This is a genomic window from Bacillus haynesii (assembly GCF_001969855.1).
In the GTDB taxonomy this organism is placed as follows: domain Bacteria; phylum Bacillota; class Bacilli; order Bacillales; family Bacillaceae; genus Bacillus; species Bacillus haynesii.
In genome coordinates this window covers 1-115,343 of the sequence record NZ_MRBL01000011.1, presented here as the reverse complement: position 1 = coordinate 115,343, position 115,343 = coordinate 1, and the positions used below count along the sequence as shown (strand labels likewise).

Annotated in this window: 126 protein-coding genes, 1 tRNA gene, 3 pseudogenes and 1 riboswitch; of the genes and pseudogenes, 106 read left to right on the top strand and 24 right to left on the bottom strand. The window is 44.8% G+C overall.

The window, feature by feature from the left end:
* Positions 1–123: 123 nt before the first annotated feature.
* Positions 124–542, bottom strand: a pseudogene (locus BTA31_RS10915) (beta-ketoacyl-[acyl-carrier-protein] synthase II); the annotation flags it as partial.
* Positions 543–592: 50 nt separating this feature from the next.
* Here BTA31_RS10915 and BTA31_RS23280 point away from each other — a divergent pair.
* Positions 593–712: pseudogene (locus tag BTA31_RS23280) on the top strand (sporulation protein); the annotation flags it as partial.
* 591 nt (positions 713–1,303) lie between these two features.
* Here BTA31_RS23280 and BTA31_RS10905 read toward each other — a convergent pair.
* Positions 1,304–1,609, bottom strand: a pseudogene (locus BTA31_RS10905) (sigma factor-like helix-turn-helix DNA-binding protein); the annotation flags it as partial.
* A gap of 333 nt (positions 1,610–1,942) precedes the next feature.
* A riboswitch (TPP riboswitch) is annotated at positions 1,943–2,046 on the top strand.
* 77 nt (positions 2,047–2,123) lie between these two features.
* On the opposite strand from BTA31_RS10905, the gene BTA31_RS10900 reads away from it, so the two are divergent.
* The 7 genes from BTA31_RS10900 (at position 2,124) to BTA31_RS10870 (ending at position 8,191) form a co-directional block, all read left to right on the top strand.
* On the top strand, positions 2,124–2,570 hold the full coding sequence (locus BTA31_RS10900; RefSeq protein ID WP_076791499.1) for a nucleoside 2-deoxyribosyltransferase: 447 nt from the start codon (positions 2,124–2,126) through the stop codon (positions 2,568–2,570).
* A gap of 14 nt (positions 2,571–2,584) precedes the next feature.
* Complete coding sequence (locus BTA31_RS10895) at positions 2,585–3,592, top strand: thymidylate synthase (protein ID WP_076791496.1); 1,008 nt, start codon at positions 2,585–2,587, stop codon at positions 3,590–3,592.
* Positions 3,592–4,350, top strand: coding sequence for a class I SAM-dependent methyltransferase (locus BTA31_RS10890; protein WP_076791494.1), 759 nt, complete (start codon positions 3,592–3,594; stop codon positions 4,348–4,350). Before BTA31_RS10895 ends, BTA31_RS10890 begins: the two co-directional genes overlap by 1 nt.
* Positions 4,351–4,364: 14 nt before the next feature.
* On the top strand, positions 4,365–5,183 hold the full coding sequence (thiD, locus tag BTA31_RS10885; protein ID WP_076791491.1) for a bifunctional hydroxymethylpyrimidine kinase/phosphomethylpyrimidine kinase: 819 nt from the start codon (positions 4,365–4,367) through the stop codon (positions 5,181–5,183).
* 11 nt (positions 5,184–5,194) lie between these two features.
* A complete protein-coding gene (locus BTA31_RS10880; RefSeq protein ID WP_076791489.1) occupies positions 5,195–6,430 on the top strand; it encodes an HAD-IIA family hydrolase in 1,236 nt (411 codons plus the stop codon).
* Positions 6,431–7,176: 746 nt separating this feature from the next.
* A complete protein-coding gene (locus tag BTA31_RS10875) occupies positions 7,177–7,608 on the top strand; it encodes a MarR family winged helix-turn-helix transcriptional regulator (protein ID WP_239693173.1) in 432 nt (143 codons plus the stop codon).
* Entirely contained in the window at positions 7,598–8,191 is a 594-nt protein-coding gene (locus tag BTA31_RS10870) for a GNAT family N-acetyltransferase (protein WP_076791483.1), read from the top strand. The genes BTA31_RS10875 and BTA31_RS10870 overlap by 11 nt, the downstream gene beginning before the upstream one ends.
* Positions 8,192–8,409: 218 nt before the next feature.
* Here BTA31_RS10870 and sigK read toward each other — a convergent pair whose 3' ends face one another.
* Positions 8,410–9,135, bottom strand: coding sequence for an RNA polymerase sporulation sigma factor SigK (gene sigK / locus BTA31_RS10865; RefSeq protein ID WP_003183729.1), 726 nt, complete (start codon positions 9,133–9,135; stop codon positions 8,410–8,412).
* A gap of 291 nt (positions 9,136–9,426) precedes the next feature.
* Here sigK and BTA31_RS10860 point away from each other — a divergent pair, with 291 nt between their 5' ends.
* Entirely contained in the window at positions 9,427–9,606 is a 180-nt protein-coding gene (locus BTA31_RS10860) for a hypothetical protein (protein ID WP_154495329.1), read from the top strand.
* A 66-nt stretch (positions 9,607–9,672) separates the two neighbouring features.
* On the opposite strand, the gene BTA31_RS10855 is transcribed toward BTA31_RS10860, so the two are convergent.
* Together BTA31_RS10855 and fdhF are read right to left on the bottom strand one after the other, a co-directional pair.
* Complete coding sequence (locus BTA31_RS10855; RefSeq protein WP_043928347.1) at positions 9,673–10,152, bottom strand: helical membrane plugin domain-containing protein; 480 nt, start codon at positions 10,150–10,152, stop codon at positions 9,673–9,675.
* Positions 10,153–10,173: 21 nt separating this feature from the next.
* A complete protein-coding gene (gene fdhF / locus BTA31_RS10850; protein ID WP_076791479.1) occupies positions 10,174–13,113 on the bottom strand; it encodes a formate dehydrogenase subunit alpha in 2,940 nt (979 codons plus the stop codon).
* A gap of 306 nt (positions 13,114–13,419) precedes the next feature.
* Here fdhF and BTA31_RS10845 point away from each other — a divergent pair, with 306 nt between their 5' ends.
* The 4 genes from BTA31_RS10845 (at position 13,420) to BTA31_RS23020 (ending at position 15,693) form a co-directional block, all read left to right on the top strand.
* Complete coding sequence (locus BTA31_RS10845; RefSeq protein WP_043928345.1) at positions 13,420–13,791, top strand: Na-translocating system protein MpsC family protein; 372 nt, start codon at positions 13,420–13,422, stop codon at positions 13,789–13,791.
* Between the two features lie 31 nt (positions 13,792–13,822).
* Positions 13,823–14,584: a GNAT family N-acetyltransferase gene (locus tag BTA31_RS10840; protein WP_076791476.1), complete on the top strand. Its 762-nt coding sequence runs from the start codon at positions 13,823–13,825 to the stop codon at positions 14,582–14,584.
* Between the two features lie 144 nt (positions 14,585–14,728).
* Positions 14,729–15,460, top strand: coding sequence for an SGNH/GDSL hydrolase family protein (locus BTA31_RS10835; protein WP_043928343.1), 732 nt, complete (start codon positions 14,729–14,731; stop codon positions 15,458–15,460).
* 77 nt (positions 15,461–15,537) lie between these two features.
* Entirely contained in the window at positions 15,538–15,693 is a 156-nt protein-coding gene (locus BTA31_RS23020) for a hypothetical protein (protein ID WP_023855260.1), read from the top strand.
* Between the two features lie 114 nt (positions 15,694–15,807).
* On the opposite strand, the gene sda is transcribed toward BTA31_RS23020, so the two are convergent.
* Complete coding sequence (gene sda, locus BTA31_RS10830) at positions 15,808–15,948, bottom strand: sporulation histidine kinase inhibitor Sda (RefSeq protein WP_003183713.1); 141 nt, start codon at positions 15,946–15,948, stop codon at positions 15,808–15,810.
* Positions 15,949–16,316: 368 nt separating this feature from the next.
* On the opposite strand from sda, the gene BTA31_RS10825 reads away from it, so the two are divergent.
* From BTA31_RS10825 to BTA31_RS10790, 8 genes are read left to right on the top strand one after another with little or no spacing between them, the layout of a single operon-like run.
* Positions 16,317–16,835 (top strand): YqeG family HAD IIIA-type phosphatase, encoded by a 519-nt coding sequence (locus BTA31_RS10825; protein ID WP_020452282.1) that lies wholly within the window; start codon positions 16,317–16,319, stop codon positions 16,833–16,835.
* Positions 16,836–16,838: 3 nt separating this feature from the next.
* Entirely contained in the window at positions 16,839–17,939 is a 1,101-nt protein-coding gene (gene yqeH, locus BTA31_RS10820; RefSeq protein ID WP_043928342.1) for a ribosome biogenesis GTPase YqeH, read from the top strand.
* A 19-nt stretch (positions 17,940–17,958) separates the two neighbouring features.
* Positions 17,959–18,795 (top strand): shikimate dehydrogenase, encoded by an 837-nt coding sequence (aroE, locus tag BTA31_RS10815; protein ID WP_043928341.1) that lies wholly within the window; start codon positions 17,959–17,961, stop codon positions 18,793–18,795.
* On the top strand, positions 18,789–19,079 hold the full coding sequence (gene yhbY, locus BTA31_RS10810; RefSeq protein ID WP_043928340.1) for a ribosome assembly RNA-binding protein YhbY: 291 nt from the start codon (positions 18,789–18,791) through the stop codon (positions 19,077–19,079). The genes aroE and yhbY overlap by 7 nt, the downstream gene beginning before the upstream one ends.
* Positions 19,080–19,097: 18 nt before the next feature.
* The gene (locus tag BTA31_RS10805; RefSeq protein ID WP_076791473.1) at positions 19,098–19,667 is read left to right on the top strand and encodes a nicotinate-nucleotide adenylyltransferase; all 570 of its coding nucleotides are present in this window, start codon (positions 19,098–19,100) and stop codon (positions 19,665–19,667) included.
* Positions 19,657–20,220: a bis(5'-nucleosyl)-tetraphosphatase (symmetrical) YqeK gene (gene yqeK / locus BTA31_RS10800; RefSeq protein ID WP_076791471.1), complete on the top strand. Its 564-nt coding sequence runs from the start codon at positions 19,657–19,659 to the stop codon at positions 20,218–20,220. Before BTA31_RS10805 ends, yqeK begins: the two co-directional genes overlap by 11 nt.
* 13 nt (positions 20,221–20,233) lie before the next feature.
* Entirely contained in the window at positions 20,234–20,590 is a 357-nt protein-coding gene (gene rsfS / locus BTA31_RS10795) for a ribosome silencing factor (protein WP_003183699.1), read from the top strand.
* Positions 20,587–21,342, top strand: coding sequence for a class I SAM-dependent DNA methyltransferase (locus BTA31_RS10790; protein WP_076791469.1), 756 nt, complete (start codon positions 20,587–20,589; stop codon positions 21,340–21,342). Before rsfS ends, BTA31_RS10790 begins: the two co-directional genes overlap by 4 nt.
* Positions 21,343–21,410: 68 nt before the next feature.
* On the opposite strand, the gene comER is transcribed toward BTA31_RS10790, so the two are convergent.
* Positions 21,411–22,232 (bottom strand): late competence protein ComER, encoded by an 822-nt coding sequence (gene comER / locus BTA31_RS10785; protein WP_076791466.1) that lies wholly within the window; start codon positions 22,230–22,232, stop codon positions 21,411–21,413.
* Positions 22,233–22,314: 82 nt separating this feature from the next.
* Between comER and BTA31_RS10780 the strand changes: the two genes are divergently transcribed.
* The 3 genes from BTA31_RS10780 (at position 22,315) to BTA31_RS10770 (ending at position 25,974) form a co-directional block, all read left to right on the top strand.
* Positions 22,315–22,944, top strand: coding sequence for a helix-hairpin-helix domain-containing protein (locus BTA31_RS10780; protein ID WP_076791463.1), 630 nt, complete (start codon positions 22,315–22,317; stop codon positions 22,942–22,944).
* 68 nt (positions 22,945–23,012) lie between these two features.
* Positions 23,013–23,582: a ComE operon protein 2 gene (locus BTA31_RS10775; protein WP_003183690.1), complete on the top strand. Its 570-nt coding sequence runs from the start codon at positions 23,013–23,015 to the stop codon at positions 23,580–23,582.
* 4 nt (positions 23,583–23,586) lie between these two features.
* Complete coding sequence (locus BTA31_RS10770; RefSeq protein WP_076791461.1) at positions 23,587–25,974, top strand: DNA internalization-related competence protein ComEC/Rec2; 2,388 nt, start codon at positions 23,587–23,589, stop codon at positions 25,972–25,974.
* Between the two features lie 24 nt (positions 25,975–25,998).
* Here BTA31_RS10770 and BTA31_RS10765 read toward each other — a convergent pair whose 3' ends face one another.
* Entirely contained in the window at positions 25,999–26,130 is a 132-nt protein-coding gene (locus BTA31_RS10765; RefSeq protein WP_003183686.1) for a YqzM family protein, read from the bottom strand.
* 230 nt (positions 26,131–26,360) lie between these two features.
* Between BTA31_RS10765 and holA the strand changes: the two genes are divergently transcribed.
* The gene (holA, locus tag BTA31_RS10760; protein WP_167370608.1) at positions 26,361–27,386 is read left to right on the top strand and encodes a DNA polymerase III subunit delta; all 1,026 of its coding nucleotides are present in this window, start codon (positions 26,361–26,363) and stop codon (positions 27,384–27,386) included.
* 433 nt (positions 27,387–27,819) lie between these two features.
* Positions 27,820–28,113: an RNA polymerase alpha subunit C-terminal domain-containing protein gene (locus BTA31_RS10755; RefSeq protein WP_065644218.1), complete on the top strand. Its 294-nt coding sequence runs from the start codon at positions 27,820–27,822 to the stop codon at positions 28,111–28,113.
* A gap of 324 nt (positions 28,114–28,437) precedes the next feature.
* Here BTA31_RS10755 and rpsT read toward each other — a convergent pair whose 3' ends face one another.
* Positions 28,438–28,704 carry a 30S ribosomal protein S20 gene (gene rpsT, locus BTA31_RS10750; protein ID WP_003183682.1) on the bottom strand — a complete coding sequence of 89 codons (267 nt, stop codon included), beginning with the start codon at positions 28,702–28,704 and terminating at the stop codon, positions 28,438–28,440.
* Positions 28,705–28,907: 203 nt separating this feature from the next.
* Between rpsT and gpr the strand changes: the two genes are divergently transcribed.
* From gpr to deoC, 13 genes are all read left to right on the top strand, one after another.
* A complete protein-coding gene (gene gpr / locus BTA31_RS10745; protein WP_050820711.1) occupies positions 28,908–30,014 on the top strand; it encodes a GPR endopeptidase in 1,107 nt (368 codons plus the stop codon).
* Positions 30,015–30,131: 117 nt separating this feature from the next.
* Complete coding sequence (gene spoIIP, locus BTA31_RS10740) at positions 30,132–31,337, top strand: stage II sporulation protein P (RefSeq protein WP_076791455.1); 1,206 nt, start codon at positions 30,132–30,134, stop codon at positions 31,335–31,337.
* A 14-nt stretch (positions 31,338–31,351) separates the two neighbouring features.
* Positions 31,352–31,675: a YqxA family protein gene (locus tag BTA31_RS10735; RefSeq protein ID WP_023855247.1), complete on the top strand. Its 324-nt coding sequence runs from the start codon at positions 31,352–31,354 to the stop codon at positions 31,673–31,675.
* A 146-nt stretch (positions 31,676–31,821) separates the two neighbouring features.
* A complete protein-coding gene (gene lepA, locus BTA31_RS10730) occupies positions 31,822–33,660 on the top strand; it encodes a translation elongation factor 4 (RefSeq protein ID WP_043928583.1) in 1,839 nt (612 codons plus the stop codon).
* A gap of 59 nt (positions 33,661–33,719) precedes the next feature.
* Complete coding sequence (hemW, locus tag BTA31_RS10725) at positions 33,720–34,859, top strand: radical SAM family heme chaperone HemW (RefSeq protein WP_076791452.1); 1,140 nt, start codon at positions 33,720–33,722, stop codon at positions 34,857–34,859.
* 80 nt (positions 34,860–34,939) lie between these two features.
* A complete protein-coding gene (gene hrcA, locus BTA31_RS10720) occupies positions 34,940–35,971 on the top strand; it encodes a heat-inducible transcriptional repressor HrcA (RefSeq protein ID WP_076791449.1) in 1,032 nt (343 codons plus the stop codon).
* Positions 35,972–36,048: 77 nt separating this feature from the next.
* A complete protein-coding gene (gene grpE / locus BTA31_RS10715) occupies positions 36,049–36,633 on the top strand; it encodes a nucleotide exchange factor GrpE (protein ID WP_043928580.1) in 585 nt (194 codons plus the stop codon).
* 23 nt (positions 36,634–36,656) lie between these two features.
* Entirely contained in the window at positions 36,657–38,495 is a 1,839-nt protein-coding gene (gene dnaK / locus BTA31_RS10710) for a molecular chaperone DnaK (RefSeq protein WP_076791447.1), read from the top strand.
* 184 nt (positions 38,496–38,679) lie between these two features.
* Positions 38,680–39,792 carry a molecular chaperone DnaJ gene (dnaJ, locus tag BTA31_RS10705; RefSeq protein WP_076791446.1) on the top strand — a complete coding sequence of 371 codons (1,113 nt, stop codon included), beginning with the start codon at positions 38,680–38,682 and terminating at the stop codon, positions 39,790–39,792.
* Positions 39,793–39,815: 23 nt separating this feature from the next.
* Positions 39,816–40,751, top strand: coding sequence for a 50S ribosomal protein L11 methyltransferase (gene prmA / locus BTA31_RS10700; RefSeq protein WP_043928577.1), 936 nt, complete (start codon positions 39,816–39,818; stop codon positions 40,749–40,751).
* A 24-nt stretch (positions 40,752–40,775) separates the two neighbouring features.
* Positions 40,776–41,543, top strand: a complete 768-nt coding sequence (locus tag BTA31_RS10695) for a 16S rRNA (uracil(1498)-N(3))-methyltransferase (RefSeq protein WP_043928576.1) — start codon at positions 40,776–40,778, stop codon at positions 41,541–41,543.
* A gap of 2 nt (positions 41,544–41,545) precedes the next feature.
* Positions 41,546–42,901 carry a tRNA (N(6)-L-threonylcarbamoyladenosine(37)-C(2))-methylthiotransferase MtaB gene (mtaB, locus tag BTA31_RS10690; protein ID WP_043928575.1) on the top strand — a complete coding sequence of 452 codons (1,356 nt, stop codon included), beginning with the start codon at positions 41,546–41,548 and terminating at the stop codon, positions 42,899–42,901.
* A gap of 89 nt (positions 42,902–42,990) precedes the next feature.
* Positions 42,991–43,662, top strand: coding sequence for a deoxyribose-phosphate aldolase (deoC, locus tag BTA31_RS10685; protein WP_076791443.1), 672 nt, complete (start codon positions 42,991–42,993; stop codon positions 43,660–43,662).
* Positions 43,663–43,684: 22 nt separating this feature from the next.
* On the opposite strand, the gene BTA31_RS10680 is transcribed toward deoC, so the two are convergent.
* The gene (locus BTA31_RS10680; RefSeq protein WP_076791441.1) at positions 43,685–44,617 is read right to left on the bottom strand and encodes a Na/Pi symporter; all 933 of its coding nucleotides are present in this window, start codon (positions 44,615–44,617) and stop codon (positions 43,685–43,687) included.
* Between the two features lie 185 nt (positions 44,618–44,802).
* Here BTA31_RS10680 and rpsU point away from each other — a divergent pair, with 185 nt between their 5' ends.
* From rpsU to BTA31_RS10525, 32 genes are all read left to right on the top strand, one after another.
* Positions 44,803–44,976 carry a 30S ribosomal protein S21 gene (rpsU, locus tag BTA31_RS10675; protein ID WP_003183654.1) on the top strand — a complete coding sequence of 58 codons (174 nt, stop codon included), beginning with the start codon at positions 44,803–44,805 and terminating at the stop codon, positions 44,974–44,976.
* 14 nt (positions 44,977–44,990) lie between these two features.
* The gene (locus BTA31_RS10670; protein ID WP_043928572.1) at positions 44,991–45,437 is read left to right on the top strand and encodes a GatB/YqeY domain-containing protein; all 447 of its coding nucleotides are present in this window, start codon (positions 44,991–44,993) and stop codon (positions 45,435–45,437) included.
* A gap of 144 nt (positions 45,438–45,581) precedes the next feature.
* Complete coding sequence (locus BTA31_RS10665) at positions 45,582–46,901, top strand: NfeD family protein (RefSeq protein WP_076791438.1); 1,320 nt, start codon at positions 45,582–45,584, stop codon at positions 46,899–46,901.
* A 23-nt stretch (positions 46,902–46,924) separates the two neighbouring features.
* On the top strand, positions 46,925–47,917 hold the full coding sequence (floA, locus tag BTA31_RS10660; protein WP_020452249.1) for a flotillin-like protein FloA: 993 nt from the start codon (positions 46,925–46,927) through the stop codon (positions 47,915–47,917).
* A 29-nt stretch (positions 47,918–47,946) separates the two neighbouring features.
* Entirely contained in the window at positions 47,947–48,393 is a 447-nt protein-coding gene (locus BTA31_RS10655) for a hypothetical protein (RefSeq protein WP_076791435.1), read from the top strand.
* 55 nt (positions 48,394–48,448) lie between these two features.
* Positions 48,449–48,730, top strand: coding sequence for a sporulation protein YqfC (yqfC, locus tag BTA31_RS10650; RefSeq protein ID WP_003183644.1), 282 nt, complete (start codon positions 48,449–48,451; stop codon positions 48,728–48,730).
* A 17-nt stretch (positions 48,731–48,747) separates the two neighbouring features.
* Positions 48,748–49,944, top strand: a complete 1,197-nt coding sequence (gene yqfD, locus BTA31_RS10645; RefSeq protein WP_076791432.1) for a sporulation protein YqfD — start codon at positions 48,748–48,750, stop codon at positions 49,942–49,944.
* Complete coding sequence (locus BTA31_RS10640; protein ID WP_043928566.1) at positions 49,941–50,900, top strand: PhoH family protein; 960 nt, start codon at positions 49,941–49,943, stop codon at positions 50,898–50,900. The genes yqfD and BTA31_RS10640 overlap by 4 nt, the downstream gene beginning before the upstream one ends.
* A 164-nt stretch (positions 50,901–51,064) precedes the next feature.
* Positions 51,065–53,119, top strand: a complete 2,055-nt coding sequence (locus BTA31_RS10635) for an HD family phosphohydrolase (protein ID WP_239693171.1) — start codon at positions 51,065–51,067, stop codon at positions 53,117–53,119.
* Positions 53,116–53,592: an rRNA maturation RNase YbeY gene (gene ybeY / locus BTA31_RS10630; RefSeq protein ID WP_076791426.1), complete on the top strand. Its 477-nt coding sequence runs from the start codon at positions 53,116–53,118 to the stop codon at positions 53,590–53,592. The genes BTA31_RS10635 and ybeY overlap by 4 nt, the downstream gene beginning before the upstream one ends.
* The gene (locus BTA31_RS10625; protein WP_043928564.1) at positions 53,570–53,950 is read left to right on the top strand and encodes a diacylglycerol kinase family protein; all 381 of its coding nucleotides are present in this window, start codon (positions 53,570–53,572) and stop codon (positions 53,948–53,950) included. Before ybeY ends, BTA31_RS10625 begins: the two co-directional genes overlap by 23 nt.
* A 132-nt stretch (positions 53,951–54,082) precedes the next feature.
* Positions 54,083–54,493, top strand: coding sequence for a cytidine deaminase (locus BTA31_RS10620; RefSeq protein ID WP_043928563.1), 411 nt, complete (start codon positions 54,083–54,085; stop codon positions 54,491–54,493).
* The gene (era, locus tag BTA31_RS10615; RefSeq protein ID WP_043928562.1) at positions 54,474–55,379 is read left to right on the top strand and encodes a GTPase Era; all 906 of its coding nucleotides are present in this window, start codon (positions 54,474–54,476) and stop codon (positions 55,377–55,379) included. Before BTA31_RS10620 ends, era begins: the two co-directional genes overlap by 20 nt.
* Positions 55,380–55,541: 162 nt before the next feature.
* Positions 55,542–55,685 (top strand): YqzL family protein, encoded by a 144-nt coding sequence (locus tag BTA31_RS10610; RefSeq protein WP_003183626.1) that lies wholly within the window; start codon positions 55,542–55,544, stop codon positions 55,683–55,685.
* Between the two features lie 37 nt (positions 55,686–55,722).
* Positions 55,723–56,493, top strand: coding sequence for a DNA repair protein RecO (recO, locus tag BTA31_RS10605; RefSeq protein ID WP_076791423.1), 771 nt, complete (start codon positions 55,723–55,725; stop codon positions 56,491–56,493).
* Between the two features lie 331 nt (positions 56,494–56,824).
* Complete coding sequence (gene glyQ / locus BTA31_RS10600; RefSeq protein WP_020452239.1) at positions 56,825–57,712, top strand: glycine--tRNA ligase subunit alpha; 888 nt, start codon at positions 56,825–56,827, stop codon at positions 57,710–57,712.
* Positions 57,705–59,744, top strand: coding sequence for a glycine--tRNA ligase subunit beta (gene glyS / locus BTA31_RS10595; protein ID WP_076791420.1), 2,040 nt, complete (start codon positions 57,705–57,707; stop codon positions 59,742–59,744). The genes glyQ and glyS overlap by 8 nt, the downstream gene beginning before the upstream one ends.
* Before the next feature lie 197 nt (positions 59,745–59,941).
* Positions 59,942–60,580 carry a transcriptional regulator CcpN gene (gene ccpN, locus BTA31_RS10590; RefSeq protein WP_094777426.1) on the top strand — a complete coding sequence of 213 codons (639 nt, stop codon included), beginning with the start codon at positions 59,942–59,944 and terminating at the stop codon, positions 60,578–60,580.
* A 25-nt stretch (positions 60,581–60,605) separates the two neighbouring features.
* A complete protein-coding gene (locus BTA31_RS10585) occupies positions 60,606–61,418 on the top strand; it encodes a pyruvate, water dikinase regulatory protein (protein ID WP_003183615.1) in 813 nt (270 codons plus the stop codon).
* Positions 61,419–61,682: 264 nt separating this feature from the next.
* A complete protein-coding gene (locus BTA31_RS10580) occupies positions 61,683–62,174 on the top strand; it encodes a YaiI/YqxD family protein (protein ID WP_076791418.1) in 492 nt (163 codons plus the stop codon).
* Between the two features lie 32 nt (positions 62,175–62,206).
* Entirely contained in the window at positions 62,207–64,030 is a 1,824-nt protein-coding gene (gene dnaG / locus BTA31_RS10575) for a DNA primase (protein ID WP_076791415.1), read from the top strand.
* A 26-nt stretch (positions 64,031–64,056) separates the two neighbouring features.
* The gene (locus tag BTA31_RS22855; RefSeq protein WP_158039115.1) at positions 64,057–64,212 is read left to right on the top strand and encodes a hypothetical protein; all 156 of its coding nucleotides are present in this window, start codon (positions 64,057–64,059) and stop codon (positions 64,210–64,212) included.
* Positions 64,213–64,235: 23 nt separating this feature from the next.
* On the top strand, positions 64,236–65,357 hold the full coding sequence (rpoD, locus tag BTA31_RS10570; protein WP_043928723.1) for an RNA polymerase sigma factor RpoD: 1,122 nt from the start codon (positions 64,236–64,238) through the stop codon (positions 65,355–65,357).
* A gap of 356 nt (positions 65,358–65,713) precedes the next feature.
* On the top strand, positions 65,714–66,073 hold the full coding sequence (gene cccA / locus BTA31_RS10565; RefSeq protein WP_043928722.1) for a cytochrome c550: 360 nt from the start codon (positions 65,714–65,716) through the stop codon (positions 66,071–66,073).
* A 359-nt stretch (positions 66,074–66,432) separates the two neighbouring features.
* A complete protein-coding gene (locus BTA31_RS10560) occupies positions 66,433–66,867 on the top strand; it encodes a YwqH-like family protein (RefSeq protein WP_076791413.1) in 435 nt (144 codons plus the stop codon).
* Complete coding sequence (locus BTA31_RS10555; protein WP_043928719.1) at positions 66,867–67,130, top strand: YwqI/YxiC family protein; 264 nt, start codon at positions 66,867–66,869, stop codon at positions 67,128–67,130. The genes BTA31_RS10560 and BTA31_RS10555 overlap by 1 nt, the downstream gene beginning before the upstream one ends.
* Before the next feature lie 24 nt (positions 67,131–67,154).
* Complete coding sequence (locus tag BTA31_RS10550) at positions 67,155–68,882, top strand: ribonuclease YeeF family protein (RefSeq protein WP_076791411.1); 1,728 nt, start codon at positions 67,155–67,157, stop codon at positions 68,880–68,882.
* Positions 68,883–68,908: 26 nt separating this feature from the next.
* Positions 68,909–69,409, top strand: a complete 501-nt coding sequence (locus BTA31_RS10545; protein WP_076791407.1) for a hypothetical protein — start codon at positions 68,909–68,911, stop codon at positions 69,407–69,409.
* Positions 69,410–69,420: 11 nt separating this feature from the next.
* On the top strand, positions 69,421–69,645 hold the full coding sequence (locus BTA31_RS10540; protein WP_043928716.1) for a hypothetical protein: 225 nt from the start codon (positions 69,421–69,423) through the stop codon (positions 69,643–69,645).
* A 278-nt stretch (positions 69,646–69,923) separates the two neighbouring features.
* Entirely contained in the window at positions 69,924–70,649 is a 726-nt protein-coding gene (locus tag BTA31_RS10535) for an endonuclease V (protein ID WP_076791510.1), read from the top strand.
* A 154-nt stretch (positions 70,650–70,803) separates the two neighbouring features.
* Positions 70,804–71,451 carry a tRNA (adenine(22)-N(1))-methyltransferase gene (locus BTA31_RS10530; protein WP_239693170.1) on the top strand — a complete coding sequence of 216 codons (648 nt, stop codon included), beginning with the start codon at positions 70,804–70,806 and terminating at the stop codon, positions 71,449–71,451.
* Positions 71,448–72,569: a Nif3-like dinuclear metal center hexameric protein gene (locus BTA31_RS10525; RefSeq protein WP_076791401.1), complete on the top strand. Its 1,122-nt coding sequence runs from the start codon at positions 71,448–71,450 to the stop codon at positions 72,567–72,569. The genes BTA31_RS10530 and BTA31_RS10525 overlap by 4 nt, the downstream gene beginning before the upstream one ends.
* A 25-nt stretch (positions 72,570–72,594) precedes the next feature.
* Here BTA31_RS10525 and BTA31_RS10520 read toward each other — a convergent pair whose 3' ends face one another.
* On the bottom strand, positions 72,595–73,539 hold the full coding sequence (locus BTA31_RS10520) for a 4-hydroxy-3-methylbut-2-enyl diphosphate reductase (protein ID WP_076791398.1): 945 nt from the start codon (positions 73,537–73,539) through the stop codon (positions 72,595–72,597).
* Between the two features lie 120 nt (positions 73,540–73,659).
* Entirely contained in the window at positions 73,660–74,307 is a 648-nt protein-coding gene (gene vrrA / locus BTA31_RS10515) for a VrrA/YqfQ family protein (RefSeq protein ID WP_076791396.1), read from the bottom strand.
* Positions 74,308–74,563: 256 nt separating this feature from the next.
* Between vrrA and BTA31_RS10510 the strand changes: the two genes are divergently transcribed.
* Both BTA31_RS10510 and BTA31_RS10505 read left to right on the top strand, forming a co-directional pair.
* Positions 74,564–75,883 carry a DEAD/DEAH box helicase gene (locus BTA31_RS10510; RefSeq protein ID WP_043928712.1) on the top strand — a complete coding sequence of 440 codons (1,320 nt, stop codon included), beginning with the start codon at positions 74,564–74,566 and terminating at the stop codon, positions 75,881–75,883.
* Between the two features lie 11 nt (positions 75,884–75,894).
* On the top strand, positions 75,895–76,788 hold the full coding sequence (locus tag BTA31_RS10505) for a deoxyribonuclease IV (RefSeq protein ID WP_076791393.1): 894 nt from the start codon (positions 75,895–75,897) through the stop codon (positions 76,786–76,788).
* 28 nt (positions 76,789–76,816) lie between these two features.
* Here the strand turns inward: BTA31_RS10505 and BTA31_RS10500 are convergent, their stop codons facing one another.
* Complete coding sequence (locus tag BTA31_RS10500) at positions 76,817–77,071, bottom strand: DUF2624 domain-containing protein (protein ID WP_076791391.1); 255 nt, start codon at positions 77,069–77,071, stop codon at positions 76,817–76,819.
* A 129-nt stretch (positions 77,072–77,200) separates the two neighbouring features.
* Between BTA31_RS10500 and BTA31_RS10495 the strand changes: the two genes are divergently transcribed.
* The 4 genes from BTA31_RS10495 to zur all read left to right on the top strand — a co-directional run bounded on the left by BTA31_RS10495 (position 77,201) and on the right by zur (position 80,274).
* On the top strand, positions 77,201–78,085 hold the full coding sequence (locus BTA31_RS10495) for a YitT family protein (RefSeq protein WP_076791389.1): 885 nt from the start codon (positions 77,201–77,203) through the stop codon (positions 78,083–78,085).
* Positions 78,086–78,228: 143 nt separating this feature from the next.
* On the top strand, positions 78,229–79,005 hold the full coding sequence (locus tag BTA31_RS10490) for a metal ABC transporter ATP-binding protein (protein ID WP_043928728.1): 777 nt from the start codon (positions 78,229–78,231) through the stop codon (positions 79,003–79,005).
* Positions 79,005–79,865 carry a metal ABC transporter permease gene (locus tag BTA31_RS10485; RefSeq protein ID WP_043928708.1) on the top strand — a complete coding sequence of 287 codons (861 nt, stop codon included), beginning with the start codon at positions 79,005–79,007 and terminating at the stop codon, positions 79,863–79,865. The genes BTA31_RS10490 and BTA31_RS10485 overlap by 1 nt, the downstream gene beginning before the upstream one ends.
* Complete coding sequence (gene zur, locus BTA31_RS10480; RefSeq protein WP_076791386.1) at positions 79,843–80,274, top strand: zinc uptake transcriptional repressor Zur; 432 nt, start codon at positions 79,843–79,845, stop codon at positions 80,272–80,274. Before BTA31_RS10485 ends, zur begins: the two co-directional genes overlap by 23 nt.
* Positions 80,275–80,344: 70 nt before the next feature.
* Here zur and BTA31_RS10475 read toward each other — a convergent pair whose 3' ends face one another.
* Positions 80,345–80,929 (bottom strand): nucleotidase, encoded by a 585-nt coding sequence (locus BTA31_RS10475; RefSeq protein ID WP_043928707.1) that lies wholly within the window; start codon positions 80,927–80,929, stop codon positions 80,345–80,347.
* A gap of 137 nt (positions 80,930–81,066) precedes the next feature.
* Here BTA31_RS10475 and BTA31_RS10470 point away from each other — a divergent pair, with 137 nt between their 5' ends.
* A complete protein-coding gene (locus BTA31_RS10470; protein WP_043928706.1) occupies positions 81,067–81,438 on the top strand; it encodes a hypothetical protein in 372 nt (123 codons plus the stop codon).
* A gap of 38 nt (positions 81,439–81,476) precedes the next feature.
* Here BTA31_RS10470 and ispG read toward each other — a convergent pair whose 3' ends face one another.
* The 3 genes from ispG to BTA31_RS10455 form a co-directional block, all read right to left on the bottom strand.
* Entirely contained in the window at positions 81,477–82,595 is a 1,119-nt protein-coding gene (gene ispG, locus BTA31_RS10465) for a flavodoxin-dependent (E)-4-hydroxy-3-methylbut-2-enyl-diphosphate synthase (protein ID WP_094777424.1), read from the bottom strand.
* Positions 82,596–82,701: 106 nt separating this feature from the next.
* Complete coding sequence (locus tag BTA31_RS10460; protein ID WP_076791507.1) at positions 82,702–83,007, bottom strand: LysM peptidoglycan-binding domain-containing protein; 306 nt, start codon at positions 83,005–83,007, stop codon at positions 82,702–82,704.
* 84 nt (positions 83,008–83,091) lie between these two features.
* Positions 83,092–83,850: a DUF1189 domain-containing protein gene (locus BTA31_RS10455; protein ID WP_076791384.1), complete on the bottom strand. Its 759-nt coding sequence runs from the start codon at positions 83,848–83,850 to the stop codon at positions 83,092–83,094.
* A gap of 157 nt (positions 83,851–84,007) precedes the next feature.
* On the opposite strand from BTA31_RS10455, the gene BTA31_RS10450 reads away from it, so the two are divergent.
* The 9 genes from BTA31_RS10450 (at position 84,008) to pstB (BTA31_RS10410) (ending at position 93,612) form a co-directional block, all read left to right on the top strand.
* A complete protein-coding gene (locus tag BTA31_RS10450; protein ID WP_076791381.1) occupies positions 84,008–84,490 on the top strand; it encodes a DUF456 domain-containing protein in 483 nt (160 codons plus the stop codon).
* Between the two features lie 184 nt (positions 84,491–84,674).
* Complete coding sequence (sodA, locus tag BTA31_RS10445; RefSeq protein WP_043928702.1) at positions 84,675–85,283, top strand: superoxide dismutase SodA; 609 nt, start codon at positions 84,675–84,677, stop codon at positions 85,281–85,283.
* Positions 85,284–85,461: 178 nt separating this feature from the next.
* Positions 85,462–86,748 carry an MFS transporter gene (locus tag BTA31_RS10440; protein WP_076791379.1) on the top strand — a complete coding sequence of 429 codons (1,287 nt, stop codon included), beginning with the start codon at positions 85,462–85,464 and terminating at the stop codon, positions 86,746–86,748.
* A 101-nt stretch (positions 86,749–86,849) separates the two neighbouring features.
* Positions 86,850–88,973 carry a peptidoglycan D,D-transpeptidase FtsI family protein gene (locus tag BTA31_RS10435; protein WP_076791376.1) on the top strand — a complete coding sequence of 708 codons (2,124 nt, stop codon included), beginning with the start codon at positions 86,850–86,852 and terminating at the stop codon, positions 88,971–88,973.
* Between the two features lie 192 nt (positions 88,974–89,165).
* Positions 89,166–90,083 (top strand): phosphate ABC transporter substrate-binding protein, encoded by a 918-nt coding sequence (locus BTA31_RS10430; protein WP_076791373.1) that lies wholly within the window; start codon positions 89,166–89,168, stop codon positions 90,081–90,083.
* Between the two features lie 73 nt (positions 90,084–90,156).
* Positions 90,157–91,086, top strand: a complete 930-nt coding sequence (pstC, locus tag BTA31_RS10425; RefSeq protein ID WP_076791370.1) for a phosphate ABC transporter permease subunit PstC — start codon at positions 90,157–90,159, stop codon at positions 91,084–91,086.
* On the top strand, positions 91,086–91,973 hold the full coding sequence (gene pstA / locus BTA31_RS10420; RefSeq protein WP_076791368.1) for a phosphate ABC transporter permease PstA: 888 nt from the start codon (positions 91,086–91,088) through the stop codon (positions 91,971–91,973). Before pstC ends, pstA begins: the two co-directional genes overlap by 1 nt.
* 34 nt (positions 91,974–92,007) lie before the next feature.
* Complete coding sequence (gene pstB / locus BTA31_RS10415) at positions 92,008–92,820, top strand: phosphate ABC transporter ATP-binding protein PstB (RefSeq protein ID WP_043928725.1); 813 nt, start codon at positions 92,008–92,010, stop codon at positions 92,818–92,820.
* A gap of 12 nt (positions 92,821–92,832) precedes the next feature.
* Positions 92,833–93,612, top strand: a complete 780-nt coding sequence (gene pstB, locus BTA31_RS10410) for a phosphate ABC transporter ATP-binding protein PstB (protein ID WP_023855209.1) — start codon at positions 92,833–92,835, stop codon at positions 93,610–93,612.
* Positions 93,613–93,703: 91 nt separating this feature from the next.
* Here the strand turns inward: pstB (BTA31_RS10410) and BTA31_RS10405 are convergent, their stop codons facing one another.
* Complete coding sequence (locus BTA31_RS10405) at positions 93,704–94,189, bottom strand: endolytic transglycosylase MltG (RefSeq protein ID WP_076791365.1); 486 nt, start codon at positions 94,187–94,189, stop codon at positions 93,704–93,706.
* The gene (locus BTA31_RS10400; protein WP_011198121.1) at positions 94,186–94,536 is read right to left on the bottom strand and encodes a hypothetical protein; all 351 of its coding nucleotides are present in this window, start codon (positions 94,534–94,536) and stop codon (positions 94,186–94,188) included. Before BTA31_RS10400 ends, BTA31_RS10405 begins: the two co-directional genes overlap by 4 nt.
* Positions 94,537–94,711: 175 nt before the next feature.
* Here BTA31_RS10400 and BTA31_RS10395 point away from each other — a divergent pair, with 175 nt between their 5' ends.
* The 14 genes from BTA31_RS10395 (at position 94,712) to BTA31_RS10335 (ending at position 107,828) form a co-directional block, all read left to right on the top strand.
* Positions 94,712–95,206 (top strand): hypothetical protein, encoded by a 495-nt coding sequence (locus tag BTA31_RS10395; protein ID WP_076791362.1) that lies wholly within the window; start codon positions 94,712–94,714, stop codon positions 95,204–95,206.
* Complete coding sequence (locus BTA31_RS10390; RefSeq protein WP_239693168.1) at positions 95,206–96,315, top strand: glycosyltransferase family 4 protein; 1,110 nt, start codon at positions 95,206–95,208, stop codon at positions 96,313–96,315. Before BTA31_RS10395 ends, BTA31_RS10390 begins: the two co-directional genes overlap by 1 nt.
* Before the next feature lie 103 nt (positions 96,316–96,418).
* Positions 96,419–96,568, top strand: coding sequence for a 50S ribosomal protein L33 (gene rpmG / locus BTA31_RS10385; protein WP_003183500.1), 150 nt, complete (start codon positions 96,419–96,421; stop codon positions 96,566–96,568).
* A 49-nt stretch (positions 96,569–96,617) separates the two neighbouring features.
* On the top strand, positions 96,618–97,190 hold the full coding sequence (locus tag BTA31_RS10380; RefSeq protein ID WP_076791357.1) for a 5-formyltetrahydrofolate cyclo-ligase: 573 nt from the start codon (positions 96,618–96,620) through the stop codon (positions 97,188–97,190).
* Between the two features lie 49 nt (positions 97,191–97,239).
* A complete protein-coding gene (locus tag BTA31_RS23015; protein ID WP_003183498.1) occupies positions 97,240–97,413 on the top strand; it encodes a hypothetical protein in 174 nt (57 codons plus the stop codon).
* A gap of 95 nt (positions 97,414–97,508) precedes the next feature.
* Positions 97,509–99,047 (top strand): rhomboid family intramembrane serine protease, encoded by a 1,539-nt coding sequence (locus BTA31_RS10375; protein WP_076791354.1) that lies wholly within the window; start codon positions 97,509–97,511, stop codon positions 99,045–99,047.
* A 76-nt stretch (positions 99,048–99,123) separates the two neighbouring features.
* Entirely contained in the window at positions 99,124–100,578 is a 1,455-nt protein-coding gene (locus BTA31_RS10370) for a spore germination protein (RefSeq protein WP_043927902.1), read from the top strand.
* Positions 100,579–100,677: 99 nt separating this feature from the next.
* Positions 100,678–100,875, top strand: coding sequence for a YqgQ family protein (locus BTA31_RS10365; protein ID WP_043927901.1), 198 nt, complete (start codon positions 100,678–100,680; stop codon positions 100,873–100,875).
* Positions 100,876–100,900: 25 nt separating this feature from the next.
* Positions 100,901–101,875 carry an ROK family glucokinase gene (locus tag BTA31_RS10360; RefSeq protein WP_076791352.1) on the top strand — a complete coding sequence of 325 codons (975 nt, stop codon included), beginning with the start codon at positions 100,901–100,903 and terminating at the stop codon, positions 101,873–101,875.
* 179 nt (positions 101,876–102,054) lie between these two features.
* Positions 102,055–103,953 (top strand): LTA synthase family protein, encoded by a 1,899-nt coding sequence (locus BTA31_RS10355; RefSeq protein WP_076791349.1) that lies wholly within the window; start codon positions 102,055–102,057, stop codon positions 103,951–103,953.
* Between the two features lie 168 nt (positions 103,954–104,121).
* Complete coding sequence (locus BTA31_RS10350) at positions 104,122–105,066, top strand: iron-hydroxamate ABC transporter substrate-binding protein (protein WP_076791347.1); 945 nt, start codon at positions 104,122–104,124, stop codon at positions 105,064–105,066.
* A 143-nt stretch (positions 105,067–105,209) separates the two neighbouring features.
* Positions 105,210–106,334, top strand: a complete 1,125-nt coding sequence (locus BTA31_RS10345; protein ID WP_076791344.1) for a M14 family metallopeptidase — start codon at positions 105,210–105,212, stop codon at positions 106,332–106,334.
* Between the two features lie 63 nt (positions 106,335–106,397).
* Entirely contained in the window at positions 106,398–107,498 is a 1,101-nt protein-coding gene (locus BTA31_RS10340) for a YqgU-like beta propeller domain-containing protein (protein WP_479688708.1), read from the top strand.
* 15 nt (positions 107,499–107,513) lie between these two features.
* Positions 107,514–107,828, top strand: coding sequence for an MTH1187 family thiamine-binding protein (locus BTA31_RS10335; protein ID WP_003183487.1), 315 nt, complete (start codon positions 107,514–107,516; stop codon positions 107,826–107,828).
* A gap of 61 nt (positions 107,829–107,889) precedes the next feature.
* Here the strand turns inward: BTA31_RS10335 and BTA31_RS10330 are convergent, their stop codons facing one another.
* On the bottom strand, positions 107,890–108,063 hold the full coding sequence (locus BTA31_RS10330) for a DUF2759 domain-containing protein (protein ID WP_043927890.1): 174 nt from the start codon (positions 108,061–108,063) through the stop codon (positions 107,890–107,892).
* Between the two features lie 155 nt (positions 108,064–108,218).
* On the opposite strand from BTA31_RS10330, the gene BTA31_RS10325 reads away from it, so the two are divergent.
* The gene (locus BTA31_RS10325; RefSeq protein WP_076791504.1) at positions 108,219–108,857 is read left to right on the top strand and encodes an MBL fold metallo-hydrolase; all 639 of its coding nucleotides are present in this window, start codon (positions 108,219–108,221) and stop codon (positions 108,855–108,857) included.
* 34 nt (positions 108,858–108,891) lie between these two features.
* Here BTA31_RS10325 and BTA31_RS10320 read toward each other — a convergent pair whose 3' ends face one another.
* The gene (locus tag BTA31_RS10320; RefSeq protein ID WP_020452180.1) at positions 108,892–109,137 is read right to left on the bottom strand and encodes a DUF2626 domain-containing protein; all 246 of its coding nucleotides are present in this window, start codon (positions 109,135–109,137) and stop codon (positions 108,892–108,894) included.
* A 210-nt stretch (positions 109,138–109,347) separates the two neighbouring features.
* On the opposite strand from BTA31_RS10320, the gene BTA31_RS10315 reads away from it, so the two are divergent.
* A complete protein-coding gene (locus tag BTA31_RS10315; protein WP_003183482.1) occupies positions 109,348–109,725 on the top strand; it encodes a Spx/MgsR family RNA polymerase-binding regulatory protein in 378 nt (125 codons plus the stop codon).
* Between the two features lie 62 nt (positions 109,726–109,787).
* Here BTA31_RS10315 and BTA31_RS10310 read toward each other — a convergent pair.
* A tRNA-Gln gene (locus BTA31_RS10310) sits at positions 109,788–109,859 on the bottom strand.
* Positions 109,860–109,967: 108 nt separating this feature from the next.
* Between BTA31_RS10310 and BTA31_RS10305 the strand changes: the two genes are divergently transcribed.
* From BTA31_RS10305 to comGB, 3 genes are all read left to right on the top strand, one after another.
* The gene (locus tag BTA31_RS10305) at positions 109,968–110,807 is read left to right on the top strand and encodes an STAS domain-containing protein (protein ID WP_076791339.1); all 840 of its coding nucleotides are present in this window, start codon (positions 109,968–109,970) and stop codon (positions 110,805–110,807) included.
* 157 nt (positions 110,808–110,964) lie between these two features.
* Positions 110,965–112,029, top strand: coding sequence for a competence type IV pilus ATPase ComGA (gene comGA, locus BTA31_RS10300; protein ID WP_043927887.1), 1,065 nt, complete (start codon positions 110,965–110,967; stop codon positions 112,027–112,029).
* The gene (gene comGB / locus BTA31_RS10295; protein ID WP_076791337.1) at positions 112,019–113,053 is read left to right on the top strand and encodes a competence type IV pilus assembly protein ComGB; all 1,035 of its coding nucleotides are present in this window, start codon (positions 112,019–112,021) and stop codon (positions 113,051–113,053) included. Before comGA ends, comGB begins: the two co-directional genes overlap by 11 nt.
* 76 nt (positions 113,054–113,129) lie before the next feature.
* On the opposite strand, the gene BTA31_RS10290 is transcribed toward comGB, so the two are convergent.
* Both BTA31_RS10290 and BTA31_RS22850 read right to left on the bottom strand, forming a co-directional pair.
* The gene (locus tag BTA31_RS10290) at positions 113,130–114,650 is read right to left on the bottom strand and encodes a recombinase family protein (protein ID WP_076791334.1); all 1,521 of its coding nucleotides are present in this window, start codon (positions 114,648–114,650) and stop codon (positions 113,130–113,132) included.
* Positions 114,651–114,699: 49 nt separating this feature from the next.
* The coding region (locus tag BTA31_RS22850; RefSeq protein ID WP_158039112.1) for a hypothetical protein at positions 114,700–115,343 on the bottom strand (644 nt) is incomplete at its 5' end.

The window sequence follows — 115,343 nt, the reverse complement described above, 5'->3', positions numbered from 1 at the left end:
TAATAGAGCCTTTTATTTGTACGCTCTCAGAGCCGGATAGATTTCAAGTCTAAATTTGAAACCAAGGGTGATAAACCCTTGGTAGATGCATTTATTTCACCTCTGAATTATAAAGGTGGATCTTCAATCATAATTCTTTAACACGATTGCTGAATTATGTCCGCCAAAACCAAAAGAATTTGATAGCCCATATTTCATTGGAAGATTTCGCGTTTTTGAGACAATATCTAAGTCGCAATCTGGATTTGATTTTCTACATTAATAGTTCGAGGAATAATTTCTTGTCTCAAACTTTCCACTGAAGCAATTGCTTCTACTCCGCCAGCAGCACCGAGCATGTGACCAGTCATTTATTTGTTTGCATTTGTTAGAATTTTGTGGGAATTTTCACCAAACAATTTCTTAATAGCTAGAACTTCTGAACGATCACCTATTTGTGTACTTGTTGCATGAGCACTAATAACATCAATTTCACCTGTTGATATATTTGCACTTCTCAATGCTTTTTTCATTGCTAAGTAGGCACCCTTACCTTCTGGGTGTAATGAGAGCTTATCTCATTTTCATTCCAAATTTTATGAAACTCAGGTGCGGAGTCGGTGCCGATATTGAATACATAGAGCCATCAGATAACCGCGGGTCGGGATCCTGGTTTTCTCATCAGTTAGATGATTTTCCAGACGGAACTAGAGTTTTATTTGTTGTGGTATAAACTCGAAGGAGTAACAAGAATCACCCGTTATCGGACGGGCGCCTTCATTCGCCCGCCTGATATGGTGGATTTGTCTGTTGATGGTGTAAACTAGCTAAAGTAGAGAAAAATAGAAAGCGTAAAAATAAATGTAAAAGAAATCGAAGGAAATCTTAAATTTTATAGACTTACTCAAGAAGGAGAAGCTACATATGATGAACGTACTTTAATGTTGTATTCATTTTTATTTCTCATTTGGTTCAAAATAGTAGACGGGGGAAGAAATACAAGTCAATAGCTGGTGATTCTCACTAATCTAAAATTAAAGAGTTGAGACGTGGAAATATCCACTTGTTCTTAAGATTAAACAGATTTTTGTTAGGAAGATAAATTGAGTGGATGGAGTAATTTAACGAGATGAGGTGGGGATGTTTGTTATGAAAGCAATTAAAATCATTAAAATATTAAATAATATTGGAGATTCAAATTAAAGAGGGTTTTACTAAATGGAAATTAGGCTAAGAATGCGTTATTAAAATCGGCAAAGTAATGCCAGACACTTTGCCGATTTGATGTCCATGCACAAAGCGTTTACTCATAACTGTTTATTAATCATTTCCCCTTCGCCTTTTTCCGCTTCTCCTTCTCCGTCCGATAAAACTCATGAAACATCTTCATTAGCGCGCGCTTCTCAATCCGTGATACATAGCTCCACGAAATCCCGAGCTCCTTCGCGATTTCGCGCTGCGTTTTCTCTTTTTTTAAATCAGGGCCAAACCGGCCGACGATGCCTTCTTTTTCTCTGCCGTCCAGGATGTCGATGTATTTTTTTACTTTTTCAAGCTCCATGTTGAGCTGGATGGTATCGATGACATCCTCATTTTCAGATTTCAAGATATCCATTAAAGAAATTTCGTTGACTCCTAGACGTTATCCGTTTTTGTTGCGTTAAAGAGATAAAGAATTAACTTGTTTTTTAGGGAGCTTACTGTTATCGGTTAATTTTATTAGGTAATATCCTTTTACTTGATGGGAAACTCAAACTAATTAAAAAATAGCGAACTATATCGGCATTTTTTTGCTACTACATTAGAGAATCTCTCTAGGCGTAGCCATGACATGCTATCAAATGCAACTCATGATTAACTTTCAAAAAAACTTTTGTCGGTTGATACGTAGGGTTCAACGTTAATCCTATCATTGTTTGACAAGTGGTATGGAATAGTTTAGGATTAAAGTAAATATTTATATTTTATCCACTGGGGGAGCTTTTAGAAGCTGAGAAGAGACATAAGTCCTGACCCTTTGAACCTGATTTGGTTAACACCAACGTAGGGAAGTGAAAAAATTAGAGAGATTTTTTTATCTTATCTATATTTAAGCCACTTTCCATATGAAAGTGGCTTTATTTATTTGAAAGGATGATATTAAAGTGACAACTAAAAAAGTTTTTTTAGCAGGGCCTTTTAAAAGTTTAGTAGATGAGAATACCGGATTGATGAGTTTACATGAAAGGGGAAAGTTAGAGTCATTAATTTCTTTTTTTGAAAATGAAGGATGGTTAGTTCATAATGCCCATAAGCGAGAAGGATGGGGGAAAGATTTCATGACACCCCAACAATGCACTAAAATTGATTTTGATGAAATAAGCACTTGCGACCTTTTTGTAGCCTTTCCTGGCTCACCAGCTTCTCCTGGAACGCATATAGAAATTGGATGGGCTTCAGCCTTTAAAAAAAAGATAGTGTTATTACTAGAAAATGATAGGGATTACGCATTCTTAGTTCAAGGGTTAAATGTAGTAGCTGATGTTGAATACATAAATTTTAAAGATACTGATGATTTATTAGAGAAGATTAAAAGTATCCTTATGAAATAAAAGGTGGAATCTAAATGAGAAAGAAAACTTTTCATGAAGCATATATGGAAACCCTGTATGACATCTATTACAACCCTGAATTTTTGAATTCACCGCGTGGACAAAAAAGCAAAGAACAATTGAACTATCATCTGACCCTTGAAAATCCAATAGAACGTGTCACTTACTTACCCTCTAGAAAAACAAATATCGTGTTTAATTTTGCTGAAGTTTTATGGTATTTATCGGGGAATAACAACTTAGATTTTATTAGTTATTACAATAAAAAAATGCCTTTATATTCAATGAATAAAAAAACATTAACAGGTACTGCGTATGGGCCTAAAATATTTGAATTTGGAAACGCAAAACTAAATCAATGGAATAGAATAAAAAATCTTTTGACACAAGAAGACGTTGATTCAAAAAGGGCTTTTATTCAAATATTCGATGCCTCGGAACTCTTCGTTTCTGGAAATATTGATGTTTCTTGCACAATCGGTTTGCAATTTTTCATAAGAGAAAACAAGTTATACATGTCTTCCGTAATGCGTGCAAATGATGCATTTCGAGGAATGATTAGTGATCTGTTCTCTTTTACATTTATGCAAGAATTAATGGCGAGAGAACTTCGTTTAGAAGTCGGGGAATATTTCCATAATGTTGGTTCTATTCATATTTACGAATCGGACAACGAATGGGCAAAAACAGTACTTGAGGAAGCTAAAACCCATAATGATATCGCGGCTTTTGAATTTCCTAAAATGCCTGCCGGGAATAATTGGGCCTTCATCGAAACAGTTTTAGAATATGAGGTTTTGCTTAGAAAAGATCAAATTTCAATGTCAAAGCAGGATATTGAAACTCTAGACTTACCTGAATATTGGAAACAGATTCTTTTACTTTTCAGTATATATCAGCATATTGCTTATAAACGAGATATGGATCATTCTCTATTTCAAGGGTTACTTCCTATTTATCAATTTTTTGTTAGAAATAAGTGGTTTAATTACTTCTCAACTAAACAAAAGGAGGGAATTTAATGAAAACTTCTTGGAAAGAAGACAGTGTTGCTGGTAAATTCGATGCTTATAACGACGTTTTAGAACAAACATTAGGTTTTGAGTATGTTTTTCGTAAATTTGATAAAGCGGATATTAAAAAGGTGCTCGATTTTGGCTGTGGTCCCGGAAAGGTAGCATATAGGTTAGCTGACAGAATAGATTGCAATGTAATCGCAGTAGATGAATCAAGTAAAATGTTAGATATAGCAAAGACAAAAAGAAAGCATCCACATGTTGACTATCATTTAATTGAACATGATAATCTTTCCTTCTTACCAGATCATTCAGTTGATGCTGCAATGGCCTGTTACGTCTTTATTAATACAGAGAGTGATCAACGTATCAAAAGAATTATGGATGAAATTTTTCGTGTGTTAAAACCGGGTGCTTCTTTTGTTATACTCGATACCAACCCTGATTCAACTGGAATAGAATTTTCAACCTTTCGCAACGGAATACCGGGGAAAGAATATTCTTATGGAGAAGAAAGAAATGAGTGGCTTCATGTTCCTGAACAAGCGGATTTAATTTTAAATGACTTTCATTGGCCGAAGTCAATGTACTATAAGCTTTTATCTAGTGCAGGTTTTGAAAGTGTAACTTTACTAGAACCAACGTTAAAGGAAATTGACGGAGAGCAGTTAAAGGCTATCGAACAAAAATTTAAATTTAATAATTGGAAAAGTGAAAAGGAATATCCGCCTTTTATCATTTTTGAAGCGGTTAAACCTACCTAAAGGAGGAGTATAAGTTGACGGATATCTACAAAGCACTTTCGATTGCTGGAACAGATCCAACTGGGGGAGCAGGAATTCATGCAGACCTAAAAACCTTTCAGGAGCAGCAAGTATATGGAATGGCTGTTATTACATCAGTTGTTGCTCAAAACACACTTGGTGTGAAAAGTTTTGAGGAGGTATCTCTGAATAATATATCTCAGCAAATAGACTGTGTCATTGGAGACATAAAACCGGATGCTGTAAAAACCGGTATGCTTGCAAGTGTGGAAATTATTGAACTAATAGCTGAAAAATTAAAAGCGGCTAATATCCAATCGTATGTGATGGACCCAGTTATGGTTGCTAAAAGCGGACATCATCTGCTTCATAAGGATGCCGTTAATCATTTGAAAAAATTATTAATACCTCAAACAACTGTTATTACACCAAATATTCCAGAAGCGGAAGTAATCATCGGCAAATCAATAAAAACGATACAGCAGATGCGTGATGCTGCTAAAGAAATTGTGGAAGTATACGGGGCAAAGAGTGCTGTCGTAAAAGGGGGGCATATGAACGGAGAAGCTCGTGATATTATGTATTTTGATGAGGTCTTCGAGGAATTTGTTTCCCCTCGCTTTGATACAAAACATACCCATGGGACAGGCTGTACTTTTTCTGCTGTCATCACTGCAGAGCTAGCAAAGCAGCACAGTATACCAGAATCAGTAGCAACTGGAAAAGAATTTATTTCAGCAGCCATTAAACATCCTATAGGGATTGGGAAGGGACAAGGGCCTACAAATCATTTCGCGTATCGCTCAATTATGAATCAAGAGACAACTACTTAAGGAGTGTTACGATGATCTATAAGAAATATGATGTATTTTTATTCGATTTAGACGGAGTAATTTATATAGGAGACAAAGCTTTACCAGAAGCTGTTTCTTCTTTAAAACGCCTCCGTGAAGAAAAGAAATCCATTCGTTTTTTAACGAATGATCCCTGTGTTACAAGAGAAACGATTGTTAAAAGGCTTCATAAACTCGGTTTTTCAGCAAGTATTGATGAAGTGATTACTTCGGGGTGGGCAACAGCTAATTACCTTGTTAAGGCTGGAATAAAGAGAGCATATATATTAGGAAATGATGAACTTAAAAGCGAGATTCAAAAAGCTGGTATTGATCTTGAAGAAGACCTAGCAGAGGCTGTTGTCATTGGATGGGATCACAATATTACTTTTCAAGATATACATAAGGCGGTAAATCTCATCCGCAGTGGGGCTTCATTTATTGCTACAAATGGGGATAAAACATTTCCCACCGCTAAAGGACCAGCTCCAGCTACAGGTGCCATAGTTGAGGCTGTTAAAACGGGAGCAGATAAAGAGCCCATCATCATTGGAAAGCCGGAGTCTTCAATATTTGAAAAAGTACTTGAGTCCTTTGAAGACAGAGAAAGATGCGTCATGATTGGAGATACACCTGAGACAGATATTATTGGAGCGAACCGAATGGGTATATCTTCTATCTTAGTTTCTGATCAAAATACTTTATTTCCTGTAGAACATGACTTTAGAAATCCAGATGTTGTGATCCGCGATTTGAAGTATTTGTTCGATAGTGAAGTTATGATAGAAGTACGTGAGAAACCAGATTATCAATGGACAGAACAAGTTAAAGCTGGAGTCGCTGGAATAATAATCAAAGAATCAAGTTCGGTTTTATTAATGAAGCGTGCTGATAATGGTCAATGGGGCATACCTTCAGGACATGTAGAACCTGGTGAATCAGTTGAACAAGCGATAATAAGAGAAATAAAAGAGGAAACCGGATTAACTGTTAAAGTCTCTAAAATGATTGGAGTTTATTCAGATCCAAGCTCACAGACATTTATTTACCCTGACGGAAGAGTCAGTCACTTTATTACCAACTGTTTTCAATGTGAAGTGATTGGAGGAGAATTGAAAAAATCCACAGAGGAGGCTTTAGAAATTAGGTATTTTAATATCCACGAGTTACCAGAAAATCTACTGCCAATGCACCCTAGGTGGTTGGAGGATGCCTTAGCACAGAAAGACCTTGCTTTTATTCGTTAAGTTAACTTTATATTTTCTATTAGTAAGATGAAATATGCTAACAATTGTAAAGGGAATCAAATAGAGAAGATGCCAAAGATTAAATTGGTATCTTTTTTGGTTTTCATCCCTACAGGTTTATCCTTGATGCAGTATCAGTGACTATTTTGCACACAAAATGAATGTAACTTTATGCAAACATAGAGATTGAATGGGCCTCCACGTTTGAAATATAGGATCGGAAAAAACAAAGAATTGCAAAATGAAAAAAGACTGGCATGCCGAATTGGGAACGTTAGGCTCTCCATTTTTTAACCATAATTCATATAAACGTAAAGAAATGGTGCAAAGTGAATATACGAGTGTAATGAGAATAAGCTTTCATAACCAATGATATGGATTCACTATGTTGAGGGTCTAACTTAGAAAACCATACCAAAACATCTCGGTATGGTTTTTTATATTATAATTATTCAATCCCAAAACAACTTTATTTGGAATGGGAAGATTATTCTTCCCAATTTAAGAGTTTTTATTTTAATATATAGAAAGAAAATCAATTTCCATATATGAGGGGATACCAAGCAGTGTTGGTATCTTTTTTATTTGTGCTTTTACATTATTCAATCTCTGTATTTGGTATCATTAATTAGATAAAACTTAGTCTAGAACAGAAGTCGTCTCATAAGGAGTATCAGTTGATTAAATTTAGTTAAGTGATTATAATTAAATTGACTTAATTACTTAGGGGTGATTTGGTGAATCTCATGCATGCACTAGATAAATCGTATTACGAATGGGCTTTGAAAAATCTCCGTGCAATGAATAAAGATAATGTCTATAAGAACCTAACCTATAACAGCTTATTATATTTAGAGATGATTCTATACAACGAAAATTGTACAGCTAGTTTTTTAGCTGATACACTCCATGTGGCTCGTTCAGCTGTAACTGTGAAAATTAATGAGTTAGTCTCTAAAGGTTTGGTAATCAAAACACCTAGTAAAACAGATAAACGTGTAAGCTACTTGAAAGTCAGTCCTGCAGTTGCTAAAGATTATATAAGAATTGACGATTCCTTACTAGCTGCCACGAAAGAAATTGAACAGACTTATAGCAAGGAAGAAATTAAGGCATTTACAGAAATGCTTGAAATTATTCAAAAGCATTATACGAGAGGGGATAAGTATGAAAAGTAATGTATTGAATCACAATGATATCTACCTTCAAAAAGTGCCTATTAATAATCTCCAAACTCTATTCAACTATGTTTACATGGATTTTTCTTTCTTGAAGGGTACTTTTCCTTCAAGAATCATAAACTCTGCTATAAAAAAAGGTATTTTACACCCGGTATATCTCACGAATGGGTCTGACATATTTGGATATGCTCTATATCAAGATGTGCCCAAGTTGAATTGTATACATGTTCTATTTCTTGCAGTTTTGCCTGAGTACCGTTCGACTGGATTAGGTAGTGTTCTTCTTGCTCGTTTGAATGGAATAGCAGAGAATGGCCTCATTTTAGAAGTGGAAGACCCTGAAACGGCGAAGAGCGAAGAAGAATTGGCGATTCAGACTCGTCGCATCACTTTTTATCAAAGGAATGATTTTCATCTTATTGATGATGTGAAGTTTAGTCATTTTGGTTATGCTATTCGAGTGATGACCAATTTTAATCCTCCTAATCAGGACTGGCTTAAATTTTATCGGAATTTGTACAATCGTGTTTATCGAATTTGCGGAGTGCCTTTGTCTACATTTACACTTAAAAATCGATAAAATTAAAAGAACCCTACATCTAGATGGGAAAGTTAGGACGGATATTGTTTTGGCTCACCATTTTTTAACCATAATTGATATAAACGTATAGAAATGATGGCAAATGAATATAAGGATTGTAGTGAAAACAAGCTTCCATAACCAATGATACGGATTTACTATGTTGAGGGCCTAATGGAATGAAAAGAAGCCGGAGTTTTAGACCGGCTTCTATGACATTATTTCCCCTTCGCCTTCTTCCGCTTCTCCTTCTCCGCCCGATAAAACTCATGAAACATCTTCATCAGCGCGCGCTTTTCAATCCGCGACACATAGCTCCGCGAAATCCCAAGCTCCTTCGCAATCTCCCGCTGCGTCTTTTCTTTCTTCAAATCAAGGCCGAAGCGGCCGACGATGACTTCTTTTTCTCTGCCGTCCAAGATGTCGATGTATTTTTTCACTTTTTCAAGCTCCATGTTGAGCTGGATGGTGTCGATGACGTCTTCGTTTTCCGATTTTAAGACATCGATGAGCGAAATTTCGTTGCCCTCTTTGTCCTGGCCGATCGGGTCATGGAGGGAGACGTCTTTTTTCGTTTTTTTCAATGCGCGCAAATGCATGAGAATTTCGTTTTCTATACAACGTGCCGCATAAGTGGCGAGCTTCGTTCCTTTTCCGGCTGAATAGCTTTCGATCGCTTTGATCAGCCCGATCGTTCCGATGGAAATCAGGTCTTCTGCATCTTCGCCTGTGTTCTCGAATTTTTTGACGATATGGGCGACAAGTCGGAGGTTATGCTCGATCAGCATGTTTCTCGCGTGTTCATCCCCCTGGGCCATCAGCTCCAAGTACTTTTTTTCGTCACTGCTTGACAGCGGTTGTGGAAAGGCATTGTTTTTCACATATGATACTAAAAAAACGAGTTCCTTGATGACATAACCGAGCGCTGCAAAAACACCTGTCATTAACGGCACCTCCACAAAATGTATGTAGGCAGAAGCCTATATGTAAATGTATGTGGGAGGGGGGATGTCTGTGTCTGTACGCGGCAAAATTGCCGGACTGCCAAATATTCCGGCATTCTGTTCGGCATGCGGCCGCTTGTTTTCGCCGGTGATGGCTACTGGTGCAATCGCTTCCATTTTTTAATTGTTTACAAAAGTTAACAAGAGCGGGATAATAAAGGTAAGGGGGTGAGGGTGCCGGACGGTTCACCATAGGGTAAACGTTATCAATCAGTCAGTCCGGTGCGGCAGATGAAAAACAAACGTCTTTTCATACTTTCGTTGATTGTGCTGAGCGTGGTCATGATCGGAGTTCAGGAAACCTTCCCAAACCCGCTGACGACAGGTTTAATGACTGTCGTTATTGCGGTGGCAGTTTTTAATATTTTAAAAGAATCGCTGAATAAAAAAGATGAAACACACAGTAAATGAGGCGATAGAAAGCGAGTGCTTCTATCAAAAAAACCGGCTCAAATGATGAGCCGGTTTTCTTATTGGTTATTCTTTCAGTGCTTTTCCCATGCCTTTTAAAAATTGCAGGCCGAATCCGACGGCGCGATTGATGTCCGGGTCGTTCATAGCTTTCAGCAGATCGAGGACCCCGGTTTTTTTATCGCTTTTTAAAAAGTCCTCTCCTTGTTTTGTACCGGCGACGATGCTTTCTACCAGTTTCCCCATGACTTCCGGTTCGGCTTTGGAGAGAGCGCCGCCTGCTGCAATGGCTGTATTCATCAGGTTTTTGGCTGGCTCTTTAGACAGCTGGCCGAGGACGATTTTGGCGATGTCTTCCTTCGCGCCGATCATGCTGTCTGCGGCATCAAGAACCCCGAGGCCGTTCAGTTCGCCGAGAAGCTTCATCGTTTTTGAAACGGCGGCTTCCTGTTCAGCCAAAAGGGTTTTGAGTTCTTCCAGTTTTTCAAGCTTCATTTGCTCCTCAGATTTATCTTCTTTGTGGATGGCGGTGATGGGAGCTGCCATATGTGATGACCTCCTTTTGATTTAGTCTGTTAAATGAACGTACCCCGGACGCTTCCATTTCCGCTCGACTTCAGCCCCGTTTTGCGGATGGCGCTTCTTATTGCGCGGATTTGTTTTTGGAAGCGGCGGTGCTGCACATGCGCCGAGCACTTCCATACGCACTTTGGTCTGCTTGTAAGCAGGTGTATTGGTGCGCGCATCTACTGCGGGACCAGTCAAGAAATTGATCGCAGATTCTTTATCTGTCGAGTTCATCGGCAGATACAATTCGTTCGCTCTGACCCGGTCTGTCACTAGCGCGGTTAATTTTACGGCGCCAAACGGCGAGATCAGTCTGACCTGCGATCCGTCACAGATGTCCCGTTCTTTGGCGAGCTCAGGCGAGACTTCAACAAAGACGTCCGGCACTTTCGCCTGGATGCCTGCCGATTTGTTCGTCATATTGCCTTCGTGAAAATGCTCCAGCATTCGGCCGTTATTAATGTGAAGGTCGTATTCTTCAGGAAATTCGGCAGGCTCTGTCCAGTCTGCAAGGGCAAAGCGCGCTTTCCGGTCAGGAAAGTTAAAGCCGTCTTCATACAAAAGAGGCGTGCTTTCTCCGGTCAGGCTGCCCCACAGGAAGCTGTTCCATCCTTCAATTGCGTCATAATCCGCCTTGGCGAACAGCGGAGACAGGCTTGCCATTTCTGAAAAAATGTCTCCCGGGTGGCTGTAATGCCAGTCAGCTCCAAGCCGGTTTGCGATATCTTGAATGATGACCCAGTCGGGCTTTGCGTCTCCGAGCGGCGGAAGCGCCTGATACAATCGCTGGACGCGTCTTTCCGTGTTTGTAAAAGTTCCATCTTTTTCAAGTGAAGCTGACGCAGGCAGAACGACGTCGGCGTATTGGGCTGTTTTCGAAAGGAACATATCTTGAACCACAAGGAAATCAAGGCTTGATAAAATGTCATGAACCCGGTTTGCGTTTGAATCGACTAAAGCCATATCTTCTCCGACGATATACATGGCTTTCATTTTGCCTTCTTCAACGGCGTGCAGCATTTCGATGTTGTCAAGTCCGGGTTTCTCGTCGATTGTTGTGCCGTAAGCTTGTTCGAACTTTTTCCGTGCTTTGTCATCTGTAATATGCTGATATCCTGGAAGCCAGCCGGGAAGCGTCCCCATATCGCAGGCGCCCTGGACATTGTTATGGCCGCGGAGCGGGTACGCTCCAGCGCCCGGGCGGCGGTAATTGCCGGTAGCTAAAAGCAGGTTTGAAATCGCGGCGGACGTGTCGGAACCGCCTGTGTTTTGGGTGACTCCCATCCCCCAGAGGACGCACGTGCCGTCGGCGTCGCGGACCATCTCAGCGATTTGGATCAGCGTCTGTTTACGGATGCCTGTGATTTTTTCTGCATATTCAAGGGTGTATGTCTCAAGCGATTGCTTATATTCTTCAAAGAAATTGACGTTTTCTTCGATAAACGCCTGATCGTGCCAGCCTTGGTCGATCATATACTTCGTCACGGCCATCAGCCATACTTGATCAGTTCCTTGCCGCGGTCTGATGAACAGATCCGAGCGTTCGGCCATTTCGTTTTTGCGAAGGTCGGCGACGATCAGCTTTTGTCCGTGAAGCTTATGGGCGCGCTTCACACGGGTTGCCAGTACCGGGTGGCCTTCGGCCGGGTTGGCGCCGACGATGATGACGAGGCCTGCTTTCGCGATGTCTCGAATGGTGCCTGCATCGCCGCCCATGCCGACTGTGCGGAACAATCCGTCTGTTGCCGGAGACTGGCAGTACCGCGAGCAGTTGTCGACATTGTTAGTGCCAAATACTTGCCGCGCCAGCTTTTGCATCAAGTAGTTTTCTTCATTCGTGATCTTTGAAGACGAAATAAACCCGACGGCGTCTTTTCCGCTCTGCTCCCGAATCGAGCCTAATCTGCGGGCGACGTAGTCAAGCGCTTCTTCCCAAGTTGACTCGACAAATTCGTCATTTTTACGGATCAGCGGTTTGGTTAAACGTTCTTCCGCATTGACAAAATCCCATCCGAATTTCCCTTTCACGCACGTCGAAATGGCGTTGACAGGAGCTTCTGACACAGGCTGAATTTTTAAGATGTCACGGCCTTTTGTCCATACTTCATATGAACAGCCGACACCGCAAAATGTACAGACTGTTTTTGTCTTTTTGATCCGCTGTGAACGCATCGCCGCCTCGACTTCTGAAACGGCAAAGATGCTGCTGTATCCCGGCTCTACATCTTTGACAAGGTCGATCATCGGCTCCATGACATCCGGTTTGATGCCTGTCATAAAACCGGCTTTTCCAAGCATTGATTTTTCCATTAACGCATTGCACGGACAAACCGTGACACACTGCCCGCAGCTGACGCATGAGGACTCGTTGATTGAAACGCCTTCATCCCAGATCACCCGCGGCCGTTCACGCTCCCAGTCAATCGAGAGCGTCTCATTGACTTGCAGGTTTTGGCACACTTCAACACATTGTCCGCATGCGATGCACTGATTCGGATCATAGCGGTAAAAGGGGTGTGACATATCGACTGCGCAAGACGGGTCTTCTTTAGGTGTGTAAGGGTACTTCTGCTCTTCGATTCCCATCATTTCTGCGGTATTATGTAGCGTACAGTTGCCGTTGTTGTTGTCGCATACCGTACAATAAAGCAAATGGTTTTCGAGCAGGCGGTCCATTGCTTCTTTTTGTGCTGCTTTGACCTGTTCTCCCGACAGGTTGATTGTCATTCCGTCTTCTGCCCGCAGGGAGCACGCCCGTTTTAATTTTCCATCTGCTTCCACAATACACGTATCACACGTTTGAATAGGATCCGTCTCTGGAACATGGCATATTTGCGGGTGTTCAAACCCGTTTTTGTTCAATATGTCTAAAACGGTTGCCCCGGCCGCTGCTTCAATTTCTTTGCCGTCTATCCGGACACTGATTGGCTTTCCGTCCATCTTCATTTCCCTCCATCATGTTTTCAAACTCAAAAAAGCCATGTACATATATACCGATCCCGGTGCGGAAAGCGGTATAAACATACATGGCGGAATAGTTTACTAGCAAAGCTTACTAACAGACCAATCCTATATTGTCAGAATTCGATAGATTCATAACACGACGGTATTATAAATCCATCAGCCCGGCTTTTATTATAAAGTGATATTGATTATAATTCAATAGAATAGGAAAATTTTAACCAAGTGAAATGTCTAAGGGGACATCGAGACAGGTGGAAGGTTTAAACGGAAGGGGTATGCATGATGTCTAAAAAAATCCATGAATTCAACGATATGATCCGCAAGCTTCGAAAAGAGCTGTTTGGCAAGGGGCCTGAACGGATTCGCACGGTCTTTGTCGACAATATGGCAGTTTCGACACTGTACGGCAATTTGACGGCGAGCGAGCAATTTATCGCAAGTACATCAGAGGGAAGGGAGATGGTGCATGCGGCAAGGACGACCTTGATTCAGAAACACTACTCCAATCACGTCCCGGAAGGAATGGAGCAGCTCATCGGAGCGAAGCTGGAGCACCTTTTTACAGACATTAAAATTCAGGAGGATATTGCGGTGTCTGTTTTTATCTTTGACGGCAATATTGAAGACGGCACCGAATCAGCGAGCGGGGCTTGACGATCTGCCTCAAGTTCGAGGGGGAGTCATGATGATTGAACTGAAATCGAGTGAAAAACGAAAAGCAAAGGTTTTGTTAACGGAAGAAAGCCCGACATTCGCACATGCGATAGCCGAAGGAATCATCGAAGGAAACGTCTATGTCGATGATTTCCTCACACCGGCCACAGCTCTTTTTCGGACAACTTCCGGGATTTATTATGTCGCTGGAAACGTTCCGGGCAGCGGAAGAAGCGAGTGGCTTCATTATTTGAATGAACAGAGGAACGGAGCACGCTTTACCGTGTTTTCGGCTTCTGAAGAATGGGACGCCTTTTTAATCGGGGGGCTTGGCGATCCGCTGCAGCAAATGGAGCGCGTGTCATTTTTCCTCGGAAAAGAGGATCGTAATCGAGGCGCAGCATTTGATGGGGTTGAAAGATTTTCTGAAGATGACCTTCAAAAAAGCGCGAATTTTACTGGAAAATACGCTGATGAGTATTGGGGAGAGACCAGCCGTTTTTTGAAGAACGGTTTCGGGTTTAAAGTGTTGCATGATGGTGTGACCGCCAGTGAATGTGTCACCATTTTTTGTTCGGAACGCTTTGCCGAAGTTGATATCGCAACACACCCGGATTACAGGGGGCGGGGGTTTGCAGTCCGCTGCGCCAGCGCCTTTATCGCGCATGCACTAGAGAACCGCTTGAAACCGCGCTGGGATTGCGACCGGCAAAACGACGCATCGCTCCGTCTCGCTGAAAAATTAGGATTTCGACCTGTCAAAACTTATTCTTTATTTGTCGGAAAACCGTGAACCAATACGAATGTTTTTAAACAGTGGGGACAGGTTAAAGGCATAGCAAGGACTAAACGCTTGCAGGATGACAGAGATTTCTCCCGTTGAAAGTGCGGCTTCTCTCCTATATGATCGTAGTATTGGCTTTTGGAGGTGGAACGAATGAAAAAAAGCTTGGTGATGGTCCTCGTCTTTCTGCTTCTGCTTTCAGGCTGCGGAGAGGACGATCCCAGAAAAGTCGTAGCATTTGGAGACAGCAATACACGCGGCTCAAATTGGCAATTTCGCGATTATCCAAAAGCGGAAAAGTGGGTCAATTTACTTCAGACTTCCCTTCAAGGGCAGTACAAAATAAATAATGCAGGAATAGGTGGAGAAACGACGGAAGACGCCAGGTTTCGGTTCAGGAAGGATGTGCTGGATAAGCAGCCGGCATATCTTTTTATCATGTTCGGAACAAATGATGCAGCAATTCTTGCGAAAGGGCTGCCGCGCGTATCTAAAAAAAGGTTTAAAGAAAACCTCTATTATTTTGTTAAAGAAAGCCGCCGCCGCGGGATAGAGCCGATATTAATGACGTGCCTGCCGATCGTCGAAGGAAGCGGGGACAACATCTTTTATTATGCAAGATACCGGGCTGCTTCGTTTGAAAAATACGGAGGAGCGCGTAAATGGCACGATTCCTATAATGACGTCACAAGGGAAACGGCGCGTGAACTTGATGTTCCGCTAATCGACAACTGGAAAAACATCGTGAAAAAAGCAGGCGGAGCTACAGATGAGAAGCTGATCCATTCGGGGTTTATCGACCCATCGGGAAATCACTTAACCCCAAAAGGCGCGCGAATTATTTTTGAAGGAATTAATGAAAGTAAAGTCATAAAAACTTCTTGATTTAAGTAAAAGGCCTAGCCATTTCTCCTTTTTCTTCATAGGCTGTTACTATAACAGTCCAAAGGAGGAATGATGCGATGGGATATCCTTTTCCCGCTGGTCCGTGTTCGTACCCGGCTTATCCCGGATATGCAGGCGCCGCATACGGATATGCGTTCGTTGTCGTCCTTTTAGTCGTCCTGCTGGTCATCGGCGGGTTCTACTGGCTTAGTCCTCACGGATTCTTCAAATAGCACCTCTTTTAGAGAGGTGTTTTTTCATGAAAAACAGTAGTAAGCGTATTATTCAAGTGATATAATATCAACCTAAGTGAAAAAAAGCAGCAAGAGCGCCCGGGAGTGCTTGAGCTATGAAGAGACGGAAAGCAGATGACCGAGCGACCTTCTTTTGATTTCGGTTTCAATCAGCTCGATGAATTCGCGGTTCAAATTCATCTCATTTGCTTTAATGTATGATTCTATTAAAAGTTCATCAGACAGCTTTTTCATACTCGGTACCCATTTAATGGGGAAGACACCTCCTCATAAAAATTGGAATAACCTGTTTGGAATAAGCATAAAATGTTAAGTTATATGATCTTTGTTTGAAGTACCTATAATCTATCATGAATATTGGGCAAGAACAATCGTTCTGTTATCCACACCAAAAAGTGGATAACTTGTGGGTATCATGTTTATAATTTAATAAAAGGTCGATGAAATATGAGTGGATACTGTGTGTAATTTTATCCACACCTGTTGAAGAATCCTATTATATGTCGAAAACTTTTCGGACAGCCGATTTTTTAAGACACTTTTAGATTTGATTCGACACATTGAAAAAAGAAGCAGTAATTGAAAGGAAAGGGTGCGGCTTTGTGTTAAAAAAGTTTTTTTTGCCGGATGAATTTGTAAAAAATATTTTTCATATTACCCCTGAAAAACTAAAAGAGCGCAATGTAAAAGGGATTATTACGGATTTGGACAACACGCTTGTAGAATGGGACAGGCCGAGTGCGACACCGCGTCTTATCGAGTGGTTTGAAGAGATGAAAGAGCACGGCATTAAAGTGACAATTGTCTCTAATAATAATGAAAAACGCGTCAAAATATTTTCTGAACCGCTTAATATTCCGTTTATTTACAAAGCGAAAAAGCCGATGGGCAGAGCTTTCAGAAAAGCCGTCAAAAATATGGGTCTTAAAAAAGAAGACGTCGTTGTCATAGGAGATCAGCTCATGACAGATGTGCTGGGAGGGAACCGCAATGGGTTCCATACCATTCTTGTCGTGCCTGTGGCTGCTTCCGACGGCTTTTTTACGCGTTTCAACCGCCAGGTGGAACGCAGAATTCTCAGTGCTTTAAAACGGAAAGGCCATATTCAGTGGGAGGATTAAAGAATGGAAAAGGTAGTTTGTATCGGATGCGGAGTCGCCATTCAAACCGAAGATAAAAATAAACTGGGCTACGCGCCTGAAGCATCGCTGTTAAAAGATAACGTCATCTGCCAGCGCTGCTTCAGATTGAAAAATTATAACGAAATTCAGGATGTTTCACTGACGGACGATGACTTTTTGAAAATTCTGCACGGCATCGGAGAAACGGATTCGCTCATCGTGAAAATCGTCGACATCTTTGATTTCAACGGAAGCTGGATCAACGGACTAAACCGCTTTGTCGGAGGCAATCCCATCTTATTAATAGGAAACAAAGCAGATATTCTTCCTAAATCAGTCAAGCGCGAGCGCCTTGTGAACTGGATGAAGCGTGAAGCGAAAGAGCTTGGCTTAAGGCCCGTTGATGTGCTGCTCGTCAGCGCCGGGCGCGGGCAGGGGATGAAAGATGCAATCGACGCAATCGAACATTACAGACAAGGCAAAGATGTATATGTCGTCGGATGTACGAACGTAGGGAAATCCACATTTATCAACCGGATTATTAAAGAGGTTTCCGGAGAAGACGACATTATCACGACATCCCAATATCCGGGGACGACGCTTGATGCGATTGAAATTCCTCTGGATGACGGATCGGCGATGTATGATACGCCGGGAATCATCAACCATCATCAAATGGCGCACTATGTCGCGAAACGCGATCTGAAAATATTGACGCCGAAAAAGGAACTGAAGCCCCGGACTTTCCAGCTGAACGAAGAACAGACGCTGTTTTTCGGCGGATTGTCGCGGCTTGATTATGCAAGCGGAGGCAGGTCTTCGTTTGTATGCTATATGCCGAATGAACTCAACATCCACAGAACAAAGCTTGAAAACGCGGATCAGCTGTATGAAAAGCACGCTGGGGAAATGCTCGCTCCCCCTGCAAAAGAAGATCTTGACTCGTTTCCGGAGCTTGTCAAACATACGTTTACAATTAAAGAACCGAAAACGGATGTTGTATTCTCAGGCCTCGGCTGGGTAACCGTCCAAGAGGCGAACCAAAAAATTGTCGCCCACGCCCCTAAAGGCGTTCACGTGTTTTTGCGCAGATCTCTAATATAAGTGCTAAGGGGAGAGAGTTATGAAACCGATATACGGACTGATTGGCAATCCGGTGGCTCATTCCATGTCTCCGGACATCCATAATGCGGCTTTGCAGGATCTTTCTTTAGAAGGGCATTATCACGCTTTTCGCGTGGAAAACGAAGATCTTGAAGATGCTGTGAAAGGCATGCGGGCCCTCGGCATTCAAGGGTTTAATGTGACCGTCCCCCATAAAGTAGCGATCATGAAGCATCTCGATCGTATTGATGAAAGCGCCGAAGCTCTCGGGGCGGTAAACACTGTCAGAAGAGAAAAAGAAGGGCTGGTCGGATATAATACAGATGGAGCAGGGTTTCTTAAATCGCTGAAACCATCCCTTGATCGTCCGCTTTCTGAGCTCTCGATACTGTTGATCGGAGCCGGCGGTGCGGCGAGGGCGATATTTACCACTCTGGCAGCCGAAACGCCGAAGCGGCTGGACGTTGCGAATCGTACGCCTGAAAAGGCACTGGCATTCACTCAGCGTTTTGAAGGAGAGGCACGAGCCTTGTCGTTGCAGGAAGCGGAAGCAGACTTGTCAGCATATGATATCGTGATTCAAACAACGTCGGTCGGGATGCATCCGAACATCGAAGCTGCCCCGCTTTCATTGACGAATGCGAAAGAAACGTGCCTTGTATGCGATATTATCTACAATCCGCTGAAAACGGCCCTGCTGCAGGAGGCTGAAGCAAAAGGCTTGAAAACATTGGACGGAGTCGGCATGTTCATCGGCCAGGCGGCCCTTGCCTTTGAGCTGTGGACCGGACATGAGCCGAATATGGAAAAAATGAAATCAATTGTATTGCAACAACTAGGAGGAAAATCATGCTAACAGGAAAACAAAAACGCTATTTGCGCCGGGAAGCGCATCATCTGTCACCGATTTTTCAAGTCGGCAAAGGCGGAGTCAACGACAATATGATCAAACAAATCAGTGAAGCTCTTGAAGCCAGGGAATTGATCAAGGTGAGCGTGCTGCAAAACTGCGAGCAGCCTAAAGAGGAAGTAGCCGAAGCGCTGGCGGGTGGAGCGCGCGCTGAACTGGTGCAGACGATCGGAAACATTATTGTGCTATATAAGGAGTCAAAAGAAAATAAAAAAATTGAGCTTCCTTAACGCTTAAAGGTGGTAATCATGAGGAAAATCGGGATTTTTGGAGGGACATTTGATCCTCCGCACAACGGGCATTTATTAATAGCAAATGAAGTCCTGTACAAACTGGATCTTGATGAAATTTGGTTCATGCCCAACCAAATTCCGCCGCATAAACAAAAAAACTCGTTTTCGCTAAGTATGCACAGGGCGGAAATGCTGAAGCTCGCCATTTCGGGGAAAGAGCAATTTAAACTGGAGACGATCGAACTCGAAAGGGAAGGCCCTTCTTATACATTTGATACCGTTCGCCTGCTGAAAGACCGATACCCTGACCATGAGTTTTACTTTATTATCGGCGCGGATATGGTGGAATACCTGCCGAAATGGTCAAACATTGACAAGCTTGTCAACATGATTCAATTTGTCGGGGTGAAGCGGCCCGGCTTTCAAATTGAGACGCCGTATCCGCTCGTTTTTGTCGATGTGCCTATTTTTGAAGTGTCATCATCTTTACTCAGGGACCGCATTAAAAATCAGCAGCCGACAGATTACTTAATCCCTGACGAAGTGAAGGTCTATGTGAAGGAGAATCGTTTATATGAAACGTGAGGAAGCCTTAGCCTGCGTGCAAGAACAGCTGACAGAACAGCGCTACATCCATACGGTCGGCGTAATGGAGACGGCTGTAAAACTTGCCGAACGGTTTGGTGCAGATGTGAAAAAAGCCGAAACCGCCGCGATATTTCATGACTATGCCAAATTTCGCCCGAAAGAGGAGATGAAACAAATCATCCTCGATGTGGGCGGACCGCTTGAAGTGCTCGATTTTCATCATGAACTTTGGCATGCGCCGGCAGGAGCAGCACTTGTCAAAACAGAGGTCGGAATTACGGATGAAGACATCCTGTCAGCCATTCGATTCCATACATCCGGAAGGCCAAATATGACTCTTCTTGAAAAAGTGATTTATGTAGCGGATTATATCGAACCGGGCCGCCGTTTTCCAGGGGTTGAAGAGGTTCGGACTCTCGCTGAAGAAGATTTGGATTCGGCGCTTATCCAGGCATTGAAAAATACGATTACCTTTTTAATTTCAAAAAATCAGGCCGTTTATCCGGAAACGGTCGCCACATATAATGCTTTAGTAAACGATAGACATTAGGAGGAATTACTGAATGGATCAAGCTTCAATTTTAAAAATTGCCGCAGAGGCCTGCGATGATAAACGGGCGGAAGATATTATCGCCTTGAATATGCAGGGGATTTCCCTCGTGGCTGATTATTTTCTGATTTGCCATGGGAACTCTGACAAACAAGTTCAGGCCATTGCCCGGGAAATTAAGGATCAGGCTGAAGAAAATGGAATTGATGTGAAGAAAATGGAGGGCTTTGACGAAGCCAGATGGGTTTTAATCGATTTGGGCGATGTCGTTGTCCACGTTTTCCACAAAGAGGAAAGAGGCTATTACAACCTTGAAAAGCTGTGGGGAGACGCGCCGATTGAAGATCTTTCGTTCGGAGTTAATGAATGATCTATAAAGGGTTTTCCAGTATTTATGACAAGCTGATGTCTCACGCTCCTTACGATCAGTGGGTCAGTTGGATTGAAAAAATGATCGGTGCACAGCAGAAAGAACGTATACGGGTACTTGATCTGGCGTGCGGAACGGGTGAAATATCGGTCCGCTTGGCTGGAAAAGGCTATGATGTCACAGGAATCGATATCAGCGAAGACATGCTTGCCCAGGCCCAGTACAAAGCAGCCATCCGACAGCTTGATATTCAGTTCTTACAACAGGATATGCGCGAACTTGCCGGGCACGGGCAAGAGTTCGACGCGGTCGTGATCTGCTGTGACTCGCTGAATTATCTAAAAAACGAAAAAGACGTTTTCGATACTTTTAAAAACGTTTTTTCTCTATTAAAAGAAGGCGGCCTTCTTCTGTTTGATGTTCATTCCGTTTACAAAATGGATGTCATTTTTCCGGGAAGTACGTATGCCGATCAGGATGAAGAAGTGAGCGTCATCTGGCAAAGCTATGCGGGGGATGAGCCCCATTCAGCTGTTCACGATTTGACCTTCTTCGTAGAAAACGGAGACGTGTACGAAAGGTTTGATGAATCGCATGAACAGCGGACTTTCCAGACGGAAAAGTACATCAGCTTATTGGAGCAAGTCGGATTTGAGGTACAGTGCGTCACTGCCGATTTTTCAAAATTGGAGCCAAGCGCAGAGTCGGAACGTCATTTTTATACAGCGAAAAAAACAAAAACCATCGTTTAATTTAACGATGGTTTTTCATAATGCATTTTTCCTTAGTTGAGATCTCAGCACATTCGTGAAACAATGAATCAAACGGAGAATTGCTTCTTGACCAGGGCGATATCTTCTTCATACTTCAAATGGGTGTTTCGGAACATCTGGCGGAACATATCCTGAACGCCGCTTTCCAGCGCCTTAATTCCCTCACCGGTTACACCGCCTTTAACGCAAACCTTTTCCTGCAGGGCTGGCAGTGTGTAATGGCCTGTTTCGAGCAGCCTTCCCAAACCTACGAGCATTTCTTTCGTCATTAAAATAGCGTCCTCTTTTGACACGGATGTTTCTTCGACAGCCGCCTGAATAAACTCCTGTACTAAATAGCTGATAAAGGCGGGGCCGCAGCTGACAATGTCTGAGGCGACCCTCGTAATCCCGCTTTCGATTTCGAGAGGGATTGAGATCTTGCTCACTAAAGCCGTCAATTTTTCTTTTGCCTCAGCTGTGCAGCTTTCTCCGCAAGTCAATAATGACACGCCGGACAGCGCTCTGTTCGTAATGCTCGGGATCACTCTTGCCGCCTGGCAGGAGACGATGGCTTCCAGCTGTTCGACCTGCACCGGACTCGTAATGGTGACCACAATCTGATCGCGGGTGAAGACGGGTGAGAGCCGCTTTAGCAAAGGATAAATATCCAGCGGCTTTACACAGATAAACACGGTGTCACTTTCCGTAATCACTTCTTCCGGCCGTTCTGCAACCTGAATGTCTGGGAATCGTTTTTTTATGTTTAACGCTTTGTCGATCGTTCGATTAGTAATTGTTAAAGATGAGGGAATGACTGCTCTGGATTCAATTAACGCCTCAATTAAAATGGTCCCCATATTTCCTGTCCCGATAAAGCCGATATTCAATCGTTCTCCCCTCCTTTGAACCTGTATCTTTTAAACGATATGAAGGCTTTAGTCAAAATATGTATGAAAGCAGGTGAGCAGTTTGACAGATTGGCTAAAACAATATAAATGGTATGCCGCGGGAGGCGTTGCACTCGTCTTGATCATCAGCGCGGCCTTCATGCTGTTAAGCGGAAAGCGTGAAACTTTATCCGGCCTCTCCATTCCTGAGGAAGCTTCTGTACAGACTTTTGACAAGAAAGAGGAGACGAAGCGGGAAAAAAACGCGGGGGAAGAGGCGGTTATCATCGATTTGAAAGGCGCTGTGAAAAATCCGGGCATCTATCAAATGAAGGTGGGGGACAGAGTGCACGATGCATTGAAAAAAGCAGGCGGCACCGTGAAAAAAGCGGACCAAAAGCAAATTAACCTGGCCGCCGTTTTGCAGGACGGTATGGTTGTTTACATTCCATTTGAAGGGGAAGAGACAGCTGGTTCTCTTTCAGAAGCGGGCTCAAGAGCAGAAGGTAATTCCGGTGATGTCGTCAATATTAATACGGCGTCCTCTGAGGAGCTTCAGGCGATTCCAGGCATCGGCCCTTCAAAAGCGGAAGCGGTTATCGATTACCGTGAGGAGAACGGACCGTTTCAGATAATAGAAGACATCACGAACGTTTCGGGAATTGGAGAAAAGTCTTTTGAGAGAATAAAATCTTCAATCACGGTAAAGTAAATTGACGTTTGCCGATAAACATATGTAAACTTAGGGAAGTCGACATCGTATTTTTGGAGGGAAAACAAGTGGAACGGATTTCTTGGGATCAATATTTTATGGCGCAGAGCCATTTGCTGGCGCTTCGCAGCACGTGTACAAGGCTTGCTGTAGGAGCGACAATTGTCAGGGATAAACGAATTATAGCAGGAGGCTACAACGGATCGATCGCTGGAGGCGTTCACTGTGCGGATGAAGGCTGCTATATGGTGGACGGGCATTGCATCAGAACGATTCACGCCGAGATGAACGCGATTCTTCAGTGTGCAAAATTCGGTGTTCCGACCGAAGGCGCTGAAATATATGTCACACATTTTCCGTGCATTCAATGCTGTAAATCGATCATTCAGGCAGGTATTAAAACGATATACTATGCGAAGGATTACAAAAACCATCCATATGCGGTTGAACTTTTCGATCAGGCTTCTGTTAAAGTCGAGCAGGTAGAACTCGATGAGATGATTATCGACTTGAAAAACCAAGAAAAGTTAGCGTTTGTAGCCGATCTGATCAAACAGCTGGCTGATAAAGGCCTTGAGGAAGAGGAGATCAGGAAAATACACGAAGAGGCCAATAAACTGTTTACAAGCTACGTGTAATCCGATGAACAGACATCGTATCTTCCCGTGCGGAGCAATTTCAGCGGCAGCCGGAATTGCCTCCGCTCACTCTTCTCTTTATCTCTTCCTCATGATCAGTTTTTTTCTGTTCTTTATCCTCTGTTTCTTCAAGAAACAAATACTCCTTTTTATCATATGTGCAGCGATTTGTATTTTATATGCCACTTCTTTTTACATGATCGACCATTTCAATACGACGATTTATCATGAAGGCAAATTTCACTCGCTCGCTTCTGTCCGGGATATTCCCATAATAGACGGAGACCGGCTTTCTTTCACGGCCGAAACAGATAAGGGAGAAGCTCTAAAAGCGGGCTATACGATCCGGTCTCCACAAGAAAAACGGGCGCTCTCAGCTCTTCAGCCGGGAAGCATCTGTGTCATGCAAGGTGAATTAAGAGCACCGAAAAAAGAGACGGTGCCTGGAACTTTTAATCAAAAAGAATCATTGTATCAAAAAGGGATTCACTGGTTTTTTTCGGTTCAGTCCATTAAAAACTGCAAGCCGGGCGGCGGTCTTATGCCATTTCTATTGAAGATCCGAAAAGCGGGCCTTGATTTTACAGAAGAAAATATGGCGGACCCGGCTGCCGGTATTGCAAGAGCGCTTACTTTCGGAGACCGGTTTCTCATTGAACAAGATGTGCTGGACGGTTATCAGCGCCTTGGGATCATTCACCTTTTAGCAATTTCCGGGCTTCATGTCGGTCTGTTGTCAGCCGCTCTGTTCCACATATTTATTCGCTTCGGTATGACGAGGGAATGCGTAAAATGGCTGCTCGTTTTCGGGCTGCCCGTTGCCGCAGTTTTGACCGGAGGCGCCCCGTCAGTGATGAGGGCGGTTTTCATGTCTGAAATCTATCTGCTAGCATCACTGTTTAAAAAGAACTTCAAAAGTGCCGATGTGATCAGCATCGCCTGCCTCGGACTGCTGCTGTATCATCCTTATCTGCTATTTCAAGCCGGATTCCAGCTTTCTTTTGCCGTATCCTTCGTTTTCATTCTTTCAAAAGAGATTTTGATCAGGCCGAAAAGCCGAATCTCTCAGCTGCTATTGGGGTCATTTTTGGCTCAGCTCGCTTCCCTCCCGATTCTGCTTTTTCATTTTCAAGAGTTTTCATTTCTCAGCACAGTGATGAATCTGCTTTTTATACCTCTCTATATTTTCATCATCATGCCGCTGTCTTTCGGAAGCCTGTTGGCTTTCATGTGTTTTCGTCCCTTGGGGGAGGCGGCAGCCTGTGTGCTTGACCGTCTGCTTGTGTGGAGCCATCAGGCTGTTAAAGCGGTGTCTGCTGCGGATATTTTGGTTTTTTCTGCGGTTAAACCGCCGGATATTTTGTTGTTTTTCTACTTCGCAGCCATTTTTCTGTTTTTGCTGATTCTTGAAAAAGAGATGTCGTTTCGAGCGGTCATGATTCCGTCCGGCCTCCTTGCTGCTGTGTTTGTGATTCACGTATGTCTTCCTCAGATTGCAGGAGAAGGAGAGGTCACAATGCTTGATATCGGCCAGGGGGACAGCATGTATGTCAGCGCTCCCGGTCAGAATGGCACGGTCTTCATTGATACGGGAGGAACCGTATCCTTCCGGAAAGAGCGGTGGAGAAATCGAAAGAAGGATTTTTCACTGGGAGAGAGCGTATTAATGCCTTTTCTGGCATCCAAAGGGGTTAAGAAACTCGATGCTTTAATTTTGACCCATGCTGATCAGGATCATATCGGTGAAGCACAGGTGCTGATTCAAAAACATAAAGTCAAGCAATTGATCGTGCCGAAAGGCTTCGCAGCCGAACCGTCTGATGAAAAGCTGCTTCGCCTTGCCTTGAAAGAAGGCATCGAGGTGAATGTAGCCAAAAGAGGTGACATCCTTCATATTGGCAATCTTGTATTTTACGTTCTTTCACCGAAAGAAGCGGACAAAAACAGCAAAAACAATGGTTCCCTCGTATTGTGGATGAAAGCGGGCGGATTTTCGTGGCTGTTAACGGGCGATTTGGAGAAGGAAGGTGAAAAGGAGATGATGACAGAATATCCGAATCTTAAAGCGGATATTTTGAAAGTCGGTCACCATGGAAGCAAAGGTTCAACGGGGGAAGAGCTGATCAAGCAAATTGAGCCGAAAGCCGCGATCATTTCGGCGGGGGAGCACAACCGCTACGGGCATCCCCACGGGGAAGTATTGGACATCCTAAACCGTCACGATGTGAAGGTGTTCAGAACGGATCGGCACGGTTCGATTCAGTACCTATTTCGAGGCGGGAACGGAACGTTTTTGCTTCATCCTCCATATGATAAAGTACATTCCCCGCAAGAAAAAATGACTGCTGAAAAACAGCAGTCGTCAAAAAGCCGCTTGCCTGACGGAGAGTAAAGCGGTGTCCATGACTTGGCTTGATTAAGCGGCCAGATGTATAACAGTAGCGATAATAAACATTGTAGCGAAAAAGCCAAAAGACACGATAAAACCGACACCTGAATCTACAAGATCGTTACGTTTGCTTTGCACGTCTTTTTCAAATTCATTCACAATTTACCCCTCCTATTGATATCCAGTATAATTCAATTCTTTACAAAAATCTAGGAGCTTCATGCAACCGTTTTCTAAAATTTATGAACATCGTCTTTTATAAACTGACCCGGGGGTTTATGGAAGGCGTTTATTATAAATGAGAGAGCGGGGTGACTCCGCTTCTCTCTTTACTAATTGCAAAACACGCTTTAGGATAGAAAGGAAGGATGAAAGAGGGGAAAGTGCAGATGACGGTATTTGATGTTTGGAAAAGCTTGAAAAAAGACGACATTCATCCTGTTTATTGCTTGTACGGGAAAGAGACGTATCTTCTGCAGGAGACGGTTCAAAGGATTAGACAAGCTGTCGTTGATGAAGAGGCGAAGGATTTCAACCTTTCCGTATTTGATTTGGAAGAAGAGGCATTGGACCTTGCTGTTGAAGATGCCGAAACTTTTCCGTTTATGGGGGAGAAGCGTCTTGTTGTTGCTAAAAACCCGTCTTTTTTAACAGCTGAAAAAAAGAAAGACAAAATGGAGCATAACCTCGGGAGCCTGGAGGATTATATTGCGCAGCCGGCGCCTTATTCCGTTTTTGTTCTGCTCGCTCCTTATGAGAAGCTTGATGAGAGGAAAAAGCTGACCAAGCTGTTGAAAAAACATGCCCAAATGGTCGAAGCAAAAGAACTGAACGGCCGGGAAACGGCTGATTTCATCGCAGGGCTTGCCAAATCAGAAGGGAAGCTCATTGAACGGGAAGCGGCAGAGGAGCTTGTCATCCTGTGTAATGCCAGCCTGTCGGCCATTGCCCAAGAGGTGAAGAAGCTTAGTACATATATCGGCGATCGGGATTCGATTACGCTTGAAGACGTCAAAAAACTCGTTGCCAGAGGTCTCGAGCAAAACATTTTTGAATTGATCAACAAGGTTGTGAACCGGAAGCGTACAGAAGCGCTGCAGATTTTCTATGATCTGTTAAAACAAAATGAAGAACCGATCAAAATGATGGCGCTGATCGCAAACCAGTTCAGGCTTTTGATGCAGACCAAATACTTTTCGCAGCAGGGGTACGGGCAAAAGCAAATCGCCTCAAACCTCAAAGTTCACCCGTTCAGGGTGAAGCTCGCGATCGACCAGGCGAGGTTGTTTTCTGAAGAAGAGCTGAAAAGCATCATCGAGCATCTCGCCGTTATGGATTATGAAATGAAAACAGGCAAAAAGGACAAGCAGCTTTTGCTTGAGCTGTTTTTACTCAAGCTTTTGCAGTCCGATTGAAAAAAGGGCTCTCTAACTATGAGAGCCGTCAGGCTGTCGAGAAAATCCCGACAGCCTTTTCACTTGTTCTTTTTTTTTTCGCTCGCTGCTCTTTTGTCGGCCGCCGTTTTCTTGTTTCCGGCTCTTGTTCATGCGCTTTGTGAGACACTCCGGCATTTTCATTTCTTTAGAAACTTGCCGTAGACGCTGCTTAGTTTACCTTCAAAATCGGCAAACTTCGCCTTTAGGCGCTAGAACATATTTTGCATACCGCTTCGCTTCGGCTTTGAGGATCTTATCAATAGGATTGTGGGATGCAAAAGCCGGAAGAAACGTGCCGTGGCATCGAATGTTTATTCAGCAAAGGGGCAGGAAAGATAAAACCGAAAACATTGAAAGTCTGCAGGCTGTAAAAAGGTTGAAAATAATATTTGAGAAAGGGAGGAATGAAAAAATGACAACGTTAAAAAAGAATTTAAGGACTTGCAGCAAGGGACACGAGTATTATAAAAGCAGTGATTGTCCAGTTTGCCCGATTTGTGAGCAACAACGCAAACCTGACAACGGATTTCTTTCATTGCTCTCTGCACCAGCCAGACGAGCTTTGGAACACAATGGAATCACTTCTTTGCAGCATCTAGCAAAATACAGCGAAAAAGAGATTTTGAAATTTCACGGTATGGGACCGGCATCTTTGCCTAAATTACGGGTTGCTTTGAAGGAAAAAGGGTTATCTTTTAAAAGTTAAACTCCATGAATGATGATACTTGTACAGTCGAGAATTTAATTGATTTCATCAAATAAGCAAGGGAACTTCCTTTTTTGGAAGTTCCTCATTTCGTATAAAAATCAATAATCATATGTTTGAATGAAAACAATTGTCCGAAGTCAGCCTCATTTAAAACAAAAAATAGCTCCGTGCGAGTGAAACATGGCTGACAGGCTGGCATGAAAGCTCCTCTCTGTCGGCACACACCTGAATCGCGCTGTTTTTGCGGTCTGACGGCTTCTCATCTAAGAGAGCCGTTTTTTTGACGGCAAGCAAAAAAGCTTGGCATGGCCAAGCTTTCTATTATGCAGAAAGTCCGTTCACTTTTTTCGCTAGGTTTGATTTGTAACGAGCTGCGGTGTTTTTGTGGACAAGACCTTTTTTAGCTGCTTTATCGATTTTCTTTGCTGCTGCAGATAGAGCTGCTTTCGCTTTGTCTGCTTCGTTGTTGCTTACGAAAGTTTCAACTTGTTTCATAGCAGTGCGCATTGCAGATTTGATTGTTGCGTTGTGCGCGCGGCGCTCGTTGTTTGTTTTTGTGCGTTTGATCGCTGATTTAATGTTTGGCAATGTGTTTCACCTCCTAAGACATAACCTCTGTTCCTTTTCTATAGGTTAGATCTCAACAATAGAACAAATTGTATTCTATCAAACACACCCTTAGATTGCAATATAAATGTAAAGTATTTTTGTTTGAAAGCTCCGCTTCGGGGGAATGTTCGCAGACCTTGTGGGCACACTAACACCAGTTATGTTTTTGGAGGGAAGCAAATATGGAGAAAAAGAAGCTTGATTTAAGTCAATATGCAGTCCGGACAGACTTAGCCGTGGAAGCGAGGGATCTGGCAGAGGAAAAGGAAGCTTCTCCAAAGAAAGAGCTGAAAGGGTTTACAGTCAAAGAATACGAAAAAGACGGGATCAAAATTCAGACGATGGACATTGATGAAGAAGGAGCGAAGCTGTCGGGGAAAAAAGCCGGCCGCTATTTAACCTTTGAAACACAAGGGATCAGACAGCAGGATTCCGTCTTGCAGGAAAAAGTCGTCAATGTGTTCGCAAAGGAATTTTCCGCATTTCTCGATTATTTGAACATTCCGCGGGATGCCAGCTGCTTAATTGTAGGGCTTGGCAACTGGAATGTCACGCCCGATTCGCTCGGCCCCCTCGTGACGGAGAACCTTCTCGTGACGAGGCACCTGTTTCAGCTGCAGCCCGAAAATGTAGAGGATGGCTACCGTCCGGTGAGCGCGCTTTCCCCGGGAGTCATGGGCTTGACCGGAATTGAAACGAGCGACATTATCCAAGGGGTGATCGATCGCTCAAAGCCCGATTTTGTCATTGCCATTGATGCGCTGGCATCAAGAGGGATCGAGCGTGTGAATTCTACCATTCAAATTTCAGACAGCGGGATACACCCCGGGTCTGGCGTGGGGAATAAAAGAAAAGAGTTAAGCAAGGATACGCTCGGCATCCCGGTCATCGCCATCGGTGTTCCAACGGTGGTCGATGCCGTCACGATCACGAGCGATACGATTGATTACATGCTGAAGCATTTTGGAAGAGAGATGAGAGATGACAGTCCGTCCAGGTCGCTCGTTCCCGCGGGGATGAGCTTTGGGAAAAGAAAGGTCCTCACCGAAGAAGACCTTCCCGATGAAGAGCACCGCAAATCGTTTCTCGGTATAGTCGGCGGCCTCGCAGAGGATGAAAAAAGGCAGCTGATCCATGAAGTCCTCGCTCCGCTCGGCCATAACTTAATGGTGACCCCTAAAGAGGTCGATACATTTATCGATGATATGGCAAATGTGATTGCAAACGGTCTGAACACAGCGCTCCATGAAAATGTATCGCAAGACAATAAAGGAATGTATAACCACTAAGATCAAGGCGGCTGACCAGGCCGCTTTTTTCATGACATTTAGCATTGCCGGAACTTGTTCTACTTCCTCTATCTTGTACATAGTCTATTTACTAGACAAGCTCTGGAGGGATTTACAATGAGAAAAAGAGGCAGGAATCGGCAGTTTGTGCTGGCTGTAAATGGAAGAAGCGCGGTGAAGACAGTATTCTTATTTATCGTCAGCCTGCTGCTCGTTTTTATTTTATCAGGCGTGTTGACTTCGCTGCGTCCTGAGTTAAGGCCGTCTTCATCGTTGTACCGGGTGACTGATGAACTGGGGGGCGAGACCTTTGGGCTCATTTTGGGAATGGAAAACCACTACTTTGCATCAGAATTGCCGGAACCGAATAAGCGCTTTGAGCTTTCCCCCCTCGTTCTGAAGCTGGCGACCAGCATTAATTTGAAAGATCCGCGAAGTTTTCTCGGACGGGAGCTTCCAGGCTTCTCTCATTTTGACTCGGAAATTCTCATTGCCGGGCAAGGGACGGATTATACGAATATGCCGTCAGAATCTCCTCCGCCGACTGAGGTCTTAAAAGAGGAGAGAGAAGCGAATCTTGCAGAGCTTGAAGGGAAACAGAAAAAGAAAACAGGAGAAGAAAAACCTCCTGAGCAATCGACGGGTGACCGAAAAGTTGTATTTATCTACAATACGCATAATACGGAATCGTATCTCCCATTTTTAAAAGGTGAGACGGAACCTAATCGGGCAATTCATTCGAAAGCAAATGTTACGCTTGTCAGCGATATGCTCGCAAATGCAATGAAATCGCAGGGTGTCGGGGCAATGGTGGATAAAACCGATTTTCAGGCGAATTTGCGGAAAAAAGGTTGGGCCTATGCCCGTTCCTATGATGAATCAAGGCCGGTCGTCAAAGAGGCGATGGCCCAAAACAAAGATTTACAGTATTTTATCGATATTCACAGGGATTCGCAGCGGAAGAAAGCGACAACCGCAACTGTCAATGGAAAAAGCTATGCACGCGTTGCATTTGTGCTCGGCAAGAAGAGCTCTAATTTCGAAGCGAACTTAAAGCTGGCAAAAGAGCTGCATGAACGGCTGGAAAAAAAATATCCCGGTTTGAGCCGCGGTGTTATATCTAAGGGAGCTGCCGGGGATAATGGCATATATAATCAGGATTTAAACGAAAGATCCGTCTTAATCGAATTTGGCGGCGTAGATAATAACCGCGAAGAGCTGGAGCGGGCTGCAGAAGCGATGGCGGATGTATTCAGCGAGATGTACTGGAATGCTGAAAAAGTTGATGCAGACACCGGTGAAGACGATAAGAAAAAACAATAGGACAGGTGATGGAAGTGGCTTCTTTTATGGGGAAATGCATATTGGCTTGCTGTGTTATGTTTTTCGGCGTCCTTCTCGGCATGCAGCAGGCGAACAACGGAATGATTGAAATGAAAGGGTATCAGGACCCAGATTTAAAAGCAGCGCTCAGCATCTCTGAAGGGGATGCAAAAGAGGCTTCAGTCCTCGGTCATCAAATCGATTTGGAGGAGAAACAAAAAGAGCTGGAACAGCTGGAAGCTTTCAACCTCTTTTCCTCGGCCGGCCGCGCTCTGGCCGATTCGGTCACAAACACAGCCCGTTCATTGTATGACTGGATAAAGGAAAAAACGGAATAAGTAAAAGAAAAAAACGAGCCGGATGCAGGACTCGTTTTTTCTTTTTCGGGTTTAGAAAGCATATGTGACTTAGCATTGAATCTTCACAACCCTATTGATATAATCTAAGCTAGCGCATATTGCGTTTCATAGTAGGAGTGATTAGTGTGACAGATAAAGAAAAACGATTACAAAGACAGTCGAGAATCCGAAATTTCTCTATTATCGCCCATATCGACCACGGCAAGTCAACGCTTGCAGATCGAATCTTGGAAAAAACGGCGGCAATCACTCAAAGGGAAATGAAAGAACAGCTCCTCGACTCAATGGATTTGGAACGTGAAAGAGGAATCACCATTAAACTGAACTCCGTACAGCTGAAATATCAGGCGAAGGACGGAGAGGAATATATTTTTCATCTGATCGATACCCCGGGACACGTCGATTTTACGTATGAGGTTTCGAGAAGCCTTGCCGCGTGCGAAGGCGCGATTCTCGTCGTCGACGCGGCACAGGGAATCGAGGCGCAAACGCTGGCAAACGTTTACCTCGCGCTTGACAACGATCTTGAAATCCTGCCGGTCATTAATAAAATCGACCTTCCAAGCGCAGAACCCGAACGCATCCGCCAGGAAGTCGAGGATGTTATCGGTCTTGACGCTTCAGAAGCCGTCCTTGCTTCAGCAAAAGCAGGCATCGGAATTGAAGAAATATTGGAGCAGATCGTTGAAAAGGTTCCCGCACCAAGCGGAGATCCGGAAGCGCCGCTTCAGGCGCTGATCTTTGACTCTCTGTATGATGCATACCGCGGGGTCGTCGCCTATATCAGAGTCGTGCAAGGTACTGTAAAAGCCGGTCAAAAAATCAAGATGATGGCGACCGGAAAAGAATTTGAAGTCACTGAAGTCGGCGTTTTCACACCGAAGGCCGTTCCGGTTGACGAACTGACTGTCGGCGACGTCGGATTCCTGACGGCCGCGATCAAAAACGTCGGAGACACCCGTGTAGGGGATACGATTACGAGCGCGGAAAACCCTGCGCCCGAAGCCCTGCCAGGTTACAGAAAGCTGAATCCGATGGTCTATTGCGGTCTGTATCCGATTGATACAGCGAAATACAACGATTTGCGGGAAGCGCTTGAAAAACTTGAGCTGAACGATTCAGCCCTGCAGTACGAGGCGGAAACGTCCCAGGCTCTCGGATTCGGCTTCCGCTGCGGTTTCTTAGGGATGCTCCACATGGAAATCATCCAAGAGCGGATTGAACGCGAATTCAACATCGATTTGATTACGACGGCGCCGAGCGTTATCTACGACGTGTACATGACAGACGGTGAAAAAATCGTCGTCGATAACCCGTCAAATATGCCTGATCCGCAGAAGATCGACCGGGTGGAAGAACCGTTCGTCAAAGCGACGATGATGGTGCCGAACGACTTTGTCGGAGCGGTCATGGAACTGTGCCAGGGCAAGCGCGGTCAGTTTATCGATATGCAGTACCTTGATGCGAACCGCGTCAGCATTGTCTACGAAATTCCGCTTGCGGAGATCGTCTACGAGTTTTTCGATCAGCTTAAATCAAATACGAAAGGCTATGCGTCATTTGATTACGAACTCATCGGATATAAACCGTCCAAGCTCGTGAAAATGGATATTATGCTGAACGCCGAAAAAATCGATGCCCTTTCCTTTATCGTTCACCGCGATTATGCTTATGAACGAGGTAAGGTTATCGTCGAAAAGCTGAAGGAGCTCATTCCGCGTCAGCAGTTTGAAGTGCCTGTCCAGGCAGCTATCGGTACAAAAATTGTCGCTCGTTCAACCATTAAAGCCATGCGCAAAAACGTTTTGGCGAAGTGCTACGGCGGGGATATTTCCAGAAAGCGCAAACTGCTTGAAAAGCAAAAGGAAGGAAAGCGAAGAATGAAACAGGTCGGCTCTGTCGAAGTTCCGCAGGAAGCCTTTATGGCAGTCCTGAAAATGGATGACAGCGGTCCGAAATCATAATCATGAGCTGCCGCAGCGTAACACACTGCGGCTTCTTCCTGTAAAAGAAGGTGAAAACAATGAAAGCAGCATATATCCACATTCCGTTTTGCGAGCACATTTGCCATTATTGCGACTTCAACAAGTTTTTTATTCAATCTCAGCCGGTTGATGAATATTTGCGTTCCTTAGAGAAGGAAATGGCCAATTCAATGGAAGCAGCCGGACATCCGGAGCTGAAAACGATCTTTATCGGGGGAGGAACGCCGACATCGTTGTCTGCAGCGCAGCTCGAACGGCTCCTCGATTCCATTCATCGCATTTTGAAACCGTCCGAAAGCCTTGCCGAATTTGCAGTTGAAGCCAATCCCGACGATTTATCGGCTGAAAAGCTGGACGTTCTAAAAGCTGCCGGTGTCGACAGGCTGAGCTTTGGCGTGCAGACGTTTGAAGACGAGCTGCTAAAAAAAATCGGCAGGGTCCACGAGCAAAAAGACGTACTCGTTTCCTTTGAAAGAGCGCGAAAGGCGGGGTTTGATAATATCAGCCTTGATCTGATGTTCGGTCTGCCCGGACAAACCATCGGCCACCTCGCCTCATCACTTGATACGGCTCTTGCTCTCGGTGCTGAACACTATTCGGTCTATTCGCTGATCGTCGAACCGAAAACCGTTTTTTATAACTTGATGAAAAAAGGCCGGCTTCACCTGCCGCCGCAGGACCAGGAAGCTGAAATGTACGAACTCGTTATGCGGAAAATGGAAGAAGCGGGCATCGGCCAATACGAAATCAGCAACTACGCCAAAAAAGGATATGAGAGCAAACATAACCTCACATATTGGAACAATGAGGAGTATTTCGGTTTTGGCGCGGGCGCACACGGTTATATCAATGGTGAAAGAACGGTAAATGCCGGTCCTGTCAAACATTATATCGACCTGATTGAGCAGTCAGGTTTTCCTTATAAAGAAAAACACAGGGTTACAAAAAATGAACAGATTGAAGAAGAAATGTTTCTTGGTCTTCGAAAATCCGCAGGAATAGACAAAGAGTGCTTTTTCGAAAAATACGGAAGATCTGTTGACGATCTCTTCCCAAAAGTGCTCCATTCGCTGGAAGAAACAGGACTGATTGTGAACACGAACAAAAACGTGTTTTTAACACATAATGGAAAACTGTTGGGGAATGAAGTGTTTCAGGCATTCCTGGGTGAGTTATAATTGACATTTTGATTTCGGTTTGGTAATTTTGATATACAATTAGCACTCAGTTGTGTCGAGTGCTAACAGGGGTGATATGGATGTTAACAAATCGTCAGCTGTTAATCTTGCAGGTTATCGTCAACGATTTCATTCGTTCAGCTCAGCCGGTAGGATCAAGAACGCTTTCCAAAAAGGAAGATATCACATTCAGCTCAGCAACGATCAGAAACGAAATGGCTGACTTGGAAGAGCTCGGTTTTATCGAAAAAACCCACTCATCTTCAGGCCGGATTCCTTCTGAAAAAGGCTATCGATATTATGTCGATCATTTGCTTTCACCTGGAAAGCTGTCAAAAACGGACTTGAACATTATTCATTCGATTTTCAAAGAAAAAATCTTTGAACTCGAAAAAGCCGTGCAGAAGTCGGCTCAAGTGCTGTCCGACCTGACAAATTATACATCGATTGTCCTCGGCCCGAGACTGAGCGAAAATCATCTCAAACAGATCCAGATTGTACCGGTTCAGCCCAAGAAGGCCGTTGCCATTCTAGTAACGAATACCGGCCATGTCGAGAATAAAACGATTAATTTTCCGGCGGAGGTCAATCTTTCCGATCTCGAAAAGCTGGTGAATATATTAAATGAACGCCTTAGAGGCGTGCCGATCTCAGAGCTGAAAGACAGGATTTTCAAAGAGGTTGTCATCTTCTTAAAGTCGCACATCCAAAATTACGATACGATTTTGCACGCGCTCGGCGCAACGCTGGATTCATCTGTTCAAACCGACCGGCTGTTTTTCGGCGGCAAGATTAATATGCTGAATCAGCCCGAATTTCACGATATTGACAGAGTGAAATCGCTATTGTCGCTCATTGAGAAAGAACAGGAGATTCTCCGGCTCTTTCAGTCGACAGAGTCTGGAATTACCATTAAAATCGGCAAAGAAAACGACTATGAAGAAATGGAAAACTGCAGCCTGATTACCGCAACATACACGGTCGGCTCAAAACAGATCGGCTCCATCGCGGTCATCGGGCCGACGCGCATGGACTACTCCCGCGTCGTCGGTTTGCTTCAGCACGTATCATCTGACTTGTCAAAAGCGCTGACAAGTTTGTATGATGGGTAAGGCAGTACCTAAAACAGACAGAAGGGAGAAATCCCTTCTTTATCATGAAACTCATCCTTTAAGGGAGGTGAACACAGATGGCAGAAGAAAAACAAACCGAAGAGCTAAACGAACAAGAGGAACTGAACGAGACAGAGGCGGAGACAGCCGAAGCTGAACAAACGGCTGCTGAAGCTGATGCCCCGGCAGAAGACACTCAAACAGAAATGCTTGAAAAACAACTAAAAGAACTTCAAGAACGTCTTGAAGAAAAAGAAAATAAACTTTTACGTGTTCAGGCGGACTTTGAAAACTACAAAAGACGCGCACGCCTTGACCTTGAGGCTGCTGAAAAGTACCGTTCCCAGCGCATCATCAGCGAATTGCTACCGGCGCTTGACAACTTTGAGCGCGCACTTCAGCTCGATCCTGACAATGAGCAGACGAAAAGCCTGCTTCAAGGGATGGAAATGGTGCACCGTCAAATTTTGGAGGCTCTTAAAAATGAAGGAGTTGAACAGATTCCATCAGTCGGAGAGCAATTTGATCCGAACATGCACCAGGCTGTTATGCAGGTTGAGGATGGAGCGTACGAATCAAACGCAGTCGTTGAGGAACTGCAAAAAGGCTATAAACTTAAGGACCGGGTGATCCGTCCTTCTATGGTAAAAGTCAATCAATAACTACATAGCAGGAGGTAAAAATCATGAGCAAAGTAATCGGAATCGACTTGGGAACAACGAACTCATGCGTTGCAGTGCTTGAAGGCGGAGAGCCGAAAGTCATCCCAAATCCTGAAGGAGCCCGCACGACTCCTTCAGTTGTTGCATTTAAAAACGGAGAGCGCCAGGTGGGTGAAGTGGCGAAACGCCAGTCCATCACGAATCCAAACACAATCATGTCGGTCAAGCGCCATATGGGCACTGACTATACAGTTGAAATCGAAGGCAAAAAGTACACGCCGCAAGAAGTGTCTGCCATCATCCTTCAGCATTTGAAATCATATGCTGAAAGCTATTTGGGTGAAACGGTATCTAAAGCCGTGATCACAGTTCCTGCATACTTCAACGATGCAGAGCGTCAAGCGACAAAAGATGCCGGTAAAATCGCCGGACTTGAAGTTGAGCGGATCATTAACGAGCCGACTGCAGCTGCGCTTGCATACGGCTTGGATAAAACCGAAGAAGATCAGACGATCCTCGTCTACGACCTTGGCGGCGGTACATTCGACGTTTCCATCCTTGAATTGGGAGACGGCGTATTCGAAGTTCGCTCTACAGCGGGTGACAACCGCCTTGGAGGAGACGACTTTGACCAAGTGATCATCGATCATCTCGTCTCAGAATTCAAAAAAGAAAACGGCATCGACCTTTCTAAAGACAAAATGGCGCTTCAGCGCTTAAAAGATGCGGCTGAGAAAGCGAAAAAAGACCTTTCCGGCGTATCTTCCACGCAAATTTCGCTGCCGTTTATCACAGCGGGTGAAGCAGGTCCGCTGCACCTTGAATTGACACTGACACGCGCGAAATTTGAAGAGTTGTCTTCACATTTGGTAGAGCGCACAATGGGCCCTGTTCGCCAGGCTCTTCAAGATGCGGGACTCTCTGCAAGCGAAATCGACAAAGTGATCCTTGTCGGCGGATCAACACGTATTCCTGCCGTTCAGGAAGCGATCAAAAAAGAAACTGGAAAAGAAGCGCATAAAGGCGTCAACCCTGATGAAGTCGTAGCCCTTGGTGCAGCCATTCAAGGCGGCGTCATCACAGGCGATGTCAAAGATGTTGTCCTTCTGGACGTAACTCCGCTGTCACTCGGTATCGAAACGATGGGCGGCGTGTTCACGAAGCTGATTGAGCGCAACACGACAATCCCGACAAGCAAGTCTCAAGTGTTCTCAACAGCGGCCGACAACCAAACAGCGGTTGACATCCACGTGCTCCAAGGTGAGCGCCCAATGGCTGCCGACAACAAAACGCTCGGACGCTTCCAGCTTACAGATATCCCGCCGGCTCCTCGCGGCGTACCGCAAATCGAAGTGTCATTTGACATTGATAAAAACGGTATCGTCAACGTCAGCGCGAAAGATCTTGGCACTGGCAAAGAGCAAAACATCACGATCAAATCTTCTTCAGGCCTTTCTGATGACGAAATCGAGCGCATGGTGAAAGAAGCTGAAGAAAACGCCGAAGCGGATGAGAAGAAAAAAGAAGAAATCGAACTTCGCAACGAAGCGGATCAGCTTGTCTTCACAACTGAAAAAACGCTGAAAGATCTTGAAGGCAAAGCCGATGAAGCACAAGTGAAAAAAGCGAATGAAGCAAAAGACGCGCTAAAAGCTGCGATCGAGAAAAATGACCTTGATGAAATCAAGGCGAAAAAAGATGAACTGCAAGCGATCGTCCAAGAGCTTTCAATGAAGCTTTACGAAGAAGCTGCAAAACAGGCTCAGGCTCAGCAAGACGGCGGCGCCGACGCTAAAAAAGCCGACGACAATGTCGTGGACGCTGAGTATGAAGAAGTAAACGACGATAAAGATCAAAAATAATTGAAATAAAATGTGCGCTGTGCTTACCCCGGTTTGCACGGCACATGACCTTACAGGCGATGAAAGTCAAAGTCAGGATCTCTTGACTTTGACTTTTTTCTTCCTAAAGGACAAAAGGAATTGAAAAAACATAATTTGAAATGATACAATCTAATTTATGTGAGAAAATCGGGAGTGTGAAGAGATGAGTAAGCGTGATTACTATGAGGTGCTTGGGGTAGGTAAGAGCGCTTCTAAAGATGAAATTAAAAAAGCTTACCGCAAGCTTTCTAAAAAATATCACCCGGACATCAACAAAGAAGCCGGAGCGGATGAAAAATTCAAAGAAGTCAAGGAAGCCTATGAAACACTTTCTGATGACCAAAAACGGGCCCATTACGACCAGTTTGGCCATACCGATCCAAATCAGGGATTCGGCGGCGGCGACTTCGGCGGCTTTGGGTTTGACGATATTTTCTCAAGCATTTTCGGAGGCGGCGCAAGGCGGAGAGACCCGAATGCCCCGAGGCAGGGTGCCGATCTGCAGTATACGATGACACTGTCATTTGAAGAAGCAGCCTTCGGAAAAGAGACGACGATCGAAATTCCGCGTGAAGAAACGTGCGAAACATGCAGCGGCTCCGGCGCAAAACCGGGAACAAAGCCGGAAACATGTTCACACTGCGGCGGATCAGGCCAGCTGAACATGGAGCAGTCCACTCCGTTCGGAAAAGTTGTCAACAGAAGAGTATGTCATTACTGTAATGGAACGGGTAAGCAAATTAAGCACAAATGTTCAACTTGCGGCGGTACAGGAAAAGTGAAAAAACGCAAGAAAATCAATGTCACCATCCCGGCGGGTGTGGATGACGGCCAGCAGCTTCGAGTAGCCGGACAGGGTGAACCGGGGATCAACGGCGGTCCGTCAGGTGACTTATTCGTCGTTTTCCGCGTCCAAGAACACGAATTTTTCGAGCGCGATGGAGACGATATTTACTGCGAAATGCCGCTGACATTTGCACAGGCTGCACTTGGGGACGAAATCGAAGTGCCTACTCTTCACGGTAAAGTAAAATTAAAAGTGCCGGCGGGCACGCAGACGGGCACCAAGTTCCGCTTAAAAGGAAAAGGTGTTGCCAACGTACGCGGGTACGGGCAAGGTGACCAGCACATTGTTGTCCGCGTCGTGACACCGACGAATTTAACAGAAAACCAGAAAAATATTCTCCGCGAATTTGCAGAAGTGAGCGGAAATATGCCGGATGAACAGGAAATGAGTTTTTTCGATAAAGTAAAGCGCGCCTTCAAAGGCGATTAATGATTGGATGAGGAGTTGGTAGTATGAAATGGTCCGAAATCTGCATTCACACGACACATGAAGCGGTTGAGCCCATCTCGAATATTTTACATGAAGCTGGTGCGAGTGGAGTAGTGATTGAAGATCCGCTTGATTTAATTAAAGAGCGTGAGAATGTATACGGAGAAATCTACCAGCTCGATCCCAATGATTACCCTGATGAAGGAGTCATCATCAAAGCGTATCTCCCGATCAACAGCTTTTTGGGGGAGACTGTAGAAGGAATCAAGGAAACCATCAATAATCTGTTGCTGTATGATATTGACCTCGGACGCAACAAAATCACCATCAGCGAGGTTAACGAAGAAGAATGGGCGACAGCATGGAAAAAATATTATCATCCCGTAAAAATTTCCGAGAAATTTACGATTGTTCCGACATGGGAAGAGTACACACCGGTTCATACGGATGAGCTCATCATCGAGATGGACCCGGGAATGGCGTTCGGAACAGGCACACACCCGACAACCGTACTTTGCATACAGGCACTCGAAAGGTATGTGAAAGAAGGGGATTCGGTTGTGGATGTCGGAACGGGAACAGGCATTTTGAGCATTGCATCAGCCATGCTTCGCGCCAAACAGGTTGAAGGATATGATCTCGATCCTGTAGCCGTTGAAAGCGCCCGCTTGAACTCCAAGCTCAATAAAGTCAGCGATCATATCGAGATCAAGCAAAATAATCTGCTCGACGGCGTCGAAGGGGAAAAAGACATCATCGTCGCCAACATCCTGGCCGAGGTCATCCTGCGCTTTACGGATCAGGCATACAGCCTGTTGAAAGACGGCGGCTATTTCATTACTTCGGGGATCATCCAGCAGAAAAAACAGGAAGTCAAAGATGCACTGGTGAATGAAGGCTTTACGATCGTTGAGGTTCTTTCAATGGAGGACTGGGTCAGCATCATCGCTAAAAAATAATCGTTAGTAGGTGTGACAAGTCGTATGCAACGATATTTTATCGAACAATCAAAACAAGAGGTCACAGCCGCACCCGCGTTCTCGATCAAAGGTGAAGACGTTCATCATATTGCGACTGTGATGAGGATGTCTCCCGGAGACGAGGTCATTTGCTGTGCAAAAGACGGCCATGAAGCGAACTGCCGGATCGAGTCCGTCACAAAAGAAGAGGTTTTATTGAGCGTAATCGAATGGACGGGGGAAACACGCGAACTGCCCGTCCAGATCCATATTGCAAACGGCCTTCCAAAAGGAGATAAGCTGGAATGGATCATTCAAAAAGGGACAGAGCTCGGTGCAAGCTCGTTTATTCCTTTTCAGGCATCGCGCTCCGTTGTTAAACTTGATGAAAAAAAGGCGAAGAAAAAGCGGGAAAGGTGGGCGAAAATCGCCAAGGAAGCCGCAGAACAGTCCCACAGAAACGCGATTCCCGATGTGGCGCCGATTCACACGTTTCAACGTTTGCTTGAGAGCCTTGAGGACTTCGATAAATGTGTCGTTGCATACGAAGAGTCATCAAAGCAAGGCGAAACGAGCCGGTTTCAATCCGTGCTCAAAAGCCTGCCGGAAGGATCATCCGTACTCATGGTGTTCGGTCCTGAAGGCGGATTTTCAGAAGATGAAATTGAGGCGCTTAAAGAAAAAGGAGCCCTCGCCTGCGGGCTCGGTCCGCGGATTTTAAGGGCGGAAACAGCTCCGCTGTACGCGTTGGCAGCAGTTTCTTATCATACAGAGTTATTAAGAGGTGAATAACAATGGCAACCGTTGCATTTCATACACTTGGCTGCAAGGTCAACCATTATGAAACAGAAGCAATCTGGCAGCTTTTCAAAGAAGCCGGCTACGAAAGAAAAGAATTTGAAAGTTCGGCGGACGTATACGTCATTAATACATGCACCGTCACAAATACGGGTGATAAAAAAAGCCGCCAGGTGATCAGACGGGCGATCCGCCAAAATCCTGACGCCGTCATTTGCGTGACAGGGTGCTACGCCCAGACTTCCCCGGCGGAAATCATGGCGATCCCGGGCGTTGATATCGTCGTCGGAACACAAGACCGCGAAAAAATGCTCGGCTTTATTAAGCAGTACCAGGAAGAAAGACAGCCGATTAACGGCGTCAGCAACATTATGAAAGCAAGAGTGTTTGAGGAGCTTGATGTTCCTGCATTTACCGACAGAACGCGTGCTTCTTTGAAAATTCAAGAAGGCTGCAACAATTTCTGCACATTCTGCATCATTCCGTGGGCGCGCGGCCTGCTTCGTTCCCGCGACCCTGAGGAAGTCATCCGCCAGGCGCAACAGCTCGTTGATGCCGGCTATAAAGAAATCGTTTTGACCGGTATCCACACCGGCGGTTATGGAGAAGATATGAAAGACTACAACTTTGCGCAGCTGTTGAAAGAACTGGACAGCCGTGTAAAAGGTCTGAAACGAATCCGTATCTCTTCAATCGAAGCGAGCCAAATTACAGACGAAGTCATCGAAGTGCTTGACCGCTCAGACAAGATCGTCAGACACCTTCACATTCCGCTTCAATCCGGCTCAAACAGCGTTTTAAAGCGGATGAGGAGAAAGTATACGATGGAGTTTTTCGCCGATCGGCTGACGAAACTCAAAAAAGCTCTTCCCGGGCTTGCAGTTACTTCTGATGTGATCGTCGGCTTCCCGGGTGAAACGGAAGAAGAATTCATGGAGACGTACAACTTTATTAAAGAACACAAGTTTTCCGAGCTCCACGTCTTCCCGTACAGCAAACGGACCGGAACCCCAGCAGCACGCATGGACGACCAGGTTGACGAGAACGTGAAAAACGAAAGGGTTCATAAACTGATCGCACTTTCAGACCAGCTTGCGAAAGAGTATGCATCAGACTATGAAGGCGATGTTCTGGAGATCATTCCGGAAGAGCCGTTCACGGAAACGGGTGAAGACAACCTGTTTGTCGGCTACACGGACAACTATATGAAGGTCGTTTTCGAAGGTTCAGAGGACCTGATCGGCCAGCTTGTAAAAGTGAAGATTTTAAAAGCAGGCTATCCGTACAACAAAGGACAGTTCGTCCGCGTCGCCGAAGATGACGTCCATGAAAGCATCCGCTTATCGTCATAAATGATCAATTTAGCCGGTACACAAAAAAGGTGTTCCGGCTTTTTTTGCGAATATCATAAGAGACAACCACTTGAAAAGGAGTCAGGACGATGACAAAACAAATGGCGCGAATGATCGATCACACTGTATTGAGGCCCGATACTGTCAAATCCGAAATTGAAGCGCTTTGCAAAGAAGCCCGTGTTTACGGTTTTGCCTCCGTTTGCATTAACCCATGCTGGGTAAAGCTGTGCGCCGAGCTTCTTAAAGATTCAGAGGTGAAAGTATGCACGGTTATCGGCTTTCCTTTAGGTGCAACGTCTCCGGAAACAAAAGCTTTTGAAACCAAGCAGGCGATTGCAGATGGAGCCGGTGAAGTTGATATGGTGATCAACATCGGTGCATTAAAAGACCGCGATACGGGAACCGTGGAACATGATATCAGAGCGGTGACAGACGCGGCCGATGGCAAAGCTCTCGTAAAAGTCATCATTGAGACGTCACTGTTGACGGATGAAGAAAAAAGGCTGGCTTGTGAACTGGCCGTAAAAGCAGGCGCCGACTTTGTCAAAACATCGACCGGCTTTTCCGGAGGCGGTGCGACAGTCCGGGATATTCAACTGATGCGGGACGCTGTCGGACCTGATATCGGCGTTAAAGCTTCAGGGGGCGTCCGCGATAAGGAAAGCGCCCTTGCCATGATTGAAGCCGGAGCGACGAGAATCGGAGCGAGCGCGGGTGTGTCGATTGTCAACGGCTTAACAGCGGATGAAGACTACTAATCAGACAAAAACCAGGCGTTTATCAGGCCTGGTTTTTGTTTGGAATGAGAAACATGATCAGCGAATGAAACAGATTTGTGAGCGGCAGAAACAATAGGGACGTGACGACGTTGAACAGCAGGCTGAAATGGGCAATCTGCTGAGCGGGGCTTTCGGACAGTCCGGAGATAAAGCCTGTTATTGATGAGAGCATGGGGTATACAGCTGCTACACCGATGACATTAAACAGCACATGGGCATAAGCCGTTTGTCTGGCTGCAGCTCCGCCTTTGAAAGATGCCATCACGGCTGTGATGCATGTCCCGATATTGGAGCCGAGAACAACGCTCATCGCTCCGGTCAAACCGACGACACCTTGATCCATAAAGCTCATCAGGATGCCGACACACGCCGAACTGGAATGAATCATCGCGGTCAAAACGGTGCCGATAATCAAGGCGTAAAGCGGTGAACCTTCAGCAAGCTGCACGATATAAGCGCCCGAGTCTAGCTGTGACAGCGGCACGGCAAGCCGGCTGAAGCCGCTGATACAGAAAAAAATAACCCCCAAGCCGATCATGCTTACGCCCACTTGCCGAACAGGGGATTTTCCGGCAATGAAAAGAACAGCACCTGCAGCAAAAAGGGCAAAAATCAAAAATTCCAGTTTCACCGCTAAAAATTCCGTTGTGAAGGTGGACCCGATGTTTGTCCCCAAAATGAGCGGAATCGAACGTTTAAATGAAAGGGCGCCTACTGAGACAAAGCCAATCACGATCACCATAAATGCCGAGCTGCTTTGCAAAATCCCCGTAAATACAATGCTGACCAAAAAGGCTTTCACCGGATGATCCGTGAACAGCAGCAGCCGCTTTTCGATTTTTTCAAATGTCAGCGAAATCAAGCCTTTTCTCAGCATGCTCATGCCTTTGAGAAAAAGAACGATCAATAATACGAATAAGATCAAGATCACCATCAGTTTTTCGAACAGCCTCCTTTATAAATATATACAGACAAGCTGCCGAAATCATGACTGAACAATAAAACGATTCTCCTTGGTTGACCTTACCGGAGGCTTATATTATAATGTCAAAGTACATGTTTATATGTATGTCTTTTTTTAAAGCAGTCGATTGGTGTATTCGGAGGGAGGGAAAGAGAATGTCAAAAACGGTCGTTAGAAAAAACGAATCGCTTGAAGATGCTCTTCGTCGCTTCAAACGCAGTGTATCAAAGACAGGTACTTTGCAGGAAGCAAGAAAGCGTGAATTTTATGAAAAACCTAGCGTAAGACGCAAGAAAAAGTCTGAAGCTGCAAGAAAGCGCAAATACTAAAAGAGGGTGGATTTATGAGTCTTCTTGAGCGGCTGAACCAAGATATGAAGCTCTATATGAGAAACCGTGAGAAAGACAAACTGACTGTCATTCGCATGGTCAAAGCTTCGCTTCAAAACGAAGCAATCAAGCTTAAGAAAGACAGGCTGACCGATGATGAAGAACTGACTGTTCTTTCTCGTGAATTAAAACAGCGTAAAGACTCCCTCCATGAATTTTCAAACGCTAATCGTTCAGATTTAGTAGATAAAGTTCAAAAAGAGTTAGACATTCTGGAAGCTTATATGCCTGAACAGCTGACGGAAGAAGAGCTGCTCGACATCGTCAACGAGACGATCGCCGAAGTCGGCGCCTCTTCAAAAGCGGATATGGGCAAAGTGATGAGCGCTGTCATGCCGAAAGTCAAAGGCAAGGCAGACGGCGGTCTCGTCAATAAGCTTGTCAGCAAACAACTGTCTTAAGAAAAAGACGCCTTTTAAGCAATTAAAGGCGTCTTTTTTTGTGCGTGTTCATACAATAGAAAAGTAGTAGAAAGATGAAACCTTTGCTACATTTATAACGTATGTAATGTTAATGATAAAAGGGGAAGGAGGTCTCAGACATCGTTGCTGCTGAAAAAATTTAGAATTTTTGTTGCTCTGGCCTGCGGTTTTGTTTTATTCTTATTACTAGGCGTTCATTTGACCGTGAAAGCGGATGGAGATACAGTGTATGTCATTCCGATCGAAGAAACGGTTGAAAAAGGGCTTGCAAAATTTCTTGAGCGCTCTTTTCAAGAAGCGGAAGATATGAATGCCAAACATATCATACTCGATATCAATACCCCCGGCGGAGCGGTCGACGCAGTCCTTGACATGGCTGATACGATACATAACTCCGACATTCCGGTGACCGCTTATGTGAATAGAAGGGCTCTGTCCGCAGGCGCTTACCTTGCCTTGAATGCAGACGATATTTATATGGCGCCCGGCGGGAAAATGGGGGCTGCCGCGATCATTGACACGCAGGGAAATGCCGCTGACAAAAAGTCGGAATCGCTGTGGCTGGCTGAAATGGAAGACGCAGCCAAAAAAAACGGTCGTGATCCGAAATACGCTCTTGCGATGGCCGATGCAGACGTCGATGCTAAAGAAGTAGGAGCGCCGAAGGGTGAGCTGCTCACATTAAGCCCTGACAAAGCGCTGGAAGTCGGCTATTCCGAAGGCACAGCTTCGAGCCTTGATGATCTTTTGAAAAAGCTGAATTTGAAGGATGTCAAAATCGAGCGTGCCGAGGTGAGCTTTGCCGAAAAGGTGGCCAGGTTCATCACGCATCCTGTCGTGATTCCGATTCTCCTTTCAATCGGTAGTCTCGGGCTGATTGTGGAGCTTTATTCGCCTGGTTTTGGGATCCCCGGCTTTATGGGGCTCTCCGCACTGCTGCTCTTTTTCTACGGCCATCTCGTCGCCGGGCTTGCCGGAATGGAAACGATCCTTCTGTTTGCAGCAGGCATTATTTTAATCATTTTAGAGATTTTTCTGCCGGGCGGAATAGCAGGGATTGCCGGCCTGATCGCGATTGTTTCGAGCCTCTTTTTAGCTTCGGGAAGCTTTAAGGTCATGGCCGTCTCCATTTTGATTGCAACTGCTGTTTCTATAGCGGCAGCCATTCTATTGACAAGGGTGTTGGGGAAGCGTATGAAATTTTTTAAAAAATTGATCTTAACCGACTCAACAAGCACGGAAAGCGGATACGTGTCAAATGAAAGCCGGCACGATTTAATTGGTAAAACCGGCGTCACGTATACACCGCTCAGACCGTCCGGAACGGTCATCATCGGCGATGAACGGCTTGATGTCGTATCTGAAGGCTCGTTCACCGCAAAGGACAAGAAAGTGAAAGTGGTTAAAGTGGAAGGCTCACGCATTGTTGTGAGAGAATTATAAATTATATTATTAGGAGGAATATTATGGATCCGTCAACACTGTTTCTTTTACTTATTATCGCAGCCGGAATCATCTTACTAGCTGTCTTCTTTACATTCGTTCCAGTCATGCTGTGGATCTCGGCTTTAGCCGCTGGTGTTAAAATCAGTATTTTCACACTGATCGGAATGAGACTCCGCCGCGTCATTCCAAACCGCGTGGTGAACCCGTTGATCAAAGCGCATAAAGCGGGACTTGATGTGACCATCAATCAGCTTGAAAGCCACTATCTTGCAGGGGGTAATGTTGATCGGGTTGTCAACGCGCTCATCGCTGCCCAACGTGCAAACATTGAACTCACATTCGCCAGATGTGCGGCCATCGATTTAGCGGGCCGTGACGTGCTTGAAGCTGTTCAAATGAGCGTTAATCCGAAAGTTATCGAAACGCCGTTTATTGCCGGTGTAGCAATGGATGGTATCGAGGTGAAAGCAAAAGCGAGAATCACGGTTCGCGCAAACATCGACCGCCTTGTCGGGGGAGCGGGCGAAGAAACGATTATTGCCCGTGTCGGCGAAGGGATCGTTTCGACAATCGGTTCTTCCGATAATCATAAAAAAGTGCTCGAAAACCCGGATATGATTTCACAAACCGTATTGAGCAAAGGGTTGGATTCAGGCACAGCGTTTGAAATTCTGTCGATCGATATCGCTGACGTTGACATCGGCAAAAACATCGGAGCGATTCTACAGACCGACCAGGCTGAAGCTGATAAAAACATCGCCCAGGCGAAAGCGGAAGAGCGCCGCGCCATGGCGGTTGCGCAAGAACAGGAAATGCGCGCCCGCGTCGAAGAAATGCGCGCCAAAGTCGTCGAAGCCGAAGCCGAAGTGCCGCTTGCTATGTCTGAAGCTCTCCGCAGCGGAAAAATCGGCGTTATGGACTACCTCAATATGAAAAACATCGACGCCGACACAGACATGCGCGATTCTTTCGGAAAGATGACGAAAGACCAAAATGAAGAGGATCATAAATAAACAAGCCCCTGTAAAAAGGAGGGAGCTCATTGCTTGATATCCTGTTCGACAATCCGATTATCATGGCGGCCATCATCGCAGCCATTTCCTTCATATTCAACAAGCTCGGAAAAAATGATGAAAATGAAGAAACGAAGCGAAAACCGGCGCCTGAACGGCCGAAAACGCAGACGCCGAAACAGACGGAACAGCACCGGCCTGCAGAAAATAGAACCGAGCGGCCGGCGGCGGCTGCTGCTGCAAAAAGCGCAGATATGGCTGCAGAGCTCCGCAGAATCAAAGCGGATGCCGAGCGGTCCATGCCGGCCGTTGAACGGACCGTTAAAAAGCAGAGCAGCCGGGTGATCAACCGGAAGCAAGAGCTGCTCGATATGAATAAAAACACGATTGTCCAAGGCGTTGTCCTCAGCGAAGTATTCGGCCCTCCGCGGTCGAGAAAGCCGCATTACACAATGAGGCGCCGGCCTAAAATTTAAGTATTAGAACCCCCTTTTCACTCATACATATGAGATGAAAGGGGGTTCTTTTTTTATGGCGCAAAGAAAAAACCGCATCAAAGCGTGGCTGACAAGAACACTGGAAATTCCCCCTGATGTCATGATGGATCTTCCGAGAATTACGATGATAGGAAGACTTCACATATATATTGAAAACCACAGAGGGCTTTTGCTTTTCAGCGATACGGAAGTAAGGCTGATGCTCAAACAGGGGCAGTGCATCATTCAAGGCAAAGACTTTGTCATCAAAACGATTTTGCCTGAGGAAATTCTGCTTGAAGGCACGATTGAGCTTGTACGCTATATCGATTCATAAGTCAGGGGGAAAGAAGCGTGAAGAATAAATGGCTTTCTTTTTTTTCTGGAAAGATCCAGCTTGAGATAACGGGAAAGGGGATCGAACGGTTATTAAATGAATGCACCAGGCGCAGCATCCCGATGTTTAATGTAAAGAGAAAGAAAGACGCTGTCTTTCTTTATATTCCGCTTTCTGATGTACATGCCTTCCGGAGGGTCATCAGGGATTTCGACTGCAAATGCCGGTTTATCAAACGAAAAGGTTTTCCTTTCCTCGTGCAGAAGTCTAAACGGAATAGCGGCTTCACTGTTGGAATTGCTGCATTTTTTATCATCATGTTCCTATTGTCCAACATGCTTTGGAAAATCGAAATTACAGGAGCCAATCCGGAGACAGAACATCAAATCAGACAGCACTTGGATCAAATCGGCGTTAAAAAAGGCCGCCTTCAGTTTACAATGCTGACCCCGGAAAAAATTCAGCAGGCGCTCACAAAGGGCGTTGAAAACATCACTTGGGTGGGCATTGAATTAAACGGGACGGCCCTTCACATGAAAGTGGTTGAAAAGAATGAACCTGACAAAGAAAAATATATCGGTCCGAGGCACATCGTCGCCAAAAAAGGGGCGACGATCTCGAAAATGTTCGTGGAAAAAGGCGAACCGCTCGTCACGGTGAATCAGCACGTTGAAAAAGGACAAATGCTCGTTTCCGGGCTGATCGGAAGCGAAGAGGAAAAGCAAAAAGTCGGAGCCAAAGGGAAAATTTACGGTGAAACCTGGTACAAGTCAAAGGTAACGGTTCCTCTTCAGACATCATTTGACGTTTTTACGGGTAAAGTAAGGACAAGTCACAAGCTATCCCTCGGATCTTTTTCCGTGCCGATCTGGGGCTTTTCTTTTAAAAAAGAAGAGTTATCGCGCCCGAAGACAGAAACCGAAAAACACTCGCTGCATTTTATGAATTTTACGCTTCCTGTCGCGTATGAAAAGGAACATACGAGGGAGAGCGAACGAATCAAAAGGGTGTACTCGAAAAAAGAAGCAATCCTTGAAGGGATCGAAATGGGAAAAAGAGACATCAGGAAAAAAATCGGCAGCGACGGGAACATTATCAGTGAAAAAGTTTTGCACGAAACGAGCGAGAATGGTAAAGTTAAATTGATCATCCTTTACCAGGTTATTGAAGACATTGTTCAAACAACACCAATTGTTCAGGAGACTAAAGAATGACAGAACACTTACTTGCGATTCATCAGCAACTGGAAAGTCCGAACGAGGCTCAAGCGCTGTTTGGGAACCAGGATTCCCATTTGAAGTTGATGGAGGAAGAGCTGAACATTTCGATTGTCACGCGCGGTGAAACCGTGTATGTGACCGGAGACGAAGAAACATTTGAAATCGTGGACAGCCTGCTTGCGTCCCTCTTGAATTTGATCCGCAAAGGAATCGAGATATCTGAACGCGATGTCTTGTATGCGATCGAGATGGCGAAAAAGCAGAAGCTTGAGTTTTTTGAAAGCATGTATGAAGAAGAAATTACGAAAAACGCCAAAGGAAAACCGATCAGAGTCAAAACCATCGGTCAAAGAGAATACATCGCCGCCATGAAAAGGCACGACTTAATCTTCGGCATCGGCCCTGCAGGAACGGGAAAAACCTATTTGGCTGTCGTAAAGGCCGTTCATGAACTGAAAAACGGACGCATCAAAAAAATCATTTTGACAAGACCAGCTGTTGAAGCAGGGGAAAGCCTCGGATTTTTGCCGGGGGATTTAAAGGAGAAAGTCGATCCTTATTTAAGGCCGCTGTACGATGCGCTCCATGATGTGCTCGGAACGGACCATACGGCACGGCTGCTTGAAAGAGGAACGATTGAAATCGCGCCGCTTGCTTACATGAGGGGGCGGACGCTTGACGACGCATTTGTGATTTTGGATGAAGCGCAGAATACGACACCGGCACAAATGAAAATGTTTTTGACGAGATTGGGTTTTGGTTCTAAAATGGTCATTACAGGCGACATTACGCAAATCGATTTGCCAAAGGGCGTCACATCAGGGCTTGCCGTTGCAAAAAAGATGCTCCTTGATATCGAAGGCATTTCAATTGTTGAACTGGATCAGACGGACGTGGTCAGACACCCGCTTGTCGCCCGTATTATTGAAGCATACGAAAAGTCAAAATAACTCCGAATGGCCCGATCGCCCGTTATCGGGTCATTTTTTAGTTTCCCGCGGGAAAAGAGGTGCTTTTGTTGAAAAAGAAAAAAAGAGACGGAAAGTTTCGGCTCATCCGCTTGGAAAACGGCCGTTTCCTTCCCGTCATTCTTTATGCGGCTTTATCCGCGCTGATGTTCATCCTGCTGTTTTTCCATGTGAGGCCCGAGTCCCTCGACCTCGATTTATTTTCGATCAGCGAGAATACGATCTATGCCCCGGCGACAGTCGAAGACCAAAAGGCAACGGCTAATAAAAAGCAGGAAGCGAGAGAGGAAGTTCCCGATCAGTACACCTTGAAAAAAGAGTACTCTGACAACAGGGTCGACCTTGTCTCATCGATATTCGACATCATTAAAGAAGTGAAAAAAGAAAGCGCAGAACAAGAGAAAAAAGACAAGCAGGCCCCATCTGAAAAAGACCAGATCAAATCTGTTGAAGAAAAGCTGACTTCTGATGTGACGGACTCGCTGTCACAGGATTCAGTCAAACACCTGCTGAGGGCCAGCGACGGAGAGCTTTCCATGACACAGGATTCGGTCATCACCGCCGTCAATGACGTGATGAGCAAAGAAATCCGCGCCGGAAAGCTCGATGAAGCGAAAGAACATGTAACGAAAGAACTGAAGGGCAATTCGATACCTTCAAAATTAAAAAACGCCGCTGATGAGATCGGACGCTTTGCGATCATTCCCAATTATGTATACGATCCCGACAAGACGGAGCAGAAGCGTCAAGAAGCGGCTGACAGCGTGCAGCAGGTACAGATCAAGCAGGGGCAGATACTCGTTGAGGAAAATCAGCTGATCGACAGGGAAGTCTATCGAAAGCTTGAATTGACAGGACTCTTGAGCGGAGCCAACATCTTCAAGCCTGTCGGCGGACTGCTGCTTTTAATCGCGCTTTTCATTTCAGCCTTGGTTTACTATTTCGAAAAGCAGTACAGCAGCCGGATTCCGAAAAACAAGTCGCTCATGCTGTTTTCATTGATTACAGGGATCGTTTTAATCGTCATGGAAGTGATCAGCCTGTTTCAGCAGCTTGAAATCGGCCATATCGGCTATCTCGTGCCGATTGCGATGGGCGTGATGCTCATTAAACTGCTGATCAATGAAAGGCTGGCGATCCTGTCGAGCATGATCCTTTCCATTTGCGGAAGCATGATGTTTAACCAGGGAGTGACAGGCACGTTTAACTATGGAATCGGAACGTACTTCTTGATCAGCTCGATGGCGGGTATACTGTTTTTAGGGAAGCATAATGCGAGGGCGAAAATCCTCCAGGCCGGTTTATTTGTCTCCCTGATCAATATCGTCGTCCTGTTTACCCTGCAGCTGATTCAAAACACGGCGCAAACCGGACTTGAGATGGGGACATACTTTGTCATGGGGGCGGTGTCCGGTATCGGATCGTCGGTTCTTGTTCTCGGGCTCATGCCGTTTTTTGAAAGCGGATTTGGCATCCTGTCCACGATGAAGCTTCTCGAGCTTTCAAATCCGAATCATCCGCTGCTCCGCAAAATTCTGACGGAAACGCCCGGCACATACCATCACAGCGTTATGGTCGCGAACTTATCTGAGGCGGCATGTGAAGCGGTCGGGGCCAACGGGCTGCTGGCAAGAGTCGGCGCCTATTACCATGATATCGGCAAGACAAAGCGGCCCCAATACTTTATAGAAAACCAAATGAATATTGATAACCCGCATGACAAGCTTTCTCCGCAGCTGAGCAAAAACATTATCATTGCCCATGCGACAGACGGTGCTGATATGCTGAGGGATCATAAAATGCCGAAGGAGCTTGTCGACATTGCTGAACAGCATCACGGCACATCGCTGCTCAAGTTTTTTTACTATAAGGCGAAAGAAAAAGGCGATCAGACGACTGAAGAAGAGTTCCGCTATCCCGGTCCGAAGCCCCAGACAAAAGAGGCGGCAATCATCTCGGTGGCCGACAGCGTCGAAGCAGCCGTCCGCTCAATGCATAACCCGAATCCCGAAAGGATTGAAAAGCTGGTGCGCGGGATCATATCGGATAAGCTGCAGGACGGGCAGTTTGACGAATGCGATTTGACTTTAAAAGAGCTCAATACTGTCGCGAAGACGCTCTGCGAAACGCTGAAAGGCATTTTTCATTCCCGGATCGAATATCCGGAAGCTAATCCTAAACAGAAGGTGAAACATACATGAGTTTAATTCTAGATATCACAGACGAGACTGGACGCGTCCCTGAAGACCGACTTGCTGAAATTGAAAAGCTTCTTCAATTCGCAGCGGCAGAGGAAGGCGTCGCAGACGGCGCCGAAGTCTCGGTTACGATCATCAACAACGAAGAGATACAAAAAATCAACAAAGAGTATAGAGGCAAAGATTATCCGACTGACGTCATTTCATTTGCCCTCGAGGAAGACGGCGAAGGAGAGATTGAAATTATCGGCGCTGACATGCCGCCCGTTCTCGGAGATATCATCATCAGCGTTGATAAAGCACAGGAACAGGCCGAAGAATACGGGCATTCACTGATGAGAGAGCTGGGTTTTCTGACGGTTCACGGCTTTTTACACCTCCTCGGCTATGACCATATGACAGAGGAAGAAGAAAAAGAGATGTTCACTAAGCAAAAGGAAATTTTGAATCGATATGGGCTCTCAAGATCCTCATAAACAAAACGAATGGCGCCGTCTGAAAATAAGTTTTTCAAACGCCTTTACAGGAATAATCAAGACGTTCATGTCAGAGCGCAATTTTAGAATTCACTGCGGAGCCGCCATCCTCGTGATCGCCTGCGGCTTTTTCTTCAGGCTGACTCTGATCGAATGGACCATCATCTTGATCCTGATCGGCGGAATGCTCGCCTTGGAGCTGATGAATACGGCTGTGGAGCATACGGTTGACCTCTTCACAAAAGAGAACCACCCGCTTGCAAAAGCGGCAAAGGACGCGGCAGCCGGGGCGGTTTGCGTATTTGCAGCCGTTTCGGGTATGATTGGATTACTCATCTTTTTGTCAAAATTGTTTTGATGCCATGCCTTTCATTGTACGCGATTCTTACAAAAATTTTACATTTGTGATTTGGGCGTGAAAAAGAAGCCATTTTTATGTAAAATAAAAGTGTTAGCGGTACCATAACCGCTATAGGAAGGAATACACACATTGACTAAACAAGAATTGATTGCAGAAGCTTTAAAAGCAAGGGAATTTGCATATGTTCCGTATTCGAAATTCCAAGTCGGCGCTGCCCTTTTGACTGAGGATGGCAAGGTGTACAAAGGCTGCAACATTGAAAATGCTGCATACAGCCTGTGCAACTGCGCCGAACGGACAGCGCTGTTCAAGGCTTATTCAGAAGGAGAAAAATCCTTTAAGATGCTTGCCGTCGCTGCGGATACGCCGGGTCCGGTGTCGCCGTGCGGAGCGTGCAGACAGGTGATTTCAGAACTTTGTTCACCAAACATGCCTGTCATCTTAACCAATCTGAATGGCCAAGTCAAAGAAATGACGGTTCAAGAATTACTGCCAGGAGCATTTTCATCGGAGGACTTACATGACACAGGAAAGCTTTAAATCAGGATTTGTCTCCATTATCGGACGACCGAACGTAGGAAAATCTACATTTTTGAATCGCGTGATCGGCCAAAAAATCGCCATCATGAGCGACAAACCGCAAACAACAAGAAACAAAGTGCAAGGTGTGCTGACAACCGATACATCCCAGACGATTTTTATCGATACGCCGGGCATTCATAAACCGAAGCATAAATTGGGCGACTTTATGATGAAGGTGGCGCAGAACACTTTAAAGGAAGTCGACTTGATCTTGTTCATGATCAATGCGGAGGAAGGCTACGGAAAAGGCGACGAATTTATCATCGAGCGCTTAAAAGGAGTCAAGACGCCGGTATTTTTGATCGTCAACAAAATCGACCGGATTCATCCGGATGAGCTTCTTGTGCTGATCGATGAGTACAGAACCAGGTATCCGTTTCAGGAAATCGTTCCGATCTCCGCCCTTGAGGGAAATAATATCGATACGCTTTTAAAGCAAATTGAGGATTATTTGCCGGAAGGTCCGCAGTTTTACCCGAGTGACCAGGTGACCGATCATCCGGAGCGATTTATCATTTCTGAGCTGATTCGGGAAAAAGTGCTGCATCTGACAAGGGAAGAGATCCCTCACAGCATTGCGGTCTCGATCGAGTCCATTCAAGAACGGGAAAACGGTTCTGTGTATGTGAGCGCGACCATCGTCGTCGAACGCGATTCGCAAAAAGGGATCGTCATCGGAAAAAGAGGCAGTCTGCTTAAAGAAATCGGCCAGCGGGCAAGAACCGATATCGAGGCGCTGCTCGGATCATCGGTGTTTTTAGAGCTGTGGGTTAAAGTGCAGAAAGACTGGCGCAACAAGATGTCTCAGCTTCGTGATTTTGGATTTAGAGAAGACGAGTATTAATTGGACAGAACTTGACCGCGCTTTAGTCGTGACAAAATCTCTCGAATTCAAAGATATATTAGAAAAAATTGTTTAACATGAAATGGAGGATACAAGGTCAAGATAATCTTAAGAATTTGGATGTTTAAAAAGCTAGTTATAAACAGAAAGGTGGGGCTTTTGATGTTGAATTTTACTTGGAATGTATTTTCACAAACAGGAAGCGTTGACACGTACCTCCTTTTTAAAGAATTGGAAAAGGAGAACCTGGAAAGACCCGAAGTACTTGAAGAAGAGCTAGCGCAAATTGACTTTCCAATTTTGTGATCATGCTTGACCCCTCCAATTTTTGGATGGTGCACATATGCTGACGAAATGTGAAGGTATCGTCCTTCGTACAAACGACTATGGTGAAACAAATAAAATCATTACGCTGTTGACGAGAGAGCACGGGAAAATCGGTGTGCTGGCAAGGGGCGCCAAAAAGCCGAACAGCCGCTTGTCAGCGATTTCCCAGCCGTTTCTTTATGCTTCTTTTTTATTCCGCAAATCATCCGGTCTCGGCACATTGGAGCAGGGCGAGATGATCGAAAGCATGAGGAATATCCGCGAGGATCTGTTTTTAACAGCATACGCGGCATACATCGCTGAATTAATTGACAAGGGAACGGAGGAAAAGAAACCGAATCCGTTTTTATTTGAGCTGCTTCTTCAGTCAATGAGGAGGCTGAATGACGGTACAGATCCTGACATTATCGCCAACCTGATCGAAGTCAAAATGCTCAGCGTGATGGGGCTGTATCCGGAGCTGGATGAATGTGTGCACTGCAAAAGCAAAGATGGCACATTTCATTTTTCGATCCGCGACAACGGCTTTATCTGCCACCGCTGTTTTGCGAAAGATCCATACAGGATACCGCTGTCTCCCGCATCCGCCAGGCTGTTGAGACTGTTTTTTTATTTTGATCTGTCAAGGCTCGGAAATGTCTCGGTCAAACAGGAGACAAAGGATGAGCTGAAAAGAGTCATTCAGACGTACTATGACGAGTACTCAGGGATCTACCTGAAATCGCGGCGCTTCATGGAACAAATGGACAATATGAAAAAGATGCTGAGTGATGAAAACAAAAGTTGACAATCTCTTCATCTTTTTATAAGATCATGACATGAAGATTGGTTCAATAATGACGTTGCGTTGACGGAAAGAAGTAATTGCGCGCGGCCTCATTGAAGCGACTCCGGGGCGGTGAAAGCCGGGGATGAGAGCGTAATGAAAGGCATTCCCTGAGCAACTTTTAAAAAAGAGGCTGAGACATTTCCTCTCAGCAATTAGGGTGGAACCGCGGGAGAACTCTCGTCCCTATGTTTGTGGGTAAACAAGCATAGGGACGGGAGTTTTTTTCTGCCCAAACTAAGCCCTATGCCAAAAATTAAACTTGAAAACACGTTTTATGGAGGTGCTTCATTTGAATATTCAAGAAATGATTCTGACCCTGCAAAAGCACTGGTCCAATGAAGGATGCGTACTTTTGCAGTCGTATGATGTAGAGAAGGGTGCAGGAACGATGAGTCCATATACGTTTTTGCGGAGCCTTGGACCTGAACCTTGGAAAGTCGCTTATGTGGAGCCGTCAAGACGCCCTGCGGACGGAAGATACGGGGACAACCCGAACAGGCTTTATCAGCACCATCAATTCCAGGTGATCATTAAGCCGTCTCCCGACAATATTCAAGAGCTTTATTTAGATTCATTAAAAGCTCTTGGAATCGACCCTCTGGAGCATGATATCCGTTTTGTCGAGGATAACTGGGAAAATCCGTCGCTCGGCTGCGCCGGGCTTGGCTGGGAAGTGTGGCTTGACGGCATGGAAATCACCCAGTTTACCTATTTTCAGCAGGTCGGCGGGCTTGAGTGCAAACCGGTTTCTGTGGAAATCACATACGGTATTGAACGCCTTGCTTCTTATATTCAAGACAAAGAAAACGTCTTTGACCTCGAATGGACGAAAGGCTATACGATAAAAGACCTGTTCAAGATGGCTGAATACGAGCATTCCGTCTATACGTTCGAGACATCTGACGTCGACATGCTGTTCGAATTGTTTGCCACGTACGAAAAAGAAGCGAACCGTCAGATGGATCAGGGACTTGTCCATCCTGCTTATGATTATGTACTGAAATGCTCGCATACGTTCAACTTGCTTGACGCAAAAGGAGCGATTTCCGTCACGGAGCGCACAGGATATATTGCAAGGGTGAGAAATCTGGCCAGAAAAGTGGCGAAAACGTATTATGATGAACGCGAAAAGTTGGGTTTCCCAATGCTGAAGGAGGAAGAGGCTTCACATGAGTAATCAAGATTTGCTTTTAGAAATCGGATTAGAAGAAATGCCGGCGCGCTTCATGCATGACAGCATGACTCAGCTTGGTGAAAAACTGGAAAGCTGGCTTAAGGAAAAAAATATTGCCTTCGGTTCCGTCAAGCTGTATAACTCCCCTAGAAGACTGGCCGTTCTTGTCGAGAACGTGGCGGAGAAGCAGGACGATGTGACAGAAGAAGCGAAAGGACCGGCAAAGAAAATCGCCCTTGACGAAAACGGCGAATGGACAAAGGCGGCCATCGGCTTTTCACGCGGGCAAGGAGCAAGTCCGGAAGATTTGTATTTTAAAGACATCAAAGGAACGGAATATGTTTTTGTGCAAAAATTCCAAAAAGGTCAGGATACGTTTTCATTACTTCCTGAGCTCGGCGACTTGGTGACAAGCCTCCACTTTCCAAAAAACATGCGCTGGGGCAGCGAAGATTTGAAATACATCAGGCCGATTAAATGGATCGTCGCGCTGTTCGGCAGTGAAGTCGTTCCGTTTTCAGTCGCTCATGTCGAAACCGGCCGCACAACACAGGGACACCGCTTCCTCGGAAAAGCAGCCGACTTGAGCGCACCTTCTGAATACGAAGCGGCACTTGAAAGCCAGTTTGTGATTGCCGATCCGGACAAACGGAAGCAGCTGATCGTTAAGCAGCTTGACGAACTGGCGGCTGAAAAGTCCTGGGACATTCCGAGAGACGAGGACCTGCTGGATGAGGTCAACCATCTGGTTGAATATCCAACAGTTCTGTTCGGTTCTTACGAAGAGGAATTTCTCGCAATTCCTGAAGAGGTGCTCGTGACAACGATGAAAGAGCATCAGCGTTATTTCCCTGTCAAAGATGAAAACGGCGGCTTGCTTCCTTACTTTGTGACCGTCCGCAACGGAGACAGCCGCGCCCTTGAAAACGTGGCGAGAGGGAACGAAAAGGTGCTGAGAGCAAGGCTTTCAGACGCCGCCTTCTTCTATAAAGAAGATCAAAAACTAAACATTGACGAGAATGTGAAAAAACTCGAAAAGATCGTTTTCCATGAAGAATTGGGATCGCTTGGAGACAAGGTGAGACGCACTGAGGCGGTTGCTGAACGGATCGCTGAAATCATCGGTGCGGATCAAGAGACGGTGCACATGATCAAGCGCGCTTCGCACATTTCAAAATTCGACCTTGTGACACACATGGTTTACGAATTTCCTGAGCTGCAGGGCATCATGGGTGAAAAATATGCGCGGATGCTCGGGGAGAAAGAAGAAGTGGCGCTCGCTGTCAATGAGCACTATATGCCGAGACAAGCCGGAGGGGAAACACCTTCATCAATCGTCGGCGCCGTCGTCGCATTAGCGGATAAACTCGATACGGTCGCTTCATTCTTTAAAATCGGCGTTATTCCGACAGGATCTCAGGATCCGTATGGACTAAGAAGACAGGCGAGCGGCATCGTCCAAATCCTGCTTGACCGGAACTGGGGCATTTCATTCAAAGAACTGGCTGCGTTTGCCGGACAGGAAGCAAACAGCGAACTGCTCGAATTCTTTAAACAGCGCCTCAAATACGTATTAACAGCGGAAAACATCCGCTACGATGTCGTGGATGCCGTGCTCGAAAGCTCGAACCTTGAGCCGTATTCGGCTGTCAAAAAAGCCGCTGTTCTTGAATCGGCTGCAGCAAAACCGGAATTTAAAGAAACGGCTGAAGCGCTGGCAAGGGTTATTTCGATCAGCAAAAAGAGCGAAACGAACGCCATTGACGCGTCACTGTTTGAAAACCCTCAAGAAGAGGAGCTTTTCAAAGCTTATGAGGCGTGCAAACAGCAATTAGAGACCCTTTACCAAGCAAAAGATTATGAGGGAGCCTTCAGTGAGCTGTCCAAGCTGAAAGAGCCGATCGAAGCTTATTTTGATCACACGATGGTCCATGCCGAAGATGAAAGATTAAAAGCGAACCGCCTGGCGCAAATGGCAAGCCTGGCGGAGCTGATCCGATCTTTTGCAAACATCAATGCCATCATTGTAAAATAAACACCGCAGAAGACGGTTGCTGACAAGCTGGCAATCGTCTTTTTGCTCAAATCGATTTTTCACATCCTTGTCAAATAGTGCCCGTCTTTTTCATAGAATTCAATTGTAATTGCTGTTATTTTAGTCTTCATATGCGTTATAATATGTTATCGACTTTAATACATAACGAACGAATTGTGAGCTTCGGCTTAAAGGTGGTGAGTACGATCGAACTAAATAAACGTCAGGAGCATATTTTGCAGATTGTCAAAGAGAACGGGCCGATTACCGGAGAGCATATCGCGGAAAAGCTGAATCTGACGAGGGCTACGCTTCGTCCGGATTTGGCGATATTGACGATGTCAGGATTTTTGGAAGCAAGGCCGCGGGTCGGTTATTTCTACACGGGAAAGACGGGTACGCAGCTCTTGGCTGATAAGCTGAAAAAGCTGCAGGTGAAAGACTTCCAGTCCATTCCGGTGGTCATTCATGAAAATGTCTCCGTTTACGATGCGATTTGCACGATGTTTTTAGAGGACGTAGGAACGCTTTTTGTCGTTGATGATAATGCCATCTTAGTCGGTGTACTTTCACGAAAAGACTTGCTCAGAGCCAGCATCGGCAAACAGGAGCTCCCTTCAATACCCGTCCATATCATTATGACGAGAATGCCGAACATTACGCTTTGCAGGCGCGAAGATTTCATTTTGGACATTGCCAAGATGCTCATCGAAAAACAAATCGACGCACTGCCTGTTGTAAAAGATACAGAAAAAGGCTATGAAGTTGTGGGAAGAATTACGAAAACGAACATGACAAAAATTTTAGTCGGCTTATCTGAAAATGAAATCATGTAGAGTGAACTTCAAATGGAGGGATATCATGAGTAATCGGACGATTTATGTTGTATCAGACTCTGTCGGCGAGACCGCTGAGCTCGTAGTCAAAGCGGCTATCAGCCAGTTTAACGGTTCATCCGAGCAGACAAATATCAGGCGGATTCCTTATGTCGAAGACCGCGGAACAATAAAAGAAGTGATTTCGCTGGCAGAAGCGGACGGCGGCATCATCTGTTTTACGCTTGTTGTCCCGGAGATTCGTGAATTTTTAATCGCCGAAGCTGAAAAGGCGAATGTCGTGTATTACGATATCATCGGCCCGCTGATTGAGAAAATGGAGTCGGTCTACGGCTTTAGCGCCAAATATGAGCCGGGCAGAGTCCGACAGCTGGACGAAGATTATTTTAAGAAGGTAGAGGCGATCGAATTTGCCGTGAAATATGATGACGGCAGAGATCCAAGGGGCATCTTAAAAGCGGATATCGTGCTGATCGGCGTGTCGAGAACGTCCAAAACTCCGTTATCCCAATACCTGGCGCACAAACGGTTAAAAGTGGCAAACGTTCCGATCGTTCCCGAGGTGGATCCTCCCGAAGAGCTCTTTACCGTTGATCCGGCTAAATGCATCGGGTTAAAAATCAGCCCAGATAAGCTGAACCATATCCGCAAGGAGCGCCTGAAATCGCTCGGCCTCAACGACAAAGCCATTTACGCTAATATCAACCGCATCAAAGAAGAGCTTGAATTCTTTGAAAAGATCGTCGGCCGCATTGGCTGCAATGTCGTAGACGTATCAAATAAAGCAGTAGAGGAAACGGCAAACATTATTCACAACATGATGACAAAAAGGGTCTAAGAATAAAACTCAGGACACCCCATCCTGGGTTTTTGCTTTGATGGTTTTGGGAAAAGTGAAAATGATAGCATCTTTAACCCATTTGTATTATAATAAAAAATTGTGATAAAATAATTAACTTTTAGGTTTAAGCTTAGTACAGAACGAATAAACTATTATGGGTATCGTGTCAAGAATTTCCCGAAAAAAACTTTCGACAAATTCTTATAGATCGATTAATTTTGAAACCTGTGTGATTTTGCCTGTATTTATAGCAGGAGATTGATGGAGGGATGGAGAATTAGTCTTCTTGAAAAAGAAAGGACGATTTTTGTCGATGCAGACGCATGCCCGGTGAAAGATGAAGTGCTCAAAACAGCGGCGGATTTCGACGTAAAGGTGGTATTCGTGGCTTCATTCGAGCATTTTCAAGTTACAAGGAAAGAAGAAGAGAATTGGACATATGTCGATCCGCACAAAGAAGCAGCGGATCTGTACATTGCCAACCATGTTCGATCAGGTGATGTCGTCGTTACACAAGATATCGGGCTGGCATCGCTTTTGCTTGGCAAAAAGATCTATGTGATGTCGGAGAGAGGCTATCTTTTCGAAGAGAACTCCATCGATCATGCTCTTTTCCGCCGTCACGTCGCACAAAAATTGAGAAGAAGCGGACGTTACACGAAAGGCCCGAAAAAACTGGTCAAGGAAGACCGAGAGCGATTTGTCAAAGAGCTGCAAAAAATCTTGTCGAAAATTGAAGGATTTACGTACTAAGCAGCGAATTATGTACGACGGAGTGTTGGAACATGGGCAATCGTATACCAGACGAAATTGTAGAACAGGTGCAGAAATCAGCTGATATCGTAGAAGTTATCGGAGAGTACGTCCAGTTAAGAAAACAGGGGCGTAATTATTTTGGGCTTTGTCCTTTTCATGGTGAGAATACGCCATCTTTTTCCGTTTCCGGAGAAAAACAGATTTTTCATTGTTTTGGCTGCGGAGCGGGAGGGAATGTTTTTTCATTTTTAAGACAAATGGAAGGTTATTCATTTACCGAGGCCGTCTCTCACCTGGCGGACAAATATCAAATAGATCTGCCGGAGCAGGTTGCAGCTGTATCAGCATACAGCACAGGCAGTTCGGATGAACAGAAAATGGCAGAAGCTCATGATCTGTTAAAGAAATTTTATCATCATTTGCTCGTCAATACAAAGGAAGGCCAGGAAGCGCTCGATTATTTGCTTGAAAGAGGCTTTAAGATGGAGCAGATCGAGCAGTTTGAAATCGGATGCGCCCTTGATTCGTGGGATTTCATCACGAAGTTTTTGGAACGGAGAGGTTTTGATCTTGCGCTGATGGAAAGAGCTGGACTCATCATCAGACGCGAGAATGGAGACGGCTATTTTGACCGTTTCAGAAACAGAATTATGTTTCCGATTCATGATCATCACGGGACAACGGTCGCTTTTTCCGGACGGACGTTCACCGGGGAGCAGCCAAAATACATGAACAGCCCGGAAACGCCGCTTTTTCGAAAAAGCAAGCTCCTCTATCATTTCCATCAGGCCCGCCTTCACATTCGAAAAGAAGAGAGGGCCGTCCTTTTTGAAGGATTTGCCGATGTTATTTCAGCCGTCAGCTCCGGTGTGAAAGAATCGATCGCCACGATGGGCACATCGCTGACGGAGGAACATGCGAAGATCATCAGGCGAAATGTCGGAGAGGTCATATTGTGCTATGACTCGGATCATGCCGGTTATGAAGCCACGCTGAAAGCGGCGGAGATTCTTCAGAAAAAAGGCTGCAACGTCAAGGTGGCTATGATACCTGACGGGCTGGATCCCGATGACTACATCAAAAAATTCGGCAGCGAGAAATTTAAAAATGATGTAATAGGGGCCAGCGTTACGATGATGACGTTTAAAATGAACTATTTCCGCAAGGGCAGAAACCTGTCTGATGAAGGAGACCGTTTAGCCTATATCAATGATGTACTGAAGGCAGTCAGCGTTCTCAGCGGGCCTTTGGAACAGGAAATATACATCAAACAGCTGGCAAATGAGTTTTCAATCTCATTTGAATCCTTGAAGGATCAGCTTTCCGTATTTGAAAAGCAGGCTGTAAGCCGCAGCAGGGAAAGCAGCCGCCAGGACTCAAAAGAGCGGCAGGCGGCAGTATCGCGCGCGCCGCGGAGAAAGACGGGTCTTCGGCCGGCTCACGAAAATGCGGAGCGGATGCTCCTGGCCCACATGATTCATGACCGGGACGTCATTCGAAAGGTTTTGGACCGGGTGGGCTTTGAATTCAACCTTGATCAGCACCGCGCGATTGCCGCTTATTTGTACGCCATGTATGAAGAAGAAGCGGACATTTCCATCCAGGAGCTCTTTAAGAGAGTCGAGGATCAGGAACTTGGCCAGCTTCTGACAGATATCTTAATGCTTCAAGTGAACGAAGAATTAAGTGAAGCGGAATTATCTGATTATGTAAAAAAAGTGTTGAATTATCGAAATTGGTCAATGATAAAAGAAAAAGAAGCTGCAAGGGCGGAAGCCGAGAGGCAAAAAGACTTCATCAAAGCGGCAACTTTGGCGCAGGAAATTGTTAAGCTGAACCGTTCGCTGAAATAAACCGTTATATATAATAGGAAAAGCTTTTGGCAATGAATCCTAACGGAGGAGCAAAAGCTGCTTGTCCTAATCATATATTGTCAATTTATGATTTGCTTTCCCGTGAAGCCCTAGATGAGAGAGAAGGCTTTACTTGTGAAATAGGAACAAAAAAGCGGGATGCTTTTAGAATTCGTCTGTAAGTTTTGGAAGGAGGGATCCATGAATGGCTGATAAACAAGCACACGAGACCGAAACTGAATTCACATTTGAACAGGTGAGGGATCAATTAACAGAGGCTGGAAAAAAGCGCGGAGTGCTCACATATGAAGAAATTGCAGAGCGCATGTCCAGCTTCGAAATCGAATCAGACCAAATGGATGAGTATTATGAATTTTTAGGAGAACAAGGCGTTGAATTAATTAGCGAGAACGAAGAAACTGAGGATCCTAATATTCAACAGCTGGCCAAGGCCGAAGAAGAATTTGACCTTAACGATTTAAGCGTGCCTCCGGGCGTTAAGATAAACGACCCTGTCCGCATGTACCTGAAAGAAATCGGACGGGTAAACCTTTTGTCTGCAAAAGAAGAAATCGAATACGCGAAAAAAATCGAAGAAGGCGACGAAGAGTCAAAGCGCCGTCTCGCTGAAGCCAACTTGAGACTTGTTGTCAGCATCGCAAAACGGTATGTCGGCCGCGGAATGCTTTTCCTTGACCTTATTCAGGAAGGAAACATGGGCCTGATGAAGGCGGTAGAAAAGTTTGATTACCGCAAAGGATACAAATTCAGCACATACGCGACATGGTGGATCAGACAGGCGATTACAAGGGCGATTGCCGACCAGGCGAGAACGATCAGGATTCCTGTTCATATGGTTGAAACCATCAACAAGCTGATTCGCGTTCAAAGGCAGCTCCTTCAGGATCTCGGCCGCGAACCAACGCCTGAAGAGATTGCGGAAGATATGGATCTGACGCCTGAAAAAGTCCGTGAAATCCTAAAGATCGCTCAGGAACCGGTTTCACTCGAGACTCCGATCGGTGAAGAGGACGATTCACATCTGGGAGACTTTATTGAGGATCAAGAAGCGACTTCTCCGTCAGATCACGCAGCATATGAATTGCTGAAAGAACAGCTTGAAGATGTACTGGATACATTGACAGACCGTGAAGAAAATGTGCTCCGCCTTCGTTTCGGCCTTGATGATGGTCGTACAAGAACATTAGAAGAAGTTGGTAAGGTGTTCGGGGTAACAAGAGAACGAATTCGCCAAATAGAAGCTAAAGCACTTCGTAAATTAAGACATCCAAGCAGAAGCAAACGCTTGAAAGATTTTCTCGAATAAACTTGAACGGGTCAGGAGATCCGTTCTTTTTTTCACGAAAGAAATGAAAGCGCTATTATTGGTAACCCGATTATATTTTACTTAATTTCTTTCGAATTTGCAAATATCCAAAAGTGTATTTTGAGTCATTATAACCTTGAGATCGAAGGAAAAGCCCTTTATAATTATTGTTGTAACCGTATTCAAAAACTGGTTTTTAGATGGGAAATGAACAATCGCTTCATCGTCCATTATTTTGTCTAAAATGTGAACTTCATCAGCTTTTGTTTCATAACCGGTTTACTTTTTGTAAAATTAAAGTAGAATTAGAATTGTTTACATAAGGGGCAGGGGTAAATTAAAAAGGGGGATGTAAAATGAACCGCAATCCATTGATACCATTTTTGTTAATCGCCATTATGGGCATAGGACTGGTTTTTATCTTATCCATAAAAGGCCTTTATGACGCAAAAGAAATTGCAGGCGAAGGGAATAAAACAGCTCAAGAAGACAAAGCGGATGCCTCGCCTGAAGAAATTTACAAAGCGAACTGTGTAACCTGCCACGGCGAGAATTATGAAGGTGTATCAGGCCCTAAACTGCAAGGTGTCGGGGACCGGATGGATACAGGTGCGATTAAAGAAAAGATTGAAAAAGGCGGCAACGGAATGCCGGGAGGACTGGTTCCGGCGGAAAAGCTTGATGATATGGCAAAATGGGTGTCAGAGATTAAATAGGTTAAAACCGTTTCATCACCAAAAGGATTCGCAATGAAAGCTTTGACAAGAGCTTTTGTGCGAATCCTTTTTCTGTTTTCGGTAAATGGGTGATCTTGCTTGACGAGGAATCACCTCGAAAGGGTGATTTGAACTATTTCAGCATCCGTGATTCCGTCCTTTATGACGGTGCGGCGTCTATTGGAAATAGGTCTTTATTACTTTTTTCTGAAGGCTGCACTCATCTTTGCAAGGGAAAAAATAAGCAATCCACCCTATTTAAGTAAGATTGCATCTATTTTACTATTATATAAATGGAAAAAATGCAGCGGATGCACTGTTGTCATCCGTCTATTTGAGTATTTCTTGAGGTGAATCAAATGAGTCATGCGAGCACATTGAATCATATCCACAGCACGATTAACCAAAATCTGGCTGATGTAGAAAGCCGGATTGAACGAGTCAAAACAGCCAAAAAGGAGATTGAGAAAGAACACGAAACCGGGATTGTCGAGATCAGACAAATTTTGCACCCTCATCTGAACAGCCACTGGACAGGGGACTTCGCCAGCGATTTTGATGACGAACGGGATGAGGCTCATACATCTATGTACAACATCGTGAACGGAAAGTACGAAGGCTATATTTCCCAGCTGGAGAGAAAAATTTTCGCGCTGGAAATTGAAAAGCACAGCCTTGAATTGGCGGGAGCAGCAGCTAAAGAGGCGGATCATTTACTCTCTCTCGGGGAAAAAGCGGTTGATCAGTTGAGCGATAAAATCCGCTCAATCAAAAACAGTTGGAGCTGGTTTTAATGACGACAATCAAGCTGAAACATGAAGCGGTCATCAAAAAGCTGGAGGCCGTAAGAGAGGCGCTTGATGCCCTAGACCTGCCAAACCCTCCGAAAGCTGCAGGGAAAAATAAATTGACATATACGACAAAGTGCCACGAACGCGAGCAAAACATTCATCAGATGGTGGCCGATTACAAAAAAGCCGTACACAAAAACATAAAGGACACGAAGGAAAATGTCGATTTGCTGAAAGAGCAGGACAAAGCAATCGCCAGAAAATAGCCTGAGGTTAGAGAGGACAATTCAATGAAAGTATTTGAAGCGCATTCTTTAATTGAAGCAGCGAATAACCGCAAGAAACAATACGAAACCTTTGAGGATCAACTGCAAACGCTCAAAAAAGCGTTTCTCGGAGTCGCCGATTTAGGTGATGATTTTCAGGGGAAAGGTGCGGACAACATTAAAGACTTCTATAAGGGACAGGCAGAGATTGTAGACAGCTGGTTAAAGCTTGTTGAAGCGCAGATTGCTTTTTTTAAAGGTGTATCAGGTGACATAAAGGACAAAAAGCTGTCCGATTCTTATGTGGAAGTCTCTTTTTTGGATCATGAACTGAAAAACGCGGATTTGAAAGCGACGGAAATCGTCTCGGGGCTCAAGTTGGAAATGGATAAAATCATCGCAAGCATCAGCGATATCGTTGACTTGGACAATTGGACGCTCGACGATTATATTGATAAAATGTCTAAAGCGCAAACAACCCGGCAAAACACCATCGACGCCGTTCGTGAGCTGGATGAATCGCTCAAGACCGAATACATGAATTTACAAGCGCTCGACAGCGCCGTGCTCGGCAAATATTCCGGGCTGATGGAAGCTACAAGCCACGGAAAAACCGCCTCGCCGATGTATTTTAGCTTGAAATCGTTCCATTCAAGCGAGATCTATAAAAATACGATAGAAGTTGAGACTCAAGCCGCCAATTATATTGAATTCAAAAACGAACAGGCAGAAGCGCGCAGGCTTCAGGAAAAACAAGAAGAAGAAGCGAACAAGCCTTGGTATTTAAAAGCGCTTGACGCTGCCGGAACATTTGTCGGGGAAGTCAGCGGGTATTATGATTATAAGAGAGCCGCTGAAGGCGTCGACCCGGTCACAGGAGAAAAGCTGACAGACGGCCAGCGTGTCGCCGCCGGAGCAATGGCAGCGGCCGGCTTTATTCCGATTGTCGGCTGGGCAGGCCGCGCCTTCAAAGGCGGAAAAGCCATCTATAAAACAGGAAAAACGCTCGTAGCTGCCGAACATGCACTTGACGCCTATAAAACGACAAAAGCAATGGATGCTCTAAAAATGACAGAAATGGGCGCCTACGGCTTTGTTGCTGCAAACGGTTTTGGCGAAGCTGTCACCGGCCGCGATATGTTTGGAAATCAATTATCTGAAGAAAAGCGTAAACAAAGCCTGATGAGTGCAGTGACTATGCTGGGCGTTGGGGGTATGGGTCACTATTTGGATCGTGTACATACCGGAAAAATGCCTGTTTCTTATTCACCTGTAAATAGGAGTAAAGCAGATAAAAAGGTTACAGACATTATTGATAGTGCTAATCGAACAGTTGAAAAGGTAAGTCCATCAGCTGATGTGGTTACTTACAGACGAGTTCAAGGCGGAATACCACCAAATGCAAGCAGGGTTCGTATAAACATAGATAAAAATGGCAGAGTTAGTATTCCAAATAAAAAAGCAAATTTGAATATCAGTGCAGGTAATGCTGAACATGCTCAATATTTCCTTAAAAAACGAGGGAATGAGGCTGAAATTGTTGAATTTGATGTGCCGAAATGGTTTGATGATTTTATCAAAGAACATGCAATCCCTCAAAAAGGATACAAATCAAACCCTAAAAATCAAGGAGGTACTGCTCCTAAAACAGTAGATCCTACTACTCCTGGAACATCATACGAAGTTCCTGCTCCATGGATGGAGTGGATAGAAGAGTACGCTGCCAATGGCAGGATCATAAAAAATGAGTGACTGAACGTTAAGGGGGGAGAGCTAAAATGTTATTAGAACCAACGTATGCTGAAAATATAATAGTTGGGGTTGTTTATAATAACGCATGGAACTGGTATGTCACAGAAAAAGATGTATGGTTTTTAGATTATAATAAACTCGACGAGGCCTACAAAGCTAAAGGATTTCAACTAGATGATTTCATTGATGAGAGTGAGCGGGGCGGTATTCAGGTATTAAACCATAACAATGCATTAGAATTCTTGCAACGAATCAAAAAGTACAAGGTAACAACTGAAGAATTAAATCATCTGATGCATGAAATTTTTCAACACAATGCAACTGATGATCTGTTAGATTTCAGTCCTTCATTATTAATTGATTTTGATAAGCGAAAGTTGTATTCCATGTACCCAGAGCCAGCATCTTATGAAGAATATGTACCGAATCATTGGATCGGAATTTATGAGGACTTTACAAATCTAGTTCCTACAAATCAAAAGTATTGGATAAATCATAAAGGGAAAAGTTTATTTTCAGAAAGATAGGAGAGTTTCTTATGAGTAGTAATGATACGGTAACCATGTTGAATGAGGAATTTGAGAATGATCAGACAGGTGAAAAGGTCGAAGGCATTACGATTATCGTAGATGGACAATTTAAACAAGTTTTAGATATCATTAAAGCCAAAAGCGACAGTTATGAGAATTACACTGAAATCATACGGGACGCTCTTTTTGAGGGTGTAAACAGTATGACCATGAAGCTGAGAAGTAAAGAATAATAATGAATGATTAGAAAATACCCCGATTTACAAAAAGACAAACAGAACTCCCAATTTTTTGCTTGTTGAGGAGTTCTTTTTTTATATACTGATCATTCTATAAGACATCTTGCTGTCCGACATTGGCGTGATGTCCCGGTGTATCCCGGTGTATCCCGGTATATCCCGGTATGTATTTAAAGTGCCTAATCAATAACTTTGAATGAACTGAACAATCTAGATATGATCTAAATAAAGGTGCTCAAAAAAATGGGATGATAGAAAGTTGGTTTTTAAAGATGAACATCAACAACATACACGATTTTAATTTAAACCAAGAAAATGACTTCTTAACGATACAAACAAAACTAAAAAAACATATCAATCTAGCAAACTCCGTCAGCAAAGACGCTCTGCAAACCTGCGCGGGGGTTGATGTAGCTTATTGGGAGGAAGATGGTGAAGCGTTTGGTGTCTGCAGTATCATCGTGCTGGATTTTCATACGAAGCGTGTCATTGAAAAAGTCCATAGTGCAGGGAAAATCGATGTGCCCTATATCGCGGGGTTTCTTGCTTTTAGGGAGCTGCCGCTTATTATTAAGGCGGCTAAGAAGCTGACGATTGAACCGGATGTTTTTTTATTTGACGGGAATGGCTATCTCCATTATAACCATATGGGGATTGCGACACATGCAGCGTTTTTTCTCGAAAAGCCAACGATCGGTATTGCGAAAACTTACTTGAAAATAAAACAAACTGATTTTGTGATGCCTGATAATAAATTCGGCGCTTATACCGATATTGTGATTGATGGCGAAGTTTACGGACGTGCGGTGCGGACAAGGCAAGATGTTAAACCGATTTTTCTATCATGCGGACATTTGCTTGATTTAGACAGCAGTTATGACATCGCGATGAGCTTGATCAATCGAGAAAGCAGGCTGCCGATTCCGGTTCGACTCGCGGATCTTGAGACGCATGCTTTACGTGCGTACTACAGAGAGAATCAAAAATTGGCCGAGTAGAATGTAATTTTCTGTTCCAGCTTGGAAACTAAAGCGATTTTTTATATGATAGTAAAAGAAAAATGAATCTAGAAAAGTTGTGATGATTGTGAATGAATTGAAGTTATCGAAAAGGCTGCAGACTGTGGCGGAATACATAACAAAAGGGGCGGTTGTGGCTGATATCGGATCTGATCATGCGTATTTGCCTTGCTATTGTGTGCTGAATCGCCTGGCAAGCGCCGCGATCGCCGGAGAAATCACAGATGGTCCGTTTCTTTCTGCGAAACAGCAGGTTGAGAAACTGCAGTTAAGTTCGCTCATATCCGTGAGGAAAGGAGACGGGCTTGAAGTGATTGAAAAGGGCGAAGCTGATGTGATCACGATTGCCGGAATGGGTGGCTCGCTCATTGCTCACATTCTAAAAGTGGGCAAGGATAAGCTCTCAGGTAAGGAACGTTTGGTTTTACAGCCGAATATCCACGCTCACCATATTAGAGAGTGGCTCTATCAGGAAGGCTATGAACTGATCAATGAAGAGATCCTTGAAGAAGACGGCAAGTGCTATGAGGTTCTCGTGGCGGAAGCGGGCGATCGAGATGCGGCTTACGATGGGGTTTCCTTTACGGCAGGCATGCTTGTCGGCCCATTTTTGGCCAAACAACAAAATGCTGTTTTTGTCAAAAAATGGTCGCAAGAGCTGAAACATACGGAAAACATCTATCAACAAATTGAAGCTGCTCCTCCGAGTGCAGAAAATCGACAAAAATTGCTTGAGCTGTCAGAACGGATAGAGATCTTAAAGGAGGTCCTTAGAAGATGACAAAATCGATAAACGGAAATGAAATCATTCAATTGTTTGAACAGTTCTCGCCTAAGTCTTTAGCCGTTGAAGGAGATAAAATCGGCCTGCAAATCGGCACGCTGAACAAATCGGTGGCCAATGTCATGGTCACGCTTGATGTTCTCGAAGAAACGGTTGATGAAGCGATTGCAAAGAACGTTGACTTAATCATTGCGCACCATCCGCCTGTCTTCAGACCGCTGAAACATGTCATCACAGACCAGCCCGGCGGAAGGCTGATCGAAAAGTGCATCAAGCATGATATCGCGGTTTATGCGGCTCATACAAATCTCGATGTTGCTGACGGCGGTGTCAACGACATGCTTGCGGAAGCGCTGGAATTAAAGAACACAAAAGTGCTCGTTCCAACCTATCAAGAGCCGCTGAAAAAACTTGCCGTCTATGTCCCGAAAGATTATGAGGAACAGGTGCGCGCAGCTCTTGGAGACGCTGGAGCCGGCCATATCGGCGCCTACAGCCACTGTGCGTTTTCTTCAGAAGGAGTCGGCAGCTTCAAGCCGCTGTCTGAAGCTGATCCGTTTATCGGCAAGCGGGGCGAGCTTGAGCGGGTCGAAGAGGTAAGAATCGAGACCGTTTATCCGTCAGGTATTGAAAAATCCGTGATCAAAGCGATGAGTGAGGCCCATCCGTATGAGGAAGTGGCCTTTGATATTTATCCCGTTGAGCAGAATCCGCTTCAAAAAGGGTTAGGCCGTATCGGTGAATTGAATGAAGAGATGACACTCGGAGCGTTTGCCCGCTATGTGAAGGAAAAGCTGGAAGTGAACGGAGCGCGGATGGTGGGCAAGTCTGAGGCGAAAGTGAAGAAGGTCGCCGTATTAGGCGGCGACGGCAACAAATACATCCATCATGCAAAGCGTATGGGTGCCGATGTATATGTCACAGGAGACCTTTATTTCCATACGGCGCACGATGCGATGATGATCGGGCTGAATGTGGTTGATCCCGGCCATTATGCCGAACAAGTCATGAAAAACGGGGTTGCAAAAAAGCTGACAGCGATGTGCCAAGAGAAAAAGTACGATGTCGCCGTCTTTCCATCAGATACAAATACGAATCCGTTTACGTTTGTATAAAAACAAAACCTGAAGCCGGAGAGCTTCAGGTTTTTGCTTTTACTTTAGGCAAGATTTTTTGCAGCGGTACTTCATGACTGGTCTTCCATGTTGACGGGTCTTCATGATCGAATTGTTCTAAAAAGCGGATGACTTCTTTTGTAATCGGGGTCGGGGTCGATGCGCCGGCCGTTACAGCGACGGTTTCCACGCCGTCAAGCCATTCCAGCTTTAATTCGCTTAAATCGCCGATCCGGTATGCTTTCGTGCCCGCGATTTCTTCGGAGACCTGGGCGAGACGGTTCGAGTTATTGCTTTTCGGATCGCCGACAACGATCGTCAAATCGGCTTTTTTCGCCTGCTCGGACACCGCTTCCTGACGCACCTGGGTGGCCAGGCAAATCTCCTGGTGGAATTCAACATCCGGATATTTTTCTTTTACCTTTTCCATAATATCGTGGACATCCCATTGGGACATCGTCGTTTGGTTCGTGACAATCAGTTTCTCCGCTTCAATGTCCAGTCTTTCCACATCTTCTTCGGTTTCAACAAGATGAACGATATCCGGGGCGACGCCGACCGCTCCTTCAGGCTCCGGGTGTCCTTTTTTTCCGATGTAGATGACGTGATAGCCTTCCGCTTTCATTTTGCGGATTAAATCGTGTGTTTTTGTCACATCAGGGCAGGTGGCGTCAATCGCGACAAGACCTTTATCCTCAGCTATTTTGCGGACTTCGGGCGAAACGCCGTGAGCGGTGAAGATCACCGTTCCTTTGTCGACCTGATTCAAAATCTCGAGCCGGTTCGGGCCGTCAAGCGTATAAATGCCCTCTTTTTCAAATGCGTCCGTGACATGTTTATTGTGAACAATCATTCCTAAAATATATATAGGTCTCGGCAGACTTTTATCGAGAGCCGCGTTTTTTGCGATGACCATGGCGTCGACGACACCGTAGCAATAGCCGCGCGGCGATATTTTAATTACGTTCATTCTTAGTCCTCCTATAAAGAAGTAAGAGCCGGGCATGATAAAAAGCCGTAAAAAACGGCTTATTTTTGCAGTCTCTATAGACCTCATTATATCTGATCCAGCAGGAGATATCAAAGAATGTTATACATACAGTTTAGGTTTTGATCCTCCGGTTTTTCTTTTTGCAGACGGAGGGGCTGAACGGCTCTGTTTTTTTCTGATTTCTTCAGCTTTGGATTTGTCGGGTTTTTTGGAAGACACTTTTATTTCTTCTTTCTTTTCACCGCTCGTTTCGGCCTTGTTTTCCGGTTCGTCTTTTTGTTGTTCGCTGTCATCTGCTTCCGTATCATCGGAATTCAGCTGTCTGAACATTTTCACCATTCCAGGGAGATTGCGGACGAGCGGTCCGTATTGCTGAATCATCGGTGTTACTTGCTGGGCTACACCGAGCGCTTTTTGAACATTGCCGAGCATGTTTGAAATGGTAGACGGATTGGCCAGCCCCTGAATGCCTCCAAGGCCGCTTCCGGTTCCGCCGAGACCCGCTCCTGTTCCCCCGGATGCGGCAGATCCGGGAAGAAATTTCGAGAGCAAACCTTGAATCCCTCCTCCTCGTACGCCTGTTTGCTGCTGGGCTACACCCATTGGCTGAAACATCTGCTGCAGGCCACGCTGTTGCGCTTGAGGGGGCTGCGTTCCCATCCCCGGATGTCTCGGCATCAAGGCTCTGCCGGGCCTTTGCGGCACCTGCGGTCTTGGCTGATTTCTCATCGGCTGTTGCTGAAACATACTTGTACCTCCTTTCAAAATCCTTCTCTTGATAGGGTATGCACCAACGGTGGCAAAGTGCCTTTGCCCGCTGGCCCGAATAGGGCGGAGGTGATGGTTTTTTTCTGCAGGATCAGTTATAATTTAATGATGGACATGATATCAGCCTTTTTTTAAGCAGTGCGGCATAAAAAAGGATACATAAGCGCACAATTCAGCCATATAGGATAAAGCTTGGAACGTCGGAATAACGGCTTTCCAAGAAGGAGTTGGGAAAATGAAACAAACAAAATTTGAAATGTACGATTTAAAGCCGTTTATTATAGAGGCTGTTCACCACTTGGGATTTTATGAGCCGACTGATATTCAAAAGCGGTTAATCCCTGCGGCGCTGAAAGGGGAGAGCGCGATCGGGCAGTCGCAGACAGGTACGGGAAAAACGCATGCCTATCTGCTCCCGCTTTTAAGCAGGATCGATCCTGAAAAAGAGTTCGTTCAAGTCGTGATTACGGCTCCGACAAGGGAGCTGGCCAATCAGATTCATCAGGAAGTTCTGAAAATCACCAAGTTTTTAGGGCCTGATGAAGCGATTCGTTCGAAATGTTTCATCGGCGGTACCGATAAACAAAAATCGATTGACAAATTAAAAACGCAGCCCCATCTGGTGGTAGGTACGCCGGGGCGAATTGCAGATCTGATCAGGGAGCAGGCGCTCGATGTTCATAAAGCCGGTTCGCTCGTTATTGACGAGGCGGACTTAATGCTTGATATGGGATTTTTGGAAGATGTCGATTTTATCGGGTCGCATATGCCGGAAGGCTTGCAGATGCTTGTATTTTCCGCAACGATTCCCGAAAAATTAAAGCCTTTCCTGAAAAAATACATGGCCAATCCGAGGTATGCACATGTTGAGCCGAAGCACATCACGGCCGAAAAAATAGAACACGTGCTGATACCTTCCAGGCACAGGGATAAAAATGAGCTGTTGCTCGAGGTCATGACCCATTTAAATCCGTATTTGGCGATTGTTTTTGCCAATACAAAAACAACGGCCGACGAGATCGCCGCTTATCTGACGGACAAAGGGATGAAAGTCGGACTTCTTCACGGGGGGCTTACGCCGCGGGAACGAAAAAAAGTGATGAAGCAAATCGGCGATCTGGAATTCACCTATATCATAGCCACTGATTTGGCTGCAAGGGGAATCGATATTAAAGGCGTCAGCCATGTCATTAACTATGAATTGCCTGATGATCTTGACTTTTACGTTCACCGCGTCGGCCGTACAGCGCGCGCCGGAACATCCGGAACAGCGATGACGTTTTATGATACATCTGACGAAGATGCACTTGTGAAGCTTGAACAGATGGGGATCGTGTTTGAAAACATGAGGATTGAAAAAGGCGAGTGGAAAAAGATCGATGACCGCAAGCGCCGTCAGAACCGAAAAAGAACGCCTGATGAAACGGATGAGGTCGCTAAGCGGTTTGTGAAAAAACCGAGAAAAGTCAAGCCTGGATATAAGAAGAAAATGCAGACGGAAATCCAAAAAATAAAAAGACAGCAAAAAAGAAAGCAATTTAGAAAAGGAAAGTAGGGGAAACAGTTTTGTTGAAAATCGGTTCACATGTCTCAATGAGCGGAAAACATATGCTGCTTGCGGCCAGTCAGGAGGCAAGCTCCTACGGCGCCAATACATTTATGATCTATACGGGAGCGCCGCAGAACACGCGCAGGAAAAAAATCGAGGATTTGAATATTGAAGCGGGAAGGGCTCATATGGAAGAGAACGGCATCTCTGATATCGTCGTTCATGCCCCGTATATTATCAATATTGCCAATACAACAAATCCGTCCACATTTGAGCTCGGTGTCGAATTCTTGCGTTCTGAAATTGAAAGGACGTCGGCAATCGGCGCCAGACAAATCGTTCTTCACCCGGGAGCTCATGTAGGTGCAGGCGCAGAAACGGGCATTCAAAAAATCATCGAAGGATTGAACGAGGTCATCGACCCGAATCAGAATGTGCAGATCGCTTTGGAAACGATGGCCGGCAAAGGTTCAGAATGCGGGCGGACGTTTGAGGAGCTGGCACAGATCATCGACGGCGTTACACACAACGAGCATTTATCCGTCTGCTTCGATACATGCCATACCCATGACGCGGGTTACGATGTAGTATCCGACTTTGACGGTGTCTTAAACGAATTCGATAAAATTGTCGGAATCGACCGTTTAAAAGTGCTTCATATTAATGACAGCAAGAATGTCAGAGGTGCGAGAAAGGACCGCCATGAAAACATCGGATTCGGAGAAATCGGTTTTGATGCGCTTCAATACATCGTTCACCACGATCAGCTGAAAGATATTCCAAAAATCCTTGAAACGCCTTATGTAGGAGAAGATAAAAAGAACAAAAAGCCGCCTTACCGATTTGAAATTGAAATGCTCAAAAATAAACAGTTTGATGAAGGGCTGCTTGAAAAAATCAAGCAGCAATAAAAAAAGGGGGGCATATATGCTCCCCTTTTTATGATACGTATTGAGCAAACAGCTGGTTCAAAAGCTGCACCGCTTCTTTTGAAGTGACTGCTTCCACTTGCTTGAGCAGTTTATTGCGTTCTTCTTCATTGAAAATATTGATGTTTTTTCCTTTCACAAGCTTTTCCACTTCAAGCGCCTGAGTTTTTGTTACATGAATTCCGTATTGTTTAGCGTACTTGAGCACCTCGTCAGCCGTGACCTGATTTAAACGCTGCAGTACGATTTTTTGAAATAAAATCACGTCCATTCCTCCCCTCTGAACTAATGTATGGCGTAAAATTAAAAATGTGTCATTTTTTTATTTCTGTCTGTTAAATGATATGATGATGATAAGGGATGGTTTGGCCAGTTTGGGAAAAGGAGAGACAGCATGGCAAAGACCAAAAAACAGCATAAAAAAGAATCAGCGGTTAAAATGGCATTTCGGATCGTCATGATTCTCGTCGGGGCTGCCTGCGCAGCCGCCAGCATCGAATTATTTTTAGTGCCGAACAACATCATTGACGGGGGCATTATCGGCATTTCACTAATATTGGATTACATTTTTAAAGATACTCCTTATATCAACTTCGCACTTCTCGTCGTCGTTCTCAATATTCCGTTTATGTTTTCAGGCTACAAGCACATCGGAAAAACGTTTTTAATTTCAACACTGATCGGAATCATCAGCTTGTCAATTATTGAAACACTGTTGCATCATGTAGAAGGGGTTACGACTCAGCCCATCCTGGCAGCCGTATTCGGCGGTCTTCTGCTCGGATTCGGCGTAGGGCTTGTTATTCGTAACGGCGGTTCTATGGATGGAACTGAGATACTCGGCATTTTGCTTACGAAAAAGATGCCGTTTTCAGTCGGCGAATTTGTCATGTTCGTCAATGTCTTCATTTTTACATGGGCGAGCTTTGTGTTCGGCCTTGAGCAGGCTATGTTTTCGGTTATGACGTATTATATTGCGATGAAGACGATCGATGCCGTTATTCAAGGGCTTGATGAGACGAAAGCGGTCATCATCGTTTCAGATCAATACGAGGAGATTTCCGATGCGCTGCTGCATCGCCTCGGCCGGGGAACGACTAAGCTCAAAGGGAAAGGCGGCTATTCCGATGAGGACACAGAAGTGATTTATGCCGTTGTGACAAGGCTGGAAGTGACGAAGCTGAAATCGATTGTCTTCGATATTGATCACAATGCTTTTATAACGATTATGGACACGCACGAAACGCGGGGAGGAAAGTTCAAAAACGCCATCCATTAGGCTTTCATTTACTTTTTTTAAGTTTATATGTATAATTTAAAGATGAACTGGTCAATCGTGAAAATGGCTTGCTGCTTTTCGGCTGCCATTTTCTTTTTGTGCGATAAATCGTAATGATTCTGGAGAATTTGAAGGTGAATGTATTGAAACAACCTATTATTGAAATGAAACATGTATCATATTCCTATGATCATCGAAATGTGATAGAAGATATAAATTTAAAAATTGAAGAAGGGACTTTTCTCGGTTTGGTCGGTCCAAACGGATCGGGAAAGACGACATTGCTGAAATGCATTCTAGGGCTGATTAAGCCGCAGACAGGCGAACTTAAATTGTTCGGCGTCCCTCTCAGAAAATTTAAGGACTGGAGCAAAATCGGCTTCGTATCCCAAAAAGCAAACAGCTTTAACACCGGTTTTCCCGCTTCCGTTTACGAAGTGGTGGCAAGCGGTTTAACCGCAAAGCTCGGCTTATTCAGACGCATGTCAAAAGCCGATAAGCAGAAGGTGGATGAAGCGATTGAAGCCGTCGGCATCACATCCTTGAAAGACAGAAACATCGGCGAGCTTTCGGGAGGACAGCAGCAGAGAACTTTCATCGCGAGAGCACTTGTGAGCGAACCGAAACTGCTTATTCTTGATGAGCCGACGGTTGGAGTCGATCAAAAAACAGTTGAAGGGTTTTACAAGCTGCTGGAGAAATTGAATCGTGAAAAAGGCATTACGCTCATTCTTGTCACCCATGATGTCGGCACGGTTTCAGATAAAGTCACACACGTTGCCTGCATGAATAAGCATCTTCATTTTCACGGCAATACAGAAGAGTTTGAGTCCATGACAGATCAAGACTTGTCTCAATTTTACGGGCATGATGTTCAAGCCATCAGCCACAATCACCATCATCATGGAGGACACGAATAATGCTGACACCTTTTTTTCATTATGAGTTTTTGCAAAACGCTTTTATTTCAGGAATATTAATCGGCCTCATCGCGCCCTTGCTCGGCGTATTCATCGTTGTCAGGCGCCTGTCGCTGATCGCAGATGCGCTTAGCCACGTCTCTTTAGCCGGCATAGCGGCGAGCCTGTATGCAGGCAAACAGTTTGCAGTGCTCGCCGGAGTCAGCCCGATCTATTTCGGAATGGCGTTTTCCGTTGCCGGCTCTTTAATTATCGAGAGGCTGAGAACGGTTTATAAACATTACCAGGAGCTGGCGATCCCGATTATCATGTCGGGGGGAATCGGCATTTCCGTTATTTTTATTTCGCTTGCGGACGGATTCAATACGGATCTTTTCAGCTATTTATTCGGCAGCGTCAGCGCTGTTTCACGGGAAGACATGCTGGTGATCGTCGGAATTTCCGCAGCCGTTCTGATCGTGGTGTTTTCCCTTTTTAAAGAGCTGTTTCTTCTGTCGTTTGATGAAGAGCATGCTAAAGCTTCGGGGATTTCTGCAAAGTGGATTCATTTTATTTTTATTTTGATCGTTGCGCTTGTTATCGCCGCCTCAATGAGAATTGTCGGTACGCTTCTCGTTTCAGCGCTGATGACGCTCCCAGTCGCTGCGAGCATGCGCATTGCCAAAGGGTTTAAGCAGGCGATTTTCTTATCGATCCTATTCGGTGAACTTTCCGTCATCGTCGGCCTGGTGCTTGCTTATCATCTCGATCTTGCACCGGGGGGAACGATCGTGCTGCTGTCGATCTTTATCCTGATACTGTGCATCAGTTATAATAAAGTCAAAAGGAGGATTCGCCGTGAACGTACAGGAAGCGCTTGATTTACTGAAGGAAAAAGGATATAAATATACAAGCAAACGGGAGGATATGCTTCAGCTGTTTAGTGATTCTGATAAATATTTAACGGCGAAAAATGTCCTTTCCGCTTTAAATGATGATTATCCGGGGTTAAGCTTTGATACGATCTACAGAAATTTGTCGCTGTTTGAAGAACTCGGCATTTTGGAAACGACTGAGCTTTCCGGTGAAAAGCTGTTCCGCTTTAAATGTTCTTCTGCTCACCACCACCACCATTTTATTTGCATGGTGTGCGGTAAAACGAAGGAAATCGAGCTATGTCCAATGGAAAAGCTGACAGACGATCTTGACGGCTATCAGATCAGCGGCCATAAGTTTGAAATTTACGGAACCTGCCCGCGATGTGAAGACAAAAGCACGGAAGCGCAGTAAAGGAAGTGGCGTATGGCGTTTAAATGCCATACGCCTTTTTTAACGCAAAAAGCATGTAAGAGACTTTATCTTACATGCTTTTTGCTGCTTTAATCGTTTTCTCGTTCTTTTTCAGCCATTCGGCGGCTTCAAGCCAACTGCCGACTCTGACGATGTTTGAATCGGTCGGAAGCTGATTGTACGGCGTATTAAACAACAGAACCGGGATGCCTGCTTCTTTTGCAATCATGGTTGCATTCCCGTGGTGATCCTCAAAGAAAACATCGATCTCATGCCTGAAGACGGCTTCCAGTTTATCGTGACCGCCGACAAGTTCTATATGGTCATAATGAATGCCGCGTTTCTCGAACCAATCAAAGGTGATATCCTCCAGATGGTGTCGTCTTGCTGTAATGTATATCAGCTTATGCTGCTTTTTCAGCTCATCCAGCGTCTGTTTGGCATATTGAGCCAGCAATGCTTCCTGATAGATGCGGGGCTCGTTTTCGTTCATCCATTTCCAAAAATCGTCTTGAGATATATTCAGCAGCTTTGTTAAGTCATATTCCTTAATATCTTCCAATGTAATGGAGAGGCTGAACGACTCGTTCAAATAGGGAACAAAAGTATCCTGGGCAGTGATCGTTCCATCAATATCGATTCCTAAATGTAACATGTCCACACTCCTTATCATCCATTCCTCCAGTGTATCATAATCTTTTAACATTTACAGTAAAGTTTAGCAAACATGAATCGGGCTAAAATGCTTAAACTATAAATGCTCCTTTATGGATTAAAGAGGGGGGATATCGAATGGAAAAAGATCAAAATGTTCGCGATCGTAACCGAGCCGGTTATGATGCTGACCTAGTCGATGCGACTTTAGATAATGATGAATTTTTAGAAGAAACAGCAGCAGAAGTTGCCCCGACCTATCGTACGGATAACGGGGACAACGGAGAAGCGCGTAACGATGCCGATGCTGCCGGCGGGCGTGTAACCGGATATATTGCGCTTGCGCTTTCGATTATTTCCTTGTTTATGCTTCCAGTGCTGTTAGGAATTGCAGGGATCATTGTCGGTTATATAGCCAGAAGACAAGGAGCAGCTGGCTTAGGAGCATGGGCAATGGGTATCGGTGCAGTTTCCTTGGTGCTTGGCATATTCATCACCCCGTTTTTCTAACGGAAAAAGCTTGACGGATATCCGTCAAGCTTTTTTTATCATGTGTTTAATTTTTCTTTTTCTGCCGCTTGTTTGGCATAATGCTCTTCGGCGAGCTTGTCGATTTCTTTTTTCAATTCCTCGACCATCGTTTCCTCAGGCACTTTCCGGACGATTTCGCCTTTGCGGAACAGAAGGCCTTCACCGCGTGCACCGGCAATCCCGATATCGGCTTCGCGCGCTTCGCCGGGACCGTTGACCGCACAGCCGAGTACTGCAACTTTGATCGGCGCCTTGATTTTAGCGATGTATTCTTCGACTTCGTTGGCAATGCTGATCAAATCGATTTCGATCCGTCCGCAAGTCGGGCAGGAAATCAAAGTTGCCGCATTGGAAGCCAATCCGAAAGATTTCAGGAGCTCCCTGGCGACTTTTACTTCTTCGACCGGGTCCGCGCTTAAAGAAATCCGCAATGTATTGCCGATCCCTTTTGAAAGGATCGCGCCGAGACCGGCGGCGCTTTTCACTGTACCTGCAAACAGCGTTCCCGATTCGGTGATGCCTAAATGAAGCGGATAATCGAATGCTTTAGCCGCTTTTTCATACGCTTCAATCGCCAGATTGACATCAGACGCCTTCATGCTGACGATGATATCGTGGAAATCGAGATCCTCAAGAATTTTAATGTGGTGCAGTGCACTTTCGACCATGCCGTCTGCTGTCGGATAGCCGTATTTCTCAAGGATTCGTTTTTCCAGAGAGCCTGCATTGACGCCGATCCGGATCGGAATACCCTTTTCCTTCGCTGCGTTGACAACCGCTTCAACCTTTTCGCGGCGGCCGATGTTTCCCGGATTGATGCGGATTTTATCGGCTCCGCCTTCAATCGCTTTTAAAGCCAATTTATAGTTAAAATGAATATCCACGACAAGAGGGATAGATATCCGCTTTTTGATCTCTGGAATGGCGTCTGCAGCCCGTTCATCAGGACATGCGACACGGACGATTTGACATCCCGCTTCTGCGAGTCTGTTGATTTCGGCGACGGTTGCTTCAACATCATGTGTTTTCGTTGTTGTCATGCTTTGAATGACGACTTCGTTATTGCCGCCTATTGTTAAAGGTCCCACTTTAACGGGACGCGTTTTTGTACGATGTGTGATTTCACTCACTTGAATTCGCTCCTTAAGTATAATTCGGAGACTGTTGCTCCTTTTCTTATACCAAATCGTTTACAAGTCTTATTGTAACAGCCCATTCATGAAACTGACAAGAAATTAACGCTTAATCAGCATAAACGGGAAACTTGTAGGTGACGCCTGCTTGAATGCGGCTCGCTTCAACATTCGGATTCAGCGCTTCAAAATCTTCGGCTATTTTGTCGGCCGGAACGGCGCTGTTCCCGATAATTGAAAATACAGTTTGTCCGGGTTTTACTGTAACGGTCTTATATTGCAGGCTTGCAGCCGGAGCTTCCGCTGCCATGGTTGAAGCCGGCAAGGCGTTTTGAGGGATGGTGCCTGATTTCAAGTCATAATAAACAATGAACAGGGCGAGCAAAATCGAAAACAGCACAATCACACGTTTCATCTGATTTGTCCCCATTTCGTGCATTTTTTATTATGTTACGCTTGTCCCTCTTTCAACATGACAACAAATTTGCCCCTGTCCGCTTTACTTTGCTGCTTTAGAAGCCGGCGTTTCTTTAATGGCGAGAAACAGCATGATAAAGTTCACAAACCAGTTCAGGAGGAACTGACTTGGAACCACCGCCTCCAGCGCGTCCATAATTGCAAAAAACACGGTCGCGAGCGTGATGGAATAAGCAGACATTACCCAAAGCTGTTTATAGGAGAGCATTTTCTTCTGCCCGTTGCGAATCATCAGCCCGATGACGGCAAGAACCGAGACATCAATGAATTTTCCGGCTGCCGTCGCCAAAAACAGCAGAACGCACAGGACGGGAACAATCACGGTTTTATTTTGATCAACTAAAGAAAGGATATCATCCTTAGACATGTCTTCGGGAAGCATTGTGTACGGCATTTCCTGGACTTGGCCGTCAATGGCGATGACGAACTTATCTTTCAGGATGCCGACGGAATTCCGTTTGTCTTCGATCTGTTTTGTTTCATAAGAGCTGCTCGGATCAAAAACGATGACAAATCCGAATGACTGTGATTCAATCGCTTTCTTTGCATCTGTTTGCAGTGAACCGTCTTTTATGGAGAAAGCGGGGAATTCTTTCACAGCTGACTGAAAGCTGTTCATCGTATTCACCACTCCGCTGCTGATATGGTAAAGGTTCGGGAGAGCGGCGATGATGCTGAGCAAAAATACGTATAAAATTGTTTTCCCTATGCCTTGGAAACGCATTTTGCCAATAGCGTGAGGGGAATATGTACTTTTAAAAAATCGCTGAAATAAATTCATTCGTTTTCACTTCCTATTTCTATAATGTATCTGCATTATTGTATCGTCACAAAAGGACGAATACAAGAAAACTTATCGATCAACAGAGGCTCTGGAAGTTTCCTTTCAGAAAAATGGGTATAATATGAAGCATCACAATCGATTGGAGGGGATTCGGATGGATGTTTTATATTGGATCATCATTGCGGTGATGTTCGTCATTGCGTTCATCGGCCTTGTCTATCCCATTATTCCGAGCGTCGTTTTCATCGTAGCCGGATTTGTTCTATACGGATTTTTATTTACATTCGGGCATTACTCCTACTTATTTTGGATTATTGAAGGCATTTTTACAGCCGTATTGTTTGCCGCCGACTATATTACAAATCTCCTCGGTATTAAGCGCTTCGGCGGCAGCAGGGCGGCGATATGGGGCAGCACGATCGGCCTTTTGATCGGACCGTTTGTGATACCGGTGGCAGGCATTATTTTGGGGCCGTTTATCGGGGCCTTGGCAGGTGAGATGATTGTCCATCAGAAGGACATCAAAACTGCCGCTAAAATTGGAATCGGTTCGCTGATCGGTTTTATTTCCGGGGTTTTAGCTAAAAGCGTGATCCAGTTAATCATGATTGGGTACTTTTTATATACCGTGCTCTAAAATTTTCCCCTGCATGTTTAAAAAGAAAGGGAAAAGGATAAAGTTTAGTGAGCGCTTGAAATGCACTTGTGATCATTTTGTGAGCATTTCCATTGAAACAAGCCTTTTCTTTTGATACATTGAAAGAGGAAAGGCTTGCTAAAGGCGGCATTTCAATACATACAATATTAAGGAGGAATTGATAATGGCTTACAAACTTCCAGAATTACCTTATGCTTACGATGCGTTAGAACCTCACATCGACAAAGAGACGATGAATATTCACCATACGAAGCACCATAACACATATGTTACAAAATTGAACGATGCGGTGGCAGGCAAACAGGATCTTGAAACTAAATCTGTTGAAGAGCTTGTTGCAAACCTTGATGCTGTACCGGAAAACATCCGTGCAGCTGTCCGCAACAATGGCGGAGGACATGCCAACCACTCATTGTTCTGGAAACTTCTTTCTCCAAACGGAGGAGGCGCTCCAACTGGTGAATTGGCAGAAGCGATCAACAGCAAATTCGGCAGCTTCGATCAATTCAAAGAAGACTTTGCCGCTGCAGCAGCTGGCCGTTTCGGCTCCGGCTGGGCATGGCTTGTTGTCAATAACGGAGAGCTTGAAATCACAAGCACGCCAAACCAAGATTCTCCTCTTTCAGAAGGCAAGACCCCTATCTTAGGTCTTGACGTATGGGAGCACGCATACTACCTGAATTATCAAAACCGCCGTCCAGATTACATTAAAGCGTTCTGGAACGTCGTTAACTGGGATGAGGTTGCACGCCTTTACAGCGAAGCAAAATAATCCAGCTTGAGAAAAGAGGCCCGCGAGAAGCGGGCCTTTTTATGTTGTTCGCGAAACGGAGCGTCTTGCGGCATCGCTGTAAGAGCCTGTCTGTTTGTTTTTCGTTTCTTTTGCTCTGAAGTACATAACTGACTTTTGATGAGACAGACTAATGGTGATCAGTAAAGGGGAGTCAGTTATGAGCAGAATCAAAAACATAATAGGCGATGTGGAATTAAACAGGGACCTCCTGCTGCTGCTTGCAGTCGGCGGCCTTTATTCTCTTAGCATTGCCCTTTCCAATACGTTTGTGAATGTATATCTGTGGAAGCAGTCCGGACAGTTTGTCGATTTGGCCATTTACAATTTGTCGATCGTCGTGATGCAGCCTATTATCTTTATGTTTGCCGGCCGCCTTGCCAAAAAAATCGACAGGGTGTTTATCCTCAGGTTTGGCGTTTCGTTTTTAGCTGTATTTTATTTAACTGTGCTGTTGGCGGGGGAAAATGCGGGATCACGGCTGGTGCTGCTCGGTAGTGTGCTCGGAATTGGCTATGGATTTTATTGGCTTGCGTTTAATGTCCTGACATTTGAAATCACTGAGCCGGACACGAGAGATTTTTTTAACGGGTTCCTCGGCATTTTAAATTCCGGCGCGGGAATGATCGGTCCGATTGTTGCCGGCTATGTCATTTCAAGGCTTGCTGACAACACGGGGTACACGGTGATTTTTAGCCTGTCCTTGGCTTTATTTTCAGTGGCTGTCATCACGAGCTTTTTTTTAAAGAGGCGTGAATCGCGCGGCCGCTACATTTTGAAAAAAATCTGGGCGGAACGAAATTCAGACCCCAATTGGCGCAGCATTACAAATGCTCATTTTTTTCAGGGACTGAGAGAAGGAATTTTCGTTTTTTTAATCAATGTCTTTGTCTTTATCACGACAAAGAGCGAGTTGGCATTGGGAAAGTTCGGCTTGATTAATTCAGCTGTTTCTTTTTTTGCATACTATTTCGCAACGCGGCTTATTAAAAAGGGAGCGCGCAAAAAAGCGATTTTATTGGGCGGTCTCGTCCTGTTCGGCGCTCTCTTTCTGATTTTGTTTCATATGACGTATGTGACGCTGCTGCTGTATGCTGTTGCGATTGCGATCGGTTATCCAATTTTGCTCGTACCGTATTCATCGCTCACATATGACGTGATCGGGAAAGCACGGTATGCCAGGAAAGCGCGGATCGAATACATCGTCGTCAGAGAAGTGTTTTTAAACATCGGACGGATTGTCTCGATTTTGGTTTTCTTACTGCTCGTGTCGCTCCTGAAGGAAGACTTGGGCATTCCGGTTTCCCTCGTTTTGCTGGGGGCAGGCCACACGCTGATCTACTATTTCGTCAAAGATATCCGTCTGACAGAGCCCGCCCGCGAAACGGTCGGAAAAGATGCGCATAAACAAACAGCTGAACCGAATTATTTAGAAGGAAAAAGGTAAGCCCCAAGGGAAAATAGTAGAAAAATGCCGAAAAAAACTTTACAATATATTTGGCACCTTTTCATAAGGTGTCTTTTCTTTATTTCAAAAAGGTGATGTTAATGATGAACAAAAAAATGAAAACTGAAAAACGCAAATCGCTCCCCATCAGATTGAACATATTGTTCCTGCTCGCTTTTATTATTTTCACGATCGTCGTCGTGCGCCTCGGCATGGTGCAGATCGTCTTTGGCGAAGACTATACGAACGAAGTGCAGAAGCAGGAAGAAGTCGATGTCTCGACAAGCGTTCCGCGGGGGAAAATATATGACCGGAACTTGAATACGATCGTAAAAAATAAACCGATGAATGCCATTACATACACAAGGACATCATCAACCTCTCAGGAAGACAGGCTCAAAATAGCAAAAAAACTTGCAGAAATGATCAAAATCGATACAGATAAAATAACGGAGCGCGATAAAAAGGACTACTGGATTTTAACGCGGCCGAAAAAAGCCGAGAAGCTCATCACCGATCAGGACCGGAAAAAAGTAAAGGACGGCAAGCTGAAAGAAGACGATTTATACCAGCTGCAGCTTGACAGGATCACGGAAGATAAACTGAATGAACTGACAGATCAAGATTTGAAAGTCTTGGCAATCAAGCGCCAGATGGATTCTGGATACGCGCTGACTCCGCAGTATATTAAAAACAAAGACGTATCGGCAAAAGAAATGGCAGTTGTCAGCGAACACCTGGACGAGCTTCCGGGAGTCGACGTGACGTCAGATTGGAAGCGGGATTATCCTTATAACGGTCTGCTCAGAACGATGATCGGCAGCATATCCGATTCAAATGAAGGGCTTCCGAAAAGTCTGCTTGATCATTATTTGTCGCTCGGCTACAACCGGAATGACCGGGTCGGAAAAAGCTACCTCGAAGCCGAATATGAAAATGTGCTTCAGGGACAGAAAGAGAAAGTAAAAAATATTACCAACAAATCAGGGGACATCGTCGATAAGGAAGTCATTTCCGAAGGGAAAAGCGGAAAAGATTTAGTCTTGACGATCGATGTTGATATGCAAAAAGAGATTGAAAAAATTATCGAGAATGAACTGAAGTCTGCCAAAGCCCGGCATAGCGCTCCGCTTCTCGACCGCGCATTCGTCGTCATGATGGATCCGCGAAACGGGGAAGTGTTATCGATTGCCGGCAAGCAGCTTAAAAACGAAAGCGGCAAATTAAAGGTTGACGACTATGCGCTTGGCGCGATGACGTCTTCTTATGCGATGGGCTCGGCTGTCAAAGGGGCCACTGTTTTAACAGGTCTGCAGACGGGAGCCATTAATTTAAATACGACTTTTCTTGATGAACCGCTTTGGATCGGTGACTCGCCGAATGCGAAAAAGTCGTGGAGAGTAGGCTTGGGAACACTGGGTATCCAGGGAGCGCTTGAACAATCTTCAAACGTATTCATGTTTAAAACGGCGATCGCCCTTGGTGAAGGCCATTATAAGGCGCATCAGCCTCTCAACCTTCAAACAAAAGCGTTTGACACATTCAGGTATTATTTCAGTCAGTTCGGCCTCGGCGTCAAAACCGGAATCGATCTGCCAAATGAAGCTTCAGGCTACAAAGGATCTCAAAGACTGCCTGGTTTCTTGCTTGACTATTCCATCGGACAGTATGACACATACACACCGCTGCAGCTGGCTCAGTACGTATCAACGATTGCCAATGGCGGGTACCGCATGAAGCCGCAGCTCGTGAAAGAGATCAGGGAGCCTGATTCGAAAAAAGGAATCGGGGCCGTTACACAATCCGTGCAGCCTGAAGTATTGAACAAATTAGACATGAGCGATCAATATATTAAAGAAGTTCAAAACGGATTCAGGCGTGTAATGACAAAAGGTACGGCAGCGGGTCAGTTTGCTTCTGCTTCATATAAACCAGCCGGAAAAACAGGGACGGCCCAGTCTTTCTATGACGGACCGGACAAATCGAAAACGGGAACACCGACATACAATACAACGCTTGTTGCCTACGCTCCTTACGATAATCCTGAAGTCGCAATTTCCGTCGTCGTTCCTTGGGTTTATAATGACTATGGCCAAAGATATTCAATTACAAACGAACTCGGCCGGAAAGTGCTTGATAAGTATTTTGAATTGAAATCAAAACAATCGAAAGAAAATACTGCCGAAAAAAATAAAGACAAAATTGAAAAAGAAGCTACGGAATAGGACTTTTTCATTAAAACACCTGCATTGAACCATGCAGGTGTTTTTTTGTGCGCCCGTTCCTTTCGTGCGCATTCTATACAAAGTTCAAGCTTATTTTACAAAACCTTAATAATTCATTTAAACAAGATTAATACTGAAAAGTTACGCTATACCCGTAGGACAAATTACACATTTACGCGGGAGGATTAAGAAGTGAAACCATTTAAAAAAATCACACTGATGTTCATCATGTCCGTTTTAGTTGTCTTCGCAGCAGCGTGCGGAAGCAGCAGTACAAACAACAATGCAGACGAAGGCAAACAAAGCGATAAAACAGAGAATAAGGCTTCAGGTTCTTTGACGATTTCGGGTTCTTCGGCGATGCAGCCCCTTGTCTTAGCAGCGGCTGAAAAATTCATGGATGAAAATCCTGATGCCGATATTCAGGTACAGGCTGGAGGTTCTGGTACAGGCCTTTCCCAAGTGTCTGAAGGTACAGTCCAAATCGGAAACTCCGATGTCTTTGCCGAAGAAAAAGAAGGCATTCCTGCCAAAGAGCTTACCGATCATCAAGTTGCGGTTGTCGGAATGGCAGCTGCCATCAACCCTGAAGTAGGCATCGATGATATTTCGTTAGAGGATCTCAAAAAGGTATTCACAGGTAAAATCAAAAACTGGAAGGAACTAGGCGGAAAAGATCAAAAGATCACCCTTGTCAACCGTCCTGATTCTTCAGGAACCCGCGCGACTTTTGTCAAATATGCACTTGACGGAGAAACTCCAGCAGAAGGAATCACGGAAGATTCTTCAAACACAGTGAAAAAGTTAATCGCTGAAACGCCTGGAGCAATCGGATATCTTGCGTTTTCGTATATCAAAGATGACACTGTCACTCCGCTTTCAATCGACGGTGTGAAGCCGACAGCCGAAAATGTACAAAAAGGCAAATTCCCAATTTGGGCTTACCAGCATTCCTATACGAAAGGCGAACCTGAAGGCTTGGCGAAAGAATTCCTCGACTATTTGATGAGCGATGATATTCAAAAATCCATCGTGACGGAGCAGGGCTACATTCCAGTAACAGACATGGAAGTAAAACGCGACGTGGATGGGAAGCAAACTGATAAATAATGACAATAGAAGGCGGGAAAGTGTGCTCCTGACACTTTCCCTCTTATGACTTGTTCTTATAGGAGTGTAAAAAATGGTTCAAAAAATAGAGAAACTGTCCGCGAAAGAGCGGCTGATCAGCTCCAAGCATAATCGCAAAATGGATGAAATCCGCGGGAGGATTTTGGTTGCGTCGTGCGCGTTTATCATGATGGCGGCGGCGATTTCGATCACAATTTTTCTCGGAAATAAGGGGTTGCAATCTTTTCTGGCCAATGGTGTAAGTCCAATTGAGTTCTTAACCAGTCTAGATTGGAATCCAACGAACGAAAACCCTGAATACGGAGCCCTTCCGTTTATACTCGGATCTTTTGCAGTGACCCTTCTTGCATCTTTGATTGCTGCACCGCTTGGAATAGGAGGTGCGATTTTTATGACGGAAATCGCGCCATCATGGGGCAGAAAAGTACTGCAGCCGGTTGTCGAATTGCTTGTTGGCATTCCTTCCGTCGTTTATGGATTCATAGGCCTTACAGTGTTAGTGCCGTTTATTTCACAGTTTAAGTCAAGCGGATCGGGCCACAGCCTTCTGGCGGGAACGATCGTCCTGGCTGTCATGATTTTACCGACGGTCACTTCGATTTCAACGGATGCGCTCATGTCGCTGCCGAAAAATCTGCGCGAAGGATCATACGCATTAGGTGCAACCCGCTGGCAGACGATCCGCAAAGTGCTGATACCGGCAGCGCTGCCTTCACTTCTGACAGCCGTCGTCTTAGGAATGGCGAGGGCGTTCGGCGAAGCGCTGGCCGTGCAGATGGTCATCGGAAATTCCCGAAATCTGTTTGAGAGCCTTTTAGACCCTGCGGGGACATTGACAACGATCATTACGTTGAATATGGGTCATACAACATACGGGAGCGTGGAAAACAATACGCTCTGGTCAATGGGGCTTGTCCTTCTGACCATGTCGTTCTTGTTCATCCTGCTCATCCGCTATCTGTCATCCAGGAGGAAACTGTAATGAACAGCAGAGTAACAGATCGTTTAGCAACCGGTGTTTTTGGATTGATTGCTGCGGTGATCGCCGCGATTCTTGTCGGTTTGTTCGCTTATATCATCATCAATGGTGTTTCACATATCAGCCTCAGCTTTTTAACTTCGCGTTCCAGTGCGCTTTCAAGCGGCGGCGGAATTCGCGATCAGCTGTTCAACTCGTTTTATATTCTCGTGCTGACAATGCTGATCACGGTTCCCCTTGGAGTCGGCGGGGGAATTTATATGGCGGAATATGCGCCTGCCAACAAATTGACCGATTTTATCCGTGTCTGTATTGAAGTTTTGTCATCCCTTCCTTCGATCGTCATGGGGATGTTCGGCATGTTGATGTTTGTTAATCTGACCGGATGGGGATACAGCATTATCGGCGGTGCGCTTGCTTTGACGATTTTCAACCTTCCTGTCATGGTCAGGGTGACAGAGGATGCGATCCGATCCGTACCTAAGGAGCAAAAAGAAGCTTCCCTTGCTTTGGGCGTGTCCAAATGGCATACGATTAAAACGGTATTGATCCCTGGTGCGGTACCGTCCATCATCACAGGCGCGATTCTTGCGTCGGGCCGTGTATTTGGCGAAGCAGCCGCTTTGCTGTTTACAGCCGGACTAACCACGCCGAGACTGAATTTTGCCGATTGGAATCCGTTTTCTGAGACATCGCCGCTCAATATTTTCAGACCGGCTGAAACGCTGGCCGTTCATATTTGGAATGTAAACACGCAGGGGATCATCCCCGATGCTGAAGCGATCGCAAACGGCGCATCCGCCGTTCTCGTTCTGTCCGTCTTGATCTTTAATTTGGCAGCCCGATGGCTCGGCTCTTTGATTCATAAAAAGTTAACGGCAAACAAATAAGAAGGAAGGATGAAATCATATGGCTCAGGTCCAGATGCCGGTTTTGGAAACCGTGCGCGACAATATCGGAATTGCTCCGTTCCCTGAAGCGAAAGAACATATTTTAGAAGTGAAAAATTTAAATATTTACTATGGAGAAAAGCGGGCCGTCAACGACATTTCCATGCGTATTGACAAACATGCCGTCACGGCTTTGATCGGTCCGTCAGGCTGCGGAAAATCGACTTTTTTAAGAAGCATCAACCGGATGAATGATCTGATTCCATCAGCCAGAACATCCGGAGAAATTCGATATGAAGGGCTTAACATCCTTGATTCCAATATCAATGTCGTCAATCTGAGAAGGGAAATCGGAATGGTATTTCAAAAGCCGAACCCCTTTCCAAAATCGATTTACAGCAACATTACCCACGCGTTAAAATATGCGGGCGAACGGCGGAAATCCGTGCTTGATGAGATCGTGGAAGAAAGCTTGACGAAAGCCGCGCTGTGGGATGAAGTAAAAGACAGGCTGCATGAGTCGGCTCTTTCGCTGTCAGGCGGACAGCAGCAGCGTCTCTGCATCGCCCGGACGCTCGCGATGAAGCCTGAAGTCCTGCTCTTGGATGAGCCTGCGTCAGCGCTCGACCCGATTTCAAACGCGAAAATAGAGGAATTAATCGTCGGTTTAAAAGAGGAATACTCGATTATCATTGTCACGCATAACATGCAGCAAGCTTCAAGAATTTCCGATCAAACGGCGTTTTTCCTTAACGGAGATTTAATCGAATACGATCGTACGGAAAAGATTTTTATGAATCCTTCAGAAAAAAAGACAGAGGATTATATCAACGGCAGGTTTGGATAAGGAGGGGCCGGTATGAGCGCTGTAACAGCTGTAAAGCCAAAAGATGTGTACCAGATCAACGACTTGAATTTATGGTACGGCGAACATCACGCATTAAAGAACATTAACTTGACAATTCCCGAGTACGAAATTACCGCCATCATCGGTCCGTCAGGCTGCGGAAAGTCGACCTTTATTAAAACGCTGAATCTCATGATCAATATGGTTCCGAATGTCAAAATGACCGGAGAGATCAGCTACAACGGAACGAACGTACTCAACAGCAAGGTCGACCTTGTTGAGTTGCGGAAAAAAGTCGGCATGGTGTTTCAAAAAGGAAATCCGTTTCCCCAGTCGATTTTTGATAATGTCGCATACGGACCAAGGATCCATGGATTGAAAAACAAAAAAGAACTGAATGAGAGAGTGGAAAAAGCGCTTGTGGATGTGGCGCTGTGGGATGAAGTGAAAGACCGCCTTCATTCCCAGGCGCTCGGACTTTCCGGGGGGCAGCAGCAGCGCCTCTGCATCGCAAGGGCGCTGGCCACCAATCCGGACGTTCTCTTGATGGATGAACCGACATCCGCTCTTGATCCCGTTTCAACTTTGAAAATCGAAGAGCTGATGCTCAAGCTGAAAGAGAAATATACGATTGCCATCGTCACGCACAACATGCAGCAGGCATCGAGAATTTCCGATCAAACGGCGTTTTTCCTCATGGGCGAGCTGATTGAGTGCAATGATACGGTCAAAATGTTTTCAAGTCCTGACGATTATCGGACGAAAGATTATATTACAGGCCGGTTCGGATGAGAAAAAGGCTGCCGCTTTAAAGCGGCAGCCTTTTTTTGCACCGGTGGCGGAGGAATAAAAAAAGCAGGCTGGTACGAAGCAGCCTGCTTTTTTATTTGGACAGCGTTTTGACGATGTTTTTCAAGCTGTCACCGCGCTTCAGTTCGTATTTACCTGCGCGGATTTTAGATTCATTTCCGGTCTTTTTCACATAATCTTTGAAGTCATCGGCGGAAGAAATTACTTTTCCTTTTGCAAGGAGGTCTGCTATCTCAGCAGTGCTCATGCCGCTTTTGATTTCAAGCTTGTACTTGGAACCTTTTTTCGCATCATCCTGCTCTTTTTCTTTTTTGTTTTGAGACGTAGCATCCTGCTTCAGCGCGGTCTCTTTATAGTGGAGCAGCTGTTGGTATTCATCGCGTTTCAGCGAAACCTGCTGATTGTCCTTTAAATAGGTTTTGACATCGGCTTCGCTGACGTTTTGAGCGTCCTTGGAAGCTTCAGCTTTTCCGTTATCCGTCAAATAAAATGCGCCTGCAAGAACGGCGGTAGCCAAAATCATTCCTCCGGCAAATGCTTGTACACTTTGTCTGGTCATACAAGCACCCTCTCATTGTCTTTAATGATCGCTTTGACATCTTCGACAGATACGTGCTCAGCTTTTGCGATGGCGTCTACCGACATGCCGTTTTGATATTTTGAAAGAATCTGCTTCGCAATATGCTGGCTGATTCCGGCATTCGGTCTGCGGACGACCACATTTGAATCGAGGAGCTCTTCCTCAAGCACGGTCATCTTCTTTTTCAGTTTATAGATTTCCTGCATGGCGGACAGCTGAAGGGTTTCCAACTCCTGTTCAACTTCCTTGATCGGTTCTCTTTGAAAATATGAGAATGCAATCAGCGCAATACTGACAACGAGCAGCGCAATGATAGCAATTTCCACGTTCATCACCTTCAATTCTAATTTTCTCCTTCTTTTTTATACCATAAAAACGCTTGCTTCAAAAGGAGTTAATGCAAAAAATAAAAATTTTGTCGAAGAATTTTATTTTCGTTGCGCCTGCGGGGCCATTTCCAATAGGATAGATACATAACAGGGCTTAACGGGAGGGCGCACGGTGAAAAGGACAATCACCTTGAAAAAACCTTTTCAACATAGTATTCGAAGCGAGTCTTCGTTTTGTAACGATATTTTAAAAATAACTTCGCCGGATCATGAAACCGTTCGGCTGAGCTGGGAAATCTCAGATGCTGCGCTTTTGGCAGCTGAAGCGGTGCTGTTTGAAAATATTAAAGACGTCGAAAAGCAAGTTCTTCTCTTTTGCGTAAAAAACGGAGAGCGCAGCGTACGGACGATCCATACCGGTGCATTTAAAGGGGAAGCCTCGGTTTTTCCCGCTGCAGGAAACGCGTTCTACAAAGCGGAATACCGAATATACAATTCGCTCAACATGTCACTGGTCGTTCTCACATCCGACTGCTTCTACCTTGGGGAAAACGGAATCCATTCAAACAGCTGTTTTCTCTGTCACGACAATCAGCAGGATTGGACGACTCAATTTTCCGCATATACGAGTTATTCTTTAATAGAAGCAAAGGAGCGTCCCCGTTGATGAACGTTTTGCTGCTGTCGCTGGAAAATCCCCTTTCATTGAAAAGCGGGGCGGGGCGCTATGTGAAAAGTCACCTTGAACTATTGCGGAACGAAGTCAGCTTTACCGTCTGCACGACGGCTGCCGGGCCCAACAGCCATGCATGGGAAACGCTGGAGATTCCGCTTGATTTAAAAGCGTTCGCTTCTTTTGAAGAGGCGGTAGCCGCCATGAATTTTCAGATGATCAAAATCGTGCTGGAGCGTAGAGGACAATTTGATTTCGTCCATGCAAACGATGATGTCACCGCGCCTGCCGCCGTTTATCTCAGTGAGGTGTTGGCGGTGCCGCTGATTTCCACGGTACACGGCCTTGAAAGCAGCCGAAGAACGGCAGCAGGCGGAAATGTCCACCCATACAGGGCAACCATTGAACGGCTTCTGGCTGAAAAAAGCGATCAAATCCTCGTGCTGAGCAGCATGATGAAGTCAGACATGCAAAAGGCGTTTTCGCTTCCTTGCGAGCAAGTCCGGGTTATTCCACATCCGTGCATAAAAAGCCGCACGGTGAAAAAACGAATGAAAAGCGCGCCGTACTTTTTTTCCTACGGAAGGTTTGTTCCGGAAAAAGGATTTATCGAATTGCTGCACGTCTTTCAACAGCTACGCAAACGGCGGCTTGATCTTGAACTTGTCATTGCCGGGGAAGGGCCGCTTCAAAGCGGGATCGAGACCAAGGCAAGAGAGTTGGGCATTAAGGAAAGTGTGACAATTCTTCCTTTCCTTTGTGAAGAAGAAAGAGAGAGCTGGCTGGCATTTTGTGAAATGGCTGTTTTTCCAAGTTCTTATGAGCCGTTCGGCATTGCTGCTCAAGAAGGCATGGCAGCCGGCGCTGCCGTCGCTGTCGGAAACAACGGGGGATGGAACGATTTCGTCATCGATCGGGTGACCGGTTTTCAGGTTGATTTTAATGATCCGTATAAAGCTGCATATGCGCTCGCAGAAATTGTCCGCGATAAGGAGCAGCTGCACAAGGTCGGACAAACGGCAGAGGCTTATATTTTGGATTTGCATAATCCTGAATATATAAAAAATGCGTTTTTGCATCATGTGTATCACACGTCTTTTTAACAAACCGTGACAAACTAAAAAAAACGCCTGGCATTCCTGCATCATAAGTGGTATTATAGATAAGTCTGAACAGAAATGATATATAGTTTGGAGGGAAAAATAAATGCGCGTTAATATTACTTTAGCTTGCACTGAATGCGGCGAGCGTAACTATATTTCTACAAAAAACAAGCGTAACAATCCAGATCGCGTTGAATTCAAAAAGTATTGCCCACGTGACAAAAAATCAACATTACACCGCGAAACAAAGTAAGCAGCAGGGATTTTCCTGCTGTTTTTTTGTTTTTAAGGGGGAAAGAGATGTGAAGCGTTCTTTACGAAGCGAAGTCAGAAAGAGGCTTGCAAATATGCCGGAAGAGGAGTTTCATTTAAAGGCGGAAGCGATTCATCGGAAGCTTTTTCAATCCAAACAGTGGAAAAAAGCGTCTGTCATTGCCCTCACGATATCCAGAAATCGCGAAGTTCCGACAAAACCGATTATCGAACAGGCCCGGCTTGAAGGAAAAACGGTATGCATTCCGAAATGTATGCCTGAAACAAAAGAGATGCACTTTCGAAGCTATCAGGATGAAAGCGATCTTGAAGTCGTGTATTTTGGCCTGCAGGAACCGATCGTGCACAAAACCGAGCGGATGGAGCCCGAAGACATCGACTTCATCCTTGTGCCGGGAATTTGCTATGACCGTACAGGATACAGAATCGGCTATGGAGGCGGCTATTATGACAGATATCTGGCCGGTTTCACAAAAGATACCGCATCGTTGGCTTTCGAGTGCCAAGTGATCGATCATGTTCCAAAGGAGCCGCACGACATTCCGGTCAAGCGAGTTTTGACCGAGGACGCCGTTTACAACTGCAGCGACCATGCTGAATAATTATTGAAAAATGAGACACGATACGGTTATAGGTTATAGGAGGGATCATATGAGAAAAGTTACGTTCATTGTAGTAGGCGTCATTGCCGCCCTTGTGTTTTTTCAAAACCGTTATCGTGTCATCAATTTCATTCTCGGTCAAAACCAGATCCGTCACTATTTTATCCATTTGATGATGAGAATTCCGTTTTTTCGCAATAAGTTTATACAGCAGGCATTCTGAATCCCGTTTAAAAACGGGATTTTTTAAAGCGCTTAAAAGACGCAGAGTGACGCGTTTCCTGTTATAATGGACAAAAACAATTGTGGAGCGTCGGTATGTATTCAATCGATTATTTGTATTGGAATTTCATCGGGAACCTCTTAGACAGGGATTTTGAGCTTGTGCAGGCACCCGCTTCATTCGGAGAAGCCTGGCTTGAAGCGAGGGGGAGCGCGCCGTATGATTTGGTTCGCGTTTTCCGGAAGGATATCGATTTCAGACAGGATCTCGTCCGCGACCTGGAATCTCTTTATGAAAGGGCGGAGCGGCTGAGAGCAGGATCAGGGCAGCGAAAGCTCTCGATATTGAACGTCTATTTGTCGCAGGAAGCGCCTGTAGATGAGTGGGAAGATGTTGTCAGTCATCCGGTCGCAGATAAGCGGATCAGCATCGTGCCGGTTTTTATTGATCATGCTTCGGCTGAAGAAGGATTACGCAAACTCGCCGTTGCTTTAAACATGGGGCCTGATGAGCTAACAGGCCACATGCAGGATGCCGGATACGAAAATGTGGAAGAGAAGAGAGCCGAAGTATTAGCAGCGGCTAAAGCAAGAGAAGAAGAAAGGCGGCGGGAAGCGGCTGTATTTGAGAAGGGCAAACCGATGTTTACCTGGATTTTCGCAGTGCTTCAAGTCTTCATGTTTCTGCTTCTTGAAATGTCGGGCGGCAGCCAGAATACCGAAACGCTCATCCGGTTCGGGGCGAAGGAAAACAGCCTCCTGTTAGCCGGGGAATGGTGGCGGCTTGTCACGCCGATCGTTCTGCATATCGGATTGGTCCATCTCATGTTTAATACATTTGCATTATTGTCTGTTGGCGCCGCAGCAGAAAGAGTGTTTGGATCATTCCGCTTTCTTGTCATATACATATCAGCCGGAATTTTTGGATCGATCGGCAGCTTTCTGTTCAGCCCTTATCCGTCCGCAGGGGCTTCGGGAGCCATCTTCGGTTGTTTGGGAGCCCTTTTGTACCTGGCTTTTTCAAACCGGAAAGCTTTCTTAAAAACGATCGGAACAAATATCATTGTGATTATCATCCTGAACCTGGGCCTCGGTTTCACCATTTCAAATGTTGACAATGCCGGCCATATCGGCGGATTGATCGGCGGGCTCCTGACGGCCTTGGCTGTCGGAATCCCCGGAAAAAAAAGACCGCTCCAACGGCTGGCAGGCTGGGTTCTCATCTTTGTCATCGGAGGAGGGGCCCTGTACTTCGGGACACATTCAGCTTCGGTGCAGGAAAATGCCATGCTGCACCAGGCGGCGAAATGGTATGAAGAGGGAGACTATGAAAAGGTAAAGGATGCCTTACTGGAAGCAGGCTCAAAACCGGACGCTTCCAGCGACACTTTAAAGCTGCTCGCTTTTTCCGAAATTCGGCTCGGCGAGTATGAAAACGCCGAGAAAAGGTTCGAGGCCGTCGTTGAAAAAGATCCATCAGATCACACCTCCCTCTATTATCTCGCTTCGCTATATGCTCAAAAAGGCGAGCTTGCCAAAGCCGAACAGTCCATTGAAAGAGCGTTGGCAGAAAAGCCTGATGAAGAGATGTATAAAGCGCTTCGGGACGAGATTAAGAAAGAAACCGCCCGGTAATCAAGTATGAAAAGCTTCCGTTATGTTAAAAATGGTCTTTAGTAAAGACTCATTTGACGGGAGCTTTTAATATACAATGGAAAAAACGCATGCGGTCCAGAGAAATTTAGCGAAAAATGTTGAATATTTAAATGAAAAGCTTGGTGTCGACAAAAGCTTTGACATGATCCGGCTTGATGTCGTTTATGCCGGTAGAGACATGGCGCTTTATCTTGTCGACGGCTTTGTAAAAGATGATATTATGCACTACCTGCTTAAGAATCTCTCAAGGCTCACACCTGAAAGTCTGGAAGACGACCCGCTTGAAAAGCTGGTCAAAACATACATTCCTTATATCGAAATTGACACGGAGGATGACCTCGACAAAGCAGCCGCCCAGGTGCTGTCAGGTCCGGCCGTTCTTCTTGCCGACGGGGTTGACCATGCCATTATTATCGATGCCCGGACATATCCGGCAAGAAACCCGGAGGAACCCGACAATGAACGCGTCGTCAGAGGTTCAAGAGACGGCTTCGTCGAAACGATCGTGTTTAACACCGCACTGACGAGACGACGAATCCGCGACCGGTCTCTCAGAATGGAGTTCCTTCAGGTCGGCAGAAGAAGCAAAACGGATGTCGTCATCTGTTATTTGGAAGATATCGCTGATTTAGAAAGTGTAAAAAAGCTGAAACAATCGCTTGAAGCGATCGATACGGACGCTTTGACAATGGCGGAAAAGACACTGGAAGAATACATCGGCGGCCGTCATTGGAACCCTTATCCGACAGTCCGTTATACAGAAAGACCTGATACTGCGGCCGTTCATTTGTACGAAGGCCACATTCTCGTCTTTGTTGACGGCTCGCCAAGCGCGCTGATTACCCCAGTTACTTTTTGGCACCATCTACAGCATGCCGAGGAGTACAGAAACAAACCGCTTGCAGGCGCTTATTTGCGAATGGTCCGCTTTATATCTGTTTTGGCATCGATCTTTTTACTGCCGCTGTGGTTTCTGCTTTCCGTCCATCCCGATCTTTTGCCGGACGCCCTTGAATATATAGGGCCTGAAAAAAAAGGAGCCCTTCCGCTGCTTGCGCAATTCATCATTATTGAAATCGGCGTCGACATGATGAGGATGGCTGCAATCCACACCCCGTCGTCTCTGGCTACGGCTCTTGGACTCGTAGCTGCTTTAATGATCGGGGAAGTGGCGGTGCAGGTCGGGCTTTTCTCGCATGAAGTCGTCTTGTATCTCGCTGTCGCGGCCATTGGCACGTTTGCTACGCCGAGCTATGAGCTGAGCATAGCGAACAGGCTTGCAAGAATTGTTTTCCTGATCGCGGCCGGTGCATTCGGACCGATCGGCTTTGTCATCGCGATATTCTGCTGGGTGATTTATCTTGTCAGAATGAAGTCGTTTCATGTGCCGTATTTATGGCCGTTTATCCCTTTTGACTACAGAGCCTTCCGCGATATCGCGGTTCGCACGCCGATGCCGCTGAAAAATAGAAGACCCGTATTTTTGGATCCCCAGGATCCCGACCGCTGAATGTCTGTTTTCCGGCAGGAAAACAGGCTTTTTTTTGCTTGACGCCGGACAGCTTTATGAATACGCTAATGTTAGACCTTTAAAGAATGGTGAAATAAGATGAAAACAGCCTATGATGTACAGCTTTTGCTGAAACAGTTTGGATGTTATGTTTATTTTGGGGATCGCGAGCTTGAACTTGAATATATGATGGACGAACTGAAAGAAATGTTTCTTTCGAATCTGATAGAAAAAGAACAATGGGTTCAAGGTGTTTCAATTTTGCAGAATGAACTCACAAAAGTAAAGAGAAAATAAAAACAGGGATAAGAGGGGGAGCAGAATGAATGACAGCTGGCTGGTCGGGGTCGACCTTGGAGGAACAACAGTAAAACTCGCTTTTGTAAGCGCTTATGGCGAAATCCTGCACAAGTGGGAAATACCGACCGATAAATCGGGGAAAACGGTTACGGTAAGCATCGCAAAAGCCATCGACAGCAAATTGAAAGAGCTCGGCAAACCGAAACACATCTTAAAATGGATCGGCATGGGCGCTCCAGGCCCCGTCAATACGGAGACCGGCATCGTTTATAAAACGACGAATATGGGCTGGGAAAACTACCCGTTGAAAGACCATCTGGAAGCAGAGACAGGGATTGCGGCAGTCATCGAAAATGACGCGAACATCGCAGCTCTCGGCGAAATGTGGAAAGGAGCGGGCGACGGCGCAAAGGATTTGATTCTCGTAACATTGGGAACTGGCGTCGGAGGCGGCATTATTGTAAACGGAGAAATCGTCCGCGGGCAAAACGGAGCAGGCGGTGAAATCGGTCACATCTGTTCGGTTCCTGAAGGCGGAGCGCCGTGCAACTGCGGAAAAAGCGGCTGTATCGAAACGATCGCTTCGGCTACTGGCATCGTAAGGATTGCCAAAGAAAAAATAGAATCAGACCATCGAGATACAAGCTTGCGTGCATGTCCGGATTTAACGGCACGCGATATTTTTGAAGCGGCCCGAAAAAACGATCCTGTTGCTGGCGAAGTCGTCGATTATGTCACCAATCATTTAGGAATGGTCCTCGGCAATTTGGCGAGCTCGCTTAATCCTTCAAAAATCGTCATTGGCGGAGGCGTGTCAAAAGCAGGAGAAATCCTGCGCTCCAAAGTTGAACAATCTTTCAACCGCTTCGTATTCCCGCGGGCAGGTGAGGCGGCTGAGATCGTAATCGCTTCACTTGGAAACGACGCAGGCGTGATCGGCGGCGCATGGATCGCAAAAAATCAATGGCTGAAAAGCCAGGCGCAGCCTGTTTTATAAAGCATTTTCGGACCACTTTGCAGCATTGTTAACACTTTTAAGCCAATGTGAAAAATGATTGATTTTTTTGTACAGACAGGTTAAGATATGATTTAGTAATTTTAGCGTTTTTTCTAAAATAAACAATATGTGGAAATACCGTTTACTGAAACATGCGTTGCTGCATAGGGAGGTTTGGAATGCGAAAGTCATTTTTTTCGAAAATTTCGTTTTTGTTAATTGCGACATTGCTGATGTGGCTGAAAACGTATGTCGTTTACAAAACAAGCTTCAACATTAAAATTGAAAACTTCATGCAAGAGTTTATATTGTTCATCAATCCTTTAAGCTTTTTGCTGTTTATATTCGGAATCGGCCTGTTTTTCAAAGAAAAAAACAGGGACCGGTTTATTATCGGGGCAAGCATCGTCCTGACGTTTGTCTTGCTTGCTAACATGATCTTCTACCGTTTTTACAACGACTTTTTAACGATTCCTGTATTGTTCCAGACGAATAATATGGGTGATTTGGGAAGCAGCATCAACTCTTTGTTTATGCCGACCGATTTGCTTCTCATCGTTGACATTGTCATTTTAATTTGGCTGTACAAGCGCCAGCCTGCCAAAACAGGCGGAAAGGCGACAAGAAAGGAGCGCGCGGCTTATTATCTATTTGTCGCTGCCGTTTTCTTTTTCAATTTAGGGATTTCTGAAACAGAAAGACCGCAGCTTTTGACAAGATCGTTTGACAGGGAAGTTCTTGTGAAAAACATCAGTCTTTACAACTTTCATATCTATGACGGGCTGATCCAGTCGAAGCAGTCTGCACAGCGTGCGCTGGCCGACAGCAACAGCCTCACGGAGATTGAAAACTATGTCAGCGCAAACCGCACGGATACCAATAATGACCTGGCCGGGATCGCCAAAGGACGGAATGTGATCCTCGTTTCTCTGGAATCCACCCAAAGCTTTGTCGTGAACCAAAAGTTAAACGGCAAAGAGATTACGCCTTATTTAAACGACCTGATTAAACAAAGCTACAGTTTCGAGAATTTTTATCATCAGACAGGTCAAGGCAAAACGGCTGATTCCGAATTCATCGTCGACAACTCTCTCTACCCTCTTGGAAGAGGAGCGGTCTTCTTTACGAATGCAGGAAACGAATATGCGGCAATGCCTGAAATAATAAAGAACCACGGCTACTATTCCTCGATTTTCCATGCGAACAACAAAAGCTTCTGGAATCGGGATATTATGTACGAAACGTTGAAATATGATAAGTTTTACGATATCAAATCCTATGATGTAAACGAAGAAAACTCAGTGGGATGGGGACTGAAAGATAAGGAATTTTTCGAACAAACATCAGAGCTGATGAAAGAAATGCCTCAGCCGTTCTATACCCGTCTGATCACGCTGACAAACCATTTTCCGTTTGAGCTTGATGAGGAAGATAAACTGATCGATGAATTCGATTCAAAAAGCCGTACGTTAAACAGATATTTCCCGACCGTCCGCTATCAGGATGAAGCGCTTAAACGTTTTATTGAAAAGCTGAAAGAAGACGGCCTCTACGATAATTCTGTTATCGTGTTATACGGTGACCATTACGGGATTTCCGAAAACCATAACGAAGCGATGAGCCAATTCCTCGGCAGAGAAGTAACCCCTTTTGAGGAAGTGCAGCTTCAAAGAGTTCCGCTTGTGATCCACATTCCGGGAGTGACGGATAAAGAGCCGAAAACCATTGACACGGTCGGCGGCCAAATTGACATTCGGCCGACTATACTGAATCTTCTCGGAATTGATTCAAGCGATCAGATCCAGTTTGGGAACGACCTGTTTGCCAAAGACAAAACGGAGTTCACAGTGCTTCGCGACGGCAGCTTTATTACGAAAGACAAAGTATACACAGACGGCATATGCTATGATAAATCGACAGGCGAGCCGTCTAAAGATAAAAAAGGCTGTGAGCCGTACATTGAAAAAGCGAAACAGGAGCTTTCATACTCAGATCAAATCATTTACGGCGACTTGCTGAGATTTTATGACAGCGAGCGCTTAAAAAAGCAATCTGACTCCAAGCGAAAAGACAAGTAAGCTTCTCTTTTGGCGGAGAAAGCTGATACAGCAGGCCGGATATCGTTCCGGCCTGTTTTTAATGACAAGAGTCCGCCATAAAAATCATGATCCAAGCCAATGCCGGTTATGATATAATTGATAATGATTCTCTTTATCGATAATGAAACAAGAAAGAAGGTATGAAAAGTGAATATTAAAGGTAAGACGCTCGCTTCAGCGTGTTTTATACTATTATTAATCGCAGCATTGACGGCATGCGGTAATCAAACAGAGAGCAAAGATTCTTCTCAATCAAAAAGCGAAGAAACGATTACATACAAGGCTGAAAACGGAACGGTTAAAGTTCCGAAGCATCCGAAACGGGTGGTTGTCATGGCTGACGATTATTTCGGCTATTTCAAGACACTTGGTCTCAATGTAGTGGGTGCCCCTGACAGGGTATTCAAAAATCCTTATTTCAAGGGGAAAACAGATGGTGTGACAAACATTGGTGAAGGAAATTCAGCTGAAAAGGTTATTCAATTAAAACCGGACCTGATTGTCGTATGGACGACCCAAGGCGCCGATATCGAAAAGCTGGAAAAAATCGCTCCGACGGTCGCTTTGAAATATGACAGTCTGAATAACACTGAACGGCTGAAGGATTTCGCAAAAATGACAGGCACTGAAGATCAAGCGGAGAAATGGCTGGCTGAATGGGACAAAAAAGTTGCGGCGGCCAAATCGAAAGTTCAAAAAGCAGTCGGGGACAAAACGGTTTCCATTATGCAAACAAACGGCAAAGAAATCTTTGTATTCGGCGATCAATTCGGAAGGGGAGGAAGCATTGTTTATCAAGATCTCGGCTTAAAGGCGACAAAGCTGACGAAGGAAAAAGCAATCGACGAAGGTCCGGGCTACACGAGCATTTCTTTAGAAAAGCTGCCTGACTTCGCTGGAGATTATATATTTATAGGACCTTGGGAATCAAGCGGAGACGACAGCGCCGTGCTTAATACCTCCATTTGGAAGAACCTTGGCGCGGTCAAAAATCAACATGTCTATAAAATCGACCCTGTCGGCTTCTATTTTTCCGATCCGATTTCATTAGAGGGCCAGCTCGACTTTGTTACAGAAAGCTTAACGAAATAGAAGAACTTCCGCCTTATTGGGCGGAAGTTTTTTTGTAGGCTGAAACCGGGCTTAACCCTCATTGAAAAAGCGTTTTTTAGGAGCAAACCAAGGAGAGTTTTTAAACGAGCATCGATCATATGCTATTGTGGGAGGGATCATTGATGGCATTCATCTACATCAAACCGGAGTTAAAGCAGAATATGGAAAGACTGTCTGACATCCTGAACATACCTGAACCGCTTTTGATCAGCGCAAATGCAAATGCACCCGCGGACGAATTTTATTTTCCGGGAGCATCTTTTCAAGCAGGAAAAAACGTGCCAGCAGCCGAAACATATGAACAGCTGCAAATATTGGTGAATCAATACACACTTGAAGATGAACAGTGGCTGACAAAAACAGTCGTTTACGATTCAGCAGAATTGAAAAAGGAAATTGACAGATTGACGGAATGCTTTCCGTTTGTTACTTCCCGCATCATCGGCCGCTCAAGTATGGGCCAGCCTATATATGAACTGCTCCTTGGAGCTGAAAATGCCGGAAAAAGAACGCATATAAATGCCTCTTTTCATGCCAATGAATGGATCACCACTTCTGTTTTAATGAAATGGCTCAAAGAATACTGTTATCATTTATGTACAGGCCGATCCGCTTTAGGTTTTTCACCGCTCGATATTTTTTCATCAACAAAGCTGTCCGTCGTACCGATCGTTAATCCCGACGGGGTTGACCTTGTGCTTAACGGCCCCGGTCATCTTGGGATCGCGCGGGAAGCACTGGATGAGTTGAATGAGCATCAGCGGGATTTCCGGGAATGGAAAGCCAATATAAACGGAGTGGATTTAAATAATCAGTTTCCGTCTTTTTGGGAGATCGAAAAACAGAGAAAGCCGCCTAAATCCCCTTCCTACAGAGACTACCCCGGAGATGAACCGCTGACAGAACCGGAAGCGGCAGCGATGAGGGATTTAATCGCAAACGAGCCGCCTGATCGGCTTGTGGCGCTTCACACACAGGGAGAGGAAATTTATTGGGGATACAAGGGGCTCGAGCCTCCTGAATCAGCTGATGTGATCCAAACATTTGAGCGCCTGAGCGGTTACAAGGGCGTCAGATATATAGACAGCTATGCAGGATTTAGAGATTGGTTTATTCATTATTTCGGAAGAGAAGGATATACTGTTGAACTTGGCAAAGGAAAAAATCCTTTACCGCTGAAACAATTTGACGATATATATTGTAAAAGCAGAGGAATACTTTGGGCATCCTGCTTTTTTGAAAGCTGAAACTTTTCACGGTGAAAATCGTAAATTAGACAGCCAATCATTTATGGAGGGAGAATGGCCGGTTTGAGAGTTTCATTATTGATTATTGCCGCTGTGATGACCGTGGCTGCGGCTGGTTGCACGCCGCAGCATCAGGAAGGATCGAAAAGCGTTCATCATGAGGAGCCGGAAGGGAAAAGAGAAAGCAGTGCAGCAGTAAAAGATAAAAAAGTGATAGCGCTCAAGGACCGGCACTTTGATGAAGCGGCAGGCTGGCTTGATAATGAAACCGTTATATACACCGCAACCGATCCGGTCGCAGGAAGTGAAGTCAAATCATATGATATATTTAAAGGGACGGGCGAAACGATCTACAAGACGGATGACAGGCTGATAGCGGCGGAAGTAAACAGGGAAAAAGGCATGATTCTCATCCAAACCGCCGGAAACGGCTCTGAAATGAAGTTAACTTTGCTTAATTTACAAGGAAAACAGCTGTTCACAAAAAAAATTCGCACGCATGAACTGCAAGTGGACTGGAATCGGTTCGATCCTTATCTTTTATATGTCACAACATTCACGAAAGACTGGAATTATGAATCGCGCCTGATTGATGCAAAAGAAGAGCAAACGGAAAAAGACATCGCACAGGCTGCCTTTATTCATTGGACTTCCGCGGACACTTTTGACTATATCAAATGGAATGAACGGGACCGGGAAAAACCGGCTCCTGTTTATTCCTACAACACAGCGGACGGACGGGAAAAGAAGCTCGCTGGTGATGCCGTACTGCTCGATGTTGTGGGCGATTTGCGGCTGATCGTAACGCCTTCATCCAATCATCGTCAGGGCACCTACATATTTTCAGACGTTTCTTCGTCGGAAAAGAAAATGTCTTTCAAACTGCCGCTGTTCTCGGAATATGGCAGCCTGTCACCGATGGAATACAGTTATGATCCTCGGGATGAGTTGTTTTATACGTATCAGCCGAATGAGTCGGGCTCCTTGTATGATCTGATTTCCGTCAGCCTCAAATCAGGCAAACGGGAAGTCATTCGTGAAAAAGTGGAAATGCTTCCGATTACCATATCTCCTGACGGGGATTATGTATTGTACGGCTATACTCAGGATCAAATCATTTCACTCAACTCAAAAACAGCAGCGCCCCTTGTAACTAAAGAATAGAAAGGAGAATGAACAGTGGCCATAGCAGACGTCACCATCATACCGATCGGTACTGAGACTCCGAGCGTAAGCGCGTATGTAGCGGAGATTCAAACCATTTTGGAAGGATTTAAAAAAGAAGGCAAAATCAATTATCAGCTGACACCGATGAATACGTTGATTGAAGGAGAATTAAGTGATTTATTTCAGGTGATTCAGACGATTCACGAAGCGCCTTTCCAAAAAGGCATCCACAGAGTAGCGACAAATATCAGGATTGACGACCGCCGTGACAAGAAAACGACGATGGAAGGCAAGCTTGCAAGCGTCCAGCGTCATTTCAGTCAATAAGAAAGACAGCCTTATTCCGTTATTTCGGAATAAGGCTGTCTTTGTCTAAAGAGCACCGGGTTTAGTGGACTGTCGGATAACCGCTGTTAATAATTGTCATGACGGTAAACCATCCGAACACTAAAAAAGCCGCCCCGCCAAATAAGATGCCAAGAACGTTGATTTTTTTAAGAGAACGAAGAACCCCAAGAGCAGATAATATCGTGACTAGACCGAAAATGATCACGAGCAACATCAACATAAACCCCCTTCGCTTGGATCCCCTGCAGTATATTTCCAATTTTATTTTAACCGTTTTCATCAAATTTGTCGAGGACAACATGATTCATTGAAAGTTTCTCACAAAACCTTCATAATGGAACAAAGAAAGATGAATCTGAGGTGAAAAAAATGAAATGGAGAAGAATGCCATTAGGGCCTATCCAGACGAATGCTTATATTTTATCCAATGACGACGGTACCTGCTTAATATTTGATCCCGGCAGCGAATCAGGGAAGCTGAATGCATACATAAAAGAAAAAGGGCTGAAACCTCTTGCTGTATTGCTCACTCACGCTCATTTTGATCATATCGGGGCTGTGGACAATGTCAGAAAAGAATGGAACATTCCTGTATACGTACATAAAAATGAAGCTGAATGGCTGACAGATCCTTCATTAAACGGTTCAGCGCTGCTTACAGGACAGACGATCATAGCAGGAAAAGCAGATCATCTGATCGAAGAAGAGGGGGATCTTAAAATCGGCCCTTTTACGCTCCGCGTGCTCTTTACACCCGGGCATTCTCCGGGCAGCATCTCGTATTATGCGGAAGAGGAAAACCTGATCGTTTCCGGGGATGTTTTGTTTCAAGGAGGGATCGGGCGTACAGACCTGCCGGGAGGCAATCAAAAGGTACTGATGGACAGTATTCATCAAAAATTGCTGACGCTTCCGGAAGAGACGCTTGTGTTAAGCGGTCACGGCCCAGAGACGGACATTGCAACAGAACAGGAACAAAACCCGTTCATCAACGGATTTACTTTGTAAAACATTAAAAAGACGATCCCGATGGATCGTCTTTTTAATGGCCTCCTTGCCCGGGAACCATAATGAACACAGAATAATATGTAAATGCGGCAAAAAAGACTGTCAAGTAAGCACCGAAAATATAAATGTACATCCGCTCGGTCAAGTTGAGATACGATAAGAACACAAAGAATACAGTTTGACCGAAGAACAGCAGTGATGCATCTTTCATATTTCCTAAATAAAACATGACCGCAAAAATACCTGTCCAGAAACCTAACACACGGAACATGCGATTCATTTATATCCCTCCCAAAAAGCCCCTTTGATTTTATTATAAGCCAATTTATCTTGAAATGTAAACATTTTCATTTTGGGAAAATCAATTCATTTTTTACAATTTTGTGATAAGCATTTTTAAAAAATCACCTGACAGGTGTTTAAACGGAAAACATCACGGGTACTAAAACATACAAAGACAAAGTCAGTACATTTTAAGGAGGAATCATTCATGGAAGAGCTGACCTTTTATTCATACCCCAGCTGCACATCATGCCGGAAAACGAAACATTGGCTGAAAGCGAATCAGGTTGACTTTACAGAGCGGCATCTTTTTAGGGAAACGCCAAATCAGGACGAGCTGAAACATATTTTGTCTCTCACGACCGAAGGAATCGATGAAATATTGGCGACAAGAAGCCAGGCATTTAAAGAGTTAAATCTTGATATTGAAGAATTAACGGTAAGCGAAGTGCTGGAATTGTTAATTCAAAAACCAAAGCTGCTGAGACGCCCGATTATCGTAAACGGTGATAAGCTGGTTGTCGGATACAATCCCGGCGAACTCTTAAAACTAAAAAAACACACCTTACACCGTTCTGTTTCCTGAAAAAAACGAAGATTGCTGACACATTGCATGTTCAGCATATCTTCGTTTTTTCGCCTGTGTAACTGGGCTAGCTGGATTCGAACCAGCGCGTCACGGAGTCAAAGTCCGTTGCCTTACCGCTTGGCTATAGCCCAATGCGTTTACGTATAGTGTTGACAATCGATTTCGTTTTATACATAGTGATCAAAACGTTGGTCATGAAGCCGATTGATTTTTAAAGGAAAACAATGAGGAGGATTGACATGGAATACAAGCATGCAGCCCTTTATGAGCATCTGGTCAAACAGGCGGACAGAATCACCGAAGAATGGCTGTCCCGAACAGCGTCTGAAAAAGAAAAAACGGCACAGCAATATAATGACTTTATCCTGGCTGTTTCAAAGGTATTTGCCAAGGATGAACAGGCGCTGTGCTGGGATAAAGCTTCCGGATGCGCCAAGGAAATTGCCTACGACAGGGCTGTCAGCCAAATTCCGGTTACCGATAGCATAAAGGGTTTTAAAGTGTGCCGTGAACTTTTAATGGATGAGATCGAGCAATTTTCAGATGAATATGCACCGGACAGTTCAAAAAAAGACTTTTTTATCTGGAATAAACAGCTTCACCTAATGATGGATGAGGTCATTGAGCAGTTTATTCTTGAATATGAGCATACGACAAAGAGCCAATTGAAGGCGCAGACTGAAATGATTCGCGAACTGAGCGCACCGGTCATCCCGGTATCAGAACACATCGGTGTGCTGCCGCTCATTGGTGAAATTGATACTCACAGGGCAACGGTGATCATTGAAGCTGCGCTCAAGCAGTGTGCTGAGCTACATCTCTCTCATCTGTTTATTGATATTTCCGGTGTTCCTGTCGTCGATACGATGGTTGCCTACCAGTTGTTCAAAGTTGTAGACAGCACAAAGCTACTTGGCGTTGAAACGGTTCTTTCGGGTGTGAGACCGGAGATTGCTCAAACAGTTGTGAAGCTTGGCATGGATTTTTCACATATTAAAACAGAACAGAGTCTTGCTAAGGCGCTTTGCAATAAAGGCTTCTGCATCCAAGAGGACGGTAAGGCCGGAGAGAAGGTCTAAATTTCATACTTCAGCGGCTTGAAGTCGAATAAAATAGTCAAATCGGTATTCGGAAATTCCGTTTTTGTTTCGTATTCAGCTTGACTTGCGCTTTTTAAGGATTTGATGCTTCCGATGGTTTTCGTATAAACTGCGCTTAGAAAGGAGGCGCAATGGTTTGTACGCGATTGAATCATTAAGCGGAAGATTAATTGACGAGGCATATAGAATGAAGGCGTCAGACATTCATATTGTTCCCGGTGAAAAAGAAGCGGTGGTCCGCTTCAGGATTGATGACGAACTGTTTCAAAAAGACAGATTAACGAGAAATGAGTGCTCAAGGCTCATTTCTCACTTTAAATTCCTTTCTTCGATGGACATTGGTGAAAGACGGCTGCCGCAAAGCGGGGCTTTGACTCTTTATATCAACCGTCAGCCCGTTCATTTAAGAATGTCCACGCTGCCCACCATCCATGATGAAAGCCTGGTCATCAGGCTTCTTCCCAAGATGAGCAGCAAGCCGCTCACAAAGCTCTCATTGTTTCCGAGTGCAACATTCAAGCTGCTGTCTTTTCTGAAGCATTCCCATGGATTAATGCTGTTCACCGGTCCGACAGGCTCTGGGAAAACGACAACACTCTATTCTTTAATTGAATACGCCAAGCGGCATTTTAAGCGAAATATCATTACGTTGGAAGACCCTGTCGAATCAAGAAGCGAAAATATTTTGCAAGTACAAGTGAACGAAAAAGCGGGCATGACTTATTCTGCGGGGTTGAAGGCGGTGCTGCGCCACGATCCGGATATGATCATCCTGGGGGAAATTCGCGATGCCGAAACAGCCCAAATCGCAGTCAGGGCCGCCTTAACTGGACACCTTGTTTTATCGAGCATGCATGCGAAAAATGCTAAAGGTGCGATATACAGACTGCTCGAGCTTGGCGTTGATATGACAGAAATTGAACAAACATTGGTCGCAATCAGCGCCCAGCGTCTTGTCGGTCTCGTCTGCCCGTTTTGTGGCGACAGCTGCTCTGTGTATTGCAAATTGTCGAGACCTGTGAGAAGAGCAAGCGTCTTCGAACTTTTGTACGGAAAAAGCCTCAATCTCTGCATCGAGGAAGCAAAAGGCAGATGCGATGGCATTAAAACAGAAACTTTGAAAACGCTGATCCAGAAGGGAATAGCACTCGGATATCTGCCGTCAAATACTTATGAACGCTGGATAGGCCATGAAGATTAAAATGAAGTGGCCCGTCCGGGAACAGGCGGACCTTCTGAAAAAGCTCGGAGACATGATGCAGAGCGGATATACGATTTTGGATGCTTTAAGTATGCTGAAATTGCAATTGAATGAAAGACGGAGAGCAGATTTGACATTTGCGATGGAGAAGCTGACAGAAGGGCATCCTTTGTTTCAAGTGCTTGAAATGATTTCATTTCATAAGGATGCTGTTACCATTGTTTACTTTGCCGAACAGCATGGGAATTTGCCATTTGCCTTTCTGCAGAGCGGAGAACTGCTGCACCGCAAGATCGTTCAAACCGAAAAATTAAAGAAAGCCGCCAGATATCCCTTGTTTTTAGTTTTAACGGTCTGCGTCATCATCTCTATTATGAAATCAGCAATCGTTCCGCAATTTTCCGCCATCTATGAATCGATGAACGTTGAAACGTCTTTTGCAACGACCCTCATCTTTTCTGTTTTCGATCATTTTTATCTTTTTTTCGCGGGATTGTCGTTGATTGCCGCAGCCCTATCCCTCTATTATCTGTGTTCATTCCGCCATAAACCTCCAGAAGACAAAATGACCTTTCTCATGAGAATTCCCTTGCTGGGTCAAACCTTCAAACTATTCAACAGTTATTTTTTATCGCTCCAGCTGAGCAATCTTTTGCAAGCTGGTCTGTCTGTATATGACAGTTTAAAAGCATTTGAAAGCCAGCCGTTTTTATCATTTCATAAACATGAAGTGAAGCGCCTGATCGTGCGGCTGAAACAGGGGGAGAGTCTCGAGCAGATGCTCGCCGGACATCCGTTTTATGAAAATGATTTGGCAAAGGCTGTTGCTCACGGCCAATTAAACGGACACTTATACAGAGAGTTGTATTCATATAGTCAATTTTTGATTGAGCGGCTTGAAAGGAAAGCCGAGAAATGGACAGGCCTGATCCAGCCATTGATTTACGGACTAACCGCGGCGATGATATTAATTCTTTATTTGTCTATGCTTTTGCCAATGTATCAAATGATGAACCAGCTATAAGGAGGACGGAACTGTGAATGAAAAGGGATTTACACTGATCGAAATAAATAGGGGTAATAACCCCTTATTTTTGTTTTCAATTACTTTTGGAGTAATGCCAGGGGAAGGGGTCTTCATTAACTAACACTTTCACATCAAAGTTTAAGCCTCCCACGTTTGCTTTTAATATGATATGGTCTCTATAAACAATACCTTCAGGAAAGATTTTTCCCATTAGCATAGCTCTTTCGAGAGGAGTAAAATCACTATCAAAAAAATTAATTGACTCGAAAAGTTCGCTAAGAAAATCGTAACTCCACGAATCACTTTTCAATGTTTCAAGCTTCGCTTTATCTCTTTTAAGTTGTGTTTGAAGATTTTCTGTTATGTTCTTGATTTCAAGCTGTTTCTTATTTAATTGATCCTTTGTTAGATGATTGTCCAAGTATAAATCAATCAGCTTTTCATTTTTGGTGGTGTGCTTCTGGATGATTTGTTCATTGTTTTTTATGTTTTGTTCAAGTTGAGTAATTTCTTCCTTTTCATTTTCAAGATTTACGTATTGTTTTGCTAATTCTTTACTGGTGACAATATCTTTAATTGCTTGTATGATATTACCCTCAACTCTAACTGTATTTATACTCACATCACAAACTGACCCATCAGCTAGTCTCAATTTTCGGCCATGCTTTAGATAATAACGGGGAGCCTCTTTTGTACCGTGAGCAGCAAGACTGATTTTTCTTCCACACTCACCACATACAAAATATGTTCTCCTTAACAGGTGGAGATCATTTCTCTTTCTGCTCGTAACTTTATATTGATTTCCTCTTTTATTTCGTTCAATCTGAATTTTCTCCCAAGTTTCTTTAGTTCTTAACTTGGGAAAGATATTCTCTGCAGCAATCACTTCACCATTCGCAAATGTTTTTTCTTGAACACCATGATATGCTTTTGTGGTCAGCCTAGTATGTACTAAATGCTCATTCCACATAATCCCGGAAGGCGTTTTTGAGATTTTATTAAGTTCATCTGTAATGCTTCTCATTCCTAGTTGTTCTTCCAGGTATAATCGATCAATGAATGGAATTACCCAAGCCCATTCTTTTTTTAATTTATATTGTTCTTCCTTCTTTTCGTAATAATATTCATATGGAGCCTGGCCCCAGCCTTTACCTTCACGCATTCTTTGGCGTTTTCCACGCATCATTCTTTTCACAAGAGCTTTCTTTTCTCTCTTGGCAATTAAATTTTTAATGTCACTAACAAATTCTTGATCTTCATCATCTAGATCTACTATAGTTCCAGGTTCAGCGATTTTCACTTTGTTTTCACGAAGAGTAGACTTTAAATATTCCCATGATATTGTATCCAGACGAGAAAGTCTATCTTGATCAATGCAGACAACGACATCAATTTTACCTTCTTCGACAATGTCGAGAAGGGCATTTAAGCCCTTTTTATGCAGCTTCCCGCCAGATTCGATATCTTGAAATTCATCCACCAATCGCCATCTTTGTTGTTCCACATATCGGTGGAGTTCAGTTGTTTGCGCTCGTAGAGAATACTTTTCTTCTTGCATCTTTGTTGAAACACGTATATAGATGGCGGCTCGCATAAAATCAACCTTTCCATAAAATAGAAATTCAAACGAATAAACCAGGTAATCATCTATTTAGTACTGATGATAAAACTTCTTCATTCACTTTAGTGATATTAAGATAGCTAGTAATAACATCTTTTGATATTTTTAAGGTGACTGGCGAAAAGCTAGAAATCATTTTCTCAAAATCTAACTTTTTTTCTATAATTATTTCGTATTGTAGTAATTCTAAATACCGCATAATATCCATAACATTATTAGGTTCACTTATAAAAACTCCAACTAAATGAGTTAATTTAGAAAGGTAATGTGGCTCTATAAAGACCTCATGACCAATATCCTCAGTGTTAGTAATTTTCTGCAAGATAGGTCTCATATCTCGTACAAGGTTAATTTTATTAGTTAAGCCGTTTACACCTCCATGTATATATTCTAAAACTCCTTGAGGGATATCTGAAATATTTCTATGCATAATATAATTGCAGCATTCGAAAATAGTTCTGCAGAATAAAATTACAATTTCCATTAGTATGAACTTATGAGTCTTATCGTTGTATTTAAAGTTTTTATAGAAATCATTTTTTTCTAACATAACTAAAAGTGTCTTTAAGTTTGTTGGATTATCATTAAACCAATATCTCACGTTTAAGTATTTATAAATCATTGAATATTCGTCAGTAAGAGAATTAATTATTTCTAATTTGTTTG

Bases quoted from the DNA above. Each gene is read 5' to 3' on its own strand.
- BTA31_RS10895 (WP_076791496.1), top strand. From the start codon at position 2,585: ATGAGAAAGAAAACTTTTCATGAAGCATATATGGAAACCCTGTATGAC.
- BTA31_RS10890 (WP_076791494.1), top strand. From the start codon at position 3,592: ATGAAAACTTCTTGGAAAGAAGACAGTGTTGCTGGTAAATTCGATGCT.
- BTA31_RS10880 (WP_076791489.1), top strand. From the start codon at position 5,195: ATGATCTATAAGAAATATGATGTATTTTTATTCGATTTAGACGGAGTA.
- BTA31_RS10875 (WP_239693173.1), top strand. From the start codon at position 7,177: ATGCATGCACTAGATAAATCGTATTACGAATGGGCTTTGAAAAATCTC.
- BTA31_RS10870 (WP_076791483.1), top strand. From the start codon at position 7,598: ATGAAAAGTAATGTATTGAATCACAATGATATCTACCTTCAAAAAGTG.
- sigK (WP_003183729.1), bottom strand. From the start codon at position 9,135: ATGACAGGTGTTTTTGCAGCGCTCGGTTATGTCATCAAGGAACTCGTT.
- BTA31_RS10860 (WP_154495329.1), top strand. From the start codon at position 9,427: ATGAAAAACAAACGTCTTTTCATACTTTCGTTGATTGTGCTGAGCGTG.
- BTA31_RS10855 (WP_043928347.1), bottom strand. From the start codon at position 10,152: ATGGCAGCTCCCATCACCGCCATCCACAAAGAAGATAAATCTGAGGAG.
- fdhF (WP_076791479.1), bottom strand. From the start codon at position 13,113: ATGGACGGAAAGCCAATCAGTGTCCGGATAGACGGCAAAGAAATTGAA.
- BTA31_RS10845 (WP_043928345.1), top strand. From the start codon at position 13,420: ATGTCTAAAAAAATCCATGAATTCAACGATATGATCCGCAAGCTTCGA.
- BTA31_RS10840 (WP_076791476.1), top strand. From the start codon at position 13,823: ATGATTGAACTGAAATCGAGTGAAAAACGAAAAGCAAAGGTTTTGTTA.
- BTA31_RS10835 (WP_043928343.1), top strand. From the start codon at position 14,729: ATGAAAAAAAGCTTGGTGATGGTCCTCGTCTTTCTGCTTCTGCTTTCA.
- BTA31_RS23020 (WP_023855260.1), top strand. From the start codon at position 15,538: ATGGGATATCCTTTTCCCGCTGGTCCGTGTTCGTACCCGGCTTATCCC.
- sda (WP_003183713.1), bottom strand. From the start codon at position 15,948: ATGAAAAAGCTGTCTGATGAACTTTTAATAGAATCATACATTAAAGCA.
- yqeH (WP_043928342.1), top strand. From the start codon at position 16,839: ATGGAAAAGGTAGTTTGTATCGGATGCGGAGTCGCCATTCAAACCGAA.
- aroE (WP_043928341.1), top strand. From the start codon at position 17,959: ATGAAACCGATATACGGACTGATTGGCAATCCGGTGGCTCATTCCATG.
- yhbY (WP_043928340.1), top strand. From the start codon at position 18,789: ATGCTAACAGGAAAACAAAAACGCTATTTGCGCCGGGAAGCGCATCAT.
- BTA31_RS10805 (WP_076791473.1), top strand. From the start codon at position 19,098: ATGAGGAAAATCGGGATTTTTGGAGGGACATTTGATCCTCCGCACAAC.
- yqeK (WP_076791471.1), top strand. From the start codon at position 19,657: ATGAAACGTGAGGAAGCCTTAGCCTGCGTGCAAGAACAGCTGACAGAA.
- rsfS (WP_003183699.1), top strand. From the start codon at position 20,234: ATGGATCAAGCTTCAATTTTAAAAATTGCCGCAGAGGCCTGCGATGAT.
- BTA31_RS10790 (WP_076791469.1), top strand. From the start codon at position 20,587: ATGATCTATAAAGGGTTTTCCAGTATTTATGACAAGCTGATGTCTCAC.
- BTA31_RS10770 (WP_076791461.1), top strand. From the start codon at position 23,587: ATGAACAGACATCGTATCTTCCCGTGCGGAGCAATTTCAGCGGCAGCC.
- holA (WP_167370608.1), top strand. From the start codon at position 26,361: ATGACGGTATTTGATGTTTGGAAAAGCTTGAAAAAAGACGACATTCAT.
- BTA31_RS10755 (WP_065644218.1), top strand. From the start codon at position 27,820: ATGACAACGTTAAAAAAGAATTTAAGGACTTGCAGCAAGGGACACGAG.
- gpr (WP_050820711.1), top strand. From the start codon at position 28,908: ATGGAGAAAAAGAAGCTTGATTTAAGTCAATATGCAGTCCGGACAGAC.
- spoIIP (WP_076791455.1), top strand. From the start codon at position 30,132: ATGAGAAAAAGAGGCAGGAATCGGCAGTTTGTGCTGGCTGTAAATGGA.
- hemW (WP_076791452.1), top strand. From the start codon at position 33,720: ATGAAAGCAGCATATATCCACATTCCGTTTTGCGAGCACATTTGCCAT.
- hrcA (WP_076791449.1), top strand. From the start codon at position 34,940: ATGTTAACAAATCGTCAGCTGTTAATCTTGCAGGTTATCGTCAACGAT.
- grpE (WP_043928580.1), top strand. From the start codon at position 36,049: ATGGCAGAAGAAAAACAAACCGAAGAGCTAAACGAACAAGAGGAACTG.
- dnaK (WP_076791447.1), top strand. From the start codon at position 36,657: ATGAGCAAAGTAATCGGAATCGACTTGGGAACAACGAACTCATGCGTT.
- dnaJ (WP_076791446.1), top strand. From the start codon at position 38,680: ATGAGTAAGCGTGATTACTATGAGGTGCTTGGGGTAGGTAAGAGCGCT.
- prmA (WP_043928577.1), top strand. From the start codon at position 39,816: ATGAAATGGTCCGAAATCTGCATTCACACGACACATGAAGCGGTTGAG.
- BTA31_RS10695 (WP_043928576.1), top strand. From the start codon at position 40,776: ATGCAACGATATTTTATCGAACAATCAAAACAAGAGGTCACAGCCGCA.
- mtaB (WP_043928575.1), top strand. From the start codon at position 41,546: ATGGCAACCGTTGCATTTCATACACTTGGCTGCAAGGTCAACCATTAT.
- deoC (WP_076791443.1), top strand. From the start codon at position 42,991: ATGACAAAACAAATGGCGCGAATGATCGATCACACTGTATTGAGGCCC.
- BTA31_RS10680 (WP_076791441.1), bottom strand. From the start codon at position 44,617: ATGGTGATCTTGATCTTATTCGTATTATTGATCGTTCTTTTTCTCAAA.
- rpsU (WP_003183654.1), top strand. From the start codon at position 44,803: ATGTCAAAAACGGTCGTTAGAAAAAACGAATCGCTTGAAGATGCTCTT.
- BTA31_RS10670 (WP_043928572.1), top strand. From the start codon at position 44,991: ATGAGTCTTCTTGAGCGGCTGAACCAAGATATGAAGCTCTATATGAGA.
- floA (WP_020452249.1), top strand. From the start codon at position 46,925: ATGGATCCGTCAACACTGTTTCTTTTACTTATTATCGCAGCCGGAATC.
- yqfC (WP_003183644.1), top strand. From the start codon at position 48,449: ATGGCGCAAAGAAAAAACCGCATCAAAGCGTGGCTGACAAGAACACTG.
- BTA31_RS10640 (WP_043928566.1), top strand. From the start codon at position 49,941: ATGACAGAACACTTACTTGCGATTCATCAGCAACTGGAAAGTCCGAAC.
- BTA31_RS10635 (WP_239693171.1), top strand. From the start codon at position 51,065: ATGTTCATCCTGCTGTTTTTCCATGTGAGGCCCGAGTCCCTCGACCTC.
- ybeY (WP_076791426.1), top strand. From the start codon at position 53,116: ATGAGTTTAATTCTAGATATCACAGACGAGACTGGACGCGTCCCTGAA.
- BTA31_RS10625 (WP_043928564.1), top strand. From the start codon at position 53,570: ATGGGCTCTCAAGATCCTCATAAACAAAACGAATGGCGCCGTCTGAAA.
- era (WP_043928562.1), top strand. From the start codon at position 54,474: ATGACACAGGAAAGCTTTAAATCAGGATTTGTCTCCATTATCGGACGA.
- BTA31_RS10610 (WP_003183626.1), top strand. From the start codon at position 55,542: ATGTTGAATTTTACTTGGAATGTATTTTCACAAACAGGAAGCGTTGAC.
- recO (WP_076791423.1), top strand. From the start codon at position 55,723: ATGCTGACGAAATGTGAAGGTATCGTCCTTCGTACAAACGACTATGGT.
- glyS (WP_076791420.1), top strand. From the start codon at position 57,705: ATGAGTAATCAAGATTTGCTTTTAGAAATCGGATTAGAAGAAATGCCG.
- BTA31_RS10585 (WP_003183615.1), top strand. From the start codon at position 60,606: ATGAGTAATCGGACGATTTATGTTGTATCAGACTCTGTCGGCGAGACC.
- BTA31_RS10580 (WP_076791418.1), top strand. From the start codon at position 61,683: ATGGAGGGATGGAGAATTAGTCTTCTTGAAAAAGAAAGGACGATTTTT.
- dnaG (WP_076791415.1), top strand. From the start codon at position 62,207: ATGGGCAATCGTATACCAGACGAAATTGTAGAACAGGTGCAGAAATCA.
- rpoD (WP_043928723.1), top strand. From the start codon at position 64,236: ATGGCTGATAAACAAGCACACGAGACCGAAACTGAATTCACATTTGAA.
- cccA (WP_043928722.1), top strand. From the start codon at position 65,714: ATGAACCGCAATCCATTGATACCATTTTTGTTAATCGCCATTATGGGC.
- BTA31_RS10560 (WP_076791413.1), top strand. From the start codon at position 66,433: ATGAGTCATGCGAGCACATTGAATCATATCCACAGCACGATTAACCAA.
- BTA31_RS10555 (WP_043928719.1), top strand. From the start codon at position 66,867: ATGACGACAATCAAGCTGAAACATGAAGCGGTCATCAAAAAGCTGGAG.
- BTA31_RS10550 (WP_076791411.1), top strand. From the start codon at position 67,155: ATGAAAGTATTTGAAGCGCATTCTTTAATTGAAGCAGCGAATAACCGC.
- BTA31_RS10545 (WP_076791407.1), top strand. From the start codon at position 68,909: ATGTTATTAGAACCAACGTATGCTGAAAATATAATAGTTGGGGTTGTT.
- BTA31_RS10540 (WP_043928716.1), top strand. From the start codon at position 69,421: ATGAGTAGTAATGATACGGTAACCATGTTGAATGAGGAATTTGAGAAT.
- BTA31_RS10535 (WP_076791510.1), top strand. From the start codon at position 69,924: ATGAACATCAACAACATACACGATTTTAATTTAAACCAAGAAAATGAC.
- BTA31_RS10525 (WP_076791401.1), top strand. From the start codon at position 71,448: ATGACAAAATCGATAAACGGAAATGAAATCATTCAATTGTTTGAACAG.
- BTA31_RS10520 (WP_076791398.1), bottom strand. From the start codon at position 73,539: ATGAACGTAATTAAAATATCGCCGCGCGGCTATTGCTACGGTGTCGTC.
- vrrA (WP_076791396.1), bottom strand. From the start codon at position 74,307: ATGTTTCAGCAACAGCCGATGAGAAATCAGCCAAGACCGCAGGTGCCG.
- BTA31_RS10510 (WP_043928712.1), top strand. From the start codon at position 74,564: ATGAAACAAACAAAATTTGAAATGTACGATTTAAAGCCGTTTATTATA.
- BTA31_RS10495 (WP_076791389.1), top strand. From the start codon at position 77,201: ATGGCAAAGACCAAAAAACAGCATAAAAAAGAATCAGCGGTTAAAATG.
- BTA31_RS10485 (WP_043928708.1), top strand. From the start codon at position 79,005: ATGCTGACACCTTTTTTTCATTATGAGTTTTTGCAAAACGCTTTTATT.
- BTA31_RS10475 (WP_043928707.1), bottom strand. From the start codon at position 80,929: ATGTTACATTTAGGAATCGATATTGATGGAACGATCACTGCCCAGGAT.
- BTA31_RS10470 (WP_043928706.1), top strand. From the start codon at position 81,067: ATGGAAAAAGATCAAAATGTTCGCGATCGTAACCGAGCCGGTTATGAT.
- BTA31_RS10460 (WP_076791507.1), bottom strand. From the start codon at position 83,007: ATGAAACGTGTGATTGTGCTGTTTTCGATTTTGCTCGCCCTGTTCATT.
- BTA31_RS10455 (WP_076791384.1), bottom strand. From the start codon at position 83,850: ATGAATTTATTTCAGCGATTTTTTAAAAGTACATATTCCCCTCACGCT.
- BTA31_RS10450 (WP_076791381.1), top strand. From the start codon at position 84,008: ATGGATGTTTTATATTGGATCATCATTGCGGTGATGTTCGTCATTGCG.
- sodA (WP_043928702.1), top strand. From the start codon at position 84,675: ATGGCTTACAAACTTCCAGAATTACCTTATGCTTACGATGCGTTAGAA.
- BTA31_RS10440 (WP_076791379.1), top strand. From the start codon at position 85,462: ATGAGCAGAATCAAAAACATAATAGGCGATGTGGAATTAAACAGGGAC.
- BTA31_RS10435 (WP_076791376.1), top strand. From the start codon at position 86,850: ATGATGAACAAAAAAATGAAAACTGAAAAACGCAAATCGCTCCCCATC.
- pstC (WP_076791370.1), top strand. From the start codon at position 90,157: ATGGTTCAAAAAATAGAGAAACTGTCCGCGAAAGAGCGGCTGATCAGC.
- pstA (WP_076791368.1), top strand. From the start codon at position 91,086: ATGAACAGCAGAGTAACAGATCGTTTAGCAACCGGTGTTTTTGGATTG.
- pstB (WP_043928725.1), top strand. From the start codon at position 92,008: ATGCCGGTTTTGGAAACCGTGCGCGACAATATCGGAATTGCTCCGTTC.
- pstB (WP_023855209.1), top strand. From the start codon at position 92,833: ATGAGCGCTGTAACAGCTGTAAAGCCAAAAGATGTGTACCAGATCAAC.
- BTA31_RS10405 (WP_076791365.1), bottom strand. From the start codon at position 94,189: ATGACCAGACAAAGTGTACAAGCATTTGCCGGAGGAATGATTTTGGCT.
- BTA31_RS10390 (WP_239693168.1), top strand. From the start codon at position 95,206: ATGAACGTTTTGCTGCTGTCGCTGGAAAATCCCCTTTCATTGAAAAGC.
- rpmG (WP_003183500.1), top strand. From the start codon at position 96,419: ATGCGCGTTAATATTACTTTAGCTTGCACTGAATGCGGCGAGCGTAAC.
- BTA31_RS23015 (WP_003183498.1), top strand. From the start codon at position 97,240: ATGAGAAAAGTTACGTTCATTGTAGTAGGCGTCATTGCCGCCCTTGTG.
- BTA31_RS10375 (WP_076791354.1), top strand. From the start codon at position 97,509: ATGTATTCAATCGATTATTTGTATTGGAATTTCATCGGGAACCTCTTA.
- BTA31_RS10370 (WP_043927902.1), top strand. From the start codon at position 99,124: ATGGAAAAAACGCATGCGGTCCAGAGAAATTTAGCGAAAAATGTTGAA.
- BTA31_RS10365 (WP_043927901.1), top strand. From the start codon at position 100,678: ATGAAAACAGCCTATGATGTACAGCTTTTGCTGAAACAGTTTGGATGT.
- BTA31_RS10360 (WP_076791352.1), top strand. From the start codon at position 100,901: ATGAATGACAGCTGGCTGGTCGGGGTCGACCTTGGAGGAACAACAGTA.
- BTA31_RS10355 (WP_076791349.1), top strand. From the start codon at position 102,055: ATGCGAAAGTCATTTTTTTCGAAAATTTCGTTTTTGTTAATTGCGACA.
- BTA31_RS10345 (WP_076791344.1), top strand. From the start codon at position 105,210: ATGGCATTCATCTACATCAAACCGGAGTTAAAGCAGAATATGGAAAGA.
- BTA31_RS10330 (WP_043927890.1), bottom strand. From the start codon at position 108,063: ATGTTGCTCGTGATCATTTTCGGTCTAGTCACGATATTATCTGCTCTT.
- BTA31_RS10325 (WP_076791504.1), top strand. From the start codon at position 108,219: ATGAAATGGAGAAGAATGCCATTAGGGCCTATCCAGACGAATGCTTAT.
- BTA31_RS10320 (WP_020452180.1), bottom strand. From the start codon at position 109,137: ATGAATCGCATGTTCCGTGTGTTAGGTTTCTGGACAGGTATTTTTGCG.
- BTA31_RS10315 (WP_003183482.1), top strand. From the start codon at position 109,348: ATGGAAGAGCTGACCTTTTATTCATACCCCAGCTGCACATCATGCCGG.
- BTA31_RS10305 (WP_076791339.1), top strand. From the start codon at position 109,968: ATGGAATACAAGCATGCAGCCCTTTATGAGCATCTGGTCAAACAGGCG.
- comGB (WP_076791337.1), top strand. From the start codon at position 112,019: ATGAAGATTAAAATGAAGTGGCCCGTCCGGGAACAGGCGGACCTTCTG.
- BTA31_RS10290 (WP_076791334.1), bottom strand. From the start codon at position 114,650: ATGCGAGCCGCCATCTATATACGTGTTTCAACAAAGATGCAAGAAGAA.